This window comes from Aeromonas sp. FDAARGOS 1409, assembly GCF_019048705.1.
Classification (GTDB): Bacteria; Pseudomonadota; Gammaproteobacteria; order Enterobacterales; family Aeromonadaceae; genus Aeromonas; species Aeromonas sanarellii.
On record NZ_CP077395.1, the window covers coordinates 2277844 to 2391045 of the forward strand.

The window sequence follows — 113202 nt, forward strand, 5'->3', positions numbered from 1 at the left end:
ATCCTCGCAATTCTGAAAGAGAAACGAAAACTGTCCGTCACTGATATGAGTGAACGTTTTAACGTATCCGGCGCGACGATCCGTACTGATCTGCGGCTAATGGAAGAGGCTGGACTACTGACGCGCACCCATGGTGGCGCGATTATGCGTACCCGCGTTAGCTTCGAGATTGGCTCCGATCAGCGTGAAAGCTTAAATCTATCAGCCAAAGAGCTAGTTGGTCAGCGTGCTGCCGGATTGGTAGAAGATGGCGACATTATTGTGTTGGATACTGGCACCACTACCTTGCACATCGCCCAGCACCTACGCGAGCGACGTAATCTGACCGTAGTGACCAATGATTTTATGATTGCCCGCACGTTAGAGGATTTTGACGGCGTACAGACTATTCTGCTCGGTGGAATGGTGAAAAAGGGCTATCACTGCGTCACAAACTGGAGCAACCAATCGATGCTGGATACGCTGAACATCGATAAAGCCTTTATGGGTGTCAATGCATTTTCTCTGCAACGTGGAGCCTGTGTGGCAGATATGCTGCTGGCAGAAACCAAACGGCAGATGGTGCAGCACGCTAACCAATTGATTATAGTCTGCGACCACAGCAAGTTAAACAGCACATCTTTGGCACAATTCGCCCCATCAGAACGCGTAGACACTCTTGTGGTCGACCGACTTCCAGAAGAAAATAGCGAAGCCTGGCATGATTCAGGTATTGCACTATTGGGGGTTGAATAGCGTTTACGGGTGATAGGTATTGCTTCCGCTTGTAAACCTACAGCGGCAGCAGGGAGATCAGCTCAAACCGCTCAAGACGGGGTCATTTGGGTTATTTCTAATCCTACGATTACCTAAAGATAATACCCATTTTAGGTTCTTCGTCGGGTAATCCCCCCGAAAAACAATGTGGGGATTACCGTGTAATCTTGATCTGATTACGTGCATTTCTACCGCCTCCAGGCATTTTTTCAAGGCAGCCTTTCTCTAACAAGTCGGCCAGATGGCGGGTCGCGGTGGCTTTACTGACCTTGGCCACCTTCTGATATTGGCTGGCGCTGATACCCTGCAAAAAACCGTTCTCGCCGCCATCCAACACCCTGTTTAACACCTTGAACTGCCCAAAACAACGTCGCATATGAGCCAAATCGAACGCACATTCGGCTCATATGACGAGCCGAATATAACGAGAACTCGGCTCACGACACAACCGGTATCACGTAGAGTTGGCAGGGAGGGCACGCGTTGTTCGTAGGAAGTGGGGGTCATGTCAGGGGAGGGGGGCGTACTTTGCTATCGGTTGTCAGATGAAGCAGAGGATCAGAGGTCCGGGGATTATTAATCCCGAGCTTGGTGAGAAACCTTGCCAGAGATTGACCAGAAACGCATAACAAAAAGGCCCCGCATTGAAAGCGAAGCCTTGTGGAGTGTGCTGTCCAGAGCTGTGATATGAAAACTGTCATGGGGATTTTCAATCCCCTGCTCTACCGACTGAGCTATCTGGGCAACGGCGCGCATTAAACCCTTTCTGGACCGAGGTGTCAACCACGGGGTGCAGATTGCGGTGTCGTTCGCTCGATAACCGAGCAATCCCCCCTTCATCGGCACTGTTGTCCTGCCTCGCACTGCGTTGTACGGTGCCGAAAAAGGGGGCCCTGGGCCCCCTGGTCATCAGTGTCGTGCTCAGTGGCGGCTGACGATGATCCGCCCGGTGCTCATGTCACGGGCCTGACCGGTGACGCCGATCTTGAGCCCGTATTCGGGCAGCAGGCGACCGGCATCCGGGATCTCCTTGCTCTGGTAGCTGCGGGAATCCTTGAACACCCGGTTCGGGGTGATCCAGAAGTCGCGCAGCAGGGAGCCGCTCGGGTGTTTCAGGTTGAGCGGCTGCTGGAAGCCCAGGCTGAAGGTGGCGTCGTGGATCTGGTAGCGGGTGCCGGCCACGGCACCGTCGCTCCACTTGAGGGTGCGCTGATCCGCATCCACCACCCCGAGGAAGCCCTCACCCGGGTGGACACCCACCCAGTTGTTGACCTGGCTGTTGTCCACGTACCAGAGCAGCATGCCCGGCTCGTAGCGCATCAGCTGGTCGGCCACGTTGATGTGGGCCAGCCCCTTGTCCACCCCAGCGTGGTTGCGCCACTCGGCCAGGTAGTAGTGATCCTTGGCCTCGTTGCCGTTGCTCTTCACAAAGCCGGCCAGGGTGAAGGCAGAACTGCCCTCGGCCCCGTCGCTCAGCAGGGTGTCGCCATCGGCGAGGATCTGCAGCTCGTCCACGAACAGCCCGTTTTCGGCCACGCCGCCATCGCTCTGGTATTGCAGAGTGAGGGTGACCTGCTGACCGGCCCAGGGGGTGAGATCGAACTCGGCATCGGTCCAGCCGTTGGAGTTGCCGGTGATGCCGATCCCGAAGCCGATCCCGTTGGGATCGTCGCTGGTGGTCAGGTTGCCCGGGATGGGCTGGCCATTGACCAGCACCCTGGCGTAGTCGTACCCCTCTTCAATCTGATACTTGGCCTTGAAGCCGAGGCTGGCGCTCTGTTTGCCGCTCAGATCCAGCTTGAGGCTCATGCGGTTGTCGAGGTTGTTGCCCTTGCCGCCGTGGTACTGGTACTGGCCGGCGTAGGGCGGGTTGAGCGGGATCTGCTTGGCCGGCAGGTTGATGCGCACCACGTCGTCGTTGCGCCCCTTGTCGTTGGCCTGATCCAGCATGTAGACGTTGCCGCGGGGGCTGAGATCGGCGAGCTGCACGTTGCTGCCGTGCAGCCAGTTGCCGCCGAGGGAGGCCTGCAGGAACTCCTTGGCCCAGGCGGAGAACCCGGTCGGCTCGGTGCCGCCGATGACCCCGGCCCAAGAGCCGGACGACATGATGGACCAGGTCGCCACCGGTTCCCCCTTGCCGGTGTACTTGGTATCGTACTCGTCCGGCAGCCCCAGATCGTGGCCATATTCGTGGGCACAGACCCCGGCCGCCGCATCGATGGGCTGGATGGTGTAGTCGTAGGCGGCAAACTGGCCGCCGAAGTTCTGGCTCGGGCTGCTGGTGCCGGGGATGGGGTAGGGGGCACCCAGATTCCAGCGGTGGGCCCAGATGGCGTCTTCGCCGAGATCGCCGCCTCCTGCCTCCTCGCCGACGCTGGAGTGGAAGATCATCAGGTGGTCGATGAGGCCGTCCGGCTCGTTGCGGTTGCCATTGCCGTTGAGATCGTAGCGATCCTCCTGGTCAAATTGCGCCAGATCGATGGCAGGGTCTCCTGCCACCTGGATCAGCGCCTCCTTCACCAGCTCCCGGATGGTCTCCGGGGTGGCGTTGGCGCCGTAGTAGGCGGCGTTCCTGTCGGCGGTATACCAGCCCGCCACCTGACCGCGCACGCTGTAGCTCTGGCCGGACTGCTGCTCGTAGAACTGGCGCATGGAGATGAACCGCTCGCCGTTCGGGCCGGCATAGCCCTTGGAGGAGAACAGCAGATCGTTGTAGTGCGCCGGGGTGTAATCCGGGTAGTACATCTTGGTGAGCTCGGGGCGCACGCTGTTCTTCGGGTAGTCGGGGAAGTCCACCAGGATGGCGAGGATCTTGTCCTTGCGCATCTGGCCCCGGTAGTGCTCTTTCTCGATGGCCTTGAGCAGCAGGGTGGGCACCCGATCGCCGGGACGGGCGGTGCCGTTGAGGCGGATCTTCTTGAGGATGGTCTCGCGCACCTTGCCCTCTTTCACCGCCAGGGTGCCGCCATTGCCCTGATAGGCCCGCGATTTCTCGCGGTAGTAGCGGGCGAGGGCCGCCTGCTCCTGCTCGGGGGAGGCCAGGGTGGGGATGCGACCGCTTTTTTTAAGCATCTCCAGCACCTTCACCTCGTCGGCCAGCGGGGCATCGAACGGACCGTGGACCGGGGCGGCCATGGCCTGGTTTCCAATCATAAGGGTTGAGCCGACAAGCAGGCTCATTATTGTTTTTTTAGGCATTATCTATGTGCTCCTTCACATGATCAGAAAGGAGCCTGGCGGGCTCCTTTTCCGGGCGGGTGATGATTCACCCGCGTCCCTTGATACCGCCAGGCGGTCCATTTGTCATCCGGGGTGGCGGTGGAGGGAAACCCTGGCTGTCGTGAAGAGGGCAGGGGAATGACCAGGTAAAGTCATAGCGGCAAGGATGTATCCATCGGAATCCAACCTTGGGGTGGAGCATTGCACTGATTTTCCCCTTTTGGGGGGGACCACCATCTGGGAGGAGAGGAGTCCGGCAGCTATCTTCTCCCACCGATTGAGCCAGCAGCACTCTGCGGGTATGCTTTGCCGCAATCATCCCCCCGAGACCCGGGACGGCGCCGTCCGGTGCACCCGCCAGTCGGGGCTGACCTCCATCCAACACCGCCTGGGGTTTATATGAATACCAATATGCAAGAGTGGCGCGAAGAGACCGCCGCCATCGTCAACGAATTGCTGGCCGATGGCAGCAATCCGGATCTGGAGTACGAGATTGAGCATCACTTTGCCTGCCAGAAGTTCGATCTGCTGGAGAAGGCGGCGGTGGATCTGTTCAAGGCCGGGTTCGAGGTGACCGACGCCGAGGAGATGGAGCTGGACGACGGCGCCACCATCTTCTGCTTCGACGCCACCGTGGAGTGCAAGCTGGATGTGGAGACCATAGTCGCCGACATCGAGAAGATGCTGCCTATCCTCGAGAAGTACGGTGTGGATTACGACGGCTGGGGCACCTACTTCCAGGAGTAAGGGTGCCGGGGGCGCCTGTGCACCCTCAGCAAACACGACAAGGCCACCTCAGGGTGGCCTTGTCGTTGGTGGCGCATCAGGCCGGCAGCTGGTAGTTGCGGGCGAAGTCCGCGGGGGGCAGGGGGCGGCTGAACAGGTAGCCCTGCAGCCGATCGCAGCCGGCCTGCGCCAGCCAGGTCTGCTGCTCCGCCGTCTCCACCCCTTCGGCGGTGATTTTGATGCCGAGCTCGTGGCCCAGACCGATGACGGAGCGCACTATGGCGGTGGTGGCCTGGTTGGTGGCCAGCCCCTGGGTGAAGCTTCTGTCCAGCTTGAGGGTCGCCACCTGCAGCCTGGGCAGGTAGGCCAGGGAGCAGTAGCCGGTGCCGAAGTCATCGATGGCGAGCTGGAAGCCCGCCTCGATCAGGCTGGCCAGGTTGCTCTCGATTTCGTCGGCGTTTTCCATCAGCACCCCTTCGGTGATCTCCAGCTCCAGCTGCCAGGGGGCGAGGCCGTGGCGTTCGATGCAGGCGAAGATCTGCGGACAGAGCTCGGGATCGCGGAACTGCAGCGGCGACAGGTTGATGGAGAGCACCAGATCCGGCGCCGCCACCTGCCAGCGGGCGAGCTGGGCACAGCCCAGCTCCAGCATCAGCTGGCCGAGCTGACCGATGAGCCCCAGCTCCTCCGCCAGCGGGATGAACTCGTCCGGGGAGATCATGCCGAACTCCGGATGGGGCCAGCGGCAGAGCAGTTCGGCTCCGTGCAGCCGGTTGCTGTGGGTGCAGATGATGGGCTGGTAGACGGCGGTCAGCTCGGCGGACTTGATGGCGAGCGGCAGCTGGACGGCGATGAGCTGGCGGCGTTTGAGCTTGGCATCCAGCTCGGGGTCGAACAGGGTGCAGTGTTGCTGCTGGCGCTTGCCCTGGGCCAGGGCGGCCTCCGCGTGGCTCAGCAGCCGCTCCGCATCCTTGGCCTTGCCATGGGCGATGCCGAGGAAGACCGGGATCTGGATCCTGTGCTCCTCCACCTGGTAGGGGATCATCAGCTCCTGTTGCAGATTGCGGCTCCACTCGTCCAGGGAGAGGGGGAGCTCGGGCAGCAGCAGGGCGAAATCGTCGGCGGCCACCCGGCAGAGCAGGGACTGGGGCGGTGCCAGCCGTTGCAGGCGGCGGGCGACCTGGCTCAGCAGGCGGTCGGCGATGCGGATGCCGAAGCGATCGTTGATCTCGCGAAAGTGCTGCAGGTCGACCAGCAGCAGGCTGGCCTTGCGGGCGCCGAGATGGCGACTGGTCTGCAGGAAGTGGGAGAGCTTGAGCAGGCCGGTCAGGCTGTCGTAGTGCTGCTCCTGTTGCAGCTGGGCCTGGGTGGTGCGCAGCCCGGTGATGTCGCGGCTCAGGGTGAGGATGCCGAGGGAGTTGCCCTCGTCGTCCGGTACCTCGACCCGGGTGACCTCCAGGTGGCGGCCCTGACCCTGGGCATCCACCACGCAGTATTCCCCCTGCCCCAGGGTCTGTTCGACGGGCAGACGGGGCGGCACACGCCGACCCAGGGCCTCGCTGGCGGCGAGCCCCATGAAGTCGAGGAAGGCCTGGTTGCAGTCGATGAGCACGCCCTGGTGATCCTCGAGGCGAATGAGGTCCGGAATGGCGTCCAGCAGGCGGCGCTGCAGCAGCTGCTGCTGACGATAGGTCTGCTCCAGCTCCTTGCGCTGGTCGATGGCGCTGATCATGGCAAACAGGGCGATGGGCTCACCCTGTCCGTCATAGAGGGGGACCTTGTGGATCTCCATCCAGCCGGTGGCGGCACCGTTGTGGCAATGGAGCTGCTGATGCAGCAGGGGCTTGCCCTCGGCCAGCAGGCGATCGTCCTCCTCGCGGAACACATCCCCCCAGGGCATCTCGGCATCGCACTTGCCAATGACCTCATCCGGGTGCTGCAGCCCGGCCTCCCTCGCGAAGACCTTGTTGGCAAACAGGTACCGTCCGTTTGTATCCCGGCAGAAGATATTCATGGGTAACTGGTCGATGATCTGCTGCAGCAGCGCCAGGGAGAGCGAAGAATTCACGGGAGCACTCACGGGGGAGACTTCGAGCAAATCTATGATAACAGGCAAGTTTTGTAAAGCACGGGTTAAGAGTCTGCCATTTATGCGGATCCCTGCTGACAGTCTGTGTCGCGATCGCCATAATAGCCGCCGGTTGGCCTATGGCCGGATTATATGGATGAGAGAAGCAGCATGAAAAAGATAGTGGGAGTAGCACTGGCCCTGCTGATGGTGGGTTGTGCCAGCGACAACAACGGTGGCGAGCAGTACCGCTATACCCCGCCGGTAGCCAAGGCGACCAACAACACCCAGGAGATGGCGATCCCGGTGGATCTGGTGTGGGCCCGCGCCGAGAAGTGGTTTGGCGATCACGGCCTGAACATCGAGAACAGCCAGCGGGGCTCCGGCCTGATGACCGCCAACGTCGAGAACTCGGCCGAGGGGCTGGAGTGGCTGGATTGCGGCACCATGGGGTCCAAGGTCGCACTGGGCAACCCGAACCTGCAGATCAACCTGATCATCACCCAGAGCGGCAACAACAGCGTGGCGACCGTCAACGTCAAGGGCAACACCCAGCTCTACTTCGTCGAGTCCTCCGGCGAGCGCGTACTGGCCCCCTCCATCACCCCGGTGTGTGTCTCCCGCGGCAGCCTGGAGCAGAGCCTGTTTGCCACCCTCGGCAACTGAACAGACCCCAAAGAAAAACCCCGTTGCCTGCAACGGGGTTTTTTGTGTCTGTCGCTTGCCGCGGGAGTTGCACTCAGCGTGCGCTGTCACCGTGAAACAGCGCCCGCTCGCCGGACTTGAGCACATAGCCCTTCCAGGGATAGAGCTGATAGGCGCCGCCCTGCCAGGACCAGCCACCCTCTTCCCCCTGACGGATCAGGCGAACCCGCTCGCCGCTCGGCAGGGTCAGCTCGGCCTGGCTCCGATCGTCGTTGAACAGCACGAAGGCGCTGCCGGTTTCGCCCGCCTCCAGAGATTGCAGCCGCACCGCCTGCTCGAACAGCCGCACGCACTGGCCGGTCAGCTCGGACCATTGATAGCCAGCGCTGCCGATGCAACCGTGCTCGTCGCGGTCAGCCCCCACCATCGGGGCCTGCGGTGTGCCGTTGCAGGCGGCCAGCAGCAGGGAGGCGGCCATCAGAGTCAGGGGGCGCATGCTTACTCCTTGGGATCCCGTTCGATGACGATGCTGGAGAACCCCAGCTCCTTGAAGTAGTTCTCCCTGTAGTCCTTCACGCTCTTCTTGTCGCGCCGGCACACCTGGGCCAGCTGCTCCTCCATGGCGTGGAAGCGGGTGAGATCGATGCCCTCGGCGGCGGCCACGGCATCATAGATGCTGTTGAACTTGTCGTTGGCGTAGCCGATCTCTTTGGCCTGCTTCTTGTAGGTGTAGGTAATCTTGAACGCCATGGCGTTATTCCTTCGATGTGGCTTGCTTGCGCTGGACGTAGAGGTAGAGGCTCTCGACCTTCTCCCGCGCCCAGGGGGTCTTGCGCAAAAACTTCAGGCTGGACTTGATGCTGGGGTCCTGGGTGAAGCAGCGGATGTTGATCTCCTGCCCCAATCTTTCCCAGCCATAGTGGGCCACCAATGCGGTGACGATGGCCTCCAGCGTCAGCCCGTGCAGCGGGTTGTTCTTCTGGGGAGTGGGCGACTGTTCGCTCATGCCTGCGCCGCCAGGGTGGCAAAGGGCTGACCCATGCGGGTGGTGACCCCGTTGGCCAGGTGGGGTTCGAAACCGGCCAGCATGCCGGGGCCAAACAGGCAGACGACTGTGCTGCCCAGCTTGAACAGCCCCATCTCGGTGCCTTTTTGCAGGGTGATGGCCTCGTCGCCGCTGTAGTCCCAGCGTACCACTTCCTTTTGCTTGGTCGGCGCGATATTGCCGGCCCAGATGGTCTCGATGCTGGCGACTATGGTGGCGCCGACCAGCACCAGCGCCATGGGGCCGTGGGGGGTGCGGAAGGTGGCCACCACCCGCTCGTTGCGGGCGAACAGGTTCGGCACGTTCTCGGCGGTGAGCGGGTTGACGGAGAAGAGATCGCCGGGTACGAACACCATGCTCTCCAGCACGCCGTCCAGTGGCATGTGGATGCGGTGGTAATCCTTGGGCGCCAGATAGATGGTGGCAAAGTCGCCATCCTTGAACGGTGCTACCAGATCCTCATAGCCGCCCAGCAGTTCACGGGCGCTGTAGTCGTGGCCCTTGGCCTGGATGATGCGACCCTGCTGGATGGGACCGAGCTGGCTGACGGTGCCGTCCACCGGCAGCGCCAGGGTCATGGCGTCCTCCACCACGGGGCGGATGCCGGGCTTGAGCTCGCGGGTGAAGAAGGCGTTGAAGCTCTTGTAGTGGGCCGGGCTCTCGTGCAGCGCCTCGCTCATGTCGACGCCGTACTGCTTGATAAAGGCCTCGATCACTTTGGTGGTGAGGTTGCCGGCCTCGGCGGCGGCCAGCTTGCCCACCAGGCGGGAGAGGGCGTGTTTGGGCAGACAGTATTGACCGGCAATTTTCAGGTTGTCAGTGATGCTCATGATCTTCATCTAAGGAATGAGTTGAATGGGTCACAGCCGCGCCTGTTGGCGACCGTGGCGGGCTTCCTGCATGGTTTCCAGGATGCGGTGATAGTTGCGGAAGCGATCGGCGCTGATGGCGCCGCGTTCGACCGCCGTGCGCAGGGCGCAGCCGGGATCGTCCTTGTGGGTGCAGTCGCGGAACTTGCAGCCGCCCAGGTAGTCGCGGAACTCGACGAAACACCAGGTGATGCGATCGGCTTCCAGGTGCCAGAGGGCGAATTCGCGGATCCCGGGGGAGTCGATGAGGTCGCCGCCGCTCGGGAAGTGGTAGAGCCGCGCCGTGGTGGTGGTGTGCTGGCCGAGTCCCGAGTTTTCGGAGATCTCGCCGGTGAGCACGTCCAGCCCCGGCATCAGGGCGTTGGTGAGGGACGACTTGCCCACCCCGGACTGACCGACGAAGATGCTGATCTTGCCGGTGAGGGCGGCTTTCAGCTCGTCCAGCCCCTCGCCGCTCTCGCAGCTCACCAGCAGCACCTCGTAGCCGAGCTTGCGGTAGGTCTCGAGCTGGCGCTCGACCTGCGCGCGGGCGGCCTCGTCCAGCATGTCCACCTTGTTCAGCACGATGAGGGGCGCTATCTCCACGTCTTCCGCCGCCACCAGATAGCGGTCGACGATGTTGGTGGAGAACTCCGGCATCACCGCGGAGACGATGATGATCTGGTCGATGTTGGCGGCGATGGGCTTGACCCCGTCGTAGAAGTCCGGCCGGGTCAGTACCGAGTGGCGCGGGTGCACCGCCTCGATGACGCCTGCGGTGGCGGCATTGAGGCCGGGACGCCAGACCACCTTGTCGCCGCACACCAGGCTGCTGATGCTGCTGCGCCTCAGGTTGCTGCGGTGGATGGTGCCGTCGCTCGCCTCCACGTCCGCATGCTGGCCGAAGCGGCTGATCACCACCCCTTCGATGGCGGGTCCGAACAGGGTGTCATCCACCACTGTCGTGTGCTCTTTTTGCAGCCGCCGATCGCGGTTGGCCTGGACGCGCCTTTGTTGACCCAGATTGAGTTTTGCTTTCTTTGCCACGGGGTTTGCCGGTTTATGAACAGATCCAAAGCCAGTATGATACATGCAAATTGGCAAAATTCCGCCATTCCTCCCAACTGAAGAGAGCAATCATGACAGTCAGCGCGCAGAACCTGGTATGGATCGACATGGAGATGACGGGTCTGGACCCCGAACAGAACGTGGTACTGGAGATCGCCACCATAGTCACCGACAAGGACCTGAACGTGCTGGCCGAGGGGCCTGTCATCGCCATCCACCAGAGCGACGCAGAGCTGGCCAAGATGGACGACTGGAACGTCAACACCCATACCAACAGCGGCCTGGTGGCCCGGGTCAAGGCGAGTGAATACGACGAGGCCAGGGCGATCGCCGAAACGCTGGCGTTTATCCGGGAGTGGGTGCCCGAGCGCACCAGCCCGCTGTGCGGCAACAGCATAGGCCAGGATCGCCGCTTCATGGTCAAGCACATGGCGGAGCTGGAAGCCTTCTTCCACTATCGCAACGTGGACGTCAGCACCATCAAGGAGCTGGTGCGCCGCTGGCAGCCGGAGCTGCTGGAGCAGTTCAAGAAGAGCGGCTCTCACCAGGCCCTCGACGACATCCGCGAATCCATCGCCGAACTGCAGTTCTACCGCGCCCACGTCTTCAAAATCTGAGTGACAGGCAAGGGGTTGCCGTCGTCCGGTTGCTAAAATCGGCAGTTCGGCCAGCTTTTGAGCGAACGGCTGCAACCAGACAAAAAAGCCCTTGCAATTGGAATGTCTGCTCTTATAATTCGGCTCCCGTACAGTAGCGCAAGCAACCAAATGCTGTACGGTCTGTTTTCAGGTTTTGCGGGAATAGCTCAGTTGGTAGAGCACGACCTTGCCAAGGTCGGGGTCGCGAGTTCGAGTCTCGTTTCCCGCTCCAAAATGTGCAGATGATTATTCCGATGCGGGAATAGCTCAGTTGGTAGAGCACGACCTTGCCAAGGTCGGGGTCGCGAGTTCGAGTCTCGTTTCCCGCTCCAATCATCCGCCAGCCTCAAGACAATCCATGTTGCGGGAATAGCTCAGTTGGTAGAGCACGACCTTGCCAAGGTCGGGGTCGCGAGTTCGAGTCTCGTTTCCCGCTCCAAACATTTGCAGATGATATTCCGTTGCGGGAATAGCTCAGTTGGTAGAGCACGACCTTGCCAAGGTCGGGGTCGCGAGTTCGAGTCTCGTTTCCCGCTCCAATCATGTGCAGATGACATACCGTTGCGGGAATAGCTCAGTTGGTAGAGCACGACCTTGCCAAGGTCGGGGTCGCGAGTTCGAGTCTCGTTTCCCGCTCCAATCATGTGCAGATGACATACCGTTGCGGGAATAGCTCAGTTGGTAGAGCACGACCTTGCCAAGGTCGGGGTCGCGAGTTCGAGTCTCGTTTCCCGCTCCAAGCTTGTTTTATGAAGTGCTGCAGATGGTATTCCGTTGCGGGAATAGCTCAGTTGGTAGAGCACGACCTTGCCAAGGTCGGGGTCGCGAGTTCGAGTCTCGTTTCCCGCTCCAACCATGTGCAGACGACATCCTGTTGCGGGAATAGCTCAGTTGGTAGAGCACGACCTTGCCAAGGTCGGGGTCGCGAGTTCGAGTCTCGTTTCCCGCTCCAATCTCTCGTCAGATCCTTCAAATTCAATCTCTCTGCGCCAAGCTCGCCATCCAGTTTCCCAAGACAATACTTGCCATACCCGGTTGGTAGAGCATGATCCACGCTTGCCAAGGTCGGGGTCGCGAGTTCGAGTCTCGTTTCCCGCTCCAATCTCTCGTCAAATCCTTCAAATCCAATCTCTTTGCGCCAAGTTCACGCATCCAGTTTCCCAAGACAATGACTGCCATACCCGGTTGGTAGAGCATGATCCGCGCTTGCCAAGGTTGGGGTCGCGAGTTCGAGTCTCGTTTCCCGCTCCAATCTCTCGTCAAATCCTTCAAACCCAATCTCTCTGCGCCAAGTTCACGCACCCAGTTTCCCAAGACAATCCTTGCCATACCCGGTTGGTAGAGCATGATCCGCGCTTGCCAAGGCTGGGGTCGCAAGCCCGAGTCTCCGTTTCCCGCTCCAATCTCTCCTCGAAGCCCTCATCATCCGTTCGCATTGCCCACCACATCGCGCCGTTATGCTTTGCCGGATCCGGCTTTCGGCGAGCTCTGCGCTCACCTTTTCCTGCAGGCAAGATCTAAGTGGCTGATGGCGGCAGCGGTTTGTGCGGGGAGGGGAAATGACGGACAAAAAAATAGGAGGGGCCTTGGCTCCTCCTACAGACTCACTGGTGCCGGCTCAGATAACGGTGACGTTCTCGGCCTGAGGGCCTTTCTTGCCCTGGGTCACAGTGAACTGGACTTTTTGACCTTCAGCCAGGGTCTTGAAGCCTGCACTCTGGATGGAGGAGAAGTGAACGAAAACGTCCGGTCCCTGGGATTGCTCGATGAAGCCAAAACCCTTGGTTTCGTTGAACCATTTTACTTGGCCGGTGCGAATGTCAGACATGTGGTAAGTCCTATCTATAACAAAATGAAACTAAGCCTCGTTAGGCTGCATTTGCCTGGAAGCCAGGGGTTGAAGCATGACTGACCACGTCTCTTTGTCCCAGTAGCATGTAGCACAATCCCTGTCTAAAGCCTGACCGATTGTACTGGAGCCCGATCCCTTGTCAATTTGGCCCTTTTCATTTTTTGAGCAAGCTAAAAGTATTGTGAAGTCAGCGGCTTGTTTCATGCTTCACGTCAAAAAAACGGGAGGCCATGGCCTCCCGTCTGCACGATCGCACTGGGGCTGACTGTGCCTCACTCCTTGAGGGCGAACCCTTCCCCCTGGCGGTCATAGCGATAGTTTGCCTGACCGAAAGAGCGGATCTCGACCCGCTGGATGCGGCGGCTGTCGTCCACCAGAATGAAGACCGACTTGCCGGACTGCAGCCGGGTCAGCGGGCGATCAGGCCCTTCGATGGCGATGAGACGGCTGAGCTCGGCCCCCGGCAGCTCGAACTTGCGCCAGATGGAGTAGAGGGTCTCGCCCGCCTGCACCTCGTGCTGCAGCCAAGTGCCGTCCACCTTCTCCTCGACCGGCTTGGTCGCGGCTGGCGCGCTGCCGGCCGTCTCGCTGCCGACGGTCAGCGCCTGGGCCGGTACGGCGAGTGGCACAGCAAGGGAACCGGACGGGGCGGCCGCCGGTGCGCTGGGGGAGGGCTCCCAGGCCAGCACTATCAGCCAGAGCGGGATCAGCACCAGCAACCCTATGGTGTGTTTGCGGGGCAGCGGGCTTGCCAGCCTGAACGAGGCCGCCTTCGGCTCCTTGTTGTGCTGACCCAGGCCACTCATGCCCTGGCCGAGGCGCTGGCGCAGGGGCAGGGTTGCCGCGTTGATACGTTGGAGCAGGGTTCCTTGTGATTCGTCTTGGCGACGCTGCTGGGCTCGTCTGTTATGGCCACGTGGGCGACGGTCCGGGGTGGGCACGGCATTTACCTCTCACTACATTGCCTGCCATCAGGCAAATATGCCGCCTATGGTAAACGGACTCGCCCCCGAGGGGGAGAGTCCAGAGCATGAAAATTATCAGTTGAGACGGAATTGTCCCAACAACTGCTGCAAACGCTCCGCCGCCTGACGCAGGGCCTGGCTGGCGTTGGCCGTGCTGGTGGCGTCCCGGGCGATGTCGTTGGCCAGTGCGCTGGTTTTTGACAGATTGCCGGAGACGGTCTCGGAGACAGAGCTCTGCTCCTCGGCGGCGGACGCTATCTGGTAGGTCATGTCGTTGATGGTGGCGATGGCCTGGAAGATGCTGTCCAGCGCCGCCTCCGCCTGATCCGCCTCGCTCACCGCCTGATGGGTCAGCTGCTGGCTCTGCTGGATGGCGTTGACCGCGTTGGCCGAGCTGTGGCGGATCTTCTCGATCAGCTCCTGGGTGTTCTGCACCGCCTGCTGGGTATTGCCCGCCAGCTTGCGCACCTCGTCCGCCACCACCGCAAAGCCGCGCCCCTGTTCGCCGGCCCGGGCCGCCTCGATGGCGGCGTTGAGGGCCAGCAAGTTGGTCTGGTCGGCGATGCCCTGGATCACGGTGAGTATGCTGGTGATCTGCTCGCTGTCGTGGGCCAGCCCCTCCACCACCTCGGCGCCCTTGCCCGCCTCGGCGGCGACCCTGTGCATGGAGTGGATCACCTGCTGGAAGCGCACCTTGCCCTGATCCGCCGCGCTCTGGGCCTGCTTGGCGGAGTCGGCGGTGTTGTTGGCGTGAGTGGCGACCTCCTGGCTGACGTAGGACATCTCCTGCACTGCGGTCAGCATCTGCTCCATCTCCGCCTGGTGATGCTGCAGGTTGCCGTCGGTCTGGCCGGCGATGCGGTCGGTGTCCCCGGCGTGGCGATGCACCTCGCTGGCGGTCTTCTGCACGTCGCCGAGCAGCGCCTGCAGCTTGTCGATAAAGCGGTTGATGCCGCGGGCCAGGGCCCCCAGTTCGTCCTGGGATCGGGTCTCCAGGCGCTTGGTGAGATCCCCCTCGCCATCGGCGATGTCATCCACCAGGCTGACCATCTGGCGGATGGGGCCCGTGATGCTGCGGGCGATCACCAGCATGGTGGCGAGCGCCAGCACCAGCACCAGCAGGGCACCGATCAGCTGCTGGGTCATGGCGGCCCGGTTCATGTCGGTGAGCTGGGCTTCCAGCTCGTCGGCCCCCGCCAGCACCACCTGGTAGGGCAGGGTGACTATGATGGCCCAGTTGCGGGCCATGCCAGGCACCGCGATGGGCACCGAGATGCGAAACGCCTCGTCGAGCTCCTGGCGCTGTACCTCCGGCTTGAGGTACTGCTGCCAGCCGTCGCCCAGCACCTTGTCGGCCCGGCTGCCGAGCAGGGCGGCATCGCCGCTGGTGCCGGTGATGACACCGGCGGCGCTGACGATCAGGGTCTCCCCCTTGCCGTCATAGATGTTGCTGTTGAGGGACTTGGCCTGCCGGCTGATGGAGTCCACCGCCAGATCCAGGGCGGCTATCCCCTTGAACTGGCCGTTTACCAGGATGGGGGTGGTGATGGTGCTCACCAGCACCTGCTGACCGTTGATGTCCACCTTGAAGGGGTCGATGAGGCAGGAGCGCCCCTCCCGTTGCGGGCAGGCGTAGTAGTCGTTGGCGGGATTGCCGAATTCGTCCGGGTCGCTCTTCTCGATGGAGAGCAACAGATCCGTGCCGATCTGATCCTTGTCGCGATAGAAGTAGGGGACGAAGCGCCCCTGGCCGTCGCTGCCGAGCGCGCTCTGGCCGGTGAAGCTGGCGTCCTGGCCGTCGAAGCCGTTCGGCTCGAAGCCGGCGAAGGCGCCGTAGAGCTGGGGTTCCAGACCGAGCTGGGCCTTGAGCAGATCGGTGGCCTGCTGGCGATCCAGCGGCAGCTTGCCTTCCTGCTGCCGGGCGAAGACGCTGGCCATCTGCTGGGTGTAGGAGAGCCCCTTCTGCAGCAGTTGGGTGATGGTGGCGGCCTCGGCGCGGGCATTGGCGCTCACCTTCTGCCAGGCCTCCTGTTGCAGGGCGGCGCGGCTGGAACTGATGGTGAGCTGCTGGGTCTGCCGGCCCGAGTATTGATTGAGCAGGATCAGGATGACCAAGGCCGCGGTCATGGCGATCCCGGCCAGCACCAGGATGCGATTCTGGATAGAACGAAACTGCATCTTGTGTTCCTTGTGTGGTAGAAGGTTGTCCGAAGTATCGGCAGGGCGGGAGATCTCTCCAGCAATCTCGCCTAGCTAAGCGGAAAAAGAGGTAACATTCTGCGATCCCACTCATAGTCAGTGGTTTTTACCTGTTTCTCCCCTATTTTACCCTCTGCCTCTCCATGGTTTTCCCATCCGTCATTGTCGGTGCTAAAATGCGACGGTTTTTTTAACGAATTGGCCCAAGGCCCTCTACACAAGGCTTAAAGATGAAAGTCAAGACCCGTTTTGCTCCCAGCCCGACCGGCTTTTTGCATGTCGGCGGTGCCCGTACCGCACTCTATTCCTGGTTGTTTGCAAAGAACCAGGGCGGCGAGTTTGTGCTGCGTATCGAGGATACCGATCTGGAACGTTCCACTCAGGAGGCCATCGACGCCATCATTGAGGGCATGGAATGGCTGGAGCTGAACTGGGATGAGGGTCCCTACTATCAGACCAAGCGCTTCGATCGCTACAACGCCCTGATCGACGAGATGCTGGCGGACGGTCGCGCCTACAAGTGCTACTGCTCCAAGGAGCGGTTGGAAGCGCTGCGCGAAGGCCAGATGGCCAACGGCGAGAAGCCCCGTTATGACGGCAAGTGCCGGGATGGCGCCCACGATCACCCGGCCGATGCGCCGCACGTGATCCGCTTCCGCAACCCGACCGAAGGCTCGGTGGTGTTCGACGACCACGTGCGCGGCCGCATCGAGTTCGCCAACACAGAGCTCGACGATCTGATCATCCGCCGTACCGACGGTGCGCCGACCTACAACTTCTGTGTTGTAGTCGATGACTGGGATATGGAGATCACCCACGTGGTGCGTGGTGAAGACCACATCAACAACACCCCGCGCCAGATCAACATCTACAAGGCGCTGAACGCGCCGGTACCGGAATTTGCCCACGTCTCCATGATCCTGGGTGACGACGGTGCCAAGCTCTCCAAGCGCCACGGTGCAGTCTCCGTGATGCAGTACCGCGACGATGGCTACCTGCCGGAAGCCCTGCTGAACTATCTGGTGCGTCTGGGCTGGTCCCACGGCGATCAGGAGATCTTCAGCCTGGACGAGATGATCAAGCTGTTCAGCCTGGATGCCATCTCCAAGTCTGCCTCTGCCTTCAACACCGACAAGCTGCTGTGGCTGAACAACCACTACATGCGCAGCCTGGATCCGACCTATGTTGCCAAGCATCTGGCCTGGCACATGGAAAACCAGAAGATCGACACCCGCAATGGCCCGGCCCTGGCCGACGTGGTCACCCTGCTGGCCGAGCGTTGCAACACCCTGGTGGAGGTGGCCGCCCAGAGCCGCTACCTGTTCGAAGAGTACGAGACCATCGACGAAGCTGCTGCCAAGAAGCACCTGCGTGGCGTCGCGGCCGAGCCGCTGGCTCTGGCCAAAACCAAGCTGGCTGCACTGGATAGCTGGACTACCGAAGCGCTGCACGAGCTGATTGAAGCGACCGCTGCCGAGCTGGGCCAAGGCATGGGCAAGGTCGGCATGCCGCTGCGCGTGGCCGTCACCGGCCAGGGTCAGTCCCCGGCGATCGACGCCGTGATGGCACTGGTGGGCAAGGAGCGAGTCCTCGCTCGTATCGATCGCGCGCTGGCTTATATCGAAGCGCGCATGGCCGCCGAGTAAGCTGCTGTGAATCACCAGAAGGGCCCCCTGACGGGGCCCTTCGCATTTTGGCCTCGAGCGGATTTGCGACGTAAAACAGGGAGATAGCGACGAGGTTGGCGGTAAAACCGGCTAACTGCCTGAATTTTGACTAAACGCTCCAACGAGCGAGAATTTTGGGTTGACAGCAAAGCGGGCGATGCCTATCATGCGCCTCCGTTGCCAGAGATAACTTTGGTAGCGCCGAGGTGAGTTGGGGTTATAGCTCAGCTGGGAGAGCGCTTGCATGGCATGCAAGAGGTCCGCGGTTCGATCCCGCGTAGCTCCACCAAATTCTCCTCGAACAATCTGGAATCCAAGGGGTTATAGCTCAGCTGGGAGAGCGCTTGCATGGCATGCAAGAGGTCCGCGGTTCGATCCCGCGTAGCTCCACCAGGTTCCTGATTGAAGATGAAGTACCCAGGGCAGTGCGGTGTGTATCACCCAGGCCGATCTTTGTGGGGTTATAGCTCAGCTGGGAGAGCGCTTGCATGGCATGCAAGAGGTCCGCGGTTCGATCCCGCGTAGCTCCACCATTATTTGCAGTAACGGACAACCGGCCGCCAGAACCCGTTGTCTAATGAAGAAAGAATTTGGGGTTATAGCTCAGCTGGGAGAGCGCTTGCATGGCATGCAAGAGGTCCGCGGTTCGATCCCGCGTAGCTCCACCATTATTTGCAGTAACGGACAATCGGCCGCCAGAACCCATTGTCTAATGAAGAAAGAATTTGGGGTTATAGCTCAGCTGGGAGAGCGCTTGCATGGCATGCAAGAGGTCCGCGGTTCGATCCCGCGTAGCTCCACCATATAGAAGGCCACCGCATTGCGGTGGCCTTTTTCTTTTCGCCTCCATCTTCCTTTCCTCTTCGTCGTAACAAAGCCCGCACTGCGGCGGGCTTTTGGTTCATGCCGGTTCGGCATCAGCCGTGACGACGACGCCAGGCCAGCGGCAGCAGCGCCAACAGCAGGACGCCCAAGGCGCCGCCACCGCCCTTGCTCGCTTCCCTGAGCCTGAGGTCGACGATGATGGGGTCGTGGTCGGAGGCGCTGAACGGGTTGTCCGACTTGATCATGTCACCGGTGAAGCCACGACCGTACTCGAACAGGTTGCTCTCGTAGGAGTTGATGTGCCAGTCGGCCACGGCCACCACCTTGTTCGCCAACGCCGGGTTGGCGAGGGCGTAGTCCAGGGTGCCGAGCTCGGCCTCGTAGCTGTAGGAGATGGCCTTCTCCTGGTTGAACCTGACGTTCAGGTCCACCAGACCATAGCCCTTGCCCACCTCCTGGCCGATGGGCTCATACGCCTGCTCGCCGAGGAAGGTGTGGGAGGCGGAGCGGATCTTGCGATCGCTGCTGGCCGGCGCATAGTCGGTCAGCACCCGGATGGGATCCTCCTTGGCATAGGAGTTGAAGTCCCCCACCAGCAGCACCTGGCCCGGCAGCTTGCTCACCGCCTCCCCCAGCACCTTGGCGGCGCTGACCCGAAACTCGGTGCACTTGCCCTGCAGATCCGCAGGCTCGCTCTTGCCATCCCCGTTCTCGTAGCAACCCGAACCCTTGGATTTCAAATGGTTGACCACCAGGGTCAGGGGATCCTTGCTACCCGTTACGGTGAAGCGCTGCACCAGGGAGTCACGCTGGCCGGCAGTCCTGGCGACGCCGCCCGTGGTGTAGCGCTGCTCGGGCAGCTGGATCACGCTGGCATCGCCGCTCGGGGTGAGCAGGGCGGGGCGGTAAATCATGGCCACCATGATGGCGTCGCCGCCAAAGAAGCGATCCTCCGTGAGCAGGGCCTTGGGCAGGGTGACGAAGGCGTAGTGCTTACTCACCTCCTTTTGCCGGGTGTTGAGGCTCTCCACCAGATCGTGGAGGGCGGCGTGCTCGTCGAAGCCGTTGTTCTCCATCTCCATCAGGCCGAGCAGGTCGGCGTCCATCTCGGTGATGGCGCTGACGATCTTGGCGCGCTGCAACTGGAACTCCTCCAGGCTCTTGGCGCCGCGGTTGCAGCCCTTGGCGCTGTCCGCGTCCGCCTGATCCGCGCAGAGCACGTTGAGGGCGCCCCCCACGCTGGAGTGGCTGGTGAAATAGTTGAGCACGTTGAAGCTGCCGATGCGCAGGTCGGTGCCATTGGCGCGGGCCGGTGCGCCCTGGCGGTCGTTCTCGTCGGTGCGCAGCAGATCCCCCGCCGTGATGCGCTGATCCTTGGGCACTATCAGGCGGTACTCGTCATGGCTGTAACCCACCAGGGCTTCCAGATTGACCGGGGCATCGCCGATGCGCAGGTAACCCTGCTCCGGCTCCCAGGCGGGCAACCAGGGCAGCTTGCCGTTGGCGGCCTTGAAGTCCGACTCGAGGAAGACGCGGTTGCCCGCATTGGCCTCGGCCAGCGCCACGGCCTCGGGGCTGCTCGCCACATGGAGCTGGGTCGGCTTCATCAGCGGGGCGCCGTGGGCGAGCACCAGGTTGTTGCGCCGGGCGGCATAGTCGTAGCTGAAGTTGCGGCTTACCTTGAGCGCGCTGCCCCCATCGAGGCGCACCCGCATCCCTTCGTGACGCTCCAGGGCCCGGGCCAGGGTTTCCCCCTCCAGCACCCGCAGTGCCGTGGCGGCGGGGGCGGGGGCGGCGCCCTGGGCCAGGGTTGTCAGGCGCGGTGTGCTGCCATCAAACAGGGGCTTGAGCTGGGTGTGACCATGATACTCCTCGACCTTGGCCTCCAGACAGACCAGGGCGCCCGGCTGGATGTCCGGGTACTTGCTGGCGAAGTTCTTGTCATTGAGGTAGACGAAGATGCCGTCCGACGTCTCGAGGTTGCCGTCCCCCTGCACATCCAGCAGGTAGAAGCCCTTGTTGAGACTCTCGCCAAGGGCGGAGACCACGGCCCTGACCGAGACGCTGCCGGGGCTTTCGAACTGATCGTCAGGGACGAGGGGGCTCTTGTCGCCGCTGCCCTGGATGGCGGGGATGGGGGTGAGGGCACTGTCGGCCGGGCAACTGAAGCCCGCGGCATGGAGAGACGGGGACGCGAGGGCGAGCCCCACTGCCAGCGACAGCAGGGTAGGTGTTCCTTTCATGGGGATTCCTTTTTTTATTTTTGCCAGTGTTTCCATAGCCTTGGCCTCTTGGCCAAGGGCGCGCATTGTCACATTTCTGGCTGCTCTGACCAGTGAGGGAGCGCACATTATAAGGAGACAAAGGAGCCCATCTGCCATTTTTTGACATGGCTAACAGTTTGATATTGATGAGTTATTTGTTATTTGTCCGGTGGGTGAAAAGTGTGAAGCCGCCGGCATTCACATATTTTCCTTCGAGAATAAAGATTGAGCCGTTGTCACTTGCTTCCTATACTCGGGCTGTTCCTCACGGAACCCAGGCAAAGGGCAAACCGGCAGCGATGTCGGGACGCAAAGCCTCCGATCTGACCCACGTGGGCCAGACAGCGGGGTTACCCAGGGTGACTTGAGGGTCTGTGGCCCGTCCATGGCCTGTTGTCGTTCCCTTGTTCCCTGTTGCGATTGCGCTTTTCCCGGTGTTGAAGCCAAGACAAAACAAGGATGACAACAATATGCAACAGATCTTGAGGCCCAGCAGGCTCGCCATGCTGGTCGCCCTTGCGGCCGTCCCTGCCTGGGCGCAGGCCGCCTATCCCGCCTATCAGGCCGGCACCGCCTACCAGGCTGGCGACATCGTCAGCAACGCAGGCGCCCTCTATGAATGCAAGGAATTCCCCTACTCCGGCTGGTGCGGCGCCTCGCCCTACCACTATGCCCCCGGGGTGGGCGTGGTCTGGGCAGATGCGTGGAGGCTCTATGGCGGCGAAGTGCCGCCACCGGCCCTGGTCGTCGCCATCGGCTCCCCTGCCGTGGGCAGCAGCGTCAGCGAAGGGGCAAGCGTCGCGCTGGCGGTCACCCTGAGCGGCCCGGTCACGGCGCTCGCCCGGGTGGAATACCTGGTCGACGGCACCCTGGTTGCCACGGCGAACGCCTCCCCCTGGAGTGCCAGCTGGTCTGCCGTCGGTGTGGGCAATCACGCCCTCAAGGCTCGGGCGCTGGACAAGGACGGCAAGGTGCTGAGCGAGGCGGACTCCAGCTTCAAGGTCGCCGCCGTGGTCGCGCCCGAGGCGCCCAGGGCGAGCATCGCGAGCCCCGCCGCCGGTGCCAGGGTGACTCTGGGCCGTGCCCTCACCGTGAGCGGCAATGTCACCGACGCCAACGACGACGTCGCCAGGGTCGAGCTGTTCGTGAATGGCCAGAAGGTGGGCGAGGACACCAGCGCTCCCTGGCAACTGAGCTGGACGCCCCAGAGCAAGGGGCTGGCCGGTCTCAAGCTGGTGGCGACCGACAAGACCAATCTCTCCGGGGAGTCGGCCCAGGTCGATGTGCAGGTGGAAGAGGCCGCGCTGCCCCCCACCGGCGGCAACCTCTCCTGCGACGTGCGCCAGATCTACCGCGCCGACGGCAGCGAGTGCATGGGGGATGACCACGGCCGCCGCGTCATCGGCTATTTCACCTCCTGGCGCACCGGCAAGAACGGCCTGCCCGCCTACCTGGTGAGCGACATCCCCTGGGACAAGATCACCCACATCAACTACGCCTTCGCGGCGGTGGATGAGCAGAGCCACACCATCAAGGTGGATGACGCCGCCACCAAGCTGACCTGGAACGGGGTGCCGGGCGCCGAGATGGATCCGGAGTTCGCCTATCAGGGTCACTTCAACCTGCTGTCCAAGTACAAGAAGCAGTACCCGGACGTGAAGACCCTCATCTCCGTCGGGGGCTGGGCCGATACCCGCGGCTTCTACGCCGCCACCACCAAGGGCGACTGCTCGGTCAACACCGCCGGCATCAACGCCTTTGCTGACTCGGCCGTAGGCTTCATCCGCCAGTACGGCTTCGATGGGGTGGATATCGACTACGAGTACCCCACCTCCATGAAGGATGCGGGCAACCCCAACGACTTCCCGCTCTCCAACCAGTGTCGCGGCAAGCTCTTTGCGAACTATGAAGTGCTGATGAAGACCCTGCGCAACAAGCTCGACAGCGCCGGGACCGAGGACGGTCGCAAGTACATGCTGACCATCGCCTCGCCGGCCTCGGCCTACCTGCTGCGCGGCATGGAAAACTTCCAGGTCACCCAGTACCTCGACTACGTCAACCTGATGACCTATGACTTCCACGGTGCCTGGAACCACTTCGTCGGCCACAACGCCGCCCTGTTCGACAACAAGGCGGATCCCGAGCTGGCCCAGTGGGGGGTCTACACCCAGGCCCAGTTTGGCGGCATCGGCTATCTCAACTCCGCCTGGGCGGCCCACTACTTTCGTGGCGCCCTGGCGGCGGGCAAGATCAACATAGGGGTGCCCTATTACACCCGCGGCTGGCAGGGGGTCACCGGTGGCACCCACGGCCTGGGTGGCAAGGCGGCGCTGCCGAGCCAGAGCGATTGCCAGCCGGGCACCGGTGGCAGCACCATCCCCTGCGGCAACGGGGCGGTGGGCATCGACAACATCTGGCACGACCTTGACAAGAACGGCAAGGAGATAGGCGGCGGCGCCGTGCCCATGTGGCACGCCAAGAACCTGGAGCACGCGGCCAGCCTCGGCATCACCACTCTGCCGAGCTACGGTCAGGCCTGGGGTCTGGATCCCAACAACCCGGCCCACGTGATGCAAGGCCAGTATGTGCGTTACTACGACGACAAGGCCCATGCGCCCTGGCTCTGGAACGAGCAGAAGAAGGTGTTCCTCTCCACCGAAGATGAAGAGTCCATGGGTCACAAGCTCGACTACATCGTCAAGCGCGGCCTGGGCGGCGTCATGTTCTGGGAGATGGCGGGGGACTATGACTTCGATGCCGCGAAGAACGAGTACGTGATGGGCAGCACCCTCACCAGCCTCGCCTACGAGAAGTTCAGCAAGGCCGACAAGGCGGCCCTGAAGCAGAATGATCTGCCGGCTCCGGCCGCCCAGCTCGACATCGGCGTGAGCCTCTCCGGCTTCAAGGAAGGGGACTCCAACTACCCGATCAACCCGACCCTCAAGCTCACCAACAGGTCGACCCAGACCATTCCGGGCGGCACCCGCATCGAGTTCCTGGTGCCCACCTCCACCTCCGACACCATCACCGACCAGAGCGGCATGGGGCTGAAGGTGGTGGAGAGCGGCGGCAACCAGAACTCGGACGGCATCGCGAGCGAGAAGGACTTCCACAAGGTGGCCCTGACGCTGCCGGCCTGGAAGGCTTGGGCGCCGGGCACCGACGTGGAAGTGGCCATGACCTACTACCTGCCGGCCGCCGGCGTGCCGAGCGGCATGCGCCTGATTGCCGGCAGCCAGACCATAGGCCTGAAGTCCGACTTCCCGGCCCTGGCCGAGGCGGTGCTGGGCAGCAGTGGGGGGGACGGCGGCAGCGGTGGCACCACCTGCGCCAGCCAGAACGTCAACCCGGCGGACTACAACGCCTATCCGACCTGGCCACGCGGGGATCACGCCAACGGCACCGACCGCATGACCCACAACAAGGGGGTCTGGCAGGCGAACTGGTGGACCAGCAGCGAACCCAAGGCGGGCGACGGCAGCTGGAAGCTGGTGTGCAACTACTGAGTTGTCCCGGCTGCTATACCAGCAGCGAACTCAGAGCGGGTGACGGCAGTTGGAAGCTGGTGTGCAACTACTGAGTTGTCCCGGCTGCTGTACCAGTAGCGCACTCAGAGCGGGTGCCGGCAGTTGGAAGCTGGTGTGCAACTACTGAGTTGTCCCGGCTGCTGTACCAGCAGCGAACTCAGAGCGGGTGCCGGCAGTTGGAAGCTGGTGTGCAACTACTGAGTTGTCCCGGCTGCTGTACCAGCAGCGAACTCAGCGCGGGTGACGGCAGTTGGAAGCTGGTGTGCAACTACTGAGTTGTCCCGGCTGCTATACCAGCAGCGAACTCAGAGCGGATGACGGCAGTTGGAAGCTGGTGTGCAACTACTGAGTTGTCCCGGCTGCTGTACCAGCAGCGCACTCAGAGCGGGTGACGGCAGTTGGAAGCTGGTGTGCAACTACTGATGACAGGTTGAGGGGGCAATCCCCTCTCAACGCAACGACCCAATCCGGAGCCCAGGCTCCGGATTTTTTTTGCGCCCTGTGTAAGGAGGGGAGGGGTGAAAAGGGCAGGGGGCCATAAAAAAGACCGCTCCGAAGAGCGGCCAATTGCCACCAAGGCAATCTGCGGGGCGAACCCCATTGTGAATGGGCAGTCGCCATGGGCGGATTCTTGCCCATGGCGTGCCGGTTTATTGAGTGACGGCGCCGCCCTGCTGCTCCTTCAGGAAGCTGATCCAGGGGGTGGCGCGGCCACTGACGTTGCCATTCTGGGCGGCCTGGGTGAAGGCGTTGAGCGCCTCCTTGGGCTTTTGCTGCTCAAAATAGGCGACCCCGGTCAGGAACTTCAGATCCGCCCGCTGCTCGCCGCTGGCGTTGGCGGCAGGCTTGGCGGCGAAGGCCACCAGATCCTGGTAGCGCTTGCTCTGGATCATCATGCGCGCCATCTTGAGCTGCAGCTCGGCATTGGGGGCCAGCTTGTAGGACTTGGCCAGGGTGTCGATGGCCGGGTCCAGCTCCTTGGCCTGATGCCAGTAGTTGGCGAGCGTCTTGTAGTTGGCCGCGGTGCTCTCGATGGTCCCCTCCTTCATGGCCTTCTCCATCACGCGGGCGGCGCGGTGGGGAATGCCGGCGAAGGCGAGGTAGTTGGCCAGACGCTGCAATTCGGCCGCCTCGGTCAGCATGCCGAGGTTGTAGGCCCCTTCCAGCGCCGCCAGCGCCTTGCCATCGTTGCCCGCTTGCATATGCATGGCCGACAGCTGGGTCCAGTACTTCTTCTTCTCCGGATAGCGGTCGACCAGCGCGGTGAGCACCTCGGTGGCCGGCTTGTACTGTTTCAGCTCGTAGTGGGCCGCCATCTTCAGCAGGTACCAGGACTCAGGCGCCTTGCCCGCAGAGAGCTTGATCGCGCTGTCCACCGCCGGAATGGCTTCCCGGTACTGCTTGAGCTGCACATGGGCGTTGGCCAGGGTGATGTAGGCGTGCGGGGTCGGTTTCTCGTCCTTGCCGAGGTTCGCGAACCACTCCTTCATGGTGCTGATGGAGCCCTTGAAGTTCCCCTCGGCCATGTAGAGCTGGGCCAGGTTGTAGCGCACCTGCTGGGCCACCGGGGGCGGCAGGCCGCCGGTGGCGATGGCGTCGGCGAAGTACTTGGTCGCCTGACCGTACTTCTCCTGCTGGGCGGCCACGAAGCCCAGGGTCTGCAGAATGACCCCCTTGTCGTAGACCCGCTCGCCTGCGCCGGACAGCGCCTCCTGCAGCTTGGCATTGGCCTCGCCGTATTTCTTCTCGGTGATCAACGCCTGGGCCTTGTTGACCGCGCGGTAGGCGCGGTCAGACAGGGCGGGCTGTTCGGCGGCCCAGGCGGCGGTGCTGAGCAGCACCGCCATGGCCACCGGGGCGAGGATCAGGGTGTGTAACTTTTTCATCGCCACCTTCCTTAGTTGGTCGCAAACTCGATCTCTTGCTGCATGCGACTGGGCTGCGGCTTGCCGTCCACCATGGCCGGCTTGAAGGTCCACTTGGCTATGGTCTGGCGCGCCGCCTTGCCGAGGTCATAGCTGCGGGGCTCTTCCTTGACGATGCGGATGTTGCTCACGGTGCCGCGCTCGGTGACGGTGAACTCCACCAGCACCTTGCCGGAGGCGAGGCCGGCCAGCGCCGCCTTGCGGGGCATCATGGGCTCGAAGGTCGCCATCGGGATGGCGCCGTTGTTGCCACCCATGCCGCCGCCACCGCCGCCGGTGCTGTAGGCACCGAGGGCGTTGCCACCACCGATGTTGACCGGGATGTCGAGCTTGGGCATGTCCATGGGGGAGCTCTCCATCTGCGGCCTGTCCGTGCTCGCCACCTCCATCTCGGGAGGGGGAGGCGGGCGGTTCGGGGGCGGCGGCTTGGGCAGTTCCCGTTGCTTCTCTTGCAGGGTCTCCTGAGGCTTGAGGCGGATGAAGTCGGTCATGGTGACGTCCTCCCTCTCCGTCAGCTCCCGGTGATCCGGCGTGATGAGCTTGTTCATTCCCAGGAACAGGAAGAACACCACCACGCAGGAGACCGCCAACGATATCAGGTATCTCATAGGGCTCGCTCCGGCATCAGCTGCTCTTGCTTGCCGCGATGGAGATGTTCTGGACACCGGCCATGCGGATCTGATCCATGACTTGGACCACCAGCCCGGAACGGGACTCGGTATCGGCCTGGATCACCACGGCGCTCTCCGGGTTCTCCGCCCGCAGCCGCTCGATGTTGGCGCGCACCGCCCCCACCTCGACGACCCGTTTGTCGACCCAGACCTGACCGTTCTCGCGGACCGCGACCATGATGTTCCCCTTCTTCACCGTCTCGGCCGTGCTGGCGCTCGGGCGGTTGATCTCCACGCCGGACTCCTTGACGAACGAGGTGGTGACGATGAAGAAGATCAGCATGATGAACACTATGTCCAGCATGGGGGTCAAATCGATGGCCGCCTCGTCCGCACCGCTGTCGCTGTGACGTTTTCTCATGGCAAAAAACTCCTTGCTTGTTCTGTGCCCCGGCGGGCCAAGGCCTGCCGGGGATGTGCATCCTGCATCAGCCGTGTTTCAGGTTGTCTTCCAGCTTCTGCACCGCCAACTTGGCCTTGTGATCGAGCTGGTTGACAAAAAACAGGCCGGAAAGGGCGGCAATCATGCCCGCCATGGTCGGCACCGTCGCCTTGGAGATCCCCGAGGCCATGGCGCGCGGCGACCCGGTGCCTGTGATGGCCAGGGTGTCGAACACCTGCACCATGCCGACCACGGTCCCCAGCAGCCCCATCAGCGGGCAGAGGGCGATCAGCACCTTGATGACCGGCATCCCCTTGTCCACCGCCATGGCGACCCGGGAGACCAGCTCGCGGCGGATCTGTTTGGCGGACCAGGAGAGGTGATCGGTGCGGGCCAGCCAGGCAGCCTTGGTCTGCTTCACCTGCTTGGGGTAGACCGCCCTGAAGTAGAACCAGCGCTCCAGCAGCAGGGCCCACATCATCAGGGTCAGGAAGAACAGGGCGACCAGCACGTCGCCCCCCAATCCCAGAAACCGGCGGACCGACTCGACTTCTTCAATCAACCAGAACCACATGGGTGACTCCTTAGGCTGCGGCCTTGGCGGCGTGCAAGCGTTCCTGATAGCGGGCGACGAAGCCGGCGCTCTGCTCTTCCAGGACCTGGATGAGACGGCGGCTCTGGGTCTGTACGATGGTGTAGAGGAACAGCATGGGCACGGCCACGACCAGACCCTGCATGGTGGTGACCAGGGCCTCGGAGATGCCGCCCGCCATCAGCTTGGGATCGCCAGTGCCGAACAGGGTGATGGCCTGGAAGGTGGCGATCATCCCCACCACGGTGCCCAGCAGACCCAGCAACGGGGCGACCGAGGCGATCAGCTTGATGATGCTGATGCCCTTCTCGAACTTGGGCACGTTGCGCAGGATGATCTCGTCGAGCTTGGATTCCAGATCCTCGATGTTGTCACCGCGGTGCTCCTGGTAGGCCACCAGCATCTCGCCGATGGGGTTGCCCTTGATGACCTGCTCGGACTTCAGCTGCTTGCGCATGGCGCCGCCGATGAGGGAGAGGCGGGCACCGCAGAACAGGGCCAGCAGGGTCCCGAGCACGCCGAGCACCATGATGACGTAACCCACTTCACCCCCCTGGTCGATCCGTTCCTTCAGGGTCGGGGACTGCACCAGCAGGGAGAGGATCACGCCGCGGGACGGATCGATGAAGACGGGCTTGACGCTGCCGTCACCCTGCTCAAAGTCGGCCACGGGCTCCAGTACCGCCTTGTCGGGCTGGCGGGGCAGCTGCTCGAACTTGCCGGTCTCCGGCACGAAGGTGAGGTACTTGCCCTCGGAGACGGTGTTGAACTCGCCGATCTGGGTGACCGTCTTCTCGGCCTGGTTGCCCTCGCCGTAGACCACGGTCGCCGGGATCTGGCTCACCTTGCCACCGTCGACCATGCGGCTGAGGGTGGTGGTCCAGAAGGCGGTCAGGTCATCGCTGGAGGGGAGCTCCTTGCTCTCGGCCAGACGGGTCAGCAGGGCGGTCTGCTCGGGATGCTCGACCCGGCGGGCGGAGGCGTTGAAGATCCCCTTGAACTCGCCGGCGAACTGGCGCAGCACGCCGAACATCTCGCCCATGTTGCCGGAGCGCTGGCGCAGGGTCTCGGTCAGCTCGGTGAGCTGCTTGTCGTTGGCATCGAAGGTGGCCTTGAGCTGTTCGCCCTTGGCAACCTCGGCGGCCAGCTCCGCCTTGGCCTTGGCCAGCAGGGCTGTCTGCTCGTTCTTGTCGGCCAGGAAGCGGGCTTCCCGCTCCTTGTTGAGCTGGGACTCGCTGGTGCTGGCGGCCTTGACCTGATTGAGCAGGGCATTGAGATCCACCGGCTTCTCGGCGGCGGTCACCGGCAGGGTGACCAGGGTGGCGCCCGCGATCAGCGAGGCGATGGCAAGTTTGATTCCTTTCATGATGCTTTCTCCGCAGTTTGAACCGGCAGCTTGATGAGGGCGGGAGGCGCCTGCTTCTTGGCGATGCGAAGGCCCTGTTCAACCGCGCTGCGATACTCCTGGGGCAGCTCCTCCCACTGGCGGGTCTTCTTGTTCCACATGCCGGTCTCATTGCCATCCGGGGACTGGTAGAGCAGGGCGATGCGACCCACGCGCAGGAACTCGTAGGTCTTCTCGCCGCCATCCTTGTCCAGGCTCGCCTTGTAGGCTTCGATGGTGCGGCTGAAGCCCTCTTCGATCTGGTAGGCCTCGAGGATCTTGCGGTACTTCTCGGAGATGGTGACGTCGGCCCGGTTCATGAGATCGGTCAGGGCCGCCACGCGGTCCTCCCGCTCGACCTTCTGGAACGGCAGGTCCAGGGCCACGAACTGATCGAGGGAGTCGATCATCTTGAGCATCAGGGGCACCACTTCGGTGCTGGTCTGGTCGATCTGGGCGATCTGCTTCTGCATGGAGGCGAGCTCGGCACTCTGGGACTCGACCATCTTGCCCACCTGCTCGTTGTAGGTGCGCAGGCTGTCGACCTGGCGCAGGGCGGCCTTGTACTGGGCCAGGGCTGACTCGGCAGAGTCGGCGTAGCTGTCGATCTTCTGCTGGGAAACTTTGGAGGCATTGTCGGTGGCGGCTTGAGCGTCCACGGCCTGACCGGCGGTGGCGGCACTCAGATTGAAGCTGGTCAGCAAGGCAGCCGAAATCAGGCTGCCGAGGAGCGCTTTCTTCATTGTAATTGTCCTTGTTTTCATAGGATTACCCTATCTCCGTAACTTCCTTGGGGCATGGGGCAAAGCCGGCCCGACCGGGCCGGCTTGTCATCTGCTGGTGGATTAGAACTTCTGGCTGTAGTCGAGGTAGTAGATGCGGCCGTCGATGCTGTAGAGATCCTCGTCATAGGTAAAGCCATCGCTCTCGAGGGACGGGCCCACGTTGAACATGTTCTTCACCCCGACCTGGATCTTGCCATCCCAGGGGGCATCCACGCCGACGTTCAGGTTCCAGGTGGTCTGGGACGCGATGTGGCCCACTTCCTCACCGGTGTCGGCGATGTAGTCCTGGCTCTGGGAGTCGATGTAGTTCGCGCTCAGGTAGGTATCCATGTTCCACCACTGGGGAACGTTGACGCCCACGCCGGAGCTGAAGCGCAGCTGCGGCAGACCGTTCTGGCCGATCTTGTCGATGACGGGGCCACCGGCGTACAGACCTTCCTTGTACTCCAGGATGTAGGTACCGCCCAGGTCGTAGCGGATGGTGGCGGCGTTCAGGTCGTAACGGTAATCCAGCTTCAGATCCAGGCCGCTGGTGTTCAGGGTGCCGAGGTTGACCATGGGGGCGATGGCGCTGCTGATCTTGCCCTGGCTGTTGCGGACTATGTTGCTGGAGCCACCGTTGTTCAGTTCGTCATAGATGACGGACTGCAGGGAGTTCAGCTGGATCACGTCCTCGATCTTGATGGTGTAGTAGTCCAGGGAGAGGTTCAGGTCGTCCAGCGGGCTGTAGGCCACCCCGAAGTTCCAGGTATCCGCGGTCTCTTCCTTCAGATTTTCGTTGGCGGTGCGGGTGGTGGTGTACTGGCGGTTCGGGCAGTCGGCGGCCGAGATGCCGTTCGCCTCGCAGTAGACATAGTCCTTGGCCCAGTCGGCGGACTCCGAATCTGCCGCGTAGAGATCGCTCAGGCTGGGGGCGCGGAACGAGCGGGACCAGGAGGTACGCAGCATCAGGTTGTCCAGCGGCTGGTAGCGCAGGCTCGCCTTGGGCGAGAAGGCGCTGCCGAAGTCGCTGTAATCATCGAAGCGGCCGGCCACGTTCAGCTCGACCTGCTCGGTGATGGGCACCAGGGACTCGATGTAGGCGGCGGTCACGTCGCGCACCCCACCGGAGGAGTTGCCGGCGGAGCCGATGATGTTGCCGGCCTCGGACTGGGCATCGTACTTGTCGCTGTAGACCCAGTCGTTGTACTCGGCACCCGCGTACCAGCTGACCGGACCGGCCGGCAGCTCGCCCATGTCCCACTGGACACCGGCGTACCACTGGTAGAAGTCCATGGTGGAACGGCGGCTGGTGTCGGCGGCCATGGAGGCCGTGGTATTGGCGTCAAACTCGCCCCCCACGAACTTGCCGTCGGCAACCGCCTGCTGGGCGGCGGACTTCAGCACGTAGCCGGTGCCGTTCTCCTTGTTGTCGGTCTTGGAGTACATGTAGCCGGCGTTCCACTGCATGTCGCCGACGCTTTCCGTGGTGACAGTGCCCTCGAAGCCGAGGTTCATGCTGCCGGTCACGTCAGTCACGTAGTTGTCGCGGGGACCGACGTTGCTGAAGCGGTAGTAGGCGTAGGCTGCCTCACCCAGACCCTGGGTGGCGGCGGCATCCAGGCCGTTGTCGGTGAAGAACTGGGCGTTCTTCGGGTTGGCCGGATCTATGGTAAAGGCGCCGGCGGCGGGGGCGAAGCGACCGAAGCTCTCGACCCGGGAGCCGATGAGCTGCGGCACGAAGTCCACGGTGTCGTTGATGTGGTAGCGACCGTTCACGTAGAGGGTGTCACGGCTGCGGGAGGCGGTGGTGGCCGCGACCTGGCCATAGTTGAAGTTGCAGCCGCCCTCGAAGCCGATGAAGGGCTCTTTGCAGGTGCCGTCGGCATTGGTGGCGCCGGCCAGGGGGCCGTATTTCCAGATGGGATCCCCGTTGGCATCGAGGCCGGTGATCCCTTCCACGTTGCGACCGTAGGGGCTGGGGGCATCGTTGCCCTGCTTGGCGAGATAGTCGCGATCACGGCTGTAGATCACGTCCTTCTTGTCGTGCTCGTAGACCGCCATCAGCGAGCCCTTCTCGCCGTTGATCCCCGCGACCATGGAGCCGCTCTTCTCGTCACCGCCCTCTTCGGTCGGGGAGCCGAGGCGACCCTGGAAGGTCAGGCCTTCGTAGCCCTCTTTGAGCACCACGTTGATGACGCCGCCGATGGCGTCGGAACCGTAGATGGCGGAGCCGCCGTCCAGGTTGACCTCGACCCGTTCAACGGCGGCCATGGGGATGGTGTTGAGGTTGATGGAGGTGCCACCCATGGTGGGGGAGCCCGCCACCCGCTTGCCGTTCAGCAGGACCAGGGTGCGCTCTGAACCCAGGCCGCGCAGGCCGACGGTGGATTGGGACTGGAAGGAGCTGCCGGAGGCCGGGGAGACGCCGCCAAAGGAGTTGTAGGAGGCTTGCTTGAGGTAATCGGCGACGGTCTGCTGACCTGACTGCTCGATCTTTGCCTTGGTCACGGAGACGACCGGGGTGGCCCCCTCCACGTCGACCCGGGAGATCCGCGAGCCGGTAACCTTGATTTTTTGCAGTTTTTCGACGTTCTGGCCCTCTTCGGCCAGGACAGGGGTGGCCACAACTGCCGCGCTCGCCAAGGCAAACGCTACGGCAGCAGAGAGTCTGCTTTTCCTAAGCATGGCTAGTATCCTTCCTGATTGTTTTTTGTTTGCTTCCATTACCGCCCTCGTTGGAGCGGTGCGTAAGGCTTATCAAGGTTTGATGACGGACGTCAAATGGAGCGGCGAGGATGGGGATGAAGCAGGGAATCAGATGACTATCTATGATTGATGGATTGTTTTTGGCGTTTTATTCCGAAAATATCAATCAAGATTGTGTAAAGATGTTGTTAATTTCGATCTTTGCAATTTTATTTATTATTTTTGAACTTATCGATAACTCGCCTGTCTCGCCAGGCTCAATATCGTTAACCCATGCTTTTCCAGTATATTCATCTGCCTTTCTGCGGGAGGCCGTTTTGAGCTGGTCTGATCTCCATGGATATATCCCTCTTCTTCTACAGGTAAAATAAAGAGGGCGATGATTGGTTTTTATCTTGTTGTTTTTATTGTGCTTTGCAATTCTTTAAACGGGTGTGTAATTAATTTTTTAATAATTAAAAACAAGTTAAAGAGGATGGCGTAGCAGTTTTTTATATTGAAGTTGGTTTTTTTGAAAAAAATCATCGGCGAGATATGCTGCGGGAGGGATGCCATGATCGCTGGCTTGGTTCTACTTGATTTTTGTTGCAGAGCTTTTACAGTGACCAGGCCGGATTGTCTGCCAATGCCAGTCAATTCAGCGAGTAATGCCAGGAAGGACAGGCCTGTCACCGGATGTGACTGGCCATAAAAGAACAACAAGGACGAGGTTCCACATGCTGTCGTATTTCTTACGTCGGATGCTTCTGATCATCCCGACGTTTCTCGGGATCACCCTGCTCGTCTTCACCATCACCCGTTTCGTGCCGGGTGGTCCGGTCGAGCGCATGCTGCTGCAGGCCCAGGTCTCGCAAAATGAGTCCGGCCGCTCCAGCGGCAGCAAGGGGGCGCAGGCGCTCTCCGACGAGCAGATCGAGGAGCTCAAGGCCTTCTACGGCCTCGACAAGCCCATGCTGATCGCCTATTGGGAGTGGCTGCAGAAGCTGGCGGTGCTTGATCTCGGCGAGTCGACCCGCTACTACGAGCCGGTGTGGGACCTCATCAAGGAGCGGCTGCCGGTGACCGCCTTCTTCGGGCTGGCGACCTTCCTGCTGAGCTATGCCGTCTCCATCCCGCTCGGGGTGGCCAAGGCGCTCAGGCACAACAGCCGCTTCGATTCGCTGAGCTCCATGCTCATCTACATGGCCTATGCGCTGCCCGCCTACGTGGTGGGGATCTTCCTCATCACCGTCTTCGCCTTCCATCTGGAGTGGCTGCCCATGGGGGGCTTCCCTGGGGACGATTTCGAGTACATGGAGAGCCGCTGGGATCAGATCCGCACCCTCTTCGCCCACGCCCTGCTGCCCCTCATCGCCTACGCCATCGGGGATTTTGCCATCCTCACCATGACCATGAAGAACAGCCTGATGGAGAACCTGTCGGCGGACTACGTGCGCACCGCCGTGGCCAAGGGGCTGCCGTTTCGCAAGGCGGTCACCGACCACGCCATGCGCAACAGCCTGATCCCCATCGCGAGCCACCTGGGGTCGGTGCTCACCGTCTTCTTCGGCGGCTCCTTCCTCATCGAGACCATCTTCAACATCGACGGCATCGGCCTGCTCGGCTACGAGGCCATCGTGGAGCGGGACTACCCCACCGTCATGGGCATCCTGGCCATCACCTCCATGCTGATGCTGGTGGGCAACATCGTCTCCGACATCTGTGTGGCCCTGGTCGACCCCCGTGTCAGATTTGGAGACTGAGGATGAATCTGATCTCTCTTCTCATGCCGATGTCACGCCCTATCGTCTCCGATACCTGCGTTGCACCTCCTGTGGATCCCCGCGTGCGGTTTGGAGAATAACCATGCAGCTCAATCCGGTTACCTTGAAAAAACTCAAGCGCTTCAAGTCCATCAAGCGCGGTTACTACTCCTTTGTCATCTTCTCGGCCCTGGTGATCATCTCCCTGCTGGCGGAGCTCCTGGTCAACAGCCGGGCGCTGGCGGTGAGCTATCAGGGGGAGCTCTACTTCCCCACCTATGGCGACGTGATCCCGGGGCAGCACTTCGGGCTCGACTACGAGTACGAGACCAACTACCGCCAACTGCAAGCCAAGCTGGAGCAAGAGGACAAGGGAGACTGGGTGCTGCTGCCCCTGGTGCCCTGGAACCCCTATGAGCAGGACTTCAAGGAGGAGGCCTATCCGCCCTATGCGCCTAGCCTCACGGAGCGCCACTTCCTCGGCACCGACACCAGCGGTCGCGACGTGCTGGCACGGCTGGTCTACGGCTTTCGCATCGCCATCGGCTTCGCCTTCATCGCGCTGGTGGCGAGCTATGTCATCGGGGTCAGCATCGGCTGCATGATGGGCTTCCTCGGCGGCCGTTTCGATCTCATTCTGCAGCGCTTTATCGAGATCTGGTCCCAGGTGCCCTTCCTCTACGTCATCATGATCCTGGTGTCCCTGGCCAAGCCGAATTTCGGCCTCTTCGTCGGCATCAACGTGCTGTTCGGCTGGATGGGGATCACCTGGTACATGCGCACCCTCACCTACAAGGAGCGGGCGCGGGACTATGTGATGGCGGCGCGGGCCCAGGGGGCGGGCACGGGGCGCATCATCTTCCACCACATTCTGCCCAACACCCTGATGATGATCGTCACCCTGGCGCCGTTTGCCGTGGTGGGCAACATCTCTACCCTGACGGCGCTGGACTATCTGGGCTTCGGCCTGGCGCCGCCGACCCCGAGTTGGGGGGAGCTGCTCTCCCAGGGGATCAACAACCTGGATGCCATCTGGATCGTGAGCTCGGTGGTGGCGGCGGTGAGCCTGGTGCTCATCATGGTCTCCTTCATCGGCGAGGCCATCCGGGAGGCGTTCGATCCGCGCAAATTTACCCGTTATCAGTGAGGCGCGGCGCCATGCCAGGCCGCGTTGACAGAACCCTTGATGAATAAGCCCCCAGTGCAGGGGCATGACCAGGAAGTCAAACATGAACAATAAAATCAAATGGATAGGTGCTATTTTTCTGCTGGTGAACGGATCCTGGGTGTGGGCGGCCAGCCTGCCTGCGGATCTCAAGTGGGAGACCAACGACACCGACCCCGTGTTCGCCTCGCCCAAGGCGCTGCCCGGCGGCACCCTCAACCTCTTCGTCGACAGCTTCCCGCTGACGTTTCGCACCGTGGGGCCCGACTCCAACGGCTCGTTCCGCTCCTTCATCCAGGACAACCAGCTGAGGCTCATCAGCTTTCACCCCAATACGGGCAACCCCATTCCCTCGCTCGCGAGTGCCTGGGCCATAGCGCCGGACAGCCAGACCGTCTACTTCAAGCTGGATCCCCGCGCCAAATGGTCCGACGGCAAGCCGGTCACCGCCGATGACTACACCTTCGGCTACGAGATGATGCGCTCCAAGGACATCAAGGGGCCCTGGTTCAACAACTACTACACCACCGAAGTGGTGGCGGTGGAGAAGATCGACGACCACACCATCCTGGTCAAGGCGGGCAGCCGCAAGGCCAAGCTGGATCTCCTCAACACCACGGAGCTGTGGCCCCAGCCCAAGCACTACTACAAGATGGGCCCGAACTGGGTGAAGCACTACAACTGGGCCGTGGTGCCCACCACGGGCCCTTACGTGATGAGCGAGGTGAAGAAGGGCAAGTCCATCACCTTCAGCAAGCAGAAGGAGTGGTGGGCAAAGGACGATCGCTACAACCAGCACAGGTTCAACATCGACACCATCAAGGTGCAGGTGATCCGCGACCACAACATCGCGTTCCGTCACTTCCTGAAGGGGGAGCTGGACACCTTCGAGATGATCCTGCCGAACTGGTGGCATGAGAAGGCGGTCACCCCGGAGTACAAGAAGGGCTATGTGCAGAAGGTGATGGCCATGACCGACACCAAGCAGGGCGGGCAGGGGATACACCTCAACGTCAGCCATCCCAAGCTGGCGGACATCAACGTGCGGCTCGGCATCCAGCACGCCATGAACCTCGACAAGATGATCGAGACGGTGCTGCGCGGCGACTACGACAGGGCCACCACCTTCGGATCGGGTTTTGGCGAGTTCACCGACATGACGCTGCCGGAGCGGGCCTACGACATCGCCAAGGCGCGGGAGTACTTCGCCAAGGGGGGCTACGGCAAGCCGGGGCCGGACGGCATACTGCAGAACGACAAGGGCGAGCGGCTGACCCTGGCCCTCACCTACACCAGCCAGGAGCACTCCAAGCGGCTGACCGTGCTCAAAGAAGAGGCCAAGAAGGCGGGCCTGGATCTGGAGCTCAACCTGGTGGACGGTGCCACCGGCTTCAAGGTGATGCTGGAGAAGAAGCACGAGGCGGCCTGGCTCGGCTGGGGCGGCGGCGGTCTCTACCCGCAATACTGGGAGTCCTTCCACTCGGACAACGCCAACAAGCCCCAGACCAACAACCTGTTCAACGTGGCGGACAAGGAGCTGGATACCCTGATCGACGCCTACAACGTCGAGTTCGACATGGCCAAGCGGGCCGGGATTTCCCGTCAGATCCAGCAGCGCATCTATGATCTCGCCATCTTCGTGCCCGGCGTCCAGCTCAACTATGTGCGGGCCAGCAGCTGGCGCCACGTGATGCTGCCAGAGGTGCCCGCCACCCGAAACACGCCGGATCTGCTCTACTGGCCCATGGATGGCTACCCCCACAGCAGCGGCGGCCTGCTCTGGATCGATCCCAAGGTGAAGGAAGAGACCCGGAAGGCCAAGGCCGAGGGGGAGGCGCTCGCCCCCGTCACGCTGATCGACAAGACCTATGCACGTCATTGATGTGGTTGAGAAGGGAGCAGCAGTCATGCCCAACACACAGGCCCCCGTTTTCGGTGCCAGGCATCATGAGGATCCGCGCCATGCCCCCATCCTGGAGGTGCGCGATCTCGAGGTGGAGTTCGCCGTCGACGACGGCAAGATAAAGGTGCTCGACGGGGTAAGTTTTTCCGTGGCGCCGGGCAGGACCCTGGGCATCGTCGGCGAGTCCGGCTGCGGCAAGAGCGTCACCTCGCTCGCCATCATGGGGCTGCTGCCCAGGCCCCACGGCCAGGTGGTGGCAGGCTCCATCCGTTTCCAGGGGGAGGAGCTGCTCACGCTGGCACCGGATCAGATGTACAGGGTGCGCGGCAACCGCATCTCCATGATCTTCCAGGAGCCCATGACGGCGCTCAACCCGGTGCAGACGGTCGGGGATCAGCTGATGGAGGTGTTTCACCTGCACAGGCCGGACTACAGCAAGGCACAGCGCCGGGAGGCCGCCATCGCCATGCTGCAGAAGGTGGGGATCCCGGAGCCCGTCCAGCGCTTTTCGGCCTATCCCCACAACCTGTCGGGGGGCATGCGCCAGCGGGTGATGATCGCCATGGCGCTCGCCTGCGAGCCCGACTTGCTCATCTGCGACGAGCCGACCACGGCGCTGGACGTCACCATTCAGGCCCAGATCCTGGATCTGATGAAGGCGTTGCAGGCCCAGACCGGCATGGCCATCATCTTCATCACCCACGATCTCGGGGTGGTGGCGGAGCTGTGCGACGAAGTGGTGGTGATGTATGCGGGGAGGGCGGTGGAGCGGGCAGACATCTACGAGCTGTTTGACCATCCGCGCCATCCCTATACTCATGGTCTGATGGCCTCGATCCCGCGCCTCGAAGATGTGCCAAAGAGCCTGCTCAAGACCATCAAGGGCCAGGTGCCCGCCCTGCACGAGATGCCGGCGGGTTGCCGCTTCTCCAACCGTTGCCCCCATGCCACCGCACTGTGCGTGGAGACCATACCGGTGACCGAGCAGCTGAGCGATCGCCACGCCGTGGCCTGTCACCACTGGAAGGAGTTGAGCATATGAGTCGTGTGTTGCCGGTACGGGACGGGGCTCCGTCCTTCTGCGGGGCAGAGGCATCGCCACTGTGCCTCCCAAGCGGTGGGGGGAGAGCGTCATGAGCACCTTGTTGTCCATACGGGATCTGAAACAGCACTTCAAGATGGGCGGCGGCTTCCTGCGCAAGCAATACACCGTCTATGCGGTGGATGGCATCAGCTTCGATCTCCGGCAGGGGGAGACCCTCGGCCTGGTGGGGGAGTCGGGGTGCGGCAAGTCCACCCTGGGGCGCTCCCTGCTCAAGCTGTTCGAGCCGACCGCCGGCTCCATCACCTTCGAGGGGCGCGACATCACCCACCTCTCGCCCAGGGAGATGCGCTCCCTGCGCCAGGAGATGCAGGTCGTGTTCCAGGATCCTGCGGAATCCCTCAACGGCCGCCACACCGTGGGGCAGATCCTGGAGGAGCCCTTCATCATCCACGGCAAGGGCAACGCCGAACAGCGGCGTGCATGGGTGCAGGAGCTGCTGGACAAGGTGGGGCTGCCCGGCAGCGCGGCGGATCGCTATCCCCACGAGTTCTCGGGAGGCCAGCGCCAGCGCATCGGCATCGCACGGGCCATCGCCCTCAAGCCCAAGCTGCTGGTGTGCGACGAGGCGGTGTCGGCGCTGGATGTATCGGTGCAGTCCCAGATAGTGAACCTGCTGCTCACCCTGCAGCGGGAGATGAACCTGGCCATCATCTTCATCGCCCACGACCTGTCGGTGGTCAAGCACATCTCCGACAGGATTGCGGTCATGTATCTGGGCCGGATCGTCGAGCTGGCAGAGGCCCAGCAGCTCTATCTGGCCCCCCGTCACCCCTATACCCAGGCGCTGATCTCCGCCATCCCGGTGCCGGATCCCCGCAGGCGCAGCCAGCGCATCCTGCTGACCGGGGACGTGCCGTCCCCCATCTCGCCGCCGAGCGGCTGCCACTTCCATCAGCGCTGCCCCTATGCGACTGAGTTGTGCCGCACCACGTCACCCGATCTGGAGCCGTGCGGCGGTGCGGCTCATCAGGTGGCCTGCCATTTCCCCCTGGCCCCGGCGGAGGCGGTGCCGCTGGGAAAGGCGATATGATGCCGGTGCCCGCATCGCAGCAAGATGGCACGGGGGACAAGCAATAAAAAAATGGGGCCTGCAGGCCCCATCTTCATGGTTGGAGTTCAGGTTTGGCCGTGGAACATCTGGCCCGGGCAGGACAGCGCCCCGAAGGGGTGGCTGTTGTGTGGATTGCTGGATTGTTTTGTAGTTTTATTACGTTGCTAACTTCAACTTCCGGACGGACGACATCAGGCGCCATAGCGGAAGTAGTAGTTGCGGGTTGCAGGCGCATAAGTGTCTTTCTCTTCGACGCCTTTCTTGCTGGTTGCACCCTTCAGGTGGAACAGCACTGCCAGGTTCTCAAACATATATTCACCTCATCGGTTGGTGTTCATCGGTTGCGTGTGACCTGGGTCACGGTTTGATCCTATGGCCTTATGTGACCTGGATCAACTTTTTGTGTTGTAAATTTACATAAATCATGGAAAAGGTTTTCAAAAGCAGGGTTGCTTATGGATACGATTTCAAGCCCGGGTCACGGTTGGGAGGGCGAAGGCTGGGCAAAAACTGGCAGGCCGGGAGGGGCAGCCAAAAAGATGCCCCGCACGGGGCGGGGCATCTTTGTTGTCGAGGTGACGCGGCTGTTTACTTGGCGGGGATATGTTCCAGCACGTGGACCAGCAGTTGCCAGAAACGCTCGACCGCCGGGATGTGCACCTTCTCGCCCGGCGCGTGGGCGCCGCGGATGGTCGGGCCGAAGGAGACCATGTCCCAGTCCGGATAGGCGCTCTTGAACAGGCCGCACTCCAGGCCGGCGTGGATCACCATGACGTTCGGCATCTCGCCAAACAGGGTCTGGTAGCTGCTGCGCACCAGTGCCATCACAGGGGAGTCCACGTTCGGTGCCCAGCCCGGGTAGGCGCCGGTAAACTCGCAGCTGGCGCCGGCCAGGGTGAACAGGGAGCGGGTCATCTGCTCGATGCTCTCGCGACCGGAGTCGATGAGGGAGCGGATCAGGCACTGCACGTACACCTCACCGTCGAGTGTCTTGATGACGCCCAGGTTGGTGGAGGTCTCGGTGACGCCCGGAATGGCGTCGCTCATGCGCATCACCCCGTTCGGGCAGGCCATCAGGGCGTCCAGCAGGCGGGACTGCAGGCTTTCGCTCATCAGTTGGGCCGGTTTGTCCCGGGCGGTGAGCAGCACGGTCAGGTTGGCTTCGGTGGCGGCCAGCTCGCTCTGATAGATGCCGGTGTAACGGTCGACCAGGGCCTTGAACTCGTTGACGCTGGCGGCGGGCACCAGCAGGCTGGCGCGGGCCTCGCGCGGGATGGCGTTGCGCAGGGTGCCACCGTGGAGCTCGGCCAGACGCAGGCCGAGCGGCTCGGCGGCCTTGAGCAGGCGCACCAGCAGCTTGTTGGCGTTGCCGCGACCGCGGTGGATGTCGACCCCGGAGTGACCGCCGCGCAGCCCCTTGACCTGCAGCTCGAAGCCTTCGCCTTCAGCGGCGGCGACCCGCTCCAGGGGGAAGCGGATATTGGCATCCACCCCGCCGGCGCAGCCCATGTAGACCTCGCCATCCTCTTCGGAGTCGGTGTTGAGCAGGATCTCGCCCTCCAGCCAGCCCGCTTCCAGACCGAAGGCGCCGGTCATGCCTGTCTCTTCGTCCGTGGTCAGCAGCACTTCCAGCGGGCCGTGCTTGATGCTCTTGTCGGCCAGCACGGCCAGACAACCCGCCATGCCCATGCCGTTGTCGGCACCCAGGGTGGTGCCGCGGGCGGTGACCCATTCGCCATCGATGTAGGCATCGATGGGATCCTTGGTGAAGTCGTGCTGGGTGTCCGCGTTGGCCTGGGGCACCATGTCGATGTGGGCTTGCAGCACCACGGCCTTGCGGTTTTCCATCCCCGGCGTGGCCGGTTTCTTGATGATGATGTTGCCGACGGCGTCCTGTTTGACCGCCAGGCCTTCTCCCTGGGCCCACTGCACTATCCAGGCGCTGAGCTGGGCTTCGTGCTTGGAGGGGTGGGGGATGGAGCAGATCTGCTCGAAGAATTGCCAAATCAACTTGGGAGACAGAGAACTGAGCTGTGCCACGTCGGGACTCCTTACCAGCATGGAAATTGTCGGGGCCCCATCTGCGGGCCTGGGAAGAGGACAACGATAATACAGTCAATCACGCAAAAATGTGAGCGATCAGCGCAAATAGCGGTCTGCTTGTGCTGGCAAAGGGCGTCGACATGGCGCACTTCACTGTCCCGCCTCGTTGAATCAGCACAAGATGAAATTCGTGATGTGCATCACAAAAATATTGTCATTTCGGCGCCGAATGGTAAATTAGCCGCCGTGGCCAGCCCACTTGTCAGGATGACAATCAATGCCTCCAGGGAACCGAAGCAAAGCAAGTGCGCCTCCATGGAACCGAGTGTCCGTTCAAGGATTTGAACCCGCATTAAGGTACGTAACTTGTTAAGCAATCAGGAGTTCATGATGTCAGGCAGCAATTCAACCTATTGGTTTGCCCAATCCCTCTATACCCAGGGCTTCAACTACCCGAATCCCTACGCCAGTCGCCGCTGAGGCAGACAGGCAACCCAAGAGCAGCAGGAGTGAGGACCCCATCCTCCCCTGCTATTTTTTTGTCCGGCATTCGGAAATGAGCTGCTCGAATGGACACCCTGCTGGCGAAAACCTGTTCCCCGTGTAGCCTGAACGGCGGGAGATGGCCGACTATTCCTGCTTTTCGCATACGTTTGCCACTCTTTTTATCGACAAAGGGTGCTATCATACCGGCCCAACAGCCGGCCCGAGTGCGGGATCCTGCCCGACATGGCCGCCAGCTACCTCCAATCCCTGCGTTCATTGCATCCGTGTCTGCCACCGAGGCGCCAGCCCTGAGGCGGCAGACGTGCAAGCAAAATTCGGGAAACGGAGCGCCAGAATTGACCGGATCCCCTGTGTCTGCCGGGGTCCTTGCCTCTTAAGTGATTGCTTTATAACTCGTTGAGATCGATAGCATGCCAAAAAAGTTCTACGTATCCTGGGATAACCTGCAACGTGAAGCGCGCCGTCTGGCCCGTCGTCAACTGCCTGTCAGCCAGTGGAAAGGGATCATCGCCGTCAGCCGCGGCGGTCTGGTACCTGCGGCCCTGATGGCCCGCGAACTTGGCATTCGCAACGTCGAAACCCTCTGCATCTCCAGCTATGACCACGACAACCAGCGTGAACTGGTGGTCGTCAAGGCGGCCACCACGGCCGGTGACGGCGAAGGTTGGCTGGTGGTGGACGATCTGGTGGACACCGGCGGTACCGCCAAGGCGATCCGCGAGCTCTATCCCAAGGCCAAGTTCATCACCATCTTCGCCAAACCCATGGGGGAGCCCCTGGTGGATGACTTCGAAGTCGCCATCCCGCAGGACACCTGGATCGAACAGCCCTGGGACATGGCGCTGGAATTCGCCAAGCCTATCTGCGACGAAGCCTGATCATTGCCTTGCCTCGACCGGTCGCCGCGTCTGGCTCCCTGAGGCATCAATGAACCACTCGGGCCCCTTTTGGGGCCCGATGCGTTTCAGGTGTGGCTGCTCGCCCTGAAAAGTGGTTAAGATGGAGCATTGTTTGCGACAGAAGAGCCACCATCTTGGAACCAAACGACGATACCAACCTGACGGAAAAGCTGTTCACCCGGGTCAAAAAGGTATTGGAAACCTCCGAAATCTCCAATTCCAGCCCGGTTGACGAGCACGATGGCTCGCTGACCGAGAGCTTTATCGACGGTGCCCTCTCCCCCCGCTGGTATCGCCTGCTGCGTCGGCCGACCTGGGCCTGGCAGGGGGCGGATCCGGTGGAGGTGGAGCAGACCCTGGCCCAGATCGCCATGGGGCAGGGGGAGCGCAGCCACGAGCGCTACCTGGATACCATCAAGGGCTATGTGCCCGGCAACTGGGTCTATGAGTGGAGCCAGCTGGCCGGTCGCTACTTCAACCGGGGGCGCGAGCTGGTGGCCCAGGGGGAATCGGCCAGCGCCCTGAAGCATCTGCTCAAGGCGGTGCGCTACTACTCCATCGCGAGCTACCCCCACCTCAAGCACGACGAGCTGGCGGATCAGGCCCAGTTGCTCGGCAACATGGCCTATCGCGAGGCCGGACGCCTGTTCAAGGTGCCGCTCAAGGAGCTGCAGGTCCCGTTCCGGGGCAAGACCATCCAGGGCTATCTGCACCTGCCCACCACCGACAAGCCGGTGCCCCTGGTCATCGTCAGCGGTGGCATCGACTCCCTCCAGGTCGACTTTCTCAACTTCTACTTCAAGTGCCTCGAGCCCCACGGCATCGGCATGCTGTCCCTGGACATGCCGGGGACCGGCTATGCCGAGCACTGGCCGCTGGTGCAGGACACCAGCCGCCTGCACCAGGCGGTGCTGGGCTACCTCGCCGAGGTGGCCTGGGTCGATCACCAGCGCATCGCCATGGTGGGTTTCCGCCTGGCCGGCAATGTGGCGGCCCGCCTCGCCTTCGTCGAGCCCTTCAAGCTCAGGACCGTGGTCTGCATCGGTGCCGGCATCAATCAGGTGTTCACCAACCAGGAGCTGTTTGCTCGCTGCCCCCGCATGATGCGCGACGGCCTGGCAAACCGGCTGGGGGCCGACGCTGGCCAGTGGGATCTGCTGCGCACCAAGTGCCAGGTCTTCTCCCTCAAGACCCAGGGGCTGCTGGGGAGCCGCACCTCTGTGCCCATCCTGAGCATCGGTCACAAGAAAGATTTCATCTGCCCCGAGCAGGATGTCCGGGCATTGGCCGCTGCGAGTCGCAACGGCAAGGCGGTAGTGTTTGACAAGCAGCCGCTGCTCGAGGTGTATGACGAGGCGCTGAAAGAGACGGTCGATTGGCTGAAAAAGCACTTATGTACATGATATAAAACTAAAAATGTAACATCACCATGTGATGGTATGGCTTGTTCAACAGGGAGGTTCAGCATGTCAGAGAGAGTGACCTACAAGCGATTGCTGCGGCAGTTCGCGGCCATTGGCCCCTATTTGCGTGAAGATCTGTGCGAGGAGGGGCGCTACCGCTTCGACTGCCTGTCCGTCTGCGTCAGCGCCAAGCCGGCGCCGGACAAGCGGGAGTTCTGGGGCTGGTGGCTGGTGCTGGAGCAGGAGGATCACCACTTCAGCTACCACTATCAGGTCGGCTTCTACAATGCGGAGGGGGTCTGGCTCGACAAACCGCTGCCCAAGAAGCACCAGGCCGAGGTGGAGCGCACTCTCCATCACTTCTACAAGCTCATCAGCGGCAAGCTGGCCCAGCTGGAGTGCACCCTGTCACCCGCCGACCAGGTGACCGCCGAGCTGAGCGTGACGGCGGCCTGATCTCCCGGCCCCCTGTCTGACTGGCGCGGGGCCGCTTCTCTCTTGCCCTTGCAACCCGGCAGGCTTAATTGCCTTGCAGGGCAACAGGGCCGTGGGTATAAAGGGATTCCTTACTTTTCTAACCCTTCGTTCCCATGGAAAACAGAACCATAGTCGTCAAACTGGGCACCAGCGTGCTCACCGGGGGATCTGCCCGGCTCAACCGTGCCCACATGGTGGAGCTGGTCAGGCAGTGTGCCGCCTTGCATCGACACGGACACCGTGTCGTCCTGGTCACCTCGGGGGCCATCGCCGCCGGGCGTGAACACCTGGGCCATCCTCCGCTGGCGCCTACCTTGCCGAACAAGCAGATGCTGGCGGCGGTCGGCCAGACCCAGCTCATCCGGGTGTGGCAGGACCTGTTCAATCTCTACGGGCTGCACATCGGCCAGATGCTGCTGACCCGCGCCGATCTGGAAGACAGGGAGCGCTACCTCAATGCCCGCGATACCCTGCGTACCCTGCTCGATCATCGCATCATTCCCGTCATCAACGAGAACGACGCCGTGGCCACCGCCGAGATCAAGGTGGGGGACAATGACAACCTCTCCGCCCGTGCCGCCATCCTGGCGGACGCCGACCTGCTGATCCTGCTGACCGATCAGAAGGGGCTCTTCACCGCTGATCCGCGCACCAACCCGGATGCCCAGCTCATCGAAGAGGTGCAGACCATAGATGACACCCTGCGCTCCCTCGCCGGCGACAGCGTCAGTGGCCTCGGGACCGGCGGCATGGCCACCAAGCTGCAGGCGGCCGACGTGGCCCGCCGGGCCGGGGTGGACGTGGTGATCGCCACCGGCCAGATCCCGGAAGTGATCGGCCGTCTCGCCGCAGGGGAGCGGGTCGGGACCCTGTTCCCGGCCCTGGCCTCCCCGCTGGAAGGGCGCAAGAGCTGGATCCTGGCGGGCCCCCCTCCCCACGGAGAGGTGCAGGTGGATCAGGGGGCCGTGGCCGCCATGCAGGAGAAGGGCTCCAGCCTGCTGCCCAAGGGCATCACGGCGGTGAAGGGCGACTTCGCCAGGGGCGAGGTGGTGCGCATCCTGGATCCCAAGGGGAGCGAGCTGGCGCGCGGCATCTGCCGCTACGATCACGTCGAGCTGGAGAAACTGCGCGGGGTACACTCGGATCAGATCGAACAGGTGCTGGGGTACGGCTACGGGGCCGTGGCCATTCACAGAGACGATATGGTGCTGCTATGAGCAGTCCCAATGAAAGTAAAAGGGATAAGGCTATGAGTCTGGAGAAAATGGGGCTGGCGGCCCGCGAGGCCGCCTATCAGCTGGCGACCGTCAGCACGGCGCAGAAGAACCGGGCGCTGGCGGCCATCGCCGACGAGCTGGAGGCACGCAGTGCCCAGATCCTGGCGGCCAACGAGAAGGACATCGCCGCCGGGCGCGAGGCGGGGCTCACGGAGGCCATGCTGGATCGCCTGCTGCTGAACCCGGCGCGTCTGGCCGGGATCGTCGCGGACGTGCGCAAGGTGATCACCCTGGACGATCCGGTCGGCGCCGAGATCGACAGTCGGGTGCTGGAGAACGGCCTGCGCCTCTCACGTCGCCGGGTGCCCATCGGCGTCATCGGCGTCATCTACGAGGCGCGTCCCAACGTCACCATCGACATCGCCAGCCTCTGCCTCAAGACCGGCAACGCCAGCATCCTGCGCGGCGGCCGGGAGACCTTCCACTCCAACCTGGAGCTGGTGCGGGTGATCCAGCATGCGCTGGCGGCTTCCGGCCTGCCCGAGGCGGCGGTGCAATACATCGACAACCCGGACCGGGCTCTGGTGGGCGAGCTGCTGCGCCTCGACCGCTACGTGGACATGATCATCCCCCGCGGTGGCGCCGGCCTGCACAAGATGTGCAAGGAGAACAGCTCCATACCGGTGATCATCGGCGGCTTCGGCATCAGCCACATCTTCGTGGACGAGAGCGCCGACCTGGTGCGCTCCCTGGCGGTCATCGACAACGCCAAGGTGCAGCGCCCCTCCGCCTGCAACGCCCTCGACACCCTGCTGGTGCACGAGAAGGTGGCCGCCACCTTCCTGCCGCAGCTGGTGGCGCTCATGAACGAGCGCAAGGTGACCCTGGTGGGGGCCCCCAATGCCATGGCGCTGCTGGCCGGCGGTGACAACCTGTGCGAGGCGGGCCCGGAAGATTTCGACACCGAGTGGCTGGGGCTGACCCTGGGGGTCAAGCTGGTGGCCGACGTCAACGAGGCGCTGGCCCATATGCGCGAGCACAACGCCGGCCACTCCGATGCCATCCTGACCAACTCCCTCGCCAATGCCGAGCGCTTCGTCAACGGCGCCGGTTCGGCGGCGGTCTATGTCAACGCCTCCACCCGCTTCACCGACGGTGGCCAGTTCGGCCTCGGGGCCGAGGTGGCGGTCTCGACCCAGATGCTGCATGCCCGCGGCCCCATGGGGCTGACCGAGCTCACCAGCTACAAGTGGGTGGGGCAGGCGGATTATCTCAGCCGTGCCTGAGGCGGGTGTGCGCAACAATCCATACAATGCCGACTCGGGTCGGCATTTTTGTGGTTTTTTATTGCTCGCAATCAAGGGCTTGCATATAACTATCCTGCAGGATGCGGTGTCACTCGGGGCGTCAGGCCACCGACAGCAAGGGGAGCGACTTCAAGGATGAAGGGACAGGATTGGAGGGCGTGGTGCGGCCGACTCTGGCTGAGCCTGCCACTGCTGCTGGGAGCGCTCTGGTTCAGCGGAGCCAGTCACGCCAGCTGGGATCAGGATCTCTATCGCCAGCTGGGTCTTGCGGGCAAGCTCGACAAGCAGGTATTTCGCCAGGCTCTGGACGGTTACCAGAAGGTGCGCCACAAGCGCAAGCCCATCCTCACCATCATCGACTACAGCAAGCCCTCGACCATGCGCCGGCTGTTCGTCATCGACGTCAAGCGCCACAAGCTGCTCTACCACACCTGGGTGAGCCACGGCCGCAATTCCGGGGAGCTGGCAGCCCGCCAGTTCTCCAACCAGATGAATTCCCGGCAGAGCTCCCTCGGGGTCTATCGCACCGCCGAAACCTATCAGGGCAAGCACGGCTACTCCCTGCGCCTCGACGGGCTCAGCCCAGGCAAGAACAGCAATGCCCGCAAGCGCGCCATCGTGGTGCACGGGGCGGATTATGCGAGCCCGAAGCATCTGCGCAAATTTGACAAGCTGGGCAGAAGCTGGGGTTGCCCCGCCCTGCCGCGGGAGCAGTCCAGGGCCATCATCGACACCATCAAGGGGGGCAGCGTCATCTATGCCCACGGCTGAGAAGGCGCAGATGGCAAAAAGGCCAGCTCGTGCTGGCCTTCGTGCATCAGGGAGGGATTATTTGCGCACCACCAGCACCGGGCAGGGGGCGTGGCGCACCACGGATTCGGCCACGCTGCCCACCAGCAGATGGCTGATGCCGGAGCGGCCGTGGCTGCCCATGACCACCAGATCCACCTTGTCCTCCTTCGCCTGGAGGACGATCTCGTCGGCGGCGCGGCCGAAGCGCACCTCGAACTTGGCCGGGATGGGCAGCAGCGCCACCAGCTCTTTCAGCTGGTTCTTGGCCTGGCGCTCCATCTCGTGGGTGATCTCGATGGCGGTCATGTGCAGGATCTTGTAGCTGTCGAAGCCGTGCAGTTGATCCACCACGTGGACCAGCTTGAGCTCGGCCTGGTGTGTATTGGCCATGAAGACGGCGTAGTCGAGCACGGCCCTGGACATGTCGGAGAAGTCGACGGGGCAGAGCAGGGATTTGATGGTTGGCATGAGAAACTCCCCTCTGGTTGGGCTACTAATGAATCTTGTTTCTCATGATACCTGAGGGGGCGGCAATAACCCTCGACCCGCTCGCAAAATCAGGAAAATGTCGGTTGGCACGGCAGTTTTCTATGCTATCTGTAAGCCTGAACGGGCCGTCTGCGGTGAGCACCGCCGATGGCCATACCACCGAGGAAACCCATGGTTCGTCTGCTCCTGTTGTGCTCCCTTCTGATCGTCTGGCCCCTGCGGGCCGACACCCTGCACGTCTACTGCGATGATTGGCCCGGCTTCTGCCGGAGGGATGGCAGCGGGATCTACCTGGACCTGGTGCGCGCCATCTATGAGCCCGAAGGCTATGTGGTTCAGCCTCACCTGGTGCCCTATAAACGGGCGCTGGCGGTGGTGCAGAAGGGGGGCGACATGGCGATGGGGGTCTATCGGGAGGAGGTGGACGGCGTCCATCAGCCGGATTATCCGGACTCGGCCGACGACGTGACCGTGGTGATGCAGAAGCGCTGGTTGCCGCTGTGGACGGGGGAGGCCAGCCTGAAGGAGCAGGAGGTGCTCTGGCTGCGGGGCTGGGCCTTCGACAAATTTATCCCGGTGCCCATGCGCTGGCACGAGCTAGACAGCCATGAGATGGCGCTGCAACTGCTGGTCAAGGGGCGCTACCGCTACTACCTGACCGCCGGCGTCCTCTATCCCAAGGGCTCCCTCCCTCCCGAACTGGCCCAGGTCTTCCTGCGCTGGATCCCGACCTACCCCATCTTCGCCGATAACGAGCGGGGCAGGCAGTTGCACGGGCTCTGGGATCCCGGCATGCGCACCCTGGCAAGGCAGGGGAAGCTGGCACAGATCTATCGGAAACACCGGCTCTACGACTACTTCCGGGACTTTATCCGGGAGCAGGAGGCGAGGGCGCGCAAGCCGTTACCCTAGCGCCATGTTTGCCACGTAGCGCACCCTCTTGCTCAAGCCTCCGCCCTCAGCGTCTTGGCCAGCCGGTCGTAGAGGATCACGTTGACCGAGGCGGCCAGGTTCATGCAGCCGTGCTGTGGTCACGTAGATCACCTCCTTGTTCTGCCCTCAGCCTCCCGATCTCAGCGTCTTGGCCAGTCGGTCGTAGAGGATCACGTTGACCGAGGCGGCGAGGTTCATGCAACCCTGATGCTATGGTCACGTAGATCACCTCCTTGTTCTGTCCTCAGCCTCCCAATCTCAGCGTCTTGGCCAACCGGTCGTAGAGGATGACGTTGACCGAGGCGGTCAGGTTCATGCAGCCGTGCTGTGGCCACGTAGATGACCTCCTTGTTCTGCCCTCAGCCTCCCGATCTCAGCGTCTTGGCCAGCCGGTCGTAGAGGATCACGTTGACCGAGGCGGCGAGGTTCATGCAACCCTGAGTCGGCACATAGATGACCTCCTTCACCGCCGCGAAGCGGGCGGGCTCCAGGGTGCCATCCTCAGGGCCGAAGATGTAGAAGGCCCGCGCCGGGTGTACATAGTCCGGCAGGGGGGTGGCCCCCTCGATCAGATCCACCAGCACAGGGGTACAGCCCTCGGGGACGAACGCCAGCAGTTCCTCGACCCCGAGCAGGGGGATCTTCTCCACCATCTGCTTGGTGTCGGTGGCAAAGCGGCGCGCCAGCTCGAAGCGCTGCCCCGTGTAGTAGACCTCGTCTGCCCCATAGCAGCCGGCGGCCCGCATCACGGCCCCCACGTTCTCCGGTGACTTGGGGTTGACCAGCCCGATGGCGCAATACTCTGGGGCCGCATCCGGCCGCGCATCGACCCGCTCTGCGGCGCCGTAACCTGACACTTTCATCTCGTTCTCCTGTGTGGCGGCGCATTATACCCCCGGCGCGCCCCTTGCCCAGCCCGTGGGGCGCATTCCCGTCCAGCGGGCCCAACAAGGGGGCGGCTGCACCGTGGCGGCGCAGCCCGGCACGCTGACGCGCAATGGCGGCGCCCCTTGCATCCTGGCGCGGGGTTTGCAGTCACTTTCCCATACAAGACGATGAGGCATCCGGACAAAGGCGTCCGTCCCCGCAGGGGGGCGGACGCTTTTTTATGGGCCCCTCGTCAGACACATGACAAGGAGCAAGGGAATGAAGACCACCTGTGCCTATTGCGGAGTGGGGTGCGGCATCCGGCTGAGCCGGGAGGGCGACAACTGGCAGTTGCAGGGGGATGAGCAGCATCCGGCCAACGGCGGCGCCCTGTGCGTCAAGGGGGCCAGCCTGCTGGAGAGCCTGGCCTTCCCTGACCGCCTGCTCTATCCGCGCTGGATGGGGCAGCGCATCGGCTGGGAGGAGGCCCTGGACACCCTGGCGGAACGCCTGGCCGCCATCATGGCAGAGTCCGGGCCTGAGGCTATCGGCATCTACCTGTCGGGCCAGCTCACCACCGAGGATTACTACGTCGCCAACAAGCTGATGAAGGGGTACCTCGGCAGTGCCAATGTGGACACCAACTCCCGGCTCTGCATGTCGTCGGCCGTGGTGGCCCACCAGCGCGCCTTCGGGGAGGATCTGGTGCCCGCCTGCTACGAGGATCTGGAGCTGGCGGATCTGGTGGTGCTGACCGGCGCCAACACAGCCTGGACCCATCCCGTGCTGTTTCGCCGCCTGCAGCAGGCCAGGGCGCGGCGCCCCGAGCTCAGGCTGGTGGTGCTGGATCCCCGCCGCACCATGACGGCGGAGCAGGGGGATCTGCACCTGGCGCTCAAGCCCGGCAGCGACGTGACGCTCTGGAACGGTCTGTGCCGCTACCTGCTCGACTGCGACGGCTGGGACAAGGCCTATGTGGCGCAGCATGTGAGCGGCTTCGAGGCGCTGGCGGCGGCGCTGGACGACCCCGCCTGGCAACTGGACGAGGTGGCCCGCAGCTGCGGTCTCTCCCGCAGCGATCTGCTCGGCTTCTACCAGCTGTTTGCCCGCACCCCCAAAACCGTCACCCTGTTCTGCCAGGGGATCAACCAGTCCAACCAGGGGGTGGACAAGGCCAACGCCATCCTCAACGCCCACCTGATGTGCGGCCGCATCGGCAAGCCGGGAGCGGCTCCCTTCTCCATGACGGGGCAACCGAACGCCATGGGGGGGCGCGAGGTGGGGGGGCTCGCGACCCAGCTCGCCGCCCACATGGGCTTTGGCGAGGCCGAGTGCGATCGGGTACAGCGCTTCTGGGGGAGCCCGACCATGGTGCGCGGGCCGGGGCACAAGGCCGTCGAGCTGTTCGAGGCGGTGCACAGGGGGGAGATCCGCGCGCTCTGGGTGCTCGGCACCAACCCGGCGGTCTCCCTGCCGGACGGCAACCGGGTGCGCGAGGCCCTGAGCCGCTGCGAGCTGCTGGTGGTCTCCGAGGTGACGGCCAACACCGACACGGCGCGCCTCGCTCACTTGCTGTTGCCTGCCGCCGCCTGGGGGGAGAAGAGCGGCACCGTCACCAACTCCGAGCGCACCATCAGTCGCCAGCGCGCCTTCCTGCCCCTGCCGGGGGAGGCCAGGCCCGACTGGTGGGCCCTGACCCGGCTCGCCCGTCGGCTCGGCTTTGGCGAGGGGTTCGCCTATGAGCACGAGCACGAGATCTTCTGCGAGCATGCCGCTCTCTCCGGGTTTGAGAACGACGGATCCCGCCAGTTCGACATCTCCGGGCTGGCGGGTCTCACCCGTGCCGAATTCGAGGCCCTGGCCCCCCTGCGCTGGCCCGTCAATGCCCGCTGGCCCAAAGGGCGTGATCGCCTGTTCGAGGACGGGCGCTTTGCCACCCCGGATGGCCGGGCCCGCCTGCTGCCCCTGGCCCAGCGCTTCCCCGAGCAGCCAGAAACGCCCCCGCTTGCAGGGGCTGTCTCCCTGCTCCTCAACAGCGGGCGGCTGCGGGATCAGTGGCACACCATGACCCGCACCGGTCACGTGCCCAGGTTGCAGGAGGCCGAGCCCTGGCCCAGGGTGCGGGTGGGGGCCGCCAGCCTGCTGGCGCTCGGCGCCAGGGAGGGGGATCTGGTGCGCCTCTGCAACGCGCTCGGGGAGGCGCTGCTGCTGGTCGGGCTGGACGAGGGGCTCAGGGAGGGGGAGGCCTTCCTGCCCATGCACTGGACCGACAGCCAGTGCAGCCAGGGGGCGGTCAACCGTCTCATCGCCGCCGTGGTGGATCCCCTCTCGGGCCAGCCCATGTTCAAGCAGGGGCGAGTGCAGGCCAGGGCGCAGCCCACCCGCTGGCAGGGGCTCTGGTGCGGCCGCCATGACTGGCGCGAGGGGGTGGACTGGTGGGCCAGGCGCCCCCTGCCCGAGGGCAACTGCACCCTGCTGGCCTCCTGGTCAGAGAGCCCCGAGCGCCTGTGGCAACGGCTGGGGGCCGAGGGGCACTGGCTCAGGCTGCCCCTGAAAGAGGGCTGGCTCGCCGTGGCCCTGGCCGGGGATCGCATCGAAGGCATCCTGCTGATGGGGGAGCGGCGCCCGGACATCAAGGTCGATCTGCTGGCCAGCCTGCTCGGCACGCCGCTCCAGGCGGGGGCCCTGAGCCAGACCCTGAGTCAGGCCCTGGCCGGGGAGAGCCGGCTGGTCTGCTCCTGCCTGCGGGTATCGGAGCAGCGCATCGTCGATGCCATCACCCGGCAGGGGGTGAGCGAGCTGGCGGGGCTGCAGGCCCTGCTCGGCTGCGGCAGCAACTGCGGTACCTGCCTGCCCGAGATAGACAAGTTGTTGATCAAACATGTTTTCCTGGCATCCGCTTAGTGCGATGCCAGGACACAAGGAGCCTGAGATGAGCCAAATCAGTCTGGTGGGAGCGGGCCCCGGCCCCCTCGAATTGTTGACCCTGCGCGCCCTGCAACGCATCGAGGCGGCGGAGGTGGTGGTCTATGACCGCCTGGTGGGGAGCGAGATCCTGGCCCGCATTCCCCAGGGGGCGGCCCGCTTCGACGTGGGTAAGCGCTGCGGCGAGCCGAGCCCGACCCAGGAGGAGATCAACGCCCTGCTGCTGGCCCTGGCCCGCACCGGCAAGCGGGTGGTGCGCCTCAAGGGGGGGGATCCCCTGGTGTTCGGCCGTGGCGGCGAGGAGGCGCTGCACCTGGCCCGGCACGGCATCGCCGCCGAGCTGGTGCCGGGGATCACGGCGGCCCTGGGGTGCGCCGCCAGCACCTTCATCCCCCTGACCCACAGGGGACTGGCCCGCTCCCTGACCCTGGTGACGGGGCACCTGATGGACGAGCGCGACTATCAGGGCTGGCAGGGGCTGACCCGGGCCGGCCACACCCTGGTGTTCTACATGGGGCTGGAGCGGGCGGCCCAGATCCGGCAGGGGCTGCTGGCGGCGGGGGCCTCACTGGATGTGCCGGTGGCCCTGGTGGTGGCCGGGTGCAGCGCCCGCCAGCAGGTGCACGAGACCACGCTGGACGGGCTGGCGCAGGCCGCGCTGGCCCTGCTCGGCCAGAGCCCGGTGCTGATCATCGTGGGGGAGGTGGTGCGCCTGCGCGCCGAGCTGCAAGGTCTGCTGACGGAGGCGCTGGATCGGGTCGCCTGAGCCGATATCCACCCTCTACCCCCACTACCTCCTGATAGATAAAAAGGAGGTAGATTCAAAGAGTTGGCCTTCATGTTGCGGCATTGGCAGCAGACAAGTTGCGATAGCCGTTGGCAAGGAGCGCCATGACTACTCTTTCCACCCGGGGTCAGGACGGCCCCGCTTCCCGCCTGCTGATCCACGCCGATGATCCCGGTCAGGCCAATCGGCTGGCCCTGCTGGTCAGCCACTACGGTCATCAGCCCAGGATCCTCGATACCCGCCAGTTGCTGACCCCGATGGAGCAGGGGGACGCCCTGCTCGTCAGCTGCCGACAGTTCGGCGCCGAGGTGCGCCTCGGCCTCTCCCTCTGGCCCGGCCTGCCGCGCCTCTTGTTCTGCGAGCGGCTGGGGGGAGACACCCAGCTCGCCCTGTTGCGGCAGGGTGTGCTATTGGTGCCCCACCCTTGCGGCGAGCGGGAGCCGGTGGAGCAGTGGCTGCGCCTGGCCCGCAGCCAGCTCGCCATGGTGCAGGCCCTGATGCAGACCGAGAGCGAGCTGCGCCAGAAGCTGGAGGAGAGGCGGCTCGTCGAGCAGGCCAAGGGGCGGCTGATGCGCCATCAGGGGTTGGACGAGGAACAGGCCTATCGCCTGATGCGCAGCACCGCCATGAGCCGTCACCTGAGCCTGGGGGAGCTGGCGCGGCAGCTGTTGCTGGCATTGCCCGCCTGAGCGTCCTGGTGGCCAACCGTTTTGGTGCAACTGCGCCTAATTGAGGCAAATTGGGGGTGGCGAGGGCGGGATTGGAGGGGCGAAAGCCCGTCTGGCGGGCACTGGCAGAGCTGGCACGGAAAGTGAATAACCGAATACACGATAGCAAGTGAAGAGACAGCGGACAGGGAAGGGCCATCCGGCCATTCCTCCGCAACAGGGCAAAGAAGCCCCACCGATCCCGGATCGGTGGGGCTTTTTTTTGGTCGCGACTCGCCTTTCGGGTCGCAGCGCTGCAACGAGGTGGCGCTGCAACCCCCAGGAGCGTGGCGTGGCCGCCGGGAAGAGTGAACCGAGTGAGGGACTGGAATGAACGGACGACAAGGATGTGCGGGGCTGCTGCTGGCGGCGCTGTCGCTGCCGGTGCTGGCACTGGGAGCCCCGGAGCAGGAGGAGCTCAGGCTCGGCTTCATCAAGCTGACTGACATGGCACCGCTGGCGGTGGCCTACGAGCGGGGCTATTTCGAGGACGAGGGACTCTACGTCACCCTGGAGGCCCAGGCGAACTGGAAGATCCTGCTGGATCGGGTGATCGACGGCGAGCTGGACGGCGCCCAGATGCTGGCGGGTCAGCCCCTGGCGGCCCACATCGGCATTGGCACCCAGGCCGAGCTGGTGACGGCCTTCGCCATGGATCTCAACGGCAACGCCATCACTGTGGCCAACAGCGTCTGGGCCGCCATGGCGCCCCAGCTGCCCAGACCGCAGGCGGGCCAGGTGCCGCCGCCGGTGAGCGCCGCCGCCCTCAAGCCTGTGGTGGCGGATTACCGCCAGGCGGGCAAGCCCTTCAACATGGGGATGGTGTTCCCCGTCTCCCCCCACAACTACGAGCTCAGGTACTGGCTGGCCGCAGGCGGCCTGCACCCCGGCTTCTATGCGCCCACACTCGGCGACAACTCGGGCCAGCGCCAGGCGGACGTGCTGCTGTCGGTGACACCGCCGCCCCAGATGCCCGCCACCCTGGAGGCGGGCACCATCGCCGGCTACAGCGTGGGGGAGCCCTGGAACCAGCAGGCGGTCGCCAGGGGCATAGGGGTGCCCGTCATCACGGATCACGAGATCTGGCGCAACAACCCGGAGAAGGTGTTCGGCGTCACCCGGCAGTGGGCCGAGCGCCACCCCAACACCCATGTCCGGCTGGTGAAGGCGCTGCTGCGGGCGGCCTGGTGGCTGGATGCACAGCAGAACGGCAACCGGCGCGAGGCGGCCAGGATGCTGGCCAAACCCGAGTACGTGGGGGCCGACGAGGCGGTGATCGCGAGCTCCATGACCGGCACCTTCGAGTACGGCAAGGGGGACAAGCGCCAGGTGCCGGATTTCAACGTCTTCTTCCGCCACCACGCCACCTATCCCTACTACTCGGACGCCATCTGGTACCTGACCCAGATGCGGCGCTGGGGCCAGATCCCCGAGGCCAAGCCGGACGCCTGGTTCGAGCAGGTGGCCAAGGCGGTCTATCAACCGGGCGTCTATCGCCAGGCCGCCGAGGCCCTCATCGCCGAGGGCAAGCTCAAGGCCACCGACTTCCCCGACTTTGCCAGCGAGCAGGGCTATCGCGGCCCCCAGGATGGCTTCATCGACGGCCTCATCTATGACGGCCGCCACCCCAACGCCTATCTGCAGCAGTTCGCCATCGGCCTCAAGGGCGATGAGCGGGTGCAATGAGCAAGGAGAGCGCAATGAAACGACACACGTGGCCCCTCATCCATTTGAAAGCCGTCAACTGGAAAGTCATGGTGCAGCCCCTGCTCGGCGTGCTGCTCTTCCTCGGCCTCTGGCAGTGGGGGGCGAGCCAGGTGCAGACCAGTCTGGGCACCCTGCCCGGACCGCTCGCCACCGCCAGCCAGCTCTGGTCCCTCGGGCAGGAGCATCTGCAGGAGCGGGAGAAGGCGGCGGCCTTCCTCGAGCGCCAGCAGGCGCGCAATGCGGCAAGGCTGGCGGAGGATCCGGCGGCCGAGGTGAAGCTGCGCCCCTACACCGGGCGCCCCACCTTCTTCGATCAGATAGCCACCAGCCTGCTCACCGTGCTGTGCGGCTTTGGCCTCGCGACCCTGATCGCCATCCCGTGCGGGGTGCTGCTCGGCATGAACCAGGGGCTCTATCGCGCCGCCAACCCGGTGATCCAGCTGCTCAAGCCGGTGTCGCCGCTGGCCTGGCTGCCCCTCATCACGCTAGTGGTGAGCGCCCTCTACGCCAGCCCCACCCCCTGGCTCGCCAAGTCCTTCCTCACCTCGGCCCTGACGGTGACCCTCTGCTCCCTCTGGCCGACCCTGATCAACACGGCGGTGGGGGTGGCGGGGCTGGACCGGGATCTGCACAACGTCAGCCGGGTGCTGCGCCTGTCGTTCCTGACCCATGTGCGGCGCATCGTGCTGCCCGGCGCCCTGCCCATGATCTTCACCGGCCTGCGCCTGTCGCTGGGGGTGGCCTGGATGGTGCTGATCGCGGCGGAGATGCTGGCCCAGAACCCGGGGCTCGGCAAGTTCGTGTGGGACGAGTTCCAGAGCGGCGGTTCGTCCTCCCTGGCCCGTATCATGGTGGCGGTGATCACCATAGGCCTCATCGGCTGTGCCCTGGACAGGGGCATGCTGGCCCTGCAGCAGTGGTTGTCCTGGGACAAGCGCCAGGTATTGCGCTAGGAGCGCCCGCGGGCAACCGAGGCAGCACAGGCCCTGCAGCAGTGGTCCTGCTTCAGGACAAGCGCCAGGTGCTGCGTTAACCACATTCCTATTCAGGCAGGAGAAGAGCCAATGAAGAGTTATCTGGAGATAAGCGATCTCGGCATCTCGTTCGAGACGGAGCAGGGGCGCTTCGAGGCCTTGAGCCGGGTCAACCTGCGCATCGAGAAGGGGGAGTTCGTCTCCCTCATCGGTCACTCGGGCTGCGGCAAGAGCACAGTCCTCAACCTGGTGGCCGGGCTGCTGGAGCCGACCCTGGGGGGCATCATCCTCGATGGCCGCGAGGTGGCGGGCCCCGGGCCCGAGCGGGCCATGGTGTTCCAGAACCACGCCCTGCTGCCCTGGCTCAGCGTCCAGCAGAACGTGGCGCTGGCGGTGGCCCAGGTGGAGTCTGACAAGCGGGCGGTGGCGGAGCGGGTGGACTACTACCTCTCCCTGGTGCAGATGGATCACGCCAGCCAGAAGATGCCCCACGAGCTGTCGGGGGGGATGAAGCAGCGGGTCGGCATCGCCCGCGCGCTCTCGCTCTCCCCCAAGGTGCTGCTGATGGACGAACCGTTCGGCGCCCTCGATGCCCTGACCCGGGCCCATCTGCAGGATGCTCTGATGGCGATCCAGGCGGAGCTTGGCAACACCGTCATCATGATCACCCACGATGTGGACGAGGCGGTGCTGCTCTCCGATCGCATCGTCATGATGACCAATGGCCCCAGCGCCACGGTCGGGGAGATCCTGACCGTCGACCTGCCAAGGCCCAGGGACAGGGTTGCCCTGGCGGACGATCCCCACTACCACAAGCTGCGCCAGCAGGTGCTGCGCTTCCTCTACGAGAAGCAGCGCAAGGTGACCCCCCTCAAGGCAGCCGGGCAGGTGCGCAGCAAGCTGCGCGCCTGAGCCCGCCGGATTCAAGGAAGAGAGACATGACTGACAAAGAGATACAGTGGGTGACAGGGGACGGCATGGACCTGCCCGGTCGCCAGAACAGCGGTTCCGCCGACAAGACCGACAAGCAACGGCTGCTGGTGGTGGGCAACGGCATGGTGGGTCACCACTTCGTCGAACAGCTGGTGGCGGCCGGTGGCCTGAGCCGGTTCGAGGTGACGGTATTTGGCGCCGAGCCGGACGCCGCCTACGACAGGGTGCACCTCTCCGAGGTATTCGGCGGCAAGGCGCCCCAGGCCCTGCGCATGGCGGATCCCGCCTGGTATGAAGAGCACGGCATAACGCTGCGACTGGGGGCCGAGGTGGAGGTGCTCGACCGGGCCGCCCGCACCCTGACCCTGGCCTGTGGCGAGCAGTTCCCTTACGAGCGCCTGGTGCTGGCGACCGGCTCGGTCCCCTTCGTGCCCCCCATCCCCGGCCATCAGCGGGAGGGGTGCTTCGTCTATCGCACCCTGGGAGATCTCGCCGCCATCCGCGATGCCTGCGCCCAGGCCCGCAGCGGCGTGGTGATCGGTGGCGGCTTGCTCGGGCTGGAGGCGGCCAACGCCCTGCGCCTGCTCGGCCTCAAGACCCAGGTGGTGGAGTTCGCCCCCAGGCTGATGCCGGTGCAGCTCGACGAGAGCGGCGGCGCCGTGCTGCGGGACAAGATCCAGGCCCTCGGGGTCGAGGTGCTGGTGGAGAAGGCCACCGAGTGCATAGAGCAGGGGGAGCAGGCCCGTCATCGACTGCGTTTCAAGGACGGCACTCACATTGAGACCGACGTGCTGCTGTTCTCCGCCGGTATTCGACCCGCCGACGCCCTGGCCCGGCAATCCGGGCTGGTGGTCGGGGAGCGCGGTGGCATCTGCATCGACGACGGCTGCCACAGTTCGGATCCCGCCATCCTCGCCATCGGCGAGTGCGCGCTCTGGCAGGGGCGCATCTTCGGGCTGGTGGCCCCCGGCTACCAGATGGCCCGGGCCGCCGTGGCCAGCCTGTGCGGCGGCGAGAGCCGCTTTATCGGGGCCGACATGTCCACCAAGCTCAAGCTGATGGGGGTGGACGTGGGCTCCATCGGCGACGCCCACGCCGCCACCGCCGGCGCCCAGGAGCTGCTGCTGCTGGACAGGGTCAAGGGCATCTACAAGAAGCTGGTGACCGACGGCGAGGGCAATCGCCTGCTCGGCGCCATCCTGGTGGGGGACGGGGCCGACTATGAGCGGCTGCTGCAGTACTACCAGAACGGGGTGGCGCTGCCCCAGCCGCCGCTCTCCCTGCTGGTGGGGGAGGTCGGGGCCGTCCCCGCGCCCCTGGTGCTGCCGGACAGCGCCATCCTCTGCTCCTGCCACAACGTCAGCAAGGGGGACGTGGTGGCCGCTATTCGGGCGGGCAATCACGAGCTGGCGGCGGTGAAGAGCTGTACCAAAGCGGGCACGGGCTGCGGCGGTTGCAGCAACCTGCTCAAGCAGGTGGTGGATCAGACCCTGGCAGACCTTGGCGTCGAGGCGGACAAGGGGCTGTGCGAGCACTTCGCCTACGGCCGTCAGGAGCTCTATCACCTGGCCCGGGTGGGCGAGCTGAAGAGCTTCGAGGCGCTGCGCGACAAACACGGCCAGGGGCTGGGGTGCGACATCTGCAAGCCGACGGTGGCCTCCATCCTGGCGTCCCTCTGGAACGAGCACGTGCTGGAGAAGCCCCACCGCGCGTTGCAGGATACCAACGACGCCTTCCTCGCGAACCTGCAAAAGGACGGCACCTATTCGGTGGTGCCGCGCATCCCGGGGGGGGAGATCACCCCGGAGGGGCTCATCACCATCGGCGAGGTGGCGCGCAAGTACGGCCTCTACACCAAGATCACCGGCGGCCAGCGCATCGATCTGTTCGGCGCCCGGGTCGACCAGCTGCCCGCCATCTGGGGCGAGCTGGTGGCGGCGGGCTTCGAGACCGGCCAGGCCTACGGCAAGTCGGTGCGCACCGTGAAGTCCTGCGTGGGCTCCACCTGGTGTCGCTACGGGGTGCAGGACTCCATGACCCTGACCCAGACCCTGGAGCATCGCTACAAGGGGCTGCGGGCCCCTCACAAGCTGAAGTTTGCGGTCTCCGGCTGCACCCGGGAGTGCGCCGAGGCCCAGAGCAAGGACATCGGCGTCATCGCCACCGAGCGGGGCTGGAACCTCTATGTGTGTGGCAACGGCGGCATGCGGCCGCGCCACGCCGACCTGTTCGCCACGGATCTCGACGAGCAGACCCTGATCCGCTACATCGATCGGCTGCTGATGTTCTACGTGCGCACCGGGGATCGGCTGCAACGCACCTCGGTCTGGATGGAGAGCATGGAGGGGGGGCTCGACTACCTAAAGTCGGTGATCATCGAGGACAAGCTCGGCATCGGCGCCGAGCTGGAGGCCATGATGGAGGGGATCGTCGGCACCTGGCAGTGCGAGTGGAAGAGCACATTGGCGGATCCGGACAAGCTCAAGCTGTTCGAGGCCTTCGTCAACCGGCCCGAGGACGAGACGCCGCCGCGCCGTGAGGAGCGGGGGCAATGGGTGCCGGATATCGCTATCAAGGAGGTGGTATGAGCGACATAAAAGAAGAGACCTTGCAGTCAGCGACCGGGGCCTGGCATCGGGTATGCGAGCTGGCGGCGCTGCCGGAGCAGGCCGGGCGCAGCGCCTGGCTGGAGGGGCGGGTACTGGCGCTGTTTCGCCTCGGGGAGCATGTCTATGCCCTGGACGGGGTGGACCCCCTGGCCGGCGTTGCCGTGCTGGGGCGCGGCCTGGTGGGGGATGCCGGTGGGGAACCCGTGGTCGCCTCGCCCCTCTACAAGCAGCGCTACGCCCTGATGGACGGTCGCTGCCTGGACGATCCGGCCCTGAGTGTCGCCTGCTGGCCGGTGCGGCTGGAGGGAAACGAGGTCTGGGTACAGCTGGGGTGAGTGGCATCAACTGAAAACCGTTTTTCTATCGCCGGGCCCTGCCCGGTGATTTTTTGTGCGCGACCCGACATTTCTTGCACGCAATCGTGGCGGGAAAACGTTTCTCGATGATAATGGACAAACGTTTGTAACTGGATGTTTGTCTATGACGGAACGTGAGCAAGAGATCCTCGCCCTGCTGCGCCAGGACCCCATGATTGCCCAGCAGGAGCTGGCGGACAGGCTCGGCATCAGTCGCTCGGCGCTGGCGAGCCATATCTCCAGCCTGATGCGCCAGGGCTATGTGCAGGGGCGCGGCTATGTGCTGCGAGAAGGCCCCTATGCCGTGGTGATCGGCGGCGCCAACATGGATATCTGCGGCAGCAGCCACGACAACCTGCGCATCGGCGACTCCAACCCGGGCCGGGTGCGCACCTCGGCCGGCGGGGTGGGGCGCAACATCGCCGAGAACCTGGCGCGCCTCGGTACCGACACCCGGCTGCTGACCGCGGTGGGCAACGATCAATACGGCCACCACCTGCTGGAGGTGAGCCAGCGCGCCGGCGTCGACGTGCGCCAGGTGCTGGTGCTGGAGGGGCAGGCGACCTCCTGCTACCTCAGCCTGCACGATGGCAGCGGCGAGATGAGCTGCGCCGTCAACGACATGGGGATCATCGAGCAGCTCACCCCGGCCCGGCTTGCCCCCCTGAGCGGCTTCCTCGGCGCGGCCCGGCTCTGGGTGCTCGACACCAACCTCGCCACCCACACCCTGGACTGGCTGTTCGAGCGCCAGGGCGAGCACATCATCTTCGTCGACACCGTCTCTGTCGCCAAGGTGGAGAAGATCCGCCCCTGGCTGCACCGCATCCACACCCTCAAACCCAATCGCACCGAGGCGGAGCAGCTGTGCGGTTTCCGTATCGCCGGGCCCGACACCTGGCCCATGGCGGCGGCCTGGTTCCACCGCGCCGGGGTGCAGCGGCTCTTCCTGAGCCTCGGCGATCAGGGGATCTTCTATAGCGACGGGGCGTGCCAGGGCCATCTGCCCGTGCTCGGCAGCCCGGTCGTCAATGTGACCGGCGGCGGCGATGCCTTCATGGCAGGGTTGGCCCACGCCTGGTTGCAGGAGCAGGACATAGTCGAGACGACCCGGTTCGCCCTCGGCTGCGCCGCCCTCACCGTCAATTGTTCCGATACCGTCTTTTCCGGCCTATCCAAGGCCGCCGTTGAACGCATGCTGGAGGAGTACCCATGTTGAACGCTTACCTCGATATCCAACCTGAAGTTGCCGCCGCGCTGGCTGCCGGCAAGCCGGTGGTGGCCCTGGAGTCCACCATCATCTCCCACGGCATGCCCTATCCGCAGAACGTGGAGACGGCGCGCCAGGTGGAGCAGGTGGTGCGCGACAACGGCGCCGTGCCGGCCACCATCGCCATCATCGATGGCCGCCTCAAGGTGGGCCTGGATGCGGGAGCCCTGGAGGCGCTGGGCAAGGCCGGGCACGCCGCCATCAAGTGCAGCCGCCGTGACATCCCCTTCGTGCTGGCGAACAAGGGGATGGGGGCCACCACGGTGGCGTCCACCATGATAGTGGCCGCCATGGCCGGGATCCGGGTGTTCGCCACCGGCGGCATCGGCGGCGTGCACCGCGGTGCCCAGGAGAGCTTCGACATCTCCGCTGACCTGCAGGAGTTTGCCCAGACCCCGGTGGCCGTGGTCTGCGCCGGCGCCAAGTCCATCCTCGACATCGGCCTGACCCTGGAGTACCTGGAGACCCAGGGGGTGCCGGTCATCGGCTACCAGACCGAGGAGCTGCCCGCCTTCTACACCCGGGAGAGCGGCTTCAAGGTGGATTACCGCCTCGACACCCCGGCGGCGATCGCCGAGGCGCTGCGCCTGAAGTGGGAGCTGGGGCTGGCGGGCGGCGCCGTGGTGGCGAACCCCATCCCGGCCCAGTTTGCGATGCCGAAGGCGGACATAGACGCGGCCATCGAGCAGGCGCTGCGGGAAGCGGACGAGCAGGGGGTCAAGGGCAAGGCCTCCACCCCCTTCCTGCTGGCCCGCGTCTGCGAGCTGACCGGTGGCAACTCCCTGGCGGCCAACATCCAGCTGGTGTTGAACAACGCCGCGCTGGGGGCACGCATCGCTGCCAGCTTGTAAACACCTTTGCGGAAGATGCAAAAGAGGGCCGATAGGCCCTCTTTTTATTGCGCAAATCGGTGACATACAACCTTATTGCAGCACCAGTCGCCCGTTGAGGGGCTGGACGGGTCTGTTGTTGGGATGGTGCATCACCGCCTTGAAGGCGTCGATCTGCGCCTGACTCACCTGCACCGGCTCCTTCATCACCAGCCAGCGCACCCCTTCCGAGCAGGGCGGGGTGGTCAGCGACCCGCTGAAGCGGTAGTAGTCGTGCTGGGCGGGCAGCAGTGCCTCTGCCGAGACCCCTTCCTTGAGCTCGTGACTCTCCCCCGCCTTGGCTGGCAGCGCCTGCCAGGCCTGGCTCAGGGCGGCATTGGCCCAGCCCGGTTCGAACATCACGGCGACCACCGCCAGCTCCCCCTTGGCGTTGGCGTGGACCAGGTGACCCTCCAGGGGGTAGGACCTGCCCTCGATGAGGTTTTCGCTGGGGGCGTGGAAGTGGAACTGCTTGAGCTCGAAGCGCATGCCGTCGAGTTCCAGGGCGCTCCCGGGGGCATAGTTGACCTGCACCGTGTGGCCGTTGTTGACCAGCGTCTTGCCACCCGTCCGGTAGTGGAACTGCAGGGGCGCCAGTTCGGCCTCCACCAGGCCTGCGAGGTTGACCGGCGACTGGTTGCTGCCCGCACACTGGCCATATTCCGGGGTCAGGCTGGCCCATTTCGCCGGACCGGCTTCACCGCTGTATCCCCAGTGCGTCGTGGCGGCGAAGGCGGCGGGGCAGAGCAGCAGGGCGGTGGCCAACAGGGACTTTCTCATCATGCATCCTTATCTTGATTGAAAAGCACGGCCATTTCTTGCCTTCACACAAGAAGGCATCATCAATGGCATTGTCTGAATACGGGGTACCAAGGATCAGACCCGGTTATTTGTTATGGAAGGCTGGTTGTTATGTTGCATTTTTGGCGTGAAATGAATGGGCTCAAATATTTCATCTGGCAAGGTGGCGTATTAATTCATGGGAAGTATGTCGATGAATTAATAACGCCTGCCCGTGGTGGTGAATCGCCTTTCATGCCGTTCCAAATAAATAACGGGCTGATTCTAGAGTCGTTCTGATTGACCCCTTTGATCTTGAACAAACAAGCACGCACTATTTCCCGGCGTCGACGATGCCACCCCCACACCTCTCCCGACGTAAGAAGCAGTCCTCTGTTGCCGGGGCAGGCATGCCCATGACAGCGATGGGCCGGGCCTGTCCCAGCAGAAGGTGTCGGCCAGCCGGCTGGCGGACTGCAGGGTGACGGTGGATGCGGTGGAGGAGCAGACCGGGCTCGACTTCTTCGCCACGCTGCCGGACGGACAGGAAGAGACCATGGAGTTCCGGCTGATGGCCATGTGGTGATTCCGAATCACAGATAACGCAACAGGGGCCTGGGCCCCTGTTGTCATTTGCTTATCTCGTCACCCACTTTCTTGACGGTATCCCGGGTACCATGGCCTATCTCTCGGGCCACATCCCGGGTGGTGTGGCCAATCTCGCGGGTCACGTCTCTGGTGGTATGGCCCACGGTTCTGCCCGCCTCCTTGATGTGGGTGCAGCCGGTCGTCACCGCCCCCAGGGCCAGCCCGAGCACCAGCCATATCCGGCCATTGCGCATCATGGGTCGCTCCTTTCCTGATGTATGCCATCCATTATCGATGGGCCATTATGGCCGCGCAGGCAGAGGTTGGGCAACCAGCAGGGTATGACCCGGGCCCGGGATCTCGTGCTCGGCCTCCACGTGGAAGCCGGCCTCACGCAGGCACTGGTACATCTGCTTGGAGTGATAGAAGCGGCTGTTGCCGTTGGCGATGGCGGTGAAGTAGAGGGAGGTGGCGTTGAGACAGAAACTGGCGGCCTCGAAACTCTGCCTGTCCCAGAAGAGCTCCAGAATGCAGACCCTGGCTCCCGGTTTCATGTGCTGACGAATGCGCTTGAGGATGGTGACGATCTGCTCGTGGCTGAAACAGTCGAGGAACTGGCTCATCCACCAGATGTCGGCCTCCCCGGGTAGGTGGCCTTCGGCCTCCAGCATGTTGACCCCGTGACCACGGACCCGGTCTGCCAGACCCGCAGCCTCTATCCTGGGCCGGGCCAGGGCGAGCTGCTCCGGCAGATCCAGAATGGTGACACTGAGCTCAGGATCCCTGGCCGCACAGGAGAGAGCCCACTTGCCCGTGTTGCCCCCGACGTCATAGAGGCAGCGTGGCGCGTAGTTCAGCACATGATCCTGCGCCTGCTGGAATGCCCAGTCGGAGTAGAAGTGATCGAAGGAGAACCAGCTGGCGCGGGCAGGTTCAGGCAACTCATCCAGATGGGGGTAGATGGTCTCCCAATCGGGGCTGAACACCTTGAGCCCCTCCGGCCTGCCCTCGCGAATGGCATCCAGCAGCTGGGCCAGCGGCTGGTAACAGACGTGCTGGGTGAAGTCCATGTTGACCCGGGTCATGGGGTCGTTTAGCAGGTACTTGCCCACCTTGCCGAGCACATAGTGCTCTCCGGCCAGATGACAGACACCGCCACCCAGCCCCATGTCCAGCAGCACCGCCACCGCATATTCGCTGAGCCCGCAGTGGCTGGCGATGTCGGCCGTGGTGGCCCCCGTCTTGCCTCGGCTCTCCAGATAGGCGAGCACCCCGGTTTCCCGCAAGCACCAGCTCGCCTGAAACAGCATGGGGGCGAAGGCGATGCGCTGAGCCTGGCTGATGGCATCGAGGGCGTTGTATTGCTCACACTGGTAGTGTTTCAATGGCGGTCCTGTCTCTGGTTATTGGGTGCCGGCGCGGGACAGCTCGATCTGGATGGCCTGATTCAGCCCCAGGATCCAGCGATTATAACTGCGGTGGATGGCACCTTTGCCATCGTCATCCAGATTGATGCTGCTGACATAATTGATAGAGTAATCACGAGCAGTATAAGGAATATTGATCACCGCCTGATGCTGGCGCACGTTCAATTGACCGCGAATAACACCTGGCTGTTCTTTTTTCATCACCCAGCCCTTGCTGATACCACCGTTGATGATGGCATTACCAACCTGTTCTTCGCTCAAATTGAAATTCACCTGGTTGGCAGGAAGATTCTGTATCGGCTTGCTGGTGGAGCAGGCGACGAGCAGGAATGCGCCGAGTACCAACCCCGATTTTGTGATCCAATTCATTATTATTCTCCGGTGCTAAATGCAATAAGCCAGGCAATGAGACATCATTGTCATGATATTTTCAATAAAATATGGTCTGATGCAATAAGTGATATGTGAGGGGATCTACTTTTTTAAAAAATAATGTTACCATGCCAGAAAGTTAATACTGATAACAAGTTGGTTATTGTTTGCGCATATTTTTATGCCGACATTGAACAACTCATTTATTATATCTAATGAATTCCCGCGCCAAAAAAGGACAGAACGCCGCTATCATGCTCTCATTTTCACTCCTTGATGCGCAGGCGCTCTCTCCTGGACTGGAGCAGGCCGGTCAATGGCAACAGTGGGCCAGAGAGGTACAGTGGCCCCAGGTTACTCCCGCGCTGCCCCTTACCCCCCTGATCCCCATGATGATGGCGCGCCGCCTCAGTGCGGGCGCCCGCCTCGCGGTACAACTCGGTTTGGATATGCTGGGTCGCCACCCCATCGACAGCGCCATCTTCGTCAGTCGTCATGGGGAGCTGGCGCGTTCCATGGCGCTGCTGCAGGGCCTGGCGGCCGGCAAGCCGCTTTCCCCCACGGATTTCTCCATGTCGGTGCACAACACCGCGGCCGGGCTCTGTTCCATCCAGGGCAAGGCGGCCCTGCCCATGAGTTCCATTGCCGCAGGAGAAGGGGGCCTGATGGCCGGATTGACCGAGGCGATCGCCAACCTGCATGCCGGCGGTGAACGGGTGCTGCTGGTGGCGTTCGAGGGGGAGATCCCGGCGTTTCATCAAGCCTGGCTCCCTGCCACGGCGCCTTATGCGGTGGCGCTGGTGCTGGGGCGTGGCGAAGATGAACACGCAGTCGAACGCTGGCGCTGCGAGGGGCAACGGGAAGCCGGACGGAACCCCGAGCTGGCCCAGCCCCTGGCATTCTGGCGCGCACATCTCTTGCAACAACCCGCATGCCTGCTGAGCGACGGGCGCCGGGAGTGGTCATGGCGACGCAGCTGAATCGGCTCTGGCGGCTGATGGGGACCGCCCTCGGCTTTACCCTGTTCGGTCTGGGTGGGCTCCTGCTCAGCCTGTGCTGGTTTCCGTTGCTGGCCATCTGCCTGCGCGGGGAGCCGCGTCGCATCCTGGCGCAGGCCAGCATCAAGCAGAGCTTCCGGCTGTTTATGGGCATGCTCAAGAGGTTGGGGGTGCTGGACTACAGGGTCAGCGGCATGCCCTCTGCCCTGCAGGGGGCCCTCATCGTCGCCAACCATCCCAGCCTGCTCGACTACGTGATCCTGGCGGCCGAGCTGCCGGTGTGCGACTGCATCGTCAAGCGGGCTTTGTGGCATAATGTTTTCCTCGGTGGCGTGGTGCGTGCCGCCGACTACATTCCCAACGGGGAAGCGGAACAACTGTTGCCACTGTGCATCGAACGGGTACGCCGCGGTGGCTTGCTGCTGATCTTTCCGGAAGGTACCCGCACTACGCCGGGCGAGCCTATCCGGTTGCAGCGGGGCGCCGCCCAGCTTGCCTTGCGCGGCCAAGTGACACTGCAGCCCGTGCGCATTCACTGCAGCGAGCGCTTTCTCACCAAGCAGGACAAGTGGTTCCATGTCCCGCAGCGCAAGCCGATCTTTACCCTGGAGTTTTTGCCACAGATCGCGGCCACCGGGTGGGGCGACGGCGAACAGAGCAGTGGCCTGGCCGCCCGCCAGCTAACCCGATTTCTTACCCAGGTCCTGCAACCCGGGACCCCATGACAGCCTATGGAAGCGCAATGCAAAACCTGCAACGAGAGATAAAGCAACTCATCATCGACAGCCTCAATCTGGAGGGGCTGACCCCGGATGACATCGACGACCAGGCTCCCCTGTTTGGCGACGGACTGGGTCTGGATTCCATCGATGCGCTGGAGCTGGGACTGGCCATCAAGGGGCGTTACGGCATAGTGCTCTCCGCCGACGATGCGGACACCCGTCGCCATTTCGCCAGTGTCGAGGCCCTGGCTGCCCTGGTCCAGTCCCAGGCCTGATCCCGCCATCGAGGAGATATCGTGATGAATAGAGACGACATTTTTACCAAGGTGAAGGCGACCCTGGTCGAGCTGTTCGAGGTGGATGAAGATGCCGTGACCCTGGATGCCCAGCTTTACCAGGATCTGGAGCTCGACAGCATAGATGCCATCGATCTGGTGGTGCACCTGCAAAAACTCACCGGCAAGAAGATCAAGCCCGAAGAGTTCAAGTCGGTGCGCAGCGTGGCCGATGTGGTCGAGGCGGTCGATCGTCTGATGAACCATGGCTGATCTGCTGCCATGATGCGCCTGCTCTCCCTGCTGGCGGGCGGTCTGCTGCTGGTCTATCCCCTGGCGGTGTATTGGGGGCTGACCCATTGGGGTGGCTCCGCCTTGCTTGTGATCCTGATGGTCACTTTCGCCCTGCGCCTCCTGCCCGGGTCAGCCCCGCGGCGCGAGTGGTTGCTGCTCGGTCGCCTGCTGGCCTGCGTCGGCCTGCTGCTGACGAGCCTGAGCGCCCTCTTCTCGGCCCAGCACTGGCTGCTCTACTACCCCATCGCTGTCTCATTGGCACTGCTCTGTCTGTTTGGCTGGAGCCTGACCCAGCCCATGAGCCTGGTGGAGCGCCTCGCGCGCCTGCAAGATCCCGATTTGCCGCCGGCCGGGGTGCGCTATACCCGTATCGTGACTCAGGTCTGGTGCGGCTTCTTCGTACTCAACGGTGGCCTGGCTGTCGCCACCGTCTGGTACGGGGATCTCGCCCTCTGGAGCCTCTACAACGGTCTCGTCAGCTATCTGCTGATGGCGCTGTTGATGGCAGGGGAGTACCTGGTGCGCCGCCGAGTCAAACGGCGTTTCGCAGCATGATGGCGCCAGCGAACCTGCTCGCCGCCATCTGGGGGCGAGCCGATGACGAGGTGGTGGCGTTTGGTCCGCAAGGGGATGCCGCTTTCGGTGCCCTCCGTCTGGGGGCCGAACGGCTGGCCACCCGGTTGGCGAGCCTGCCCGCCCGGCGCTGGGCGCTCTGCTTCGAGGACAGTCTGCTGTTTGCAGAGGCCCTGCTCGCCTGCGCCCTGACGGGACGGGAGGCCATCCTGCCCGGTCATCAGCGGCCGGCCGCCCTGGCCGAGCTCAGTGCCGGGTTCGATGGGGTGCTGACCGATAGCCAGACCCTGGGGGAGGGGAGTGCCGTCCCCTGGTTGCATCTGCCCCTGTCCACCGCGGCCGAGGCGCCGTCGACCGCACGCTGGCCTGCCCCCGTCTCCCTGCGACTGACCCTGTTCACCTCGGGCTCGACGGGGCAGCCCAAGGCGATCCCCAAGACCTGGCACCAGCTGGATGCCGAGCTGAGGGTGCTGATGGCACTCTGGGGCGAGCCGCTGGCGGGGGCCCGCCTGCTGGCGAGCGTCAGTCATCAACACATCTATGGCCTGCTGTTTCGCATCCTGCTGCCGCTCATCCTGCGCGTGCCCTTCGCCCGTACCCTGACGCTCTACCCCGAGCAACTGAGCGCACAGCCTGGCCTGTGGGCATTGATCGCCTCCCCGGCGCTTCTCAGCCGGCTCGACCCCGGACTCAAGGCGACGGGCTGTCGTCTCGTCGTCTCCTCCGGCGGCCCCCTGGCGCCGGCAGATGCGTCCCGGTGCGAGCAACTCCTCGGCCGATTGCCGGTGGAGGTGTTTGGCAGCAGCGAGACCGGCGGCATCGCCTGGCGCCAGAGTCAGGAGGCCGACACCCCCTGGCAACCCATGCCGGGCATAGCGATCGCGCTGGGAGAAGACGACCAGCTGCTGCTGAGATCCCCCTACCTGCCGGATGGCGCCCCCCTGCTCTGTGCCGATCGCATTCGTCTGTGCGAGTCCGGTTTTCATCTGCTGGGGCGGGGGGACAGGGTGATCAAGCTCGAAGAGAAACGCATCTCCCTCGAGGAGGTGGAGGGGCGGCTGCGGGCACTGCCCTGGGTGCGGGAGGTGGCCGTGTTGCCTCTGAACGTGGCGACTAGGCAGCAGCTCGGTGCCGTGCTGGTATTGACCGAGGCGGGACTGATCCAGTGGCAGGCGCTGGGGCCAGGTCGTTTCCTCATCGCCCTGCGGGAGCAACTGAGGCCCTGGCTCGAGCCGGTCGCCCTGCCGCGCCGGCTGCGCCTGCTGCCCGAGCTGCCCCTCAACAGCCAGGGGAAGCGCCCCTGGGGGCAGTTGAGAGCATTATTCGATAAGGCACCCATGGACATCAATGCCAAAGAGCCCGCCTTGGGCCAGATGGAAGACCCAGCCAGCGGGCAGGCGCCATGCAGATAAGCGGGCTGCCCACCCTGCTCGAGCAGCATTGGCAGGGGCGCGATCTGGTGCTGCGCCTGCGTCTCGACCCCGAGCTGCCCTGGTTTCGCGGCCACTTCCCGGGCGCGCCCCTGTTGCCCGGTGTGGTGCAGGTGCACTGGGCCATGCACTATGGCCGCCAGTTGCCAGGCCTGGCGGGGAGCTTCGCCGGCATGAACCAGCTCAAGTTCCAGCGGCCGTTGCGGCCGGGCCAGGAGTGCGAGTTGCACCTCTGCTGGCAGGCCGACAAGAGCCAGCTGCTGTTCAGTTACCGGCTCGGAGACGAGCATGCCAGCAGCGGTCGGGTGCGGCTATGTCCCTGAATCCCTGCCTCATCATCCCCTGTTACAACCACTCTGCCCCCCTGGCCGGGGTACTGGCCGAGCTGCACCCCCTGGGACTGCCCTGCCTGCTGATCGACGACGGCAGCGAGCCCGGTGCTGCCGCCGCCCTGGATGCCCTGGCCGAGGAACATGGGGCGTGGCTGACCCTGTTGCGTCACGATCGCAACCTCGGCAAGGGGGCCGCCGTGGCCACCGGGCTCATGGCCGCACGGGCCCTGGGCTTCAGCCACGGGGTGCAGATAGACGCGGATGGCCAGCACTGCCTCGCGGACGTGCCGCGCCTGCTGGCGGAGGCCGAACGCCAGCCGGATGCCCTGGTCTCGGGACGCCCCCTCTACGATGACTCCGTGCCCAGGGGGCGTCTCTATGGCCGCTACATCACCCATGTCTGGGTCTGGATAGAGACCCTCTCCTTCACCATACAGGACAGCATGTGCGGCTTTCGGGTCTACCCCCTGGCAACCAGCTGCGCCCTGCTGGACGAGGTGCGCCTCGGCCGGCGCATGGATTTCGATACCGAGGTGATGGTGCGCCTCCATTGGCGCGGGGTGCCCATGCGCTTCGTGCCGACCCGGGTCATCTATCCCGAAGACGGCAGCTCGCACTTTCGGCTCTGGCGGGACAACGTGGACATCTCCTGGATGCACACCCGATTGGTGTGCCGACTGCTCTGGGATGGGGTTCGCAAGCTGCCTGCCGTGCCGGTCCGGCTCTGGCAGCAGGGCAGGCGGCACTGGTCGCGCACGCCGGAGCGGGGCTCGCTGCTGGGCCTGCAGATCATGCTGGCCAGCTATCGGCTGCTGGGCCGGACGGGCTTCAAGGCGCTGCTCTACCCCGTCATCGGCTACTTCTGGCTGACAGGTCGCCGCCAGCGGGCGGCGTCCGAGCAGTATCTGAAGAGGCTGGAAGCCTTCGCGGCCAGCCAGCAGGTGGCCCTGCCCCCCGAGCCGAGAACGAGCTTCCGGCACTTCCTGCGCTTTGGCGAGGCGGCGCTGGACAAGCTGGCGGGCTGGCGTGGCGACATTCCCCGGGAGCGGGTCGAGCTGGTGGGGCGAGAGCACCACGAGGCGGCCCTGGCCAGCGGGCGCGGCCTGCTGCTGCTCGGCTCCCATCTCGGGGATCTGGAGCTGTGCCGGGCGCTCGGCACCCGGGACGGCCAGGTGCGCATCAATGCCCTGGTGTTCACCCGCCACGCGGCCCGCTTCAACGCCCTGCTCAGGCAGGTCAATCCGGATGCCGGCATCAATCTCATCCAGGTGCAGGAGATGGGGGCTGACACCGCCATCCTGCTCAAGGAGAAGATAGAGGCGGGGGAGTGGGTGGTGATCGTCGGGGACCGCACCTCGGTGACCCGGGAGAAGCGGGTGGTCTGGGCCGACTTCCTCGGCGCGCCGGCCCCCTTCCCGCTGGGGCCCTTCGCCCTGGCCAGCGTCCTGGCCTGCCCCGTCTATCTGATGTTCGGCCTCAAGGAGCAGGGGCGTTTTAGGGTCCATTTCGAGCCCTTCGCCGAGCGGCTGCTGTTGCCCCGCGCCGAACGGGAGGCGGCCCTGCGCCACTGGGTACAGGCCTATGCAGACCGCTTGCAGCACCACTGCCTGCACGCGCCGCTGGACTGGTTCAATTTCTTCGATTTTTGGCAGCTGACCCATGATGAACAGTGATACTCCCTCTCCCCAGGTCACCTTCGGGGCTGGACGGCTCACCATAGAGCAGGTGGTGGCTCTGGCCGAGCGCCGCGCCCGCCCGGCGTTGAACGCCGATCCCGCCTTTATGGCCCGCGTTCAGCGTGGCGCCGACTTCCTCGATCGCCTGCTGGCGGAGGAGGGGGTCATCTACGGGGTGACCACGGGCTACGGCGACTCCGTGACCCGGGCCGTGCCCCCCACCCTGGTGGCCGAGCTGCCCCTGCACCTGACCCGCTTCCACGGCTGCGGCCTGGGGGAGGATCTCGGCGTCGCGGCCGGACGCGCCGTGCTGGTGACCCGCCTCTGCTCCCTGGCCCAGGGGGTCTCCGGCGTCAGCCAGGCACTGCTGGAGCGGCTCTGCTGGCTGCTGGAGCAGGATCTGATCCCGCGCATCCCGCAGGAGGGGTCGGTGGGGGCCAGCGGCGATCTCACCCCGCTCTCCTACGTGGCCGCCGTGCTGGTGGGGGAGCGTGAGCTCTATCGGGACGGCCGGCTCGCCAGCACCTCGGATGTCTATGGCGAACTGGGGGTGATGCCGCTGCGGCTGCGTCCGAAAGAGGGGCTGGCCCTGATGAACGGCACCTCGGTGATGACGGCGCTCGCCTGCCTCGCCTATGCCCGCACCGAATACCTGATGCGGCTGGCAACCCGGATCACCGCCCTGGTCAGCGTCGCCATGGAGGGCAACGCCTTCCACTTCGACGAGCGGTTGTTCGCGGCCAAGCCGCACCCCGGCATGCAGAATATCGCCGCCTGGCTGCGGGCCGATCTGCGAAGCGGCGAGCTGCCCCGCCACAGCGACCGGCTGCAGGACAGATACTCCCTGCGCTGCGCCCCCCACGTCATCGGCGTGGTGGCCGACAGCCTGCCCTGGTGGCGCCAGCTCATCGAGAACGAGCTCAACAGCGCCAACGATAACCCGCTCATCGACGGCGACTTCGAGCACGTGATGCACGGCGGTCACTTCTACGGCGGCCACATCGCCATGGCCATGGACAGCATGAAGACGGCGGTGGCGAACCTCGCCGATCTGCTCGACCGCCAGCTGGCCCAGCTGGTGGACGTCAAGTTCAACGGCGGCCTGCCGAGCAATCTGTCCGGCGCCAGCGGCGAGCGGCGTATGATCAACCACGGCTTCAAGGCGGTGCAGATAGGGGTCTCCGCCTGGACAGCGGAGGCGCTCAAGCTGACCATGCCCGCCAGCGTCTTCTCCCGCTCCACCGAGTGCCACAACCAGGACAAGGTGAGCATGGGCACCATAGCGGCGCGGGATGCGCTGCGGGTGCTGACCCTGACCGAGCAGGTGGGGGCAGCCTGCCTGCTGGCGGCGGTGCAGGGGGTCGAGCTGCGCCTGGGCCTGCAGCACTCTGGGCTGGAGGCACTGAGCCAACCTCTGCGGGAGATGGTGCTGGCGGTGCGAGAAGATCACCCGGCGCTGGTGGAGGACAGGCCGCTGGAGCAGGAGCTCAGGGCCCTGATCGCCCGCTTGCAGGCCCGCCATTACGATCTGTACGAGGAAACCTCATATGCAGAGTGAACCCTGGATGATCAGCCACAGCATAGAGGTGGAGATCCCGTTCCACGACGTGGATATGATGGCGGTGGCCTGGCATGGGCACTATGTGCGCTACATCGAGCTGGCCCGCTGCGCCCTGCTGGAGCGGATCGATTACAACTATCCCCAGATGGAGGCCTCCGGCTATCACTGGCCCATCATCGATCTGCGCCTCAAGTACATGGCGCCCCTGCGCTTCGGTCAGAAGGTGCGGGTCGAGGCGCGGCTGTGCGAATACCAGAACCGCCTCAAGATCGAGTACCAGCTGTTCGATGCGAAGAGCGGGGTGCGCACCAGCAAGGGCTACAGCATCCAGGTGGCGGTGAACAAGGAGAGTGGCGAGATGTGTCTCGCCTCCCCAAGGGTGCTGCTCGACAAGCTGGGAGTGAGCGAATGAGGCGCCTGATCAAGGGCATGGGAGGCTGGCTCTGTGCCTGCCTGTGGCTGATGATGCCGATGGCCGCATGGGCCTTGCCCATGACCCAGGCCGAGGTCCGCGAGCTGCTGAGTGCAGAACCCGCCCAGCGCGCCCGCTTCGAGCAGGAGAAGCAGGTGGAAGGGCTGGCCCGGCCCCTGACATCCAGCGGCGAGCTGCTGCTGGTGCGGGGTCAGGGGCTCTGGTGGCATCAGCTGCAGCCCTTCGAGCTGGCCCTGAGCCTGACCGCCAAGCGCATGAGCCAGCAGGTGGGGCAGGGCCCTGTCCAGGTGATCGACAATCCCCAGCTGCTCCAGTTCAGCAGCATGATGCTGGCCCTGTTCGGTTCGGACGAGCAGACGCTGACCCGCTACTTCGCCCTCACTTTCCAGTCCGGCGAGCAGGGCTGGAGCCTGGTGCTGACGCCGCAGGTGGCGCCGCTCGACAAGGTGTTTGCCAGCCTGACCCTGAGCGGTGGCAAGCAGCTGGAGCGGCTGGTGATCGCCGATCGCCAGGGAGACGAGACCCGCATCCGCTTCTCTCACTGGCAGAGGGTGACGCTGCCCCTATCTGCCGAGGAGCAGGCCCATTTTGCTCCCTGAACAGCCCGCCGCATCTGCTGCCGAACGCGCATCCTCTGTCCGGGGCTGGAGCGAGCTGACCTGGCGCCGCTTCTCCTGCTGCTGGCTGCTGCTCAGCCTGCTGGCCCTGGCGCTGCTCGGCTGGCAGCTCTCCCTGGGCCGGATCAACACCAGCCTGATGGACCTGTTGCCCCACGAGGATCGCGCCACCCTGGATCCGGCCCTGCGTGAGGGCTTGCTGCGCCAGCTCGACAGGCAGCTGGTCTGGATGCTGAGCCTGCCGGCGGGGCAGGATGGCCGCGTCGCGGCGCAGGCGTGGGCCAAGACCCTGAACGCCTTGCCCGAGCTCAGTGCGGTGCGCGGTGCCCAGCCTGAACTGGCCTCGGTCTGGCAAGGGTTTCTCTATGACCATGCCTGGCAGCGCCTCGACGAGGGCAGCCGGGCCCGGCTGGCGGCGGGGCCGGAGGCCTGGAGCCAGTGGGTGCTCGGCCAGATCTACAGCCCCTTCGGCGGCGTCTCCCGCGCCGAGTGGCAGGCCGACCCCCTGCTGCTGGTCCGGGCCGGGGTGCAGGGCCAGGTTGCCAGCCCCCTGCGTCTCGACCATGGCTGGCTGCTGAGCGAGGATGGGGCCGGCAGGCAGTGGTTCCTGCTGCGGGCCGAGCTGGATCTGTCGGCCTTCGACCTCGCTCGCAATACCGAGCTGCTAAGCCGCCTCGACGCGGCGGAGCAGGGCCTCAAGAGCCAATATCCCGGCTTGGAGCTGCTGCGCCGCGGCACCCTCTTCTACAGTCAGCATGCCAGCGAGCTGGCCCAGCAGGACATCTCCACCATAGGGCTGGGCTCCACGGTCGGGGTCCTGCTGCTGATGTGGCTGGCGTTTCGCTCGTACCGGGCGCTCTGGATCTCCCTGCTGCCCATCGCCATTGGCCTCGCCTGGGGGGTACTGGCCGTGGTGCTGTGGTTTGGCGAGGTGCACATCTTCACCCTGGTGATCAGCTCCAGCCTGGTCGGCATCATAGATTACGGCATCCACTTCCTGACCGAGCGGCGCCTGCACGGCCAGCAGGAGAGCCCGCACCAGACCCGCGCCCGCCTGCTGCCCAGCCTCTCGATGGCGCTGTTCGCCACCCTGGTGGGCTATGGACTGCTCTGGCTCGCCCCCTTCCCCGGCTTGCAGCAGATGGCGCTCTGCGCCCTGGTGGGGCTGACGGCCTCGTTCATTACCGTGCTCTGCCTGTTCCCGCTCTGGCTCGGTGACCTGCCCCGGCGGGAAGCTCGCGTGCTGGTGCCGATGGCGCTCTGGCTCAGCTGGTGGCGCGAGTGGCCCGCCTTGCGCCGGGGCGTGCCGCTGCTCTGCCTGACCCTGATCGGGGCGGGATTGAGCCGGCTGGAGGTCGACGACGACATCGCCCGTCTGCAACCCCTGCCCACCGAGTTGCAGGCCCAGGAGCGGCAGATCCAGCAGCTCACCGGCCAGCAGGGGGGCATGACCGGCTTTCTGGTGACGGCGAAAGATGGGGAGACCGCCCTGCAGCGCCTCGAGGCCATGAGCCAGAAGCTGACCGAGGCCAGGGCCGCGGGCCAGCTGGCGGGCTTCGTCTCGCTGGCCCAGTGGCTGCCCTCCCTGGCGCAGCAGCGGGCGGATCACGCCGCCCTCACCCGTCTGCTGCCCGAGGTGGTGGCGCGGCTCAACCGGGCCGGGGTGCCGGCCAGGGCCGAGCCTCGCCCCTGGCATCCCCTGACTCCGGCGCACTGGCTCGGGAGTCCCGTCAGCGAGGGGAGCCGGCTGCTCTGGCACGGCTTGCCAGATGGTCGGGTCGCGCTCTGGCTGCCGGTCTACGGGGTGACGGACGGGGTGGCCGTGGCGGCCCTGGCCGAGGGGCAGGAGGGGGTCTTCTGGCAGGATCAGCGCGGCCAGTGGAGCCAGCTGTTTGCCCACTACCGCGTCAAGCTGACCGAGCTGCTGCTGCTGGCCATCGCCCTGGTGGGCGTGCTGCTGTGGGTGAGGTTCGGCTGGCGCAAGAGCCTGCGGATCCTGCTGATCAGCGGCTTCTCGCTGGGGGCAGGCCTGGCCCTGCTGGCCGCCTGCGGTCAGCCGCTCACCCTGTTCGGGGTGCTGGCCATGAGCCTCATCTTCGGCATCGGCATCGACTACAGCCTCTTCTTCGCCTACAGCGGCGAAGATCCCCTGCGCCAACGCTCGACCATGTTCGCCATCCTGCTGGCCAACCTGACCACCCAGCTGTCGTTCGGCCTGCTGGCCCTGAGCCATACCTCGGCCATCGCGGGCTTCGGCCTGGTGCTGAGCGGCGGCATCTTTATCGCGTTTCTGCTCTCGCCACTGGTACTGGAGCGGCGATGACCACCATTCACCACAGCCCTGCAGGACTCATCATGAAGCAGCTCTTGCCCCTGTTGTTCGCCCTCTTGCTCGGCGCCTGCGCCAGCCAGCCCGTGCCTGAGAACCGCGCCTATCTGGCCCCGGGCACCAGTGTGCTGCTGCCGGCACCGGTCCGTGTCCAGCCCCTCTATCGCCAGCAACTGCTGAGCGCCCACAGCAAGGGGGGGGATCATCAGCTGCTGACCGTGCTGGAGGCCGACGGCCACCGGCTCGCCCTGGCAGGCTTGACCCCGAGCGGGATCCGCCTGTTCCGGCTCAGCTACGACGGCGAGAGCATTCACACCGAGCAGCTCGCCGCGCAGCTCGGCGGTACCGCCCTGCCGCCGGTGACCCAGGTGCTCGCCGACGTGATGCTGAGCTACTGGCCGCTCACAGCCTGGCAGCCCCGGTTGCCGGCAGGCTGGCGCCTCGAGGATGACGGCATGGTGCGGCGCCTGACCGATCCCGACGGCCGGCTGGTGAGCGAGATCCACTACCGCCTGATCGCCGGGGAGCGCGAGCCGGTGCGGCTCATCCAGCACGCCTTCGATTACCAGTTGCAGATGGAGAGGCTGGCCCCATGAATCTGAACGTGAAAGGCGCGGCTCCCGTTGCCCCCTGTTATATCCAGGGTTATGGCCTGATCTGCGCATTGGGGGAGGGCAAGGCGGCCGTGTCTGCGGCCCTGGCCCGCTGGCAGCAGGCCGGCATCACCCCCCTCGACGCTGAACGGGCCGTACTGAGCGATGGCCGGCTCACCCCGGTCGGCCGCGTGCACGCCGAACTGCCCGCCATCCCGGCGACGTTCTGTGCCTATGAATCGCGCAACAACCGTCTGCTGCTGGCGGCCCTTGCCCAGATCCAGCCCGCCCTCGACGGGTTTAAGCGCCGGTTGGGCGCGGATCGCATCGCCATCGTGCTCGGCACCAGCACCTCGGGGATCGCCGAGGCCGAGGTCGCCGTCGCGGCCATGCACTCGGGCCAACCGCTGCCGGCGGGGTTTGACTACCGCCAGCAGGAGCTGGGTTCGCCGAGCGAGTTTCTGGCCCGTCATCTGGGCCTCACCGGCCCCGCCTACACCCTCTCCACCGCCTGTTCATCCAGCGCCCGCGCCTTCATCAGCGGTCAGCGGCTGTTGATGAGCGGGCTGGCGGATGCGGTCATCGTCGGGGGGGCGGACAGCCTGTGCGGGCTGACCCTCAACGGCTTCGACAGCCTGGAGTCCCTGAGCCTAGAGCGCTGTCGCCCCTTTGGCCGCGAGCGGCGGGGCATCAACATCGGGGAGGGGGCCGCCCTCTTCCTGCTGACCCGGGAGCACGCCGAACTGGCCCTGCTCGGTGCCGGTGAATCCTCCGATGCCTGGCACATCTCGGCCCCTCATCCGGAGGGGATCGGGGCCGAAGCCGCGATGGCCATGGCGCTGCGCCAGGCCGGGCTCGGCGCCGCCGACCTTGACTACATCAACCTGCACGGCACCGCGACCCGGCTCAACGACGAGATGGAGAGCCAGGCCCTGGCCCGTCTGTTTGGCGGAAAAGGGACGGCGCCCTGCAGCTCCACCAAGATGCTGACCGGCCACACCCTGGGAGCGGCGGGCGCCATCGAGGCGGCGCTCTGCTGCCTGCTGATGGAGCTGGGACTGGCCCTGCCTCATCAGGGGGGCGAGCAGGATCCCGCCCTGGCGCCCATCGCGCTGGTGCAGGCCGGCGTGGCTTCCGGTCGTGGCAGATCAGTGGCCAGGGTGCTGTCCAACTCCTTCGCCTTCGGCGGCAATAACGCCAGCCTGCTGCTGGGGCGTACCGTGCCGATTGATCAGGGGAAAGAAGCATGAACGAGATCACCATCGCCGAGTTGCTGCCCCACCAGGCCCCCATGCTGCTGCTGGACCGGCTGCTGGATTACCAGGGGACCCGGGTGCGCTGCGAGACCCGTATCGGCGAGCGCCACGGCCTGTTGCTGGACGAGCGGGGCAATCTGCCCGCCTGGGTGGGTCTTGAGCTGATGGCCCAGACCATAGCCGCCTGGGCCGGGATGCGGGCCAGGGCGCGGGGGGCGCCGGTGCGCATCGGCATGCTGCTCGGCAGCCGGCAGTACCAGTGTCGGGTGCCGAGCTTCGCGGCCGGTGAACGGCTCGTCATCGAGGCCGAATGCCTGCTGGAGGATGGCGGCATGGCGAGCTTCGAGTGCCGGATCCTGTGCGGGGATCTGCCCTGCGCCGAGGCTAGGCTCAGCACCTATCTGCCGGGCGATGAGGAGTTGTCGACCCTGCTTGGATAGCAGGACAGATGCGATCCTGGCGGGGTTGGTTGCATGCAACCGTCGAATTGTCTGTTTTTTTGAAGAGGGAGTGAGGATGAATTCCACCGTACTGGTGACCGGTGCCAGCAAGGGCATAGGCCGTGCCATCGCCCTGAGGCTGGCCGCCGATGGCTTTCATGTCGTGGTGCACTATCACAGCGATCGGGAAGGGGCCGAGGGTACCCTGAGTGAGCTGACGGCCGCGGGGGGGCAGGGGCGCCTCATCCAGTTCGATATCTCGGACAGGGAGCAGTGCCGCAGCCGGCTGGAGGGCGATATCGAGGCCCACGGCGCCTACTACGGGGTGGTCTGCAACGCCGGCGTCATCCGCGACGGTGCCTTCCCGGCGCTGACCGACGAGGAGTGGGACGGGGTGGTGCACACCAACCTTGACGGCTTCTACAACCTGCTCAAACCCTGCATCATGCCCATGATAGGGCTGCGTCGGGGCGGTCGCATCGTGACCCTCTCCTCGGTCTCCGGCATCATGGGGAACCGGGGCCAGGTCAACTACAGCGCGGCCAAGGCGGGCATCATAGGGGCCAGCAAGGCCCTGGCCCTGGAGCTGGCCAAGCGCAGGATCACGGTGAACTGCGTGGCCCCCGGCCTCATCGACACCGGCATGGTGAATGCCGAGGTGGAGGCGGAAGCGCTGAAGATGATCCCCCTCAAGCGGATGGGGCAGGCCGACGAAGTGGCGGGGCTGGTCTCCTATCTGATGTCGGACATCGCAGGTTACGTCACCCGCCAGGTCATCTCGATCAACGGAGGCCTGGTATGAGGGGGGACATGAGACGGGTTGACCCGGTGAAGGGGAACGGATGGAGAGTAGCAGCATGAAGCGTGTCGTCGTCACCGGCATGGCCGGCGTGACCGCCTTTGGCAATGACTGGCAGAGCGTGGGGCCCCGCCTCAGGGAGGAGCGCAACGCCGTGCGCGCCATGCCGGAGTGGGCCGTCTATGAGGGTTTGAATACCCGGCTGGCGGCCCCCATCGCGGACTTTGCGCTGCCGGCCCGCTATCCGCGCAAGAAGACCCGAGCCATGGGGCGGGTCTCTGAGCTGGCGACCGTGGCCACCGAGCTGGCCCTGGCGCAGGCGGGGCTGCTCGACCATCCGGTGCTGACCGGCGGGCGCACCGGGATCGCCTATGGATCCTCCATCGGCAGCACGGCCCCCATCAGCGCCTTTGGCGCCATGCTCAATGACAAGACCACCGCCAGCATCACGGCCACCACCTATGTGCAGATGATGCCGCACACGGCGGCGGTCAATACCGGGCTCTTCTTCGGTCTGCGGGGGAGGGTCATTCCCACCTCCAGTGCCTGCACCTCGGGCAGCCAGGGCATAGGTTACGCCTATGAGGCGATCAAGCACGGCTATCAGGATGTGATGGTTGCCGGGGGGGCCGAAGAGTTGTGCCCGTCCGAGGCCGTGGTATTCGATACCCTGTTCGCCACCAGCCAGATGAACGACACTCCGTCCCTCAGTCCCAGGCCGTTTGACCGGGACCGGGATGGCCTAGTGATCGGCGAGGGGGCGGGGACCCTGATCCTGGAGGAGCTGGAGCACGCCAGGGCGCGTGGTGCCCACATCATCGCCGAGCTGGTGGGCTTTGCCACCAACTGCGACGCGGCCCATGTGACCCAGCCCCAGCAGGAGACCATGCAGCTCTGCATGGCGCTGGCGCTGGCGGATGCCGGCCTCGAACCCAAGGACATCGGTTACATCAGCGCCCATGGCACGGCCACCGAGCGCGGCGATATTGCCGAGAGTCATGCCACCGCCGCCCTGTTCGGCGACAGTACGCCCATCTCCTCCCTCAAGAGCTATTTCGGCCATACCCTGGGGGCCTGCGGCGCCATCGAGGCCTGGCTCTCCCTGGAGATGATGGCCGAGGGCTGGTTCGCCCCTACCCTCAACCTGAACGAACCGGATCCGGCCTGCGCCCCCCTGGACCATGTCCGCAGCGGTGGCCGGATGCTGGATGTGGAGTACCTGATGTCCAACAACTTCGCCTTTGGTGGCATCAACACCTCCCTCATCTTCAAGCGCTGGGACTGACGGGGAGGCGCCCGTTCAGCCCTGGTCCAGCTTGGATTCAGCTCCAGTACAGCCTGGGTTTTGGTTCGGCTCATTAAGATGCCTCCATTTTCAGGAGGCATCATGTCCATTTCACACTCTCGTCAAGCTCACGCGCCCGGCCTGGTCGCGCTCTCGTTCTCCCTGCTGATGCTGGCCACGCCGGCCCTGGCGGATGATGATATTCGCCTTGGCAAGACACTGCTGCTGGGCGTGGGGGATTATCCAGCCACTATCCCCATGGTCATCTGTCGACCCGTCAAGTCGCTCATGGTGAAGGCGAGGCGGGATCTGACCCTGGACAGGGTCAAGGTGATCTACGGCAACGACCGCAGCAAGACCCTGCACTTTGACAGGAACCTGAAAGAGGGTCAGGAGTCTGGGTGGAAGTCCCTCGGCAGCCGGCTCTGCATCAAGAAGATAGAGGTCTACGGCAACTCGTCAGGGAGCAAGGCTGGCGTCGAGGTCTATGGCAGGAAGTAGCGGGCAGGGCGCGGCGCGAGACCATAAAACAAGGTGGTCGGTTCTTTCGTCCACCTTGTTCATGTCATGGAGAGAGTGGCTTATTTCTTGGGACGGAACGGCTTGATGACCGCCTCGTCGCACTCGAGATAGGGCCCTTCCATCAGATCGATGCAGTAGGGGATGGCGGGGAAGACAGCGTCCAGGCACTCGCGGATGGACTTGGGCTTGCCCGGCAGGTTGACGATGAGGGAGCTGCCGCGCAGGCCGGCGGTCTGGCGCGACAAGATGGCGGTCGGCACGAACTTGAGAGACTCTGCCCGCATCAGTTCGCCAAAGCCCGGCATCATGCGATCGCAGACCGCTTCGGTCGCCTCCGGGGTCACATCCCGCCTGGCCGGCCCGGTGCCACCCGTGGTGACGACGAGGCAGCACTGCTCTTCGTCGACCAGCCGAGCCAGGGTTGCCTCGATCTGGTCCCGCTCGTCCGGGATCACCTGGTAGACGGGCTCCCACGCCGAGGTCAGATAGGCGTTCAGCGTGTCTATGATGGCCTTGCCGGAGAGATCTTCGTAGATGCCCGCGCTGGCGCGATCGCTGACGGTGACGATACCGATTCTTGCCTTGCTCATGGTCTGCTCTTGGTTGTCCTAATAAGTGGAAAATAAAATAACATAATCAGTGAGATATGTTAAACCACCGGGTGGAGGCGGGAAGTCGGGTCATTCAGGCCGAGATTCGAACGAAAAACTATTTATGTCGCACCGATGAATAGCGCATAAGAGTGGCTATAAACGACTTTAAATTTTATAAAAAAACTGACGCAGGCAGATTGAAAACAATTTCATGAATCATAAGGAATAAATGAATTCCTCCCCGGCAAAACGCCCCCTTCTCCGGAAAGAAGGACTCCTGTGGCTCGGAGCTGACTGACCCAAATTCATCGCCATCCTATATAACCTTTCCTATGGACAGTGAAGGAGTGATGCACCGGCGGCGTCGTGCCGTGCCACCACCACAGGTCCAGCCAGGAGGAGACATGGAGCTGCCCGATTTCGACACCCTGAAGCACTGGGCCCTGGCCGACCCGAAACGGCTCGATGCGCTGCTGCACCAGCAGATAGATGCCCTGATCGCCCAGGTGGGACCGGAGCAGCAGCGGCGGTTGCGAGGCCTGCAATTTCGCATCGACTGTCAGCGCCGTCTCGCCAAGAACAATATGGACAGCTGCATCCGCATTGCCAATATGATGCACGAATCCGTCCATGCCATGCGCCACCATCTCATTCAGCTGCAGAACGAATCATCGGCCGAAACGCAGGATAACCCGTTGCCAAATAATGTTGTCCAGCTTGCGACCTACCGCAAAGAAAAATAACGCCTGGTCACCTGCCGGATATATATTCCCCTCCACTCTTTAATGAAGATCGCCCGGTGTTAAGCAACCTGGGCGATTTGTTTTTTATTTGCTGCAAATCCGCAGCGCCCATTGAATTAATACCCGCAAGGCCGGTGGTGCGGCAGATAGGGATGGAGAAATATCACGTTTGGGGTAATATCTCGGCATATTCCATCTTGCTAACACTCAAAGGGATCATGAGCAGCATCACACCAGGAAGGGAGCTGTCGCGGGAGCAGCAGACGGAGATCACCCGGATCATCGTCAAGGCGGGCCAGATGCTGGCCCAGTTTGGGGCCGAGAGCCGCATCATAGAGCAGACCACGGTCCGGCTCGGCATGGCGTTGGGGCTGGAGAGCGTCGAGATGGCCATCTCCTCCAGCGCCATCGTGCTCACCAGCCTCTATCGTGGCAGTTGCGTTACCACCACGCGCCGGGTGCGGGAGCACGGCATCAACATGCAGGTGGTGTGCGAGATCCAGCGCATCTGCATCATGACGGAAAAGGCGCTGATCGGTGCGCGGGAAGTGCGCCAGCGGCTGGAGGCCATCACGCCGTTCCATTACCACCCCTGGCTGGTGGTGCCCATGGTGGGCCTCTCCTGCGGCGCCTTCAGCCTGCTGTTCGGCGGTGACTGGCCCATCTTCCTGGTGACCTGCTTCTCGGCCTCGGTGGCGATGCGGGTGCGCCAGCTGATCGCCCGTCATCACCACAGCCCGCTCATCAACTTCGCCGCCACCGGCTTCATTGCGACACTGCTCTCCTCCAGCGCCACCTTCTTTGGCTGGGGCGAGCAACCCTATCTCGCCATGGCGGCCAGCGTGCTGCTGCTGGTGCCGGGGTTCCCGCTCATCAACGCGGTCTCCGACATGGTGAAGGGCTACTTCAACATGGGGCTGGCCCGCTGGGGCACGGCGACCCTGCTCACCATCAGTGCCGCCATCGGCATCATATTGGCCATGTCGGTCACCGGTATCTGGGGGTGGAAGGTATGAGGGGTTTGCATCAGGCGCCGAATATCACGCTGGCGACGTCGGTCGGCCGCATTCAAGGAGGAAAGGTATGATGGATCTGCTCTGGCTGCTGGCCAAGGATGCCTTCTGGTCGGCGATTCCGGCGGTGGGCTTTGCCATGCTGTTCAACGTGCCGCCACGGATGCTGAAATACTGCGCCATGGGGGGCGCGTTGGCCCACAGCCTGCGCACCCTGCTCATCCACTACGGCATGCCCATCGAGTGGGCCACCCTGGCGGCGGCGACCACGGTCGGCTTTGTCTGTGTCTACTGGTCGCGCCGTCTGCTGGCGCCACGCCCGGTGTTCAGCGTCGCCTCCATCATCCCCATGATCCCGGGCAGCTATGCGTTCAAGACCATGATCGCCATAGTGGAGCTCAACATCTCCGGGGTGACCATGGAACTGCTCCAGAGCGCGGTGGAGAACGGCTTGAAGGCTATCTTTATAGTAGGAGCATTGAGCTTCGGGCTGGCGATACCCTCCCTGGTCGTGTACCGTAATCGCCCCATTGTCTGAGTCAGGGTGCAAGAGACCGACACCATGAAAATTTCCATGATTGCCGCCATGGCCCACGATCGCGTGATCGGTCTGGACAACCAGATGCCCTGGCATATGCCGGCCGATCTGGCCCACTTCAAGCGGGTGACCCTGGGTAAGCCGGTGCTGATGGGGCGCAAGACCTTCGAGTCCATCGGCCGCCCGCTGCCCGGGCGCCGCAACCTGGTCATTAGCCGTAATCCGGGATTCAAAGCGCCCGGCATAGAGGTTTTTTCATCCATCGACGAGGTGTTGGCCACATTATCTGAGGCCGAGTCGCCAGAGGAGCTGATGGTGATAGGTGGTGGCCACCTCTATGGCCAGCTGCTGCCCCGGGCCGACAGGCTCTATCTGACCCGCATCGATCTGGCGGTGGCAGGGGACACCCGCTTCCCGGCGTTCGACGACGAGCAGTGGCTGCTCGTGGAGAGCGAGGCCCATCCCGCTGACGAGAAGAACCCCCATCCCTATCGCTTCGAGACCTGGCAACGGTGCTGAGTGCGCCGGCCCGAGACGACAACGCCCGGCACTGGCCGGGCGTTTTTTTATGGACGAAGGTCGGGCTCAGATGCCGGAGCCGTCGTTCTCGCCGTTCTCCTCGTGCAGGCCGCACTCGCGCTTGAGGCCGAAGAAGCGGGTCTGCTCCTCGCTCATGCCGGGCTCCCACTTGGTGGTGGTGTGCACGTCGCCGACCGACAGGTAACCCTGCTCCCACAGCGGGTGGTAGGGGAGGTCGAACTCCTTGAAGTAGTAGAAGACGTCCTTGTTGCTCCAGTCGATCACCGGCAGGAACTTGAAGCGACCGCGCTGGATGGCCAGCACCGGCAGCTTGCCCCGGCTGCCGGACTGCTCCCGGCGCAGGCCCGAGAACCAGGTGCGGGCACCGAGCTCGCTCAGGGCGCGGTCCATGGGCTCCACCTTGTTGAGCTGGTTGTAGCGGGTGATCCCCTCCACCCCCTGCTCCCACAGGAGACCGAAGCGGGCCTCCTGCCAGGCCGGACTGAGTTCGGCCCGGTAGATCTTGAGGTTGAGGGCGAGACGCTCGGTCAGCTCGTCGATGAAACGGTAGGTCTCGGGGAAGAGATAACCGGTATCGGTCAGCACCACGGGCACGTCGGCCCGCTCGCGGCTCACCAGGTGCAGCATGAGCGCCGCCTGTATGCCGAAGCTCGACGACAGCACGTGCTCCCCCGGCAGGTTGGCCAGGGCCCAGCGCACCCGCTCGGGGGCGCTCATGGCGTCCAGCTCCCGGTTGATGGGGGCCAGCGCCTCGGTCTGCTCCTCGCGGCTCAGGGCCAGCAGGGCGTCAAGGTCGAGTCGGCCGTCGGCGGTGCGCGCCAGCCGGGCTGTATCAGTCTGTTCAGGCTGCATAGAAGTCCCTCGCGGAGTCGATGACCGGGGCTATGATGCCGGCGCGAATGACGAAATCGCCGAAGCACTCGCCCGGGTTGCGATCCTTGGCCCAGCGGCCGATCAGGGTGTCCAGCTCCGCCAGGATCTGCGGCTCTGTGATGTTCTCCAGATGCAGGCGCGGGATGCGGGTCCCCTCGAGGTTGCCCCCCAGGTGCAGGTTGTAGCGTCCCGGCGCCTTGCCCACCAGCCCCACTTCCGCCAGCATGGCGCGACCGCAGCCGTTGGGGCAGCCGGTGACCCGGAAGATGATGGCGTCATCCGCCAGACCGTGCTTGGCCAGCAAGCCCTCGATGTCGGTGACGAAGGCGGGCAACATGCGCTCGGCCTCGGCCATCGCCAGCGGACAGGTGGGCAGGGCCACGCAGGCCATGGACTGCTTGCGCTGCTCGCTCACGCCGTCATCCAGCAGGCCGTACTGGCGCGCCAGGGCTTCGATGCGGGCCTTCTCACCGGCAGGCACGCCCGCGATGATGAGGTTCTGGTTGGCGGTCAGGCGGAAGTCACCCTGATGCACCTTGGCGATCTCCAGCATGCCGGTCTTGAGGGGCTTGCCCGGGAAGTCCAGCAGGCGGCCATTCTCGATGAACAGGGTGAGGTGGTGCTTGCCGTCGATCCCCTCCACCCAGCCGAAGCGATCGCCACGGCTGGTGAACTCATAGGGGCGAACCGGCCCGAACTGGATGCCGGCGCGGCTCTCCACCTCGGCCTTGAAAGCCTCGACGCCAACGCGCTCCAGGGTGTACTTGGTCTTGGCGTTCTTGCGGTTGACCCGGTTGCCCCAGTCGCGCTGGGTGCTGACCACGGCCGCCGCCACCTCCAGCACGTGGGAGAGCGGCACGAAGCCAAAGTCGCTCGCCTTGCGCGGGTAGGTGCTGGTGTCGCCATGGGTCATGGCGAGACCCCCGCCCACCAGCACGTTGAAGCCCACCAGCTTGCCGTGATCGCTAATGGCCACGAAGTTGAGATCGTTGGCGTGGATATCCACGTCGTTGTGGGGCGGGATCACGACCGTCGTCTTGAACTTGCGCGGCAGGTAGGTGGAACCCAGGATCGGCTCCTCGTCACCCCCCAGCTTCTCGCCGTCCAGCCAGATCTCCACGTAGGCGCGGGTCTTAGGCAGCAGGTGTTCGGAGATCTTCTTGGCCCACTCGTAGGCCTCTTGGTGCAGCTCGGACTCCACCGGGTTGCTGGTGCACAGCACGTTGCGGTTCACGTCGCCCGCGGTGGCTATGCTGTCGATGCCGGTGCTGTTGAGGGTCTGGTGCATCAGCTTGATGTCGCGCTTGAGTACGCCATGGAACTGGAAGGTCTGGCGGGTGGTCAGGCGGATGCTGCCGTAGAGGCTGTGCTCTTCGGCGAACTTGTCGATCACCTGCCACTGGGCCGGGGTGATGATGCCGCCCGGCAGGCGGGCGCGCAGCATGACGTTGTGCAGGGGCTCCAGCTTCTGGGCCGCGCGCTCCGGGCGGATGTCGCGGTCATCCTGCTGGTACATGCCGTGGAAGCGGATCAGCTGGAAGTTGTCGCCGTTGAAGCCACCGGTGAGGGGATCCTGCAGATCCTCGGCTATGGTGCCGCGCAGGAAGTTGCTCTCGCGCTTGAGGCGCTCGTTGTCGGAGAGCGGCCCTTCGACCGGTCCCGGAATCGTTTTTTTGCTCATCAGTAGACATCCCTTTGATAACGTTTGGCACGACGCAATTCGCTCAGATACTCTTCCGCCTCCTCACGGCTCTTGTGGCCGTGTTCGGCAATCACATCCAGCAGGGCCTCCTGCACATCCTTCGCCATGTGATTGGCGTCGCCGCACACATAGAAGTGAGCGCCTGCTTCCAGCCACTGGTAGAGCTCGAGCCCGGCTTCGCGCAGTCTGTCCTGTACATAGATCTTGTGGCCCTGATCCCGGCTGAAGGCCAGGGAAATTTTCGACAGCAGGCCCGATTTCACATAACGCTGCCACTCCACCTGATAGAGGAAGTCCTGGGTGAAGTGGGGGTTGCCGAAGAAGAGCCAGTTCTTGCCCTCCGCCCCCTGGGCTTCCCGCTCCTGCATAAAGGCGCGGAAGGGGGCGATGCCGGTGCCCGGACCCACCATGATGACGGGGGTGTCGGGGTTTTGCGGCAGGCGGAAATTGTCGTTGTGCTCCACGAAGACCCGTACCTCGGCATCTTCGGCCAAGCGGTCCGCCAGATAGGAGGAGGCGCCGCCTGAGCGCACAGTGCCATCTTCCTGCGGGTAGCGCACCACGCCGACGGTCAGGTGCACCTCCTCTTCCACCTCGCTCTGGGCGGAGGCGATGGAGTAGAGGCGGGGGGTGAGGGGGCGCAGCAGCGCGATCAGTTGATCGGCACTCAAGGAAGCCGGGAAGCGTTTCAGTACGTCCACCACCTGGGCGCTGGCCACCAGGGCGTTGACCTGGGCCTTGTCACCCGCCAGATCCTTGAGCGCCGCGTTGCCAGCGATCTCGGCGAGGCCCGTGATAAAGCCGCCGTGCAGCCGGGTCAGCTCGTAGTGACGGGTCAGGGCGTCCTTCAGGTTGCCATGGGGGGTGGCTTCGTCACCGGTCAGACCGGCCAGGGCCAGCACTTCCCCCACGAGATCTGCGTCGTTGTCGAACCAGATGCCGAGTGCATCTCCCGGTTGATAGGTGATGCCGGACTCTTCCAGGTTGATCTCGATGTGGCGGATATCCTTGGTGGAATCCCGGCCGGTGATCTTCTGGTTCACCGAGAGCCGTGCCGGGAAGGGGTTCTCCTTGTGGTACTGGCTGTGGCCGACGGCTTGCTGCACCGCGCCCGCCACGCTGGCGGTCGCGGAGCCTGCGGACAGGGTGGCGGCGACCGCAGTAACGGCCTGTTCGCCCCAGGCCTTGGCGGCATCCTGATAATCCACGTCCAGGCTCGCAAGCTCATAAATGCGCTCACCACCGGCTTTTGACAGGAAGCCGTCGAAATCCTTGCCGGTCTGGCAGAAGAACTCGTAGGAGCTGTCACCCAGCCCCAGCACGGCGAACCTGAGGCCGTCCAGCTTGCCGACCTTGCCCTTCTTGAGCTGCTCGAACAGATCGACGGCGCTCTCGGGGGGCTCCCCCTCCCCGTAAGTGCTCACTACCACCAGCAGGTGGCTCTCTTTCTTGAGCTGCTTGGGTTTGTAGTCCGCCATGGAGGTGAGGGTCACCGGCAGGCCGCGGGCCTCGGCCTGGGCCTTGATGGCGCTGGCCACGCCCTTGGCGTTACCGGTCTGGGAGCCGTAGAGGATGGTCAGGCTGCCGCCGGGGGCCGCGGCTTCTGCGCCTGCGGCCGCCACGGGCTGGACGCCCGCCTGGGAGAGGCCGTAGAGATAACCGCTGACCCAGGCCAGTTGCTGGGTATTGAGGGTGGAGAGAACTTGGTTGAGCTGGCGCTGCTGCTCGTCAGAGAGCGGGCTCAGGGTGGGGGCTGTCAATGGCATCACACATGTCTTCCATGGTCTGATTTTTGGTCAGGGTAAGGGGTGTAATGAATAACAACAAAGAATAAAAATATCTTCTTTATGCGATTTATGAATTTATAAAGCCAAAATCCATCTCAGCCTCGGGGCGCCCGTGATATAAAAATGGCCTTGCCGAGCCCCCTGTCCCGGGGATCTCTCATGCCCCAAGGAGCAACCATGTCCCGTCTCTATCATGTCAACGCCTTCAGCCATCACCCCTTCGGAGGCAACCCCGCCGTGGTGGTGCTGGGGGAGACACGGCCCGACGCCGAGCTGCAGGCCATGGCGGCGGAGTTCAACCTCTCTGAGAGCGCCTTTCTGACCCAACTGGGAGAGGGGCACTATGGGTTGCGCTGGTTCACCCCGCAAGTGGAGGTGGACTTGTGCGGCCATGGCACCCTGGCGGCGGCCCACGTGCTGTGGCAGACGGGGGAGGTGCCCGGGGATCTCCCCATCCGCTTTGAGACCCGAAGTGGCGAACTACTGGCCCGGCGGGAGGGGGAGTGGATCTGGCTCGATTTTCCGCGCATTGCCCCGGCGCCCCTCGAGCTGGATCCTGCCTATGGGGCGGCTCTTGGCTGCCAGCCTGTCCACAGTTTCGCGGCGGGGGCCAAGTTCCTGCTTGAGCTGGCCAGCGAGGAGGCGGTCCGCGCGCTCACCCCGGATTTTCACGCCCTGCGCGCGTTGCCCGGTCGCGGTCTGATGGTGACGGCGCCCTCGAGCGACCCGGACCATGACTTCGTCTCCCGCTACTTCGCCCCCTGGGTCGGGGTGGACGAGGATCCGGTGACCGGCTCCAACCACTGCGCCCTGGTGCCCTTCTGGGCCGAGCGGCTCGGCAAGATGCGGCTCAAGGCGCGCCAGATCTCGGCCAGAGGCGGAGAGCTCAGGCTCATCCTGCAAGGGGAGCGGGTGCTGACGGCGGGCCGGGCGCTGACCCTGTGGCAGGGGGCGTGGTTGTTGCCGCCGGCGATATAAAGCCGGGGCAGCCCGCCCTGGATCATCGGAGATAAAAAAACGCCCCGCAGTGCGGGGCGTTTCCATTGTGATCGCGCTAGGGAGGGAACCCGGCGGGGATCACACTTACTTCTGCGGACGCAGGGCCGGGAACAGGATGACGTCGCGGATGGTGTGGCTGTTGGTGAACAGCATCACCAGGCGGTCGATACCGATGCCCTGACCGGCGGTGGGCGGCAGACCGTGTTCCAGCGCGGTCACGAAGTCGGCGTCGTAGAACATGGCTTCGTCGTCCCCTGCGGCTTTCTGGTCAACCTGGGCCTGGAAGCGCTCGGCCTGATCTTCCGCATCGTTCAGCTCGGAGAAGCCGTTGGCCAGCTCGCGACCGCCGATGAAGAATTCGAAGCGGTCGGTGACGTCCGGGTTCTGGTCGTTGCGACGGGCCAGCGGGGAGACGGCGGCCGGGTACTCGGTGATGAAGGTCGGTTGCAGCAGCATGTGTTCCACGGTCTCTTCGAAGATCGCGGTGATCACGTGGCCCAGTTCCCAGCTCTTCATCAGCTCGATCTTCAGGCCCTTGGCGACGGCGGTGGCCTTCTCCAGGGTCGCCAGATCGTCACGGGTCACGCTCGGGTTGTACTTCAGGATGGAGTCCACCATGGAGAGGCGCTGGAACGGCTGACCGAAGTCGATGGTCAGGCCCTCTTCGCCCTCTTTGGCGTAACGGATCTTGGTGTCGCCCAGGATGTCCTGCGCCAGGGTGCGCAGCATCTCTTCGGTGAGATCCATCAGATCGATGTAGTCGGCGTAGGCCATATAGAACTCGAGCATGGTGAACTCGGGGTTATGGCGAACGGAGATGCCTTCGTTGCGGAAGTTGCGGTTGATCTCGTAGACGCGCTCGAAACCACCGACCACCAGACGCTTCAGATAGAGCTCAGGCGCGATACGCAGGTACATGTCGATGTCCAGCGCGTTGTGGTGGGTGATGAAGGGGCGGGCGGAGGCGCCACCCGGGATGACCTGCATCATGGGGGTTTCCACTTCCATGAAGCGCTTGTCGTTCAGGAACTTGCGGATGCCGGCCACCACCTTGGTACGGGTCACGAAGGTCTTGCGGGACTCTTCGTTGGCGATGAGGTCCAGGTAGCGCTGGCGGCAGCGGGCTTCCTGGTCGGTCAGGCCCTTGTGCTTCTCGGGCAGAGGGCGCAGCGCCTTGGTCAGCAGGCGGATCTCGCCGACGTGGACGGAGAGCTCGCCGGTGTTGGTGCGGAACAGGGTGCCCTCGACGCCGACGATGTCCCCCAGATCCCACTTCTTGAACTGTTCGTTGTAGAAGCCTTCCGGCAGGTCGTCACGGGTCACGTAGACCTGGATCTTGCCAGCCATGTCCTGCAGGGTTGCGAAGGAAGCCTTGCCCATGATCCGGCGGGTCATGATGCGACCGGCAATCTTCACCCGTTTATTCAAGGCCGCCAGCTCGTCGGCGCTCTTGTCGCCGAACTCGGCGTGCAGATCGCCGGACAGGCTGTCACGACGGAAGTCGTTGGGGAAGGGGTTGCCCTGGGCGCGCAAGGCGGCCAGCTTGGAGCGACGCTCAGTCATCTCGTTGTTCAGTTCGAGAGTCTGGTCGACTTCCGGGGTGGTGGTTTGTTCAGACATGGTGATTCCTGCTGCTCTGTTTACAGGCCTGATTTCAGGCTGGCTTCGATAAACTTGTCCAAGTCGCCGTCGAGTACGGACTGGGTGTTGCGGGTCTCGACGCCGGTGCGCAGATCCTTGATACGGGAGTCATCCAGTACGTAGGAGCGGATCTGGCTGCCCCAGCCGATGTCGGACTTGGTCTCTTCGAGGGCTTGCTTCTCGGCGTTCTGCTTCTGAATTTCCAGCTCGTAGAGCTTGGCCTTCAGCTGCTTCATACACTGATCTTTGTTCTTGTGCTGGGAACGGTCGTTCTGGCACTGCACCACCACGCCGGTCGGGATGTGGGTGATACGCACCGCGGACTCGGTCCGGTTGACGTGCTGACCACCGGCACCGGAGGCGCGGTAGACGTCGATGCGCAGGTCCGCCGGGTTGATCTCGATCTCGATGTCGTCGTCGATCTCGGGATAGACGAACACGGAGCAGAACGAGGTGTGGCGACGGCCACCGGAATCGAACGGTGACTTGCGGACCAGGCGGTGCACGCCGGTCTCGGTGCGCAGCCAGCCGAAGGCATACTCGCCGGTGAACTTGATGGTGGCGGACTTGATGCCGGCCACGTCGCCCTCGGAGCATTCGATGAGCTCGGGCTTGTAGCCGTGGGCATCACCCCAGCGCAGGTACATGCGCAGCACCATGTTGGCCCAGTCCTGGGCCTCTGTGCCGCCGGAACCGGACTGGATGTCGATGTAGCAGTCGGAGCCGTCGTGCTGACCGGAGAACATGCGGCGGAATTCGAGATCCACCAGCTTGGTTTCGAGCTCGTCGGCTTCGGCCACGGCCTCGTTGAAGGTCTCTTCGTCTTCCCCTTCGACCGCCAGGCTGACCAGCATCTCGACGTCCTCAACACCTTGTGTCAAGACGTCTATGGTGCTGACCACGTTCTCCAGGGAGACGCGCTCCTTGCCCAGCGCCTGTGCGCGCTCGGGTTCGTTCCAGACATCCGGCTGTTCCAGCTCGGCATTGACCTCTTCTAGACGCTCTTTCTTGGCGTCATAGTCAAAGGTACCCCCTAAGCAGCTCGGTCCTCTCAGACAGCTCCTTAAGCTTGTTTAATACAGGATTGACTTCAAACATCGTGAAAACTCTCGGGGTCGATGTGATTTAAAAACGGGATATTCTAGCCAATTGCAGAAGGAATAAACAGGGTTGGCTGGCCCCGGTCGCCTTCCGTCGCCGATTTCCCAGGCCATTTTCTTCATTTCCGGGCAAAATATCGTCCGTGGCGCCATTCTCAGCTTCAGTTTTGCTCTGACTGGCCGCTAACAACATATAGTGCCGTGCACTCGAGCAATCCTGTTCCTGACCCCACAAGAAGAAAACACGATGAAAAACCTATCACTCAAGCAGAAGATACTGTTGTCTGTGGTCATCGCCCTCTCCCTGGTGATCCTGCTGCTCTCCTGGCAGAGCTATACCAGTCAGAAGTCCCTGCTGCTGCAAGGCAGCCAGGAACAGGTGCAGCGTCTTGGCAGCCAGCAGGCGGCCAGCGTCAGCGACTGGCTCGCCGCGCGCCGTGACGTGATCCAGGCCCTTGGCAACAAGGCCGGCCCCGAGCCCCTCAACGCGCTGCAACAGGCCCAGGTTTCCGGCCGCTTCCAGCTCACCTATTTCGGCGAGGGCAGCGGCAAGATGCACGACTCCGACCCCTCCATCAACCGCGACGGTTACGATCCCCGCTCCCGTGGCTGGTATCAGGAAGCCATGGCCAAGGGCGGCATGATAGTCACCAAGCCCTACCTGGACGTGGCCTACAACATCCTGGTGGTGACCCTGGCCCAGCCGGCCCAGGGCGGCGTGGTCGGCGGCGATCTCTCCATCGCCTCCCTGGTGGAGGACGTCACCAAGATGGCCCTGCCGGCGGACGGCTTCGCCATCCTGATGCACAAGGACGGCACAGTGATCGCGTACAAGGATGCTGCCAAGGCGATGAAGCCGGCCAGCGAGATCGACAACGATCTGACTAACGCCCTGATCGAGCAGAGCAAGAGCAGCAACAGCCTGGTGCCGGCCTACTTCGACAACGAGGGCCGTGACAAGCTGCTGTGGGCGGTGGACATCCCGAACACCGACTGGGAGCTGGTGCTGGTGCTGGACAAGGCGACCCTGGAGGCGCCGCTCTCCTCCCTGCTGATGACCCAGCTCGGCCTGGCCCTGCTGGTGCTGGTGGGCAGCATCCTCGCCATCTCCTGGCTGGTCAGCCTGCTGCTCGGCCCCCTCACCAAGGTTTCCCAGGCCCTGGCCCGCATCGCCGACGGTAACGGCGATCTGACCCAGCGCATCAAGATCGACGCCAACGACGAGGTGGGCCAGCTCGCCAACAGCTTCAACCGCTTCGTGGGCAGCCAGCATCAGCTGATCGGCAACATCCGCCAGCTCGCCAACGAGCTGAACGCCGATGCGGAGCGCAGCCTGGTGACCAACCAGGCCGCGGTGGAAGAGCTGCAGCGCCAGCAGCAGGAGGTGACCATGGTCGCCACCGCCGTCACCGAGATGGCGAGCGCCACCATGGAGATCGCCGGCAACGCCGAGAACACCGCCGCCGCCGCCCAGCAATCCGCCCAGAGCAGCGAGCAGGGCAAGATGCTGGTGAACCAGACCCGCCACTCCATCAACAACCTGGCGGAGGAAGTGGGTCAGGCCACCGGCGTTATCGGCGAGCTGAGCCGCCACGCCCAGGCCATCTCCGGCATCCTCTCCACCATCCAGGGCATCGCCGAGCAGACCAACCTGCTGGCGCTGAACGCGGCCATCGAGGCGGCCCGTGCCGGTGAACAGGGTCGCGGTTTCGCCGTGGTGGCGGACGAGGTTCGGGTGCTGTCCCGCCGCACCCAGGACTCCACCCAGGAGATCCAGTCCACCATCGAGACGTTGCAACAGACCACGGCCCGCGCGGTGAGCCTGATGCAGACCAGCCAGGGGCTGGCGGACAACAGCGTGAAAGACGCCGATGCTGCCGCCGCCGCGCTCGAAGAGATCACCCAGGCCGTCTCGCTGATTTCCGACATGGCGGGCCAGATCGCCACCGCCGCCGAGGAGCAGACCCAGGTGACCGGCGAGATCACCCAGAACACCACCGCCATCAAGGACGTGAGCGACGAGATCACCGCCGCCGCCATGCGCGACCTGGATCAGGCGCACAACCTCAAGGGGCGAGCCACCGACCTGAACAAGCAGGTGTCGACCTTTATCCTGTAAGACGCCAGTCGCAGCCTGTTCGAGCTGACATAAACAAGCCCCGCACTCGAGAGAGCGCGGGGCTTGTTCGTCAGGGGCTGCGGGTATGTCGTCAACGCTGCTTGCGGCGAAACGCCAATTGTGCCTGGCGTGCTCGCCTGGGGACGCCAGCGAACGAAGGCATCCCTTCGCTGGGCGCAGGTCTCTGTCAATCAGGCGGGGGTCTTGCCAGTGTTTAGTTCAAGCCAATGAGTCAGATCGGTTTTGTTCATGGGATGCGCGAACAGGTAGCCTTGCATCAAATGGCACCCCAACTGGTAGAGCTGCACGCGCATCTGCTCGGTCTCGACGCCTTCCGCAATGACGGGCATCTCCAGTTCGCGTCCCAGTAAAAGTGCCGCCTTGACGAGCCTTTCATCTCCTTTCAGCAGCGTCTGGGTAAAGCTGTAGTCCAGTTTGATCGCATCGATAGGCAGGGACAGCAAGCGCTCCAGGGAGGAGTAACCGGTGCCAAAGTCATCAAGATGGATTTTGAATCCCGCTTGATTCAGTGCCAGCAGTTGATCTTCCAAGCGACCGTGATTCTCGGCAAAGAGACTCTCCGTGAGTTCAAAATGGATGGCGCTCCTCGGCAACTGATGACGATCGGCCAGCTCGGCGAGTTGTGTCACCAGCTCTGGCTCCATCAATTGCAGCACCGACAGATTGATGTTGATGTTCAGGTCGGGGTAGGCACATCTCAGTTCACGCAGCGTTCCCATCGCCTGGTCGGCAATCCACTTACCCAGGGGGATGATCAGTCCGGCCTGTTCTGCCAGAGGGATAAATTCACTGGGGGGACAGAACCCCGTTGGGGTGGGCCAGCGGCACAGGGCTTCCACCATGGCGACGCTGCCACCTTCCACATCCACTATGGGTTGATACCAGACCTCAAATTGCCGCAGTTGCAACGCTTCCCGCAATGCCTGTTCCAGCTGCATGCGCTGTGAAAGCTGCTGATGCAGTATATCCCGATAACAGCGGTAGCAATGTTTGCCCGCCCGCTTGGCATCGTACATGGCCAGGTCGGCGTTCCGGATGAGATCATCTGCGCTCATGGCGCCATCATCGTAAGCGATTCCGATGGAGGCTCCGACCTGGATTTTTCGCCCTCCCTGCTCGATTTGCTGGCCGGATATAGTGAACATCAGACGCTCGGCGAGCGAAATGGCGCCTTCTTCCTCTCTGACCATCTTGGTGATGATGGCAAATTCGTCACCACCTATGCGAAACAGCATGTCTTCACCACGAATCACCTGCTTGAGGCGTTCTGCGATGGTTAGCAAGACCCGATCCCCTGTCTCGTGTCCCAGGCTGTCATTGAGGGTCTTGAAATCGTCCAGATCGATCATCAGCAAGGCAATGCGGCAACGGTCATGTTTGGTGAGCAGGCAGGGATGCTGATTGAGCTGCTCGCTCAAAAATTTCCGATTGCCCAATTGGGTCAGCCCATCGCGTCTGGCCTCATCGTAGAGGGCCTGCTCCGAGAGTCGGAGCTGCTCCACCATGCTATTGAGCGCCTTGGCCAGAGTATCGAACTCGGGGTTACCCGATAGAGGCCAATGTTTGCTTGTTGGCTGCAGGCTGCTGTATTGCTCGGCCAGGCGGGTAAAAATGGTGAGCCGACGCATCACCATTCGTTCATAAATGGTAATAGTGCCCAGGCCGGCGGCGATCAGGAGCAGGGTTGAGTTGATGAGTAGCATGCGATTGCTGAGCCGCTGTTGCGTCAGCAATTGGTGATCTGGGGGGATGCGCAGTATGAGCCGATTGGTATTCTCGCTGTCTGGCAGAGCGCGCTGCTCGGCAAGGGGGGCCCCCCCTGTATCTCGGAGAAACTCGATGTCCAGCTTGGTCATGTCCCGGATCTGTTGCACGCCTGTCCCATCAAGTTGGCGGATCATGGCTATCCAGCCCTCCAGCTGCGGGTTGGTGGCATCAGGGTCGTGAACAGGATGAACCGCTAGCAGGATGGGGTGCTCTTGATACCAGCCGTTCAGTGTGTATCCCCGTGTGCCTGGTGATGACCAGTAGCGGGTGAGATAGTCCTGCGTTTTGGTCCAGATGGGGTGGGTGTTGCCCAGCGTCACGTAGGTCGCTCCCCCTCTACCGATTACACGATAGAGCGAGTGATCCGGTCTGATGAACAGGACAAAGTGGGCATTGAGGTTATCCAGTGTTCCCGCGTTGAAGTTCTCGTCGAGATAAGTGGGCAAGTTGCCATGGATAAAGCGAATGGAGTCTCGCCATTCGGCATAGTCTCGTGTGCTGATCATGAGGCTCTTGTGCATGGATTCAATGTACAGCTGGGCACGATCCAGGGCTGCTTGCTGATTATGCTCGTTTAGAATCCGGGTATTGGCAGAGAGTACTGTCGTGCTGACGCCATAGCTGATGGCTGCTGCGCATGAGATCAGCAGCAGAAGATAGAGAGACACTTTATTGCGCAGACTGTTGAGTCTCACCACATCACCTCACATTGACTACGTCGTAAGCCAATAGTAGTGGAAGGTGATCAAGGCGGTCGCTGTCTGACTCCTATTACGCAAAAAGCCCCCTCTTCGCAAAAAGAGGGGGCCTCGGTCACCAGAATCCCTAGGGTTGAGGGTTCATGTGCCTATTGCGTCTGAGAGGACGGGAATTACAGGAAGGGCAGTGCCAGGAACAGCTTGATCACCACGGCGTTGATGATGTCGATGAAGAAGGCGCCCACCATGGGCACCACCAGGAACGCCATGTGGGACGGGCCGAAGCGCTGGGTGATGGCCTGCATGTTGGCAATTGCCGTGGGGGTGGCGCCGAGGCCGAAGCCGCAGTGGCCCGCCGCCAGCACGGCCGCGTCGTAGTTGCTGCCCATGACCCTGAAGGTGACGAACACGGCGTAGAGCGCCATCGCCACCGTCTGGGCCGCCAGCAGCACGAAGATGGGTAGGGCCAGGCTCGCCAGATCCCACAGCTTCAGGCTCATCAGGGCCATGGCCAGGAAGAGCGACAGGCTGACGTTGCCGAGCAGGGAGACCTCCCGATCGCTCACCTCGTGCCAGTTCAGCAGGGTCAGGACGTTGCGCAGCAGCACGCCGACGAACAGCACGCAGACGAAGACCGGCAGCTCCAGGGCGCCGCCCTTGAGGTAGGCGGAGAGCATCTCGCCCCCCTTCAGGCTGATGGCGATGAGCGCCAGGGTCTCGATCACGCTGAAGGTGGTCAGCGGCCGCTCCATGTCCGGCATCTCGAAGCCCTGGGGGGCGTCGTCCCGGTTGTGCTCCTCGCCGGGCACCTGCACCTTCTTCACCAGATGACGGGCCACGGGGCCGCCGATCACCCCCCCCAGCACCAGGCCGAAGGTGGCGCAGGCGATGGCGAGCTCGGCGGCGGACTGCACCCCGTACTTCTCGGTGAAGATGGAGCCCCAGGCGGCCCCGGTGCCGTGGCCGCCGGACAGCGTGATGGAACCGGCCAGCAACCCCATGTGGGGATCCAGACCCAGCAGGGTGGCCAGACCCACCCCCAGGCTGTTCTGCATCAGCAGCAGGCCGGTGACCACCAGCAGGAAGGTGAGCACCGCCTTGCCGCCGCGCTTGAGGCTGGCGAGATCGGCGGAGAGGCCGATGGAGGCGAAGAAGGTCAGCATCAGCGGGGTCTGCAGGCTGGTGTCAAATTGCACCTCCAGTTGCAGGGTGGAGCGCAGCAGCAGCAGGATCAGGGCGACCACCAGGCCACCGGCCACGGGTTTGGGGATGTTGAAGGTGCGCAGCGGCCCGATCCGGTTGACCAGCAGACGGCCGAGCAGCAGCACCAGAGTGGCGGCGACCAGGGTGGTGTAGGAATCAAGTTGTAGCATTCGGTACTCCCATGTTGATCGGCTGTGTCTTTGGCGAGAAAGACGCACAGATCCAGCCGGGATGAAACAGAGTGGCGAAGGCGCCAATTACAGAGGGGGCCTGGGCCCCGTCCCACGCGAAAATGGGAACGATACGAGCCCGTCAGCGGCGGGCGTTCAGATGAGATTCTTGAGAAATCCGGCGGATATTAGCAAAAAACATCGTTTATATCCATGTTCATCACATTAATGATTAAAGCAAGACGTTAACATAGAATTTAACACTGCCATGCGGAGTCCGCTGCGAAGGGCGGTGATGCAGTCGCGGCTGTCATTTGGGGCGACACTCTTTATAATTCGCCCGTTTCCAGCCCGCAGGGGGAAGCAGGAAGTGAAGGACGCGGCTGATGCCCGATATTTCCCCCTGTCCGCACCAGGATACTGGGCGTGAGGAGGGAACGTGTCGGTTGAGCCCCAACATGATTTGCCGGTTTCCAGTCCACAAAGAGGAGAGGGTGTGAAGAAGTCCATCTACATCGCCTACACAGGCGGCACCATAGGGATGCAGCGTTCCGACCACGGCTATGTGCCGATGGCGGGCTTCATGGAAGACTGTCTGGCGCGGATGCCCGAGTTCCATCGACCGGAAATGCCGGATTACCATATCCACGAATATGCTCCCCTCATCGACTCTTCCGACATGACGCCGGCGGATTGGCAGCGCATCGCCGAGGACATTAAAGGCAACTACGAGCAGTACGACGGTTTTGTCATCCTGCACGGCACCGATACCATGTCGTTCACCGCCTCGGCGCTCTCCTTCATGCTCGAGGATCTGCACAAGCCGGTGATCATCACCGGCTCCCAGATCCCGCTCGCCGAGCTGCGCTCCGACGGTCAGCAGAACCTGCTGAACGCCCTCTACATCGCGGCCAACTACCCGATCCACGAGGTGACGCTGTTCTTCAACAACCAGCTCTATCGCGGCAACCGCAGCAAGAAGGTGCACGCCGATGGCTTCCACGCCTTCGACTCGCCGAACTACCCGCCGCTGCTCAACGCCGGCATCGCCATCTCCCTGGAGGCCGGTGAGCTGGGGATGCCCTCCGATCGCCCCCTGGTGCTGCACGACATCACCCCCCAGCCCATTGGCGTGGTGACTCTCTACCCCGGCATCTCGGCGGAGGTGATAGCGAACATCCTGCAGCAGCCGGTGCGTGCGCTGATCCTGCTCTCCTTCGGGGTGGGCAATGCACCGCAGAACCCGGCCATGCTGGCGCTGCTCTCCGAGGCCTCGGCCCGCGGCGTCATCATCGTCAACCTGAGCCAGTGCCTGCACGGCAAGGTCAACATGGGGGGCTATGCCACCGGCAACGCCCTCTCTCGCGCCGGGGTCATCTCGGGCTTTGACATGACCGCCGAGGCGGCGCTCACCAAGCTGCACTTCCTGTTGAGCCAGGATCTGCCGGCCCCGCGCATCCGCGAGCTGATGCAGCAGTCGCTGCGCGGCGAGCTGACCCCCTGAAGGTAAAGCTTGCTGCACAGCGCAAAGAGAGAGGGGAGCCATATTGGCTCCCCTCTGTAGTTGTTGCGGGCAGGTCAGGCTCAGTGACTGATCTCGATACGGACTATCTCTTCCTCGTCGCGATACTGGCGCTTGAGCTCGCTCTTGCTCTTCATCACTATCTCGCCGTCACGGCCTATGTTCATGTGCTCGGGGTTCTCAAGGTGCATCGCCTGCCAGGCCATCACGGCCTGCAGGGAGGTGGCCTTCTGCTCCTCGGTGAGGGGCTTGCCGTCCGGCCATTTGCCGAGCTCGACCGCGGTCTTGAGCCGCTCGTACACCTCTTCGGGCATCTGCCTGATTGCTTGCAAAAACTCACCCTGTTGAAACGACATCCGGCCTCTCCTTGAACTATTGAGCCATAAACTGCGGGATCAGACCGGCAGATCCTGGCGGACTACGCCGGCCATCTGCTCCATCACCCGCACTACCTGACAACTGTACCCGAACTCGTTGTCATACCACACGTAGAGCACGCAGTGATCCCCCTCGGCGATGGTGGCCTGGGAGTCGACGATGCCCGCGAAGCGGGATCCCACCATGTCGGAGGAGACCAGCTCTGTACTGGCGCTGAAGTCGATCTGGCGATGCAGGGCCGAGCTCAGGGCCATCTGCTGCAGATAGGCGTTGAGGCTGTCTCGATCGGTCGCCTGCTCCAGGGACAGATTGATGATGGCCAGGGACACGTTGGGGGTCGGCACCCGGATGGCGTTGCCGGTCAGCTTGCCCTTGAGCTCCGGCAGTGCCTTGGCCACCGCCTTGGCGGCGCCGGTGCTGGTCATCACCATGTTGAGGGCCGCGCTGCGACCGCGGCGCTCGCCCTTGTGATAGTTGTCGATGAGGTTCTGATCGTTGGTGTAGGAGTGGACCGTCTCCACGTGGCCGTGGCGGATGCCGTACCTGTCCTGCATCACCTTGAGCACAGGGGTGATGGCGTTGGTGGTGCAGGAGGCGGCGGAGATGATCTTGTCATCCGGGCCTATCACCTCGTGGTTGACCCCGAACACCACGTTCTTCATCTCCCCCTTGCCGGGGGCGGTCAGCAGCACCCGGGCGGCGCCACGGGCCTTGAGGTGCTCGGACAGGCCCGCATCGTCACGCCAGACGCCGGTGTTGTCGACGATCAGCGCGTTATCGATGCCGTAGGCGGTGTAGTCGATGTCGGCCGGGCTGTTTGCATAGATCACCTGGATGAAGGTGCCGTTGGCGATGATGGCGCGGCGCTCCACATCCACCTCGATGGAGCCGTTGAAGGGGCCGTGCACCGAGTCGCGGCGCAGCAGGCTGGCGCGCTTCTCCAGATCCCCGTCCCGGCCGCCGCGCACGACGATGGCGCGCAGGCGCAGGGAGTTGGCGGCGCCGGTGCGCTCGATCAGCAGCCGGGCCAGCAGGCGGCCGATGCGGCCGAAACCGTAGAGCACCACGTCGGTCGGAGCGGGCACGCCCGCCCGGTTCAGGGCCGGTGCCAGCTTGGCGCGCAGATAGTCCTCGATGCCCGCCTCGTCCTCATGATCCTGCCAGTAACCCACCGCCAGCTTGCCGAGATCGACTTCGGCGGCGGTCGGGTTCAGCGCGACCATGGCCTGCAGCAGGGGGAAGCTGTGCTGGATGGGGAGGGGAGCGCCCTGGTGGCGGCGAACGACCCGGTGGGCCTTGAGGATGTCGATGGTGGAGGCGTTTTGCAGGGGGCGGCCAAAGATGGTGATCTCTACCCCTTGCTGGCGGTAGAGGCGGCCTATCAAGGGTTGCATGGCTTCGGCGAGCTCCTGGCTCTCCTGCCACGCCTGCAAGTAGTGCTCGTGGGTCATTAACCAGATCCTTTATTTCACGTTGTTGAAGCAAGTTGCCTGGGCAAATTGAAATTCGTCGAATGCAGATCAGTGTAGGGCTGATGGTTTCGTTATATTATTCTGCAGTCGCGGCCTTATACGGCGCGCGCATTGTAATGGATATGTAGCCTGTTTGCTAGTTGGCGGTGGCCAGGGCGGGTTGCGATTGTTACCGACCAGACGTGAACCATGACCCTATTCCCACAGCGTCCGTTACTGCTCTCCCTCGCCTGCTGCCTGACGTTGACGGCCTGCGACGACGACAGGATCCACAACATCTGTTCCCAATCCCCGGCCCTGTGTGAGGATCTGGTGGACGACGGCTGGTGTCGCCACGAGCGCAGCGACGTCATCCGCGCCCGCTACCGCCTGCAGGAAGAGGGGACGGACAGGCGCCAGTACGAGTTGATGCGCGGACTGGAGCGCTACCTGCAGTGCGCCGAGCACTCCACCAACATCGAGTACAAGCGGGCCCGCGAGCAGAAGAGCCCCCGGGTGGAGGGCATGCTGGCCGCCGGCACCCAGCTGGAGCAGCTGGATGCGCAGACCCGCAATTCCCGGGATCCCTATCTGCTGCTCTGGCACTGGACCAACAACACCAATCCCCAGGCCCGGGCCGACTTCCTGGCGCTGGAAGGCACCCCCGCCCTCGAGGAGCCCGAACTGCAACTGGCCCTGGGAGGCATCTATGCCAAGAGCGAGCCACAGAAGGCCATCACGCTCATGCACCATGCGCTCTCCCTCTACGGGGAGGGGGACAGGGTCAACAGCCGGATCCTCACCGCCCTCAGCACCCTCTACATGGGGCAGAAGGCGTTTGACCAGGCCTACCTGTGGGGCAAGGTGAGCGAGTCCTTCCAGGAGAGCCCCGAGGTCTCCTCCACCCGGCTCGGCCTCTATCACGCCATCGGCAAGGCGCGGCAGGAGCAGCTGGACGAACAGGCCGCCGCCATCGTCGGCGCGCTCGAGCAGGGGAGCTACCAGGCCCCATGATCCGGCCCCTGTCAGAAGCCCGGGAGTGGGCCCACCCCTTCGACATTCGCCTCGTGCACGGCCGGATCCAGTGCGAGGGGCGGGTGCTTGAGCGGAGCACGGTGAGGGCCGTGGTGCTGCGCGGTGATCGGTTGCTGCTGGTGCACTCCAGCGTCAACGGCGATCTCATGTTCCCCGGGGGCGGCGTCGAGGCGGGGGAGTGCCACGGTGCCGCCCTGGCCCGTGAGCTGCGGGAAGAGTGCGGTGCCGAGCTGCTGGAGGTGGGGCCCCTGCTGGGAGAAACCCGGGAGTACCGCGCCGCCCGCGAGCCGGACTACGACGCCTACTGCATCCGATCGTCCTATTACCTCTGCCGGGTGGGGGAGGGGTGGAGCGAGCCCTGTCCCCAGCCTTACGAGATCCGCCTCGGCTTCGCCCCGGGCTGGTTCGCCCTGGCCGAGGCCCTGCAGACCAACAAGACCCAGCTGGCCGGCCCCTGTCCCCAGTGGACGGTGCGGGAGACCCGGGTGCTGGCCGAGCTGCACCGCTGGCATGAGTCCGGCCTGCTGGCCTGAGGCCTTCTTCTCTTCGCCCATAAAAAAACCGCCCGAGGGCGGTTTTTTTATGGGGAGTCATGTCACTGGACACAGACCGGGCAGAAGGCATAGGTGCCCTGCGGATCGTTGAAGCGGGTCAGGGGATCCAGGCCGCGGTTCATCTCCAGCAGCGCCTTGCCAAAGCCTGCGGGCAGCCAGCTCTGCAGGTGCGGGGCCAGGATGCGGGCGCTGCTGTCGAACAGCTCGCGCAGGAACTTGTCCCGGGCGGACTCTTCCGGTGCTATGGGGGTGACCTGCCAGCGCTTGAGATTGGCGAGCTCGGCGGCGGCCTTGAGGGCGTCGTCCAGATTGCCGAACTCGTCCACCAGCCCCAGATCCTTGGCGTCCCGACCTGTCCAGACCCGGCCTTCGGCGGCTTTCTCCGCCTCCTCCGGGCTCAGGCCGCGGCCCTTGCCCACCAGGCCGACGAAGCGCTGGTAGGTGTCTTCCACGCTGAGCTGGATGGCCTCGCCCACGTGCTCAGGCAGGGCCCGGGTCAACCCGATCCCCACGAAGTCCGTGGTGCCCACACCGTCGGTGTGCACCCCGTACTGGGAGAGCGCCTTGTCGATGGTGGCGAACATGCCGAACACCCCGATGGAGCCGGTGAGGGTGGTGGGGGAGGCGAAGATCTTGTCCGCATCGGCGGAGATCCAGTAGCCACCGGAGGCGGCGTAGCTGCCCATGGAGATGACCACCGGCTTGCCCGCCTGTTTCAGGGCCAGCAGCTCGGCGCGGATCTGTTCTGCGGCGAAGGCGCTGCCCCCCGGGCTGTCGACCCGCAGCACCACGGCCTTCACCTGGTCGTCGCGGCGGGCCTCGGCCAGCAGATCGGCCAGGCTGTCGCCCCCTATGGTGCCGGCGGGTTGCACGCCGTCCATGATGGCGCCGCTGGCGGTGATGAGGCCCACCTCATCCTTGCCGCTCTGGGGATACTGCTCCGGAATGGCGGTCAGATACTCCTTGAGGCCCACCCCCTTCCAGCCGTGATCATCGCTCTCGCCCACCTCCTTGATCACCGCCTGGGTCATCTCGTCGCGGGTGGCGAGCTGATCCACCAGGCCGTTGTCGAGGGCGTAGCTGGCGGCGTTGCCACCGGCCTTGCGCAGCAGCTCGAGGAAGTGATCCTTGTTGGGTGCGACCGCATCGGGCTCGATCTCCCGCTGCTCGGCCACGTCCGCCACATAGGATTGCCACAGCTGATCCAGCCAGCGCTGGTTCGCCTCCTTGCTCTCGGGGGACATCTCGTCCCGGGTATAGGGTTCGACGAAGGACTTGTAGGTGCCGACCTTGAACACGTGGGGGGTGACGTTGAGCTTCTCCAGCGCCGACTTGAAATAGGTCTGGTAGACGCCGAGGCCCTCGATCAGCACGGCACCGCTCTGGTTGAGCAGCACGTGATCGGCGTGGGCGGCGAGCAGGTAGGCTCCCTGGCTGTAGTAGTCGGCCATGGCGATGACCGGCTTGCCGCTCTCCTTGAAGGCGTCGATGGCGGCTGCCACCTCCTGCAGCTTGGAGAGGCTGGCTCCCTGCAGTCCCTGGGGCTTGAGCACCAGCGCCTTGATGCGATCGTCATCCCCGGCGCTCTTGATGGCCCACAGCAGATCGGAGAGCACTATCTCGCTCGGCTGCTCGTCGCTGCTGTCCATCTGCCGCAGCAGTTGCACGGTCGGATCGGTTTGAGTGCGCTGCTCCACCAGCACGCCGGAGAGGTTGAGGGTGAGGGCACCCTCGATGGGCGTGTCCGGGGTCTCGCTCTGGCCGACGCTGAAGGCGATGACCAGCACGACGAGCAGAAACAGCAGGTTGACCAGCATCAACCGGGTAAAGTTGAGCAGACGCCAGAGGCTGCGAAATAGCCACCCCAGACCTTTGAAAATAGACATGGCTGCGTTGTCGCCCTGTTAATGGGTAGAGAAGGGCATTATTAACCAGTTGCACCGCCAATTGCCATTTCCCCTTGGCGACGATCGCCTGCCCCGCCTTCGGAACACGGCTGTTCGCTGAAAAAATGTCCAAACAATTGTTTGAAAAAGAATTTTTGATTCTTTACTCTAGCCCCAGTTTGATAACAAAAAATTAACTGGAGGTCCCGTGAGCCACACGCCCATCCTGCCGACGTCGCCCTGGCCTTGGGTGATGGCCGAATCAGGGCGGGGTGCCTCCAGCCCGGCCCCGACAAGGAGTTCATGATGAGCCGTTATCCCACGCTGCTGACCCCCCTCGACCTCGGCTTTACCCGGCTGCGCAACCGCGTATTGATGGGCTCCATGCACACCGGCCTCGAAGAGGAGAAGGGGGGCTTTGACAAGCTGGCCGCCTTCTATGGCGAGCGGGCTCGTGGCGGGGTCGGTCTCATCGTGACCGGCGGCATCGCCCCCAACCTGCGGGGGCGGTTGGTGCCCCATGGCACCCAGCTGAGCTTCCCCTGGCAGGTGGCCAAGCACAGGAAGGTGACCGAGGCGGTGCACCGGGAAGGGGGCAAGATAGCGCTGCAGATCCTCCATGCCGGCCGCTACGCCTATCATCCGTTCAGCCTGGCGCCGAGCGCCCTCAAGGCCCCCATCTCCCCGTTCAAGCCCCGCGCCATGAGCGAGCGGCAGATCCGCGGCACCATCCGCGACTTCGCCACCACGGCAGCCCTGGCCAGGAGTGCGGGTTACGACGGCGTGGAGGTGATGGGGTCGGAAGGCTATCTCATCAACCAGTTCATCTGCGAGCGCACCAACAAGCGTACCGACGGCTGGGGCGGCAGCTTTGATAACCGCATGCGCTTCCCGGTGGAGATAGTGCGCGCCATCCGCGAGCGGGTCGGCCCGGATTTCATCATCATCTTCCGCCTCTCCATGCTGGATCTGGTGGAGCAGGGCTCGACCCTGGCAGAGGTGATTGCGCTGGGCAAGGCGCTGGAAGCGGTGGGGGTGACCCTGATCAACACCGGCATCGGCTGGCACGAGGCCCGCATCCCCACCATAGCCACCAGCGTGCCGCGCGGCGCCTTCAGCTGGGTGACCGCCGAGTTGAAGAAGCATCTCACCGTGCCCCTCATCACCACCAACCGCATCAACACGCCGGAGGTGGCGGAGCGCATATTGGCGCAGGGGGACGCGGATATGGTCTCCATGGCGCGCCCCTTCCTGGCGGATCCCGAGTTCGTCATCAAGGCGGCCGAAGACAGGGCGGACGAGATCAACACCTGCATCGCCTGCAACCAGGCCTGCCTGGATCACGTGTTCAAGCAGAAGCGCGCCTCCTGTCTGGTCAACCCGCGAGCCTGTTTCGAGACCGAGCTCACCTTCGGCCGGGTGCCCCAGCCCAAGAAGCTGGCGGTGGTGGGGGCGGGTCCGGCGGGGTTGGCATTCGCCTGTTACGCCGCCGAGCGCGGCCATCAGGTGAGCCTGTTCGATCAGGCGAGCGAGATCGGCGGCCAGTTCAACTTCGCCAAGCAGATCCCGGGCAAGGAGGAGTTCCACGAGACCCTGCGCTACTTCGCCAGGCGGCTGGAGAAGTGCGGTGTCGAGCTCTATCTGGGTCAGCGCCAGAGCGCCGAGAGCCTGCTCGGCGGCGGCTTTGACGAGGTGATCCTCGCCACCGGCATCCGCCCGCGCACCCCCAACATCCCGGGGATCGAGCATCCCAAGGTGCTGAGTTACCTGGACGTGCTGCGGGATCACAAGCCGGTGGGCGAGAAGGTGGCGGTGATCGGGGCCGGCGGTATCGGGTTCGACGTGGCGGAATATCTGGTGGAGAAGCGAGCCGAGGGTGAGGCGGTGCAGCAGCGGGATCACTGGCTCAAGGAGTGGGGCATCGACCGGCAGCTCGGCGAGCGCGGCGGTCTGATCAAACCCGAGATCGACGCCCCCGAGCGCCAGATCTGGCTGCTCCAGCGCAAGGAGAGCAAGGTGGGGGACGGCCTTGGCAAGACCACAGGCTGGATCCACCGCACCGTGCTCAAGAACCGCAGGGTGCAGATGCTCTCCGGGGTGCAGTACCTGCGCATCGACGACCAGGGGCTGCACATCCAGGTGGGCGAGGCCAAGCAGTGCCTGCCGGTGGATCAGGTGATCGTCTGTGCCGGGCAGGAGCCCCTCAAGGAGCTGCAGGCCGGTCTGCAGGCGGCGGGCAAGCCGGTGCACATCATCGGCGGGGCGGACGTGGCCGCCGAGCTGGATGCCAAGCGAGCCATCCGCCAGGGGGCCGAGCTGGCCGCCGTCATTTGACCGCTCTCCACCCTGTCACCGGTGGCTGCACAACCCCATGGGATCGCGACAATCCCCTGAGACCCAGGGGTTTTCTTCATCCGGTGCTGTGCTAAGGTAGCGCCATCATCGCCTTTGACAAGGAACTGCCCATGGACGCCCTCCACCTGTTACTGAATCGCCACTCCTGTGGCCGCCTGACCGAGCCTGCCCCGAGCGGCGAGGTGCTCGACAACATCCTGAAGGCGGGGCTGCGGGCACCGGATCACGGCACCCTGACTCCCTGGCAGTTTATCCTGTTCGAGGGAGAGGGACGGGAGCGACTGGGCTCTCTGCTGGCCGAGGCGGCCCGTGCCCGCGGCGAGGACGAGGATGGCATCGAGAAGAGCCGTGCCGCCCCCCTGCGCGCCCCCCTGGTGATCGCGGTGGCGACCCGCTATCAGGTGCACCCCAAGGTGCCGAAACTGGAGCAGGAGCTCTCCGCCGGTTGCGCCCTGATGGCGATGCAGATGGCGGCCCAGGCCCAGGGGTTCAACGGTATCTGGCGCTCGGGCTGGTTCATCTTCGATCAGCAGATCAACGCCGGACTGGGGCTGGCACCCGAGGACCAGCTGGTGGGCTTCCTCTACCTTGGCACCCCCATGCTGGAGGCCCGCAAGCTGCGCGAACTGCCGATGGCGGACTTCGTGCGCCGCTTCTGAGTCAGGATAAATGCAAAAAAGCCCTGATTATCCAGGGCTTTTTTGTTTCTTCGCATCGGCATCAGGCTGTACTGATAATTGGGCGCTTGCCAAGGGAGGAGAAGGGGGCCGGACGAACATTTTTTAAATAGTGAGAGGTTCTTCTCAATCCTGGTTGATTACGCTATGTAAAACGTTTGCGTCCAGCTATTATCCCAGTGCCAGTTTAGAAGGTGACCCCTTCTAATTTTCTGCGATGAGAGTCGCAATTCCGTAGCACCTTTTTACAGCCCAACGTCCCGGTGACATTGGGCTTCATTTTTATCCGCGCTTTTCAGGTGTCGGCTCCATTCGTCTCGTATCCCCGGCAAGCAAGCCCTTTTACAAACCCGCTCGGTCTTGATGACATCGAGCTTTATTTTTATCTGCGCTTTTTGGCGGGCAGCCCTTTTGACAGATGGATCGGTCTTGAGATCAGCGTGATGGGGGCTACTGGGCGGTGTGCTTTATCTTGGCAGTCAGCACCCGGGCCGGGTTGCCCACCACCCGGGCGCCGGCCGGCACGTCTCTGGTCACCACAGATCCGGCGCCGACGATGGCCTCCCGTCCTAGGGTGACGCCGGGCAGCAGGATGGCGCCGCCGCCTATCCAGACCCTGTCCTCTATGGTGACCGGCAGCGCCGTCTCCACCCCCTGGATGCGCTCATCGGCGTCCAGCGCGTGGGCGGCGGTATAGATCTGCACGTTCGGCCCAATCATGACGTTGGCGCCGATGCGTATGGGGGCGTTGTCCAGCAGGGTGGCGCCCATGTTGATGTAGGAGCCCTTGCCCAGGTGGATGTGGCGGCCATAGGTGCAGTAGAGGGGCGGGCAGATGAAGGCGTTCTCTGCCAGCTCGCCAACCAGCTCCGCCAGCAGTGCCCGCTGTTCAGCCTCATCTTCCGCCTGATTGAAGCGGCGATACAGGCGCGCCGTCTCCCGGCGCAAGGCGTCCAGCTCCGGCGCCATGCAGTTGTAGGGTTGGCTGCTGATCATCTTCTGGTATTCGGTCATGACTGGGCCTCTATGATGGGGACGCTCGATGTTAATCCCTCAGCGGCCAGAGAGGCGTGAGCCATCCCCCAGAGTGGGCAAAGGGGAGATACAACAAGAGCACCGTCCGGTGCTCTTGTTTGATAAACATGCCCGCTTGCCGCCCTGATGGCGGGCGCCGCCCTTAGCCGTGCTTGCGGCCGGAGAGGCGGCACCACTCCTCCTTCACCGCGGTTGGATCCATGTCGAACCACTGGCCGTAGATGAGCTCCAGCTCCTGGGCCTGGCTCTCCAGCACGCCGGAGAGCGCCATCAGGCTGCCGGGCTTGCCGTGGCCGGCGATGAGCGGCGCCAGCTCGCGCAGCGGGCCGGCCAGGATGTTGGCGACCACCACGTCTGCTTCGACATCTTGCGGCTGATCCGCCGGCAGATAGAGCTCTATCTGGTCGGCGACGCCATTGCGCTCGGCGTTGTCACGGCTCGCCTGGATGGCTTGCGGGTCGATGTCGATGCCGATGACCCGGGCTGCGCCGAGTTTCAGGGCGGCGATGCCGAGGATGCCGGAGCCGCAACCGAAGTCCACCACCGTCTTGCCCGCGAGATCCAGCCCGTCCAGCCACTGCAGGCAGAGCGCCGTGGTGGGGTGGGTGCCGGTACCGAAGGCCAGGCCCGGGTCCAGCATGACGTTGACCGCATCCGGATTGGGCACGTCGCGCCAGCTCGGGCAGATCCAGAGCCGCTCGCCGAACTGCATGGGGTGGAAGTGATCCATCCATTCGCGCACCCAGTCCTTGTCCTCCAGCTGCTCGACCTTGTAGCCCACGTCTTCACCGAAGATCTGCTGGAAGAAGGCGATGGTGGGGGCCGGGTCGGTTTCGGCGTCGAACAGCCCCATTACCTCGGTCTCGCCCCAGAGCGGGGTCTCGCCGGGCATGGGTTCATAGACGGGCACATCCTTGGCATCCATAAAGGTCACCGCCTGGGCTCCACGCCCCAGCAGCATGTTGCTCACCTTGTCCGCGGTCTTGGCGGTGGCGTTGATTCGAATTTGTATCCAGGGCATGGCGTCGACTCTTCATAAATGTGAAACCGCGGGATTCTATCATCATGGGCCTGTGCTGTCGTGGTTTGCCCGTGATGGCATGGGGAAGGAGGGCACTTCTGCCAAGTTGGCACGATTAGTGTATTCCCTACTGGGTGACGGGAAGCAACTTGTTCCCGCTGAATGCTTTGCTCTATGAAGTTCCGTCATCTTTTTTCAGCCACCTTCGGGTGGCTTTTTTTATGGAAAAACGGGGAATATCGGCGAATTGGCGGTAAAAATAAGGTATTGGCACGCTATCTGCAAAGATGGATATGTCCTGCATAAGGATATGTGTGTGATTGTTACCCCAACGTTCAGGTTTTTTAGGGCCATCCCAACGGGATGGCCCCTTTTTTTATGATTTTTGCCGGGAAAGCCCCGCTATCTGGGGGCAGGGCCTGCCTCGGCTGTGCACTCTTGGGGCTTGTCACTGGTGATTTCACCCCATGATGGTGCATTTTTTACCCATAAGGGAATAGATGCCATCAAGCCCGGTCTTGCACTGCCTCAGCGATCGAAACCGCTCATGTCGATCACCAGCTTGCCCACCATGCGGCCGGCCTCCAGCTCGCGATGGGCCTGCGCCAGGGTGGAGGGGGTCAGCTCGGGCAGCGTCCTGGTGAGGGTGGTCTTGAGCACCCCCTCGTCGACCAGGGCCGCGACCCGGCCGAGCAGGTGGTGCTGC

General features: G+C 63.7%; 99 protein-coding genes, 13 tRNA genes, 3 pseudogenes and 1 riboswitch (2 of these 116 cut by a window edge). Of the genes and pseudogenes, 71 read left to right on the forward strand and 44 right to left on the reverse strand.

Going from position 1 to position 113202, the window contains the following annotated elements; genetic code table 11:
• On the forward strand, nucleotides 1–735 hold the 3' portion of the coding sequence (locus I6L39_RS10815; protein WP_216989658.1) for a DeoR/GlpR family DNA-binding transcription regulator. It extends 27 nt beyond the left edge of the window; 735 of the gene's 762 nt are visible here — the last part of the coding sequence; its start codon lies off the left edge, out of view; the stop codon is at nucleotides 733–735.
• A gap of 175 nt (nucleotides 736–910) precedes the next feature.
• Here I6L39_RS10815 and I6L39_RS10820 read toward each other — a convergent pair whose 3' ends face one another.
• Both I6L39_RS10820 and I6L39_RS10825 read right to left on the reverse strand, forming a co-directional pair.
• On the reverse strand, nucleotides 911–1093 hold the full coding sequence (locus I6L39_RS10820) for a hypothetical protein (protein WP_254203630.1): 183 nt from the start codon (nucleotides 1091–1093) through the stop codon (nucleotides 911–913).
• 584 nt (nucleotides 1094–1677) lie between these two features.
• The gene (locus I6L39_RS10825; protein WP_216989659.1) at nucleotides 1678–3954 is read right to left on the reverse strand and encodes an immune inhibitor A domain-containing protein; all 2277 of its coding nucleotides are present in this window, start codon (nucleotides 3952–3954) and stop codon (nucleotides 1678–1680) included.
• A 432-nt stretch (nucleotides 3955–4386) separates the two neighbouring features.
• On the opposite strand from I6L39_RS10825, the gene rraB reads away from it, so the two are divergent.
• Nucleotides 4387–4722, forward strand: a complete 336-nt coding sequence (gene rraB / locus I6L39_RS10830) for a ribonuclease E inhibitor RraB (protein ID WP_042078026.1) — start codon at nucleotides 4387–4389, stop codon at nucleotides 4720–4722.
• A gap of 76 nt (nucleotides 4723–4798) precedes the next feature.
• Here rraB and I6L39_RS10835 read toward each other — a convergent pair whose 3' ends face one another.
• Entirely contained in the window at nucleotides 4799–6769 is a 1971-nt protein-coding gene (locus I6L39_RS10835; RefSeq protein WP_216989660.1) for a bifunctional diguanylate cyclase/phosphodiesterase, read from the reverse strand.
• 171 nt (nucleotides 6770–6940) lie between these two features.
• Here I6L39_RS10835 and I6L39_RS10840 point away from each other — a divergent pair, with 171 nt between their 5' ends.
• Nucleotides 6941–7435: a hypothetical protein gene (locus I6L39_RS10840; protein WP_042078021.1), complete on the forward strand. Its 495-nt coding sequence runs from the start codon at nucleotides 6941–6943 to the stop codon at nucleotides 7433–7435.
• 73 nt (nucleotides 7436–7508) lie between these two features.
• Here the strand turns inward: I6L39_RS10840 and I6L39_RS10845 are convergent, their stop codons facing one another.
• From I6L39_RS10845 to rsgA, 5 genes are read right to left on the reverse strand one after another with little or no spacing between them, the layout of a single operon-like run.
• Nucleotides 7509–7910: a hypothetical protein gene (locus tag I6L39_RS10845; protein ID WP_216989661.1), complete on the reverse strand. Its 402-nt coding sequence runs from the start codon at nucleotides 7908–7910 to the stop codon at nucleotides 7509–7511.
• Between the two features lie 2 nt (nucleotides 7911–7912).
• Nucleotides 7913–8164: a DUF2960 domain-containing protein gene (locus I6L39_RS10850; protein ID WP_161469749.1), complete on the reverse strand. Its 252-nt coding sequence runs from the start codon at nucleotides 8162–8164 to the stop codon at nucleotides 7913–7915.
• A 4-nt stretch (nucleotides 8165–8168) separates the two neighbouring features.
• Nucleotides 8169–8420: a VF530 family DNA-binding protein gene (locus I6L39_RS10855; RefSeq protein WP_042078015.1), complete on the reverse strand. Its 252-nt coding sequence runs from the start codon at nucleotides 8418–8420 to the stop codon at nucleotides 8169–8171.
• A complete protein-coding gene (gene asd, locus I6L39_RS10860; RefSeq protein WP_216989662.1) occupies nucleotides 8417–9289 on the reverse strand; it encodes an archaetidylserine decarboxylase in 873 nt (290 codons plus the stop codon). The genes I6L39_RS10855 and asd overlap by 4 nt, the downstream gene beginning before the upstream one ends.
• A 30-nt stretch (nucleotides 9290–9319) precedes the next feature.
• Nucleotides 9320–10354 (reverse strand): small ribosomal subunit biogenesis GTPase RsgA, encoded by a 1035-nt coding sequence (rsgA, locus tag I6L39_RS10865; protein WP_216989663.1) that lies wholly within the window; start codon nucleotides 10352–10354, stop codon nucleotides 9320–9322.
• Between the two features lie 92 nt (nucleotides 10355–10446).
• On the opposite strand from rsgA, the gene orn reads away from it, so the two are divergent.
• From orn to I6L39_RS10910, 9 genes are all read left to right on the forward strand, one after another.
• Complete coding sequence (gene orn, locus I6L39_RS10870; protein WP_216989664.1) at nucleotides 10447–10992, forward strand: oligoribonuclease; 546 nt, start codon at nucleotides 10447–10449, stop codon at nucleotides 10990–10992.
• A 177-nt stretch (nucleotides 10993–11169) separates the two neighbouring features.
• Nucleotides 11170–11245, forward strand: a tRNA-Gly gene (locus tag I6L39_RS10875).
• A gap of 24 nt (nucleotides 11246–11269) precedes the next feature.
• Nucleotides 11270–11345 (forward strand) — tRNA-Gly (locus I6L39_RS10880).
• A gap of 31 nt (nucleotides 11346–11376) precedes the next feature.
• Nucleotides 11377–11452 (forward strand) — tRNA-Gly (locus I6L39_RS10885).
• 24 nt (nucleotides 11453–11476) lie between these two features.
• Nucleotides 11477–11552 (forward strand) — tRNA-Gly (locus I6L39_RS10890).
• A 24-nt stretch (nucleotides 11553–11576) separates the two neighbouring features.
• Nucleotides 11577–11652 (forward strand) — tRNA-Gly (locus tag I6L39_RS10895).
• A 24-nt stretch (nucleotides 11653–11676) separates the two neighbouring features.
• Nucleotides 11677–11752 (forward strand) — tRNA-Gly (locus I6L39_RS10900).
• Between the two features lie 37 nt (nucleotides 11753–11789).
• Nucleotides 11790–11865: transfer RNA gene (locus I6L39_RS10905), tRNA-Gly, on the forward strand.
• A gap of 24 nt (nucleotides 11866–11889) precedes the next feature.
• Nucleotides 11890–11965, forward strand: a tRNA-Gly gene (locus I6L39_RS10910).
• Nucleotides 11966–12631: 666 nt separating this feature from the next.
• Here I6L39_RS10910 and I6L39_RS10915 read toward each other — a convergent pair.
• From I6L39_RS10915 to I6L39_RS10925, 3 genes are all read right to left on the reverse strand, one after another.
• Nucleotides 12632–12841, reverse strand: coding sequence for a cold-shock protein (locus tag I6L39_RS10915; RefSeq protein WP_005297820.1), 210 nt, complete (start codon nucleotides 12839–12841; stop codon nucleotides 12632–12634).
• A gap of 296 nt (nucleotides 12842–13137) precedes the next feature.
• Nucleotides 13138–13806 carry a LysM-like peptidoglycan-binding domain-containing protein gene (locus tag I6L39_RS10920; RefSeq protein ID WP_216989665.1) on the reverse strand — a complete coding sequence of 223 codons (669 nt, stop codon included), beginning with the start codon at nucleotides 13804–13806 and terminating at the stop codon, nucleotides 13138–13140.
• A 99-nt stretch (nucleotides 13807–13905) separates the two neighbouring features.
• A complete protein-coding gene (locus I6L39_RS10925) occupies nucleotides 13906–16008 on the reverse strand; it encodes a methyl-accepting chemotaxis protein (RefSeq protein WP_216989666.1) in 2103 nt (700 codons plus the stop codon).
• A 251-nt stretch (nucleotides 16009–16259) separates the two neighbouring features.
• Here I6L39_RS10925 and gltX point away from each other — a divergent pair, with 251 nt between their 5' ends.
• The 6 genes from gltX (at nucleotide 16260) to I6L39_RS10955 (ending at nucleotide 18499) form a co-directional block, all read left to right on the forward strand.
• Nucleotides 16260–17675 carry a glutamate--tRNA ligase gene (gene gltX, locus I6L39_RS10930; RefSeq protein WP_216989667.1) on the forward strand — a complete coding sequence of 472 codons (1416 nt, stop codon included), beginning with the start codon at nucleotides 16260–16262 and terminating at the stop codon, nucleotides 17673–17675.
• 234 nt (nucleotides 17676–17909) lie between these two features.
• Nucleotides 17910–17985, forward strand: a tRNA-Ala gene (locus I6L39_RS10935).
• A 28-nt stretch (nucleotides 17986–18013) separates the two neighbouring features.
• Nucleotides 18014–18089 (forward strand) — tRNA-Ala (locus I6L39_RS10940).
• A gap of 64 nt (nucleotides 18090–18153) precedes the next feature.
• A tRNA-Ala gene (locus I6L39_RS10945) sits at nucleotides 18154–18229 on the forward strand.
• Nucleotides 18230–18288: 59 nt separating this feature from the next.
• Nucleotides 18289–18364: transfer RNA gene (locus tag I6L39_RS10950), tRNA-Ala, on the forward strand.
• Nucleotides 18365–18423: 59 nt separating this feature from the next.
• Nucleotides 18424–18499, forward strand: a tRNA-Ala gene (locus I6L39_RS10955).
• Between the two features lie 114 nt (nucleotides 18500–18613).
• On the opposite strand, the gene I6L39_RS10960 is transcribed toward I6L39_RS10955, so the two are convergent.
• Nucleotides 18614–20764: an ExeM/NucH family extracellular endonuclease gene (locus I6L39_RS10960; protein WP_216989668.1), complete on the reverse strand. Its 2151-nt coding sequence runs from the start codon at nucleotides 20762–20764 to the stop codon at nucleotides 18614–18616.
• A gap of 295 nt (nucleotides 20765–21059) precedes the next feature.
• Nucleotides 21060–21143: riboswitch (cyclic di-GMP riboswitch) on the forward strand.
• A gap of 145 nt (nucleotides 21144–21288) precedes the next feature.
• Between I6L39_RS10960 and I6L39_RS10965 the strand changes: the two genes are divergently transcribed.
• A complete protein-coding gene (locus I6L39_RS10965; protein WP_216991783.1) occupies nucleotides 21289–24291 on the forward strand; it encodes a glycosyl hydrolase family 18 protein in 3003 nt (1000 codons plus the stop codon).
• A 671-nt stretch (nucleotides 24292–24962) separates the two neighbouring features.
• Here I6L39_RS10965 and I6L39_RS10970 read toward each other — a convergent pair.
• From I6L39_RS10970 to I6L39_RS11005, 8 genes are all read right to left on the reverse strand, one after another.
• A complete protein-coding gene (locus I6L39_RS10970) occupies nucleotides 24963–26198 on the reverse strand; it encodes a lipopolysaccharide assembly protein LapB (protein WP_216989669.1) in 1236 nt (411 codons plus the stop codon).
• A gap of 11 nt (nucleotides 26199–26209) precedes the next feature.
• Nucleotides 26210–26845: an energy transducer TonB gene (locus I6L39_RS10975; RefSeq protein ID WP_209793187.1), complete on the reverse strand. Its 636-nt coding sequence runs from the start codon at nucleotides 26843–26845 to the stop codon at nucleotides 26210–26212.
• Between the two features lie 16 nt (nucleotides 26846–26861).
• Entirely contained in the window at nucleotides 26862–27269 is a 408-nt protein-coding gene (locus tag I6L39_RS10980; RefSeq protein ID WP_005327075.1) for a biopolymer transporter ExbD, read from the reverse strand.
• 67 nt (nucleotides 27270–27336) lie between these two features.
• Nucleotides 27337–27864 (reverse strand): MotA/TolQ/ExbB proton channel family protein, encoded by a 528-nt coding sequence (locus I6L39_RS10985; RefSeq protein WP_042079118.1) that lies wholly within the window; start codon nucleotides 27862–27864, stop codon nucleotides 27337–27339.
• Nucleotides 27865–27874: 10 nt separating this feature from the next.
• Entirely contained in the window at nucleotides 27875–29248 is a 1374-nt protein-coding gene (locus tag I6L39_RS10990; RefSeq protein WP_216989670.1) for a MotA/TolQ/ExbB proton channel family protein, read from the reverse strand.
• Nucleotides 29245–30009, reverse strand: a complete 765-nt coding sequence (locus I6L39_RS10995; RefSeq protein ID WP_040068668.1) for a DUF3450 domain-containing protein — start codon at nucleotides 30007–30009, stop codon at nucleotides 29245–29247. The genes I6L39_RS10990 and I6L39_RS10995 overlap by 4 nt, the downstream gene beginning before the upstream one ends.
• A gap of 102 nt (nucleotides 30010–30111) precedes the next feature.
• Nucleotides 30112–32718 carry a TonB-dependent siderophore receptor gene (locus I6L39_RS11000; RefSeq protein ID WP_042079121.1) on the reverse strand — a complete coding sequence of 869 codons (2607 nt, stop codon included), beginning with the start codon at nucleotides 32716–32718 and terminating at the stop codon, nucleotides 30112–30114.
• A gap of 411 nt (nucleotides 32719–33129) precedes the next feature.
• Nucleotides 33130–33441, reverse strand: a complete 312-nt coding sequence (locus I6L39_RS11005) for a hypothetical protein (RefSeq protein ID WP_216989671.1) — start codon at nucleotides 33439–33441, stop codon at nucleotides 33130–33132.
• A 14-nt stretch (nucleotides 33442–33455) separates the two neighbouring features.
• Between I6L39_RS11005 and I6L39_RS11010 the strand changes: the two genes are divergently transcribed.
• From I6L39_RS11010 to I6L39_RS11030, 5 genes are all read left to right on the forward strand, one after another.
• Nucleotides 33456–34481: an ABC transporter permease subunit gene (locus tag I6L39_RS11010; protein ID WP_042079122.1), complete on the forward strand. Its 1026-nt coding sequence runs from the start codon at nucleotides 33456–33458 to the stop codon at nucleotides 34479–34481.
• 103 nt (nucleotides 34482–34584) lie between these two features.
• Nucleotides 34585–35628 (forward strand): ABC transporter permease, encoded by a 1044-nt coding sequence (locus I6L39_RS11015; RefSeq protein ID WP_216989672.1) that lies wholly within the window; start codon nucleotides 34585–34587, stop codon nucleotides 35626–35628.
• 82 nt (nucleotides 35629–35710) lie between these two features.
• Nucleotides 35711–37528: an extracellular solute-binding protein gene (locus I6L39_RS11020; protein ID WP_216989673.1), complete on the forward strand. Its 1818-nt coding sequence runs from the start codon at nucleotides 35711–35713 to the stop codon at nucleotides 37526–37528.
• 25 nt (nucleotides 37529–37553) lie between these two features.
• Nucleotides 37554–38591 carry an ABC transporter ATP-binding protein gene (locus I6L39_RS11025; RefSeq protein ID WP_209793193.1) on the forward strand — a complete coding sequence of 346 codons (1038 nt, stop codon included), beginning with the start codon at nucleotides 37554–37556 and terminating at the stop codon, nucleotides 38589–38591.
• Nucleotides 38592–38682: 91 nt separating this feature from the next.
• Entirely contained in the window at nucleotides 38683–39684 is a 1002-nt protein-coding gene (locus I6L39_RS11030; protein ID WP_216989674.1) for an ABC transporter ATP-binding protein, read from the forward strand.
• 609 nt (nucleotides 39685–40293) lie between these two features.
• On the opposite strand, the gene I6L39_RS11035 is transcribed toward I6L39_RS11030, so the two are convergent.
• Entirely contained in the window at nucleotides 40294–41745 is a 1452-nt protein-coding gene (locus I6L39_RS11035; RefSeq protein WP_042079127.1) for an aminoacyl-histidine dipeptidase, read from the reverse strand.
• A gap of 920 nt (nucleotides 41746–42665) precedes the next feature.
• Between I6L39_RS11035 and gpt the strand changes: the two genes are divergently transcribed.
• The 6 genes from gpt to I6L39_RS11065 all read left to right on the forward strand — a co-directional run bounded on the left by gpt (nucleotide 42666) and on the right by I6L39_RS11065 (nucleotide 48329).
• Nucleotides 42666–43133, forward strand: a complete 468-nt coding sequence (gpt, locus tag I6L39_RS11040; RefSeq protein ID WP_209793199.1) for a xanthine phosphoribosyltransferase — start codon at nucleotides 42666–42668, stop codon at nucleotides 43131–43133.
• 155 nt (nucleotides 43134–43288) lie between these two features.
• On the forward strand, nucleotides 43289–44557 hold the full coding sequence (frsA, locus tag I6L39_RS11045; protein WP_042079129.1) for an esterase FrsA: 1269 nt from the start codon (nucleotides 43289–43291) through the stop codon (nucleotides 44555–44557).
• A gap of 63 nt (nucleotides 44558–44620) precedes the next feature.
• Nucleotides 44621–45013, forward strand: a complete 393-nt coding sequence (crl, locus tag I6L39_RS11050) for a sigma factor-binding protein Crl (protein ID WP_209793200.1) — start codon at nucleotides 44621–44623, stop codon at nucleotides 45011–45013.
• A gap of 134 nt (nucleotides 45014–45147) precedes the next feature.
• Nucleotides 45148–46251: a glutamate 5-kinase gene (proB, locus tag I6L39_RS11055; protein WP_042079131.1), complete on the forward strand. Its 1104-nt coding sequence runs from the start codon at nucleotides 45148–45150 to the stop codon at nucleotides 46249–46251.
• Nucleotides 46252–46283: 32 nt separating this feature from the next.
• Complete coding sequence (locus I6L39_RS11060) at nucleotides 46284–47537, forward strand: glutamate-5-semialdehyde dehydrogenase (protein WP_216989675.1); 1254 nt, start codon at nucleotides 46284–46286, stop codon at nucleotides 47535–47537.
• Nucleotides 47538–47693: 156 nt separating this feature from the next.
• Nucleotides 47694–48329: a murein L,D-transpeptidase catalytic domain family protein gene (locus I6L39_RS11065; protein WP_216989676.1), complete on the forward strand. Its 636-nt coding sequence runs from the start codon at nucleotides 47694–47696 to the stop codon at nucleotides 48327–48329.
• Between the two features lie 57 nt (nucleotides 48330–48386).
• Here the strand turns inward: I6L39_RS11065 and I6L39_RS11070 are convergent, their stop codons facing one another.
• Nucleotides 48387–48818, reverse strand: a complete 432-nt coding sequence (locus tag I6L39_RS11070; protein ID WP_042079134.1) for a universal stress protein — start codon at nucleotides 48816–48818, stop codon at nucleotides 48387–48389.
• 192 nt (nucleotides 48819–49010) lie between these two features.
• On the opposite strand from I6L39_RS11070, the gene I6L39_RS11075 reads away from it, so the two are divergent.
• Nucleotides 49011–49751: a hypothetical protein gene (locus I6L39_RS11075; protein WP_216989677.1), complete on the forward strand. Its 741-nt coding sequence runs from the start codon at nucleotides 49011–49013 to the stop codon at nucleotides 49749–49751.
• 32 nt (nucleotides 49752–49783) lie between these two features.
• On the opposite strand, the pseudogene I6L39_RS20260 reads toward I6L39_RS11075, so the two are convergent.
• The 4 genes and pseudogenes from I6L39_RS20260 to I6L39_RS11080 form a co-directional block, all read right to left on the reverse strand.
• Nucleotides 49784–49889, reverse strand: a pseudogene (locus tag I6L39_RS20260) (TrmH family RNA methyltransferase); the annotation flags it as partial.
• A 9-nt stretch (nucleotides 49890–49898) separates the two neighbouring features.
• Nucleotides 49899–50004: pseudogene (locus I6L39_RS20265) on the reverse strand (RNA methyltransferase); the annotation flags it as partial.
• A gap of 12 nt (nucleotides 50005–50016) precedes the next feature.
• Nucleotides 50017–50122: pseudogene (locus tag I6L39_RS20270) on the reverse strand (TrmH family RNA methyltransferase); the annotation flags it as partial.
• 9 nt (nucleotides 50123–50131) lie between these two features.
• Nucleotides 50132–50635 (reverse strand): RNA methyltransferase, encoded by a 504-nt coding sequence (locus tag I6L39_RS11080; protein WP_245195949.1) that lies wholly within the window; start codon nucleotides 50633–50635, stop codon nucleotides 50132–50134.
• A gap of 283 nt (nucleotides 50636–50918) precedes the next feature.
• Between I6L39_RS11080 and I6L39_RS11085 the strand changes: the two genes are divergently transcribed.
• The 10 genes from I6L39_RS11085 to I6L39_RS11130 all read left to right on the forward strand — a co-directional run bounded on the left by I6L39_RS11085 (nucleotide 50919) and on the right by I6L39_RS11130 (nucleotide 63755).
• Entirely contained in the window at nucleotides 50919–53543 is a 2625-nt protein-coding gene (locus I6L39_RS11085) for a nitrate reductase (protein ID WP_216989678.1), read from the forward strand.
• 28 nt (nucleotides 53544–53571) lie between these two features.
• Entirely contained in the window at nucleotides 53572–54330 is a 759-nt protein-coding gene (cobA, locus tag I6L39_RS11090; RefSeq protein WP_210557458.1) for a uroporphyrinogen-III C-methyltransferase, read from the forward strand.
• A 125-nt stretch (nucleotides 54331–54455) separates the two neighbouring features.
• Nucleotides 54456–55040 (forward strand): ANTAR domain-containing response regulator, encoded by a 585-nt coding sequence (locus I6L39_RS11095; RefSeq protein WP_160837605.1) that lies wholly within the window; start codon nucleotides 54456–54458, stop codon nucleotides 55038–55040.
• A 348-nt stretch (nucleotides 55041–55388) separates the two neighbouring features.
• The gene (locus I6L39_RS11100; RefSeq protein ID WP_160837607.1) at nucleotides 55389–56744 is read left to right on the forward strand and encodes a CmpA/NrtA family ABC transporter substrate-binding protein; all 1356 of its coding nucleotides are present in this window, start codon (nucleotides 55389–55391) and stop codon (nucleotides 56742–56744) included.
• A 14-nt stretch (nucleotides 56745–56758) separates the two neighbouring features.
• On the forward strand, nucleotides 56759–57718 hold the full coding sequence (locus I6L39_RS11105; protein ID WP_216989679.1) for an ABC transporter permease: 960 nt from the start codon (nucleotides 56759–56761) through the stop codon (nucleotides 57716–57718).
• 111 nt (nucleotides 57719–57829) lie between these two features.
• Nucleotides 57830–58651, forward strand: a complete 822-nt coding sequence (locus I6L39_RS11110; protein ID WP_216989680.1) for an ABC transporter ATP-binding protein — start codon at nucleotides 57830–57832, stop codon at nucleotides 58649–58651.
• Between the two features lie 26 nt (nucleotides 58652–58677).
• On the forward strand, nucleotides 58678–61260 hold the full coding sequence (gene nirB, locus I6L39_RS11115; protein WP_216989681.1) for a nitrite reductase large subunit NirB: 2583 nt from the start codon (nucleotides 58678–58680) through the stop codon (nucleotides 61258–61260).
• On the forward strand, nucleotides 61257–61616 hold the full coding sequence (gene nirD / locus I6L39_RS11120) for a nitrite reductase small subunit NirD (RefSeq protein ID WP_216989682.1): 360 nt from the start codon (nucleotides 61257–61259) through the stop codon (nucleotides 61614–61616). The genes nirB and nirD overlap by 4 nt, the downstream gene beginning before the upstream one ends.
• Nucleotides 61617–61761: 145 nt before the next feature.
• Entirely contained in the window at nucleotides 61762–62853 is a 1092-nt protein-coding gene (locus I6L39_RS11125) for a PfkB family carbohydrate kinase (RefSeq protein WP_216989683.1), read from the forward strand.
• On the forward strand, nucleotides 62847–63755 hold the full coding sequence (locus I6L39_RS11130) for a pseudouridine-5'-phosphate glycosidase (RefSeq protein WP_216989684.1): 909 nt from the start codon (nucleotides 62847–62849) through the stop codon (nucleotides 63753–63755). The genes I6L39_RS11125 and I6L39_RS11130 overlap by 7 nt, the downstream gene beginning before the upstream one ends.
• Before the next feature lie 72 nt (nucleotides 63756–63827).
• On the opposite strand, the gene I6L39_RS11135 is transcribed toward I6L39_RS11130, so the two are convergent.
• Nucleotides 63828–64553, reverse strand: coding sequence for a carbonic anhydrase (locus I6L39_RS11135; protein WP_042079148.1), 726 nt, complete (start codon nucleotides 64551–64553; stop codon nucleotides 63828–63830).
• Nucleotides 64554–65004: 451 nt separating this feature from the next.
• On the opposite strand from I6L39_RS11135, the gene I6L39_RS11140 reads away from it, so the two are divergent.
• Entirely contained in the window at nucleotides 65005–65139 is a 135-nt protein-coding gene (locus I6L39_RS11140; protein ID WP_244462966.1) for a DNA/RNA non-specific endonuclease, read from the forward strand.
• Between the two features lie 43 nt (nucleotides 65140–65182).
• Here the strand turns inward: I6L39_RS11140 and I6L39_RS11145 are convergent, their stop codons facing one another.
• Genes I6L39_RS11145 through I6L39_RS11155 form a run of 3 tightly spaced genes read right to left on the reverse strand, consistent with a single transcriptional unit; the run spans nucleotide 65183 to nucleotide 66937 of the window.
• Nucleotides 65183–65398, reverse strand: coding sequence for a hypothetical protein (locus I6L39_RS11145; protein WP_042079149.1), 216 nt, complete (start codon nucleotides 65396–65398; stop codon nucleotides 65183–65185).
• 45 nt (nucleotides 65399–65443) lie between these two features.
• The gene (locus I6L39_RS11150; protein WP_216989685.1) at nucleotides 65444–66526 is read right to left on the reverse strand and encodes a methyltransferase; all 1083 of its coding nucleotides are present in this window, start codon (nucleotides 66524–66526) and stop codon (nucleotides 65444–65446) included.
• Nucleotides 66527–66544: 18 nt separating this feature from the next.
• Nucleotides 66545–66937 carry a hypothetical protein gene (locus tag I6L39_RS11155; RefSeq protein ID WP_042079152.1) on the reverse strand — a complete coding sequence of 131 codons (393 nt, stop codon included), beginning with the start codon at nucleotides 66935–66937 and terminating at the stop codon, nucleotides 66545–66547.
• 257 nt (nucleotides 66938–67194) lie between these two features.
• Here I6L39_RS11155 and I6L39_RS11160 point away from each other — a divergent pair, with 257 nt between their 5' ends.
• The 18 genes from I6L39_RS11160 to I6L39_RS11245 all read left to right on the forward strand — a co-directional run bounded on the left by I6L39_RS11160 (nucleotide 67195) and on the right by I6L39_RS11245 (nucleotide 83054).
• A complete protein-coding gene (locus I6L39_RS11160; RefSeq protein WP_042079189.1) occupies nucleotides 67195–67920 on the forward strand; it encodes a beta-ketoacyl synthase chain length factor in 726 nt (241 codons plus the stop codon).
• A complete protein-coding gene (locus I6L39_RS11165) occupies nucleotides 67905–68663 on the forward strand; it encodes a 1-acyl-sn-glycerol-3-phosphate acyltransferase (protein ID WP_216989686.1) in 759 nt (252 codons plus the stop codon). Before I6L39_RS11160 ends, I6L39_RS11165 begins: the two co-directional genes overlap by 16 nt.
• A 17-nt stretch (nucleotides 68664–68680) precedes the next feature.
• A complete protein-coding gene (locus tag I6L39_RS11170; RefSeq protein ID WP_042079154.1) occupies nucleotides 68681–68935 on the forward strand; it encodes a phosphopantetheine-binding protein in 255 nt (84 codons plus the stop codon).
• Nucleotides 68936–68959: 24 nt separating this feature from the next.
• Nucleotides 68960–69208: an acyl carrier protein gene (locus I6L39_RS11175; protein ID WP_042079155.1), complete on the forward strand. Its 249-nt coding sequence runs from the start codon at nucleotides 68960–68962 to the stop codon at nucleotides 69206–69208.
• A 9-nt stretch (nucleotides 69209–69217) separates the two neighbouring features.
• Complete coding sequence (locus I6L39_RS11180) at nucleotides 69218–69784, forward strand: hypothetical protein (protein ID WP_216989687.1); 567 nt, start codon at nucleotides 69218–69220, stop codon at nucleotides 69782–69784.
• Complete coding sequence (locus tag I6L39_RS11185; RefSeq protein ID WP_254203633.1) at nucleotides 69781–71214, forward strand: AMP-binding protein; 1434 nt, start codon at nucleotides 69781–69783, stop codon at nucleotides 71212–71214. Before I6L39_RS11180 ends, I6L39_RS11185 begins: the two co-directional genes overlap by 4 nt.
• On the forward strand, nucleotides 71205–71555 hold the full coding sequence (locus tag I6L39_RS11190) for a 3-hydroxyacyl-ACP dehydratase FabZ family protein (protein WP_216989688.1): 351 nt from the start codon (nucleotides 71205–71207) through the stop codon (nucleotides 71553–71555). Before I6L39_RS11185 ends, I6L39_RS11190 begins: the two co-directional genes overlap by 10 nt.
• Complete coding sequence (locus I6L39_RS11195; protein ID WP_216991784.1) at nucleotides 71552–73237, forward strand: glycosyltransferase; 1686 nt, start codon at nucleotides 71552–71554, stop codon at nucleotides 73235–73237. Before I6L39_RS11190 ends, I6L39_RS11195 begins: the two co-directional genes overlap by 4 nt.
• A complete protein-coding gene (gene hutH, locus I6L39_RS11200; RefSeq protein WP_216989689.1) occupies nucleotides 73224–74798 on the forward strand; it encodes a histidine ammonia-lyase in 1575 nt (524 codons plus the stop codon). The genes I6L39_RS11195 and hutH overlap by 14 nt, the downstream gene beginning before the upstream one ends.
• Nucleotides 74788–75213 carry a thioesterase family protein gene (locus tag I6L39_RS11205; protein ID WP_216989690.1) on the forward strand — a complete coding sequence of 142 codons (426 nt, stop codon included), beginning with the start codon at nucleotides 74788–74790 and terminating at the stop codon, nucleotides 75211–75213. Before hutH ends, I6L39_RS11205 begins: the two co-directional genes overlap by 11 nt.
• Nucleotides 75214–75263: 50 nt before the next feature.
• The gene (locus I6L39_RS11210; protein WP_254203777.1) at nucleotides 75264–75833 is read left to right on the forward strand and encodes an outer membrane lipoprotein carrier protein LolA; all 570 of its coding nucleotides are present in this window, start codon (nucleotides 75264–75266) and stop codon (nucleotides 75831–75833) included.
• Nucleotides 75823–78174, forward strand: coding sequence for an MMPL family transporter (locus I6L39_RS11215; RefSeq protein WP_216989692.1), 2352 nt, complete (start codon nucleotides 75823–75825; stop codon nucleotides 78172–78174). The genes I6L39_RS11210 and I6L39_RS11215 overlap by 11 nt, the downstream gene beginning before the upstream one ends.
• Nucleotides 78175–78206: 32 nt before the next feature.
• Nucleotides 78207–78776: a DUF3261 domain-containing protein gene (locus I6L39_RS11220; protein ID WP_216989693.1), complete on the forward strand. Its 570-nt coding sequence runs from the start codon at nucleotides 78207–78209 to the stop codon at nucleotides 78774–78776.
• Complete coding sequence (locus I6L39_RS11225) at nucleotides 78773–80023, forward strand: beta-ketoacyl-[acyl-carrier-protein] synthase family protein (RefSeq protein ID WP_216989694.1); 1251 nt, start codon at nucleotides 78773–78775, stop codon at nucleotides 80021–80023. The genes I6L39_RS11220 and I6L39_RS11225 overlap by 4 nt, the downstream gene beginning before the upstream one ends.
• Nucleotides 80020–80469, forward strand: a complete 450-nt coding sequence (locus I6L39_RS11230) for a hotdog family protein (RefSeq protein ID WP_216989695.1) — start codon at nucleotides 80020–80022, stop codon at nucleotides 80467–80469. Before I6L39_RS11225 ends, I6L39_RS11230 begins: the two co-directional genes overlap by 4 nt.
• A gap of 76 nt (nucleotides 80470–80545) precedes the next feature.
• Nucleotides 80546–81271 (forward strand): 3-ketoacyl-ACP reductase FabG2, encoded by a 726-nt coding sequence (locus I6L39_RS11235; protein WP_216989696.1) that lies wholly within the window; start codon nucleotides 80546–80548, stop codon nucleotides 81269–81271.
• Nucleotides 81272–81326: 55 nt separating this feature from the next.
• Nucleotides 81327–82553, forward strand: coding sequence for a beta-ketoacyl-ACP synthase (locus tag I6L39_RS11240; protein ID WP_216989697.1), 1227 nt, complete (start codon nucleotides 81327–81329; stop codon nucleotides 82551–82553).
• A 162-nt stretch (nucleotides 82554–82715) separates the two neighbouring features.
• Nucleotides 82716–83054, forward strand: a complete 339-nt coding sequence (locus I6L39_RS11245) for a DUF2541 family protein (protein WP_244462969.1) — start codon at nucleotides 82716–82718, stop codon at nucleotides 83052–83054.
• A gap of 80 nt (nucleotides 83055–83134) precedes the next feature.
• Here the strand turns inward: I6L39_RS11245 and mog are convergent, their stop codons facing one another.
• Nucleotides 83135–83665: a molybdopterin adenylyltransferase gene (mog, locus tag I6L39_RS11250; RefSeq protein ID WP_042079165.1), complete on the reverse strand. Its 531-nt coding sequence runs from the start codon at nucleotides 83663–83665 to the stop codon at nucleotides 83135–83137.
• 407 nt (nucleotides 83666–84072) lie between these two features.
• Here mog and I6L39_RS11255 point away from each other — a divergent pair, with 407 nt between their 5' ends.
• The 4 genes from I6L39_RS11255 to folA all read left to right on the forward strand — a co-directional run bounded on the left by I6L39_RS11255 (nucleotide 84073) and on the right by folA (nucleotide 86481).
• Entirely contained in the window at nucleotides 84073–84411 is a 339-nt protein-coding gene (locus I6L39_RS11255; protein ID WP_042079166.1) for a DUF3135 domain-containing protein, read from the forward strand.
• Nucleotides 84412–84629: 218 nt separating this feature from the next.
• Nucleotides 84630–85427, forward strand: a complete 798-nt coding sequence (locus I6L39_RS11260; RefSeq protein WP_042079167.1) for a threonine/serine exporter family protein — start codon at nucleotides 84630–84632, stop codon at nucleotides 85425–85427.
• A gap of 67 nt (nucleotides 85428–85494) precedes the next feature.
• Entirely contained in the window at nucleotides 85495–85962 is a 468-nt protein-coding gene (locus I6L39_RS11265; RefSeq protein WP_042079168.1) for a threonine/serine exporter family protein, read from the forward strand.
• Between the two features lie 24 nt (nucleotides 85963–85986).
• A complete protein-coding gene (folA, locus tag I6L39_RS11270; RefSeq protein WP_042079169.1) occupies nucleotides 85987–86481 on the forward strand; it encodes a type 3 dihydrofolate reductase in 495 nt (164 codons plus the stop codon).
• 66 nt (nucleotides 86482–86547) lie between these two features.
• Here the strand turns inward: folA and I6L39_RS11275 are convergent, their stop codons facing one another.
• From I6L39_RS11275 to I6L39_RS11285, 3 genes are read right to left on the reverse strand one after another with little or no spacing between them, the layout of a single operon-like run.
• Nucleotides 86548–87354, reverse strand: a complete 807-nt coding sequence (locus tag I6L39_RS11275; protein WP_216989699.1) for a phosphoadenylyl-sulfate reductase — start codon at nucleotides 87352–87354, stop codon at nucleotides 86548–86550.
• Nucleotides 87344–89056 (reverse strand): assimilatory sulfite reductase (NADPH) hemoprotein subunit, encoded by a 1713-nt coding sequence (gene cysI, locus I6L39_RS11280; protein ID WP_216989700.1) that lies wholly within the window; start codon nucleotides 89054–89056, stop codon nucleotides 87344–87346. Before cysI ends, I6L39_RS11275 begins: the two co-directional genes overlap by 11 nt.
• Nucleotides 89056–90843 (reverse strand): assimilatory sulfite reductase (NADPH) flavoprotein subunit, encoded by a 1788-nt coding sequence (locus I6L39_RS11285; RefSeq protein ID WP_216991786.1) that lies wholly within the window; start codon nucleotides 90841–90843, stop codon nucleotides 89056–89058. Before I6L39_RS11285 ends, cysI begins: the two co-directional genes overlap by 1 nt.
• Before the next feature lie 198 nt (nucleotides 90844–91041).
• Between I6L39_RS11285 and I6L39_RS11290 the strand changes: the two genes are divergently transcribed.
• Nucleotides 91042–91842, forward strand: a complete 801-nt coding sequence (locus I6L39_RS11290) for a PhzF family phenazine biosynthesis protein (protein WP_216989701.1) — start codon at nucleotides 91042–91044, stop codon at nucleotides 91840–91842.
• A gap of 105 nt (nucleotides 91843–91947) precedes the next feature.
• Here the strand turns inward: I6L39_RS11290 and lysS are convergent, their stop codons facing one another.
• Nucleotides 91948–93426 carry a lysine--tRNA ligase gene (gene lysS, locus I6L39_RS11295; RefSeq protein ID WP_236749626.1) on the reverse strand — a complete coding sequence of 493 codons (1479 nt, stop codon included), beginning with the start codon at nucleotides 93424–93426 and terminating at the stop codon, nucleotides 91948–91950.
• Nucleotides 93427–93503: 77 nt separating this feature from the next.
• Nucleotides 93504–94602, reverse strand: a protein-coding gene (prfB, locus tag I6L39_RS11300) for a peptide chain release factor 2 (RefSeq protein ID WP_157005485.1) whose coding sequence is annotated in 2 segments (ribosomal slippage) — nucleotides 93504–94526 and nucleotides 94528–94602 — 1098 coding nt in all. Because the reading frame shifts where the segments join, the coding sequence is not laid out codon by codon here.
• Between the two features lie 249 nt (nucleotides 94603–94851).
• Here prfB and I6L39_RS11305 point away from each other — a divergent pair.
• Nucleotides 94852–96723 carry a methyl-accepting chemotaxis protein gene (locus I6L39_RS11305; protein WP_209793258.1) on the forward strand — a complete coding sequence of 624 codons (1872 nt, stop codon included), beginning with the start codon at nucleotides 94852–94854 and terminating at the stop codon, nucleotides 96721–96723.
• 191 nt (nucleotides 96724–96914) lie between these two features.
• Here I6L39_RS11305 and I6L39_RS11310 read toward each other — a convergent pair whose 3' ends face one another.
• Together I6L39_RS11310 and gltS are read right to left on the reverse strand one after the other, a co-directional pair.
• Entirely contained in the window at nucleotides 96915–99206 is a 2292-nt protein-coding gene (locus tag I6L39_RS11310; protein WP_216989702.1) for an EAL domain-containing protein, read from the reverse strand.
• A gap of 176 nt (nucleotides 99207–99382) precedes the next feature.
• Entirely contained in the window at nucleotides 99383–100582 is a 1200-nt protein-coding gene (gltS, locus tag I6L39_RS11315) for a sodium/glutamate symporter (protein WP_042079180.1), read from the reverse strand.
• Between the two features lie 496 nt (nucleotides 100583–101078).
• Between gltS and ansA the strand changes: the two genes are divergently transcribed.
• A complete protein-coding gene (gene ansA / locus I6L39_RS11320) occupies nucleotides 101079–102086 on the forward strand; it encodes an asparaginase (protein WP_042079181.1) in 1008 nt (335 codons plus the stop codon).
• An 80-nt stretch (nucleotides 102087–102166) separates the two neighbouring features.
• On the opposite strand, the gene I6L39_RS11325 is transcribed toward ansA, so the two are convergent.
• Together I6L39_RS11325 and I6L39_RS11330 are read right to left on the reverse strand one after the other, a co-directional pair.
• Nucleotides 102167–102460, reverse strand: coding sequence for a YeaC family protein (locus I6L39_RS11325; protein ID WP_042079182.1), 294 nt, complete (start codon nucleotides 102458–102460; stop codon nucleotides 102167–102169).
• A 39-nt stretch (nucleotides 102461–102499) separates the two neighbouring features.
• Complete coding sequence (locus I6L39_RS11330; protein WP_216989703.1) at nucleotides 102500–103933, reverse strand: glyceraldehyde-3-phosphate dehydrogenase; 1434 nt, start codon at nucleotides 103931–103933, stop codon at nucleotides 102500–102502.
• 210 nt (nucleotides 103934–104143) lie between these two features.
• Here I6L39_RS11330 and I6L39_RS11335 point away from each other — a divergent pair, with 210 nt between their 5' ends.
• A complete protein-coding gene (locus I6L39_RS11335) occupies nucleotides 104144–104947 on the forward strand; it encodes a DUF2989 domain-containing protein (RefSeq protein WP_209793269.1) in 804 nt (267 codons plus the stop codon).
• Nucleotides 104944–105501 carry an NUDIX domain-containing protein gene (locus I6L39_RS11340; protein ID WP_216989704.1) on the forward strand — a complete coding sequence of 186 codons (558 nt, stop codon included), beginning with the start codon at nucleotides 104944–104946 and terminating at the stop codon, nucleotides 105499–105501. The genes I6L39_RS11335 and I6L39_RS11340 overlap by 4 nt, the downstream gene beginning before the upstream one ends.
• Nucleotides 105502–105563: 62 nt before the next feature.
• Here I6L39_RS11340 and sppA read toward each other — a convergent pair whose 3' ends face one another.
• Nucleotides 105564–107408: a signal peptide peptidase SppA gene (sppA, locus tag I6L39_RS11345; protein ID WP_216989705.1), complete on the reverse strand. Its 1845-nt coding sequence runs from the start codon at nucleotides 107406–107408 to the stop codon at nucleotides 105564–105566.
• A 306-nt stretch (nucleotides 107409–107714) separates the two neighbouring features.
• On the opposite strand from sppA, the gene I6L39_RS11350 reads away from it, so the two are divergent.
• On the forward strand, nucleotides 107715–109742 hold the full coding sequence (locus I6L39_RS11350; RefSeq protein ID WP_216989706.1) for an NADPH-dependent 2,4-dienoyl-CoA reductase: 2028 nt from the start codon (nucleotides 107715–107717) through the stop codon (nucleotides 109740–109742).
• 131 nt (nucleotides 109743–109873) lie between these two features.
• A complete protein-coding gene (locus I6L39_RS11355) occupies nucleotides 109874–110422 on the forward strand; it encodes an NAD(P)H nitroreductase (protein ID WP_216989707.1) in 549 nt (182 codons plus the stop codon).
• A gap of 468 nt (nucleotides 110423–110890) precedes the next feature.
• Here the strand turns inward: I6L39_RS11355 and I6L39_RS11360 are convergent, their stop codons facing one another.
• The 3 genes from I6L39_RS11360 to I6L39_RS11370 all read right to left on the reverse strand — a co-directional run.
• The gene (locus I6L39_RS11360; protein WP_216989708.1) at nucleotides 110891–111454 is read right to left on the reverse strand and encodes a sugar O-acetyltransferase; all 564 of its coding nucleotides are present in this window, start codon (nucleotides 111452–111454) and stop codon (nucleotides 110891–110893) included.
• A 163-nt stretch (nucleotides 111455–111617) separates the two neighbouring features.
• On the reverse strand, nucleotides 111618–112496 hold the full coding sequence (gene prmA / locus I6L39_RS11365; RefSeq protein WP_042078177.1) for a 50S ribosomal protein L11 methyltransferase: 879 nt from the start codon (nucleotides 112494–112496) through the stop codon (nucleotides 111618–111620).
• Between the two features lie 528 nt (nucleotides 112497–113024).
• On the reverse strand, nucleotides 113025–113202 hold the final stretch of the coding sequence (locus I6L39_RS11370) for a zinc-binding alcohol dehydrogenase family protein (protein ID WP_216989709.1). The gene runs 839 nt beyond the window's last position; 178 of the gene's 1017 nt are visible here — the last part of the coding sequence; its start codon lies off the right edge, out of view — the gene reads right to left on this strand; the stop codon is at nucleotides 113025–113027.

Coding starts and splice junctions, on each gene's coding strand:
- I6L39_RS10825 (WP_216989659.1), bottom strand. CDS start 3,954: ATGCCTAAAAAAACAATAATGAGCCTGCTTGTCGGCTCAACCCTTATG.
- rraB (WP_042078026.1), top strand. CDS start 4,387: ATGCAAGAGTGGCGCGAAGAGACCGCCGCCATCGTCAACGAATTGCTG.
- I6L39_RS10840 (WP_042078021.1), top strand. CDS start 6,941: ATGAAAAAGATAGTGGGAGTAGCACTGGCCCTGCTGATGGTGGGTTGT.
- I6L39_RS10845 (WP_216989661.1), bottom strand. CDS start 7,910: ATGCGCCCCCTGACTCTGATGGCCGCCTCCCTGCTGCTGGCCGCCTGC.
- I6L39_RS10850 (WP_161469749.1), bottom strand. CDS start 8,164: ATGGCGTTCAAGATTACCTACACCTACAAGAAGCAGGCCAAAGAGATC.
- I6L39_RS10855 (WP_042078015.1), bottom strand. CDS start 8,420: ATGAGCGAACAGTCGCCCACTCCCCAGAAGAACAACCCGCTGCACGGG.
- asd (WP_216989662.1), bottom strand. CDS start 9,289: ATGAGCATCACTGACAACCTGAAAATTGCCGGTCAATACTGTCTGCCC.
- orn (WP_216989664.1), top strand. CDS start 10,447: ATGACAGTCAGCGCGCAGAACCTGGTATGGATCGACATGGAGATGACG.
- I6L39_RS10915 (WP_005297820.1), bottom strand. CDS start 12,841: ATGTCTGACATTCGCACCGGCCAAGTAAAATGGTTCAACGAAACCAAG.
- I6L39_RS10925 (WP_216989666.1), bottom strand. CDS start 16,008: ATGCAGTTTCGTTCTATCCAGAATCGCATCCTGGTGCTGGCCGGGATC.
- gltX (WP_216989667.1), top strand. CDS start 16,260: ATGAAAGTCAAGACCCGTTTTGCTCCCAGCCCGACCGGCTTTTTGCAT.
- I6L39_RS10960 (WP_216989668.1), bottom strand. CDS start 20,764: ATGAAAGGAACACCTACCCTGCTGTCGCTGGCAGTGGGGCTCGCCCTC.
- I6L39_RS10965 (WP_216991783.1), top strand. CDS start 21,289: ATGCTGGTCGCCCTTGCGGCCGTCCCTGCCTGGGCGCAGGCCGCCTAT.
- I6L39_RS10970 (WP_216989669.1), bottom strand. CDS start 26,198: ATGAAAAAGTTACACACCCTGATCCTCGCCCCGGTGGCCATGGCGGTG.
- I6L39_RS10975 (WP_209793187.1), bottom strand. CDS start 26,845: ATGAGATACCTGATATCGTTGGCGGTCTCCTGCGTGGTGGTGTTCTTC.
- I6L39_RS10980 (WP_005327075.1), bottom strand. CDS start 27,269: ATGAGAAAACGTCACAGCGACAGCGGTGCGGACGAGGCGGCCATCGAT.
- I6L39_RS10985 (WP_042079118.1), bottom strand. CDS start 27,864: ATGTGGTTCTGGTTGATTGAAGAAGTCGAGTCGGTCCGCCGGTTTCTG.
- I6L39_RS10990 (WP_216989670.1), bottom strand. CDS start 29,248: ATGAAAGGAATCAAACTTGCCATCGCCTCGCTGATCGCGGGCGCCACC.
- I6L39_RS10995 (WP_040068668.1), bottom strand. CDS start 30,009: ATGAAGAAAGCGCTCCTCGGCAGCCTGATTTCGGCTGCCTTGCTGACC.
- I6L39_RS11000 (WP_042079121.1), bottom strand. CDS start 32,718: ATGCTTAGGAAAAGCAGACTCTCTGCTGCCGTAGCGTTTGCCTTGGCG.
- I6L39_RS11010 (WP_042079122.1), top strand. CDS start 33,456: ATGCTGTCGTATTTCTTACGTCGGATGCTTCTGATCATCCCGACGTTT.
- I6L39_RS11015 (WP_216989672.1), top strand. CDS start 34,585: ATGCAGCTCAATCCGGTTACCTTGAAAAAACTCAAGCGCTTCAAGTCC.
- I6L39_RS11020 (WP_216989673.1), top strand. CDS start 35,711: ATGAACAATAAAATCAAATGGATAGGTGCTATTTTTCTGCTGGTGAAC.
- I6L39_RS11025 (WP_209793193.1), top strand. CDS start 37,554: ATGCCCAACACACAGGCCCCCGTTTTCGGTGCCAGGCATCATGAGGAT.
- I6L39_RS11030 (WP_216989674.1), top strand. CDS start 38,683: ATGAGCACCTTGTTGTCCATACGGGATCTGAAACAGCACTTCAAGATG.
- gpt (WP_209793199.1), top strand. CDS start 42,666: ATGCCAAAAAAGTTCTACGTATCCTGGGATAACCTGCAACGTGAAGCG.
- crl (WP_209793200.1), top strand. CDS start 44,621: ATGTCAGAGAGAGTGACCTACAAGCGATTGCTGCGGCAGTTCGCGGCC.
- proB (WP_042079131.1), top strand. CDS start 45,148: ATGGAAAACAGAACCATAGTCGTCAAACTGGGCACCAGCGTGCTCACC.
- I6L39_RS11060 (WP_216989675.1), top strand. CDS start 46,284: ATGAGTCTGGAGAAAATGGGGCTGGCGGCCCGCGAGGCCGCCTATCAG.
- I6L39_RS11065 (WP_216989676.1), top strand. CDS start 47,694: ATGAAGGGACAGGATTGGAGGGCGTGGTGCGGCCGACTCTGGCTGAGC.
- I6L39_RS11070 (WP_042079134.1), bottom strand. CDS start 48,818: ATGCCAACCATCAAATCCCTGCTCTGCCCCGTCGACTTCTCCGACATG.
- I6L39_RS11075 (WP_216989677.1), top strand. CDS start 49,011: ATGGTTCGTCTGCTCCTGTTGTGCTCCCTTCTGATCGTCTGGCCCCTG.
- I6L39_RS11080 (WP_245195949.1), bottom strand. CDS start 50,635: ATGAAAGTGTCAGGTTACGGCGCCGCAGAGCGGGTCGATGCGCGGCCG.
- I6L39_RS11085 (WP_216989678.1), top strand. CDS start 50,919: ATGAAGACCACCTGTGCCTATTGCGGAGTGGGGTGCGGCATCCGGCTG.
- cobA (WP_210557458.1), top strand. CDS start 53,572: ATGAGCCAAATCAGTCTGGTGGGAGCGGGCCCCGGCCCCCTCGAATTG.
- I6L39_RS11095 (WP_160837605.1), top strand. CDS start 54,456: ATGACTACTCTTTCCACCCGGGGTCAGGACGGCCCCGCTTCCCGCCTG.
- I6L39_RS11100 (WP_160837607.1), top strand. CDS start 55,389: ATGAACGGACGACAAGGATGTGCGGGGCTGCTGCTGGCGGCGCTGTCG.
- I6L39_RS11105 (WP_216989679.1), top strand. CDS start 56,759: ATGAAACGACACACGTGGCCCCTCATCCATTTGAAAGCCGTCAACTGG.
- I6L39_RS11110 (WP_216989680.1), top strand. CDS start 57,830: ATGAAGAGTTATCTGGAGATAAGCGATCTCGGCATCTCGTTCGAGACG.
- nirB (WP_216989681.1), top strand. CDS start 58,678: ATGACTGACAAAGAGATACAGTGGGTGACAGGGGACGGCATGGACCTG.
- nirD (WP_216989682.1), top strand. CDS start 61,257: ATGAGCGACATAAAAGAAGAGACCTTGCAGTCAGCGACCGGGGCCTGG.
- I6L39_RS11125 (WP_216989683.1), top strand. CDS start 61,762: ATGACGGAACGTGAGCAAGAGATCCTCGCCCTGCTGCGCCAGGACCCC.
- I6L39_RS11130 (WP_216989684.1), top strand. CDS start 62,847: ATGTTGAACGCTTACCTCGATATCCAACCTGAAGTTGCCGCCGCGCTG.
- I6L39_RS11135 (WP_042079148.1), bottom strand. CDS start 64,553: ATGAGAAAGTCCCTGTTGGCCACCGCCCTGCTGCTCTGCCCCGCCGCC.
- I6L39_RS11145 (WP_042079149.1), bottom strand. CDS start 65,398: ATGATGCGCAATGGCCGGATATGGCTGGTGCTCGGGCTGGCCCTGGGG.
- I6L39_RS11155 (WP_042079152.1), bottom strand. CDS start 66,937: ATGAATTGGATCACAAAATCGGGGTTGGTACTCGGCGCATTCCTGCTC.
- I6L39_RS11160 (WP_042079189.1), top strand. CDS start 67,195: ATGCTCTCATTTTCACTCCTTGATGCGCAGGCGCTCTCTCCTGGACTG.
- I6L39_RS11165 (WP_216989686.1), top strand. CDS start 67,905: ATGGCGACGCAGCTGAATCGGCTCTGGCGGCTGATGGGGACCGCCCTC.
- I6L39_RS11170 (WP_042079154.1), top strand. CDS start 68,681: ATGCAAAACCTGCAACGAGAGATAAAGCAACTCATCATCGACAGCCTC.
- I6L39_RS11175 (WP_042079155.1), top strand. CDS start 68,960: ATGAATAGAGACGACATTTTTACCAAGGTGAAGGCGACCCTGGTCGAG.
- I6L39_RS11180 (WP_216989687.1), top strand. CDS start 69,218: ATGATGCGCCTGCTCTCCCTGCTGGCGGGCGGTCTGCTGCTGGTCTAT.
- I6L39_RS11185 (WP_254203633.1), top strand. CDS start 69,781: ATGATGGCGCCAGCGAACCTGCTCGCCGCCATCTGGGGGCGAGCCGAT.
- I6L39_RS11190 (WP_216989688.1), top strand. CDS start 71,205: ATGCAGATAAGCGGGCTGCCCACCCTGCTCGAGCAGCATTGGCAGGGG.
- hutH (WP_216989689.1), top strand. CDS start 73,224: ATGATGAACAGTGATACTCCCTCTCCCCAGGTCACCTTCGGGGCTGGA.
- I6L39_RS11205 (WP_216989690.1), top strand. CDS start 74,788: ATGCAGAGTGAACCCTGGATGATCAGCCACAGCATAGAGGTGGAGATC.
- I6L39_RS11210 (WP_254203777.1), top strand. CDS start 75,264: ATGATGCCGATGGCCGCATGGGCCTTGCCCATGACCCAGGCCGAGGTC.
- I6L39_RS11220 (WP_216989693.1), top strand. CDS start 78,207: ATGAAGCAGCTCTTGCCCCTGTTGTTCGCCCTCTTGCTCGGCGCCTGC.
- I6L39_RS11225 (WP_216989694.1), top strand. CDS start 78,773: ATGAATCTGAACGTGAAAGGCGCGGCTCCCGTTGCCCCCTGTTATATC.
- I6L39_RS11230 (WP_216989695.1), top strand. CDS start 80,020: ATGAACGAGATCACCATCGCCGAGTTGCTGCCCCACCAGGCCCCCATG.
- I6L39_RS11235 (WP_216989696.1), top strand. CDS start 80,546: ATGAATTCCACCGTACTGGTGACCGGTGCCAGCAAGGGCATAGGCCGT.
- I6L39_RS11240 (WP_216989697.1), top strand. CDS start 81,327: ATGAAGCGTGTCGTCGTCACCGGCATGGCCGGCGTGACCGCCTTTGGC.
- mog (WP_042079165.1), bottom strand. CDS start 83,665: ATGAGCAAGGCAAGAATCGGTATCGTCACCGTCAGCGATCGCGCCAGC.
- I6L39_RS11255 (WP_042079166.1), top strand. CDS start 84,073: ATGGAGCTGCCCGATTTCGACACCCTGAAGCACTGGGCCCTGGCCGAC.
- I6L39_RS11260 (WP_042079167.1), top strand. CDS start 84,630: ATGAGCAGCATCACACCAGGAAGGGAGCTGTCGCGGGAGCAGCAGACG.
- I6L39_RS11265 (WP_042079168.1), top strand. CDS start 85,495: ATGATGGATCTGCTCTGGCTGCTGGCCAAGGATGCCTTCTGGTCGGCG.
- folA (WP_042079169.1), top strand. CDS start 85,987: ATGAAAATTTCCATGATTGCCGCCATGGCCCACGATCGCGTGATCGGT.
- I6L39_RS11275 (WP_216989699.1), bottom strand. CDS start 87,354: ATGCAGCCTGAACAGACTGATACAGCCCGGCTGGCGCGCACCGCCGAC.
- cysI (WP_216989700.1), bottom strand. CDS start 89,056: ATGAGCAAAAAAACGATTCCGGGACCGGTCGAAGGGCCGCTCTCCGAC.
- I6L39_RS11285 (WP_216991786.1), bottom strand. CDS start 90,843: ATGCCATTGACAGCCCCCACCCTGAGCCCGCTCTCTGACGAGCAGCAG.
- I6L39_RS11290 (WP_216989701.1), top strand. CDS start 91,042: ATGTCCCGTCTCTATCATGTCAACGCCTTCAGCCATCACCCCTTCGGA.
- lysS (WP_236749626.1), bottom strand. CDS start 93,426: ATGACTGAGCGTCGCTCCAAGCTGGCCGCCTTGCGCGCCCAGGGCAAC.
- I6L39_RS11305 (WP_209793258.1), top strand. CDS start 94,852: ATGAAAAACCTATCACTCAAGCAGAAGATACTGTTGTCTGTGGTCATC.
- gltS (WP_042079180.1), bottom strand. CDS start 100,582: ATGCTACAACTTGATTCCTACACCACCCTGGTCGCCGCCACTCTGGTG.
- I6L39_RS11325 (WP_042079182.1), bottom strand. CDS start 102,460: ATGTCGTTTCAACAGGGTGAGTTTTTGCAAGCAATCAGGCAGATGCCC.
- I6L39_RS11330 (WP_216989703.1), bottom strand. CDS start 103,933: ATGACCCACGAGCACTACTTGCAGGCGTGGCAGGAGAGCCAGGAGCTC.
- I6L39_RS11335 (WP_209793269.1), top strand. CDS start 104,144: ATGACCCTATTCCCACAGCGTCCGTTACTGCTCTCCCTCGCCTGCTGC.
- I6L39_RS11340 (WP_216989704.1), top strand. CDS start 104,944: ATGATCCGGCCCCTGTCAGAAGCCCGGGAGTGGGCCCACCCCTTCGAC.
- sppA (WP_216989705.1), bottom strand. CDS start 107,408: ATGTCTATTTTCAAAGGTCTGGGGTGGCTATTTCGCAGCCTCTGGCGT.
- I6L39_RS11350 (WP_216989706.1), top strand. CDS start 107,715: ATGAGCCGTTATCCCACGCTGCTGACCCCCCTCGACCTCGGCTTTACC.
- I6L39_RS11355 (WP_216989707.1), top strand. CDS start 109,874: ATGGACGCCCTCCACCTGTTACTGAATCGCCACTCCTGTGGCCGCCTG.
- I6L39_RS11360 (WP_216989708.1), bottom strand. CDS start 111,454: ATGACCGAATACCAGAAGATGATCAGCAGCCAACCCTACAACTGCATG.
- prmA (WP_042078177.1), bottom strand. CDS start 112,496: ATGCCCTGGATACAAATTCGAATCAACGCCACCGCCAAGACCGCGGAC.